106 protein-coding genes, 1 tRNA gene and 1 pseudogene (1 of these 108 only partly in view) are annotated in these 110,592 nt (G+C 69.1%); 52 read left to right on the forward strand and 56 right to left on the reverse strand.

All coding sequences use genetic code 11. From position 1 onward, the window contains the following. The 4 genes from PARJ55_RS21560 to PARJ55_RS0106400 all read left to right on the forward strand — a co-directional run. A partial coding sequence (locus PARJ55_RS21560) for a PDZ domain-containing protein (RefSeq protein ID WP_036713881.1) occupies positions 1–452 on the forward strand: 452 nt, incomplete at its 5' end. A gap of 20 nt (positions 453–472) precedes the next feature. Then, positions 473–2,326: an ATP-dependent zinc metalloprotease FtsH gene (ftsH, locus tag PARJ55_RS0106390; RefSeq protein WP_028712270.1), complete on the forward strand. Its 1,854-nt coding sequence runs from the start codon at positions 473–475 to the stop codon at positions 2,324–2,326. Between the two features lie 199 nt (positions 2,327–2,525). Next, positions 2,526–4,157, forward strand: a complete 1,632-nt coding sequence (locus PARJ55_RS0106395; protein ID WP_028712271.1) for an acyl-CoA dehydrogenase family protein — start codon at positions 2,526–2,528, stop codon at positions 4,155–4,157. A 139-nt stretch (positions 4,158–4,296) separates the two neighbouring features. Beyond that, the gene (locus tag PARJ55_RS0106400) at positions 4,297–6,549 is read left to right on the forward strand and encodes a DNA/RNA non-specific endonuclease (protein ID WP_028712272.1); all 2,253 of its coding nucleotides are present in this window, start codon (positions 4,297–4,299) and stop codon (positions 6,547–6,549) included. A 9-nt stretch (positions 6,550–6,558) separates the two neighbouring features. On the opposite strand, the gene PARJ55_RS0106405 is transcribed toward PARJ55_RS0106400, so the two are convergent. Then, positions 6,559–8,124 carry a CHAD domain-containing protein gene (locus PARJ55_RS0106405; protein ID WP_232215671.1) on the reverse strand — a complete coding sequence of 522 codons (1,566 nt, stop codon included), beginning with the start codon at positions 8,122–8,124 and terminating at the stop codon, positions 6,559–6,561. An 800-nt stretch (positions 8,125–8,924) separates the two neighbouring features. Continuing rightward, entirely contained in the window at positions 8,925–9,947 is a 1,023-nt protein-coding gene (ilvC, locus tag PARJ55_RS0106415) for a ketol-acid reductoisomerase (RefSeq protein ID WP_028712275.1), read from the reverse strand. A gap of 127 nt (positions 9,948–10,074) precedes the next feature. Between ilvC and PARJ55_RS0106420 the strand changes: the two genes are divergently transcribed. Both PARJ55_RS0106420 and PARJ55_RS0106425 read left to right on the forward strand, forming a co-directional pair. Next, on the forward strand, positions 10,075–10,530 hold the full coding sequence (locus PARJ55_RS0106420) for an Lrp/AsnC family transcriptional regulator (RefSeq protein WP_028712276.1): 456 nt from the start codon (positions 10,075–10,077) through the stop codon (positions 10,528–10,530). Beyond that, entirely contained in the window at positions 10,527–10,985 is a 459-nt protein-coding gene (locus tag PARJ55_RS0106425) for an Lrp/AsnC family transcriptional regulator (protein WP_028712277.1), read from the forward strand. Before PARJ55_RS0106420 ends, PARJ55_RS0106425 begins: the two co-directional genes overlap by 4 nt. A gap of 169 nt (positions 10,986–11,154) precedes the next feature. Here PARJ55_RS0106425 and PARJ55_RS0106430 read toward each other — a convergent pair whose 3' ends face one another. Further along, entirely contained in the window at positions 11,155–12,789 is a 1,635-nt protein-coding gene (locus PARJ55_RS0106430) for a D-alanyl-D-alanine carboxypeptidase family protein (RefSeq protein WP_232215672.1), read from the reverse strand. 283 nt (positions 12,790–13,072) lie between these two features. Between PARJ55_RS0106430 and clpS the strand changes: the two genes are divergently transcribed. Genes clpS through PARJ55_RS0106445 form a run of 3 tightly spaced genes read left to right on the forward strand, consistent with a single transcriptional unit; the run spans position 13,073 to position 15,216 of the window. Next, positions 13,073–13,390 (forward strand): ATP-dependent Clp protease adapter ClpS, encoded by a 318-nt coding sequence (clpS, locus tag PARJ55_RS0106435; protein WP_028712279.1) that lies wholly within the window; start codon positions 13,073–13,075, stop codon positions 13,388–13,390. Positions 13,391–13,393: 3 nt separating this feature from the next. Next, on the forward strand, positions 13,394–14,410 hold the full coding sequence (locus PARJ55_RS0106440; RefSeq protein ID WP_028712280.1) for a class I SAM-dependent methyltransferase: 1,017 nt from the start codon (positions 13,394–13,396) through the stop codon (positions 14,408–14,410). Beyond that, positions 14,407–15,216, forward strand: coding sequence for an SDR family NAD(P)-dependent oxidoreductase (locus PARJ55_RS0106445; protein WP_028712281.1), 810 nt, complete (start codon positions 14,407–14,409; stop codon positions 15,214–15,216). The genes PARJ55_RS0106440 and PARJ55_RS0106445 overlap by 4 nt, the downstream gene beginning before the upstream one ends. Here PARJ55_RS0106445 and PARJ55_RS24815 read toward each other — a convergent pair. Beyond that, positions 15,213–15,629: a hypothetical protein gene (locus tag PARJ55_RS24815; RefSeq protein WP_028712282.1), complete on the reverse strand. Its 417-nt coding sequence runs from the start codon at positions 15,627–15,629 to the stop codon at positions 15,213–15,215. The two genes, PARJ55_RS0106445 and PARJ55_RS24815, sit on opposite strands and share 4 nt — an antisense overlap. An 80-nt stretch (positions 15,630–15,709) precedes the next feature. On the opposite strand from PARJ55_RS24815, the gene hemF reads away from it, so the two are divergent. Both hemF and PARJ55_RS0106460 read left to right on the forward strand, forming a co-directional pair. Then, positions 15,710–16,570, forward strand: coding sequence for an oxygen-dependent coproporphyrinogen oxidase (gene hemF / locus PARJ55_RS0106455; protein ID WP_028712283.1), 861 nt, complete (start codon positions 15,710–15,712; stop codon positions 16,568–16,570). Further along, complete coding sequence (locus tag PARJ55_RS0106460) at positions 16,570–17,130, forward strand: histidine phosphatase family protein (protein WP_036698116.1); 561 nt, start codon at positions 16,570–16,572, stop codon at positions 17,128–17,130. Before hemF ends, PARJ55_RS0106460 begins: the two co-directional genes overlap by 1 nt. A 9-nt stretch (positions 17,131–17,139) precedes the next feature. Here PARJ55_RS0106460 and PARJ55_RS0106465 read toward each other — a convergent pair whose 3' ends face one another. The 4 genes from PARJ55_RS0106465 to PARJ55_RS0106480 all read right to left on the reverse strand — a co-directional run bounded on the left by PARJ55_RS0106465 (position 17,140) and on the right by PARJ55_RS0106480 (position 20,786). After that, on the reverse strand, positions 17,140–17,688 hold the full coding sequence (locus tag PARJ55_RS0106465) for a sugar O-acetyltransferase (protein ID WP_028712285.1): 549 nt from the start codon (positions 17,686–17,688) through the stop codon (positions 17,140–17,142). Continuing rightward, positions 17,685–18,044: an SUF system Fe-S cluster assembly protein gene (locus tag PARJ55_RS0106470; protein WP_024845409.1), complete on the reverse strand. Its 360-nt coding sequence runs from the start codon at positions 18,042–18,044 to the stop codon at positions 17,685–17,687. Before PARJ55_RS0106470 ends, PARJ55_RS0106465 begins: the two co-directional genes overlap by 4 nt. Positions 18,045–18,108: 64 nt before the next feature. Beyond that, complete coding sequence (locus PARJ55_RS0106475) at positions 18,109–18,837, reverse strand: MipA/OmpV family protein (protein WP_028712286.1); 729 nt, start codon at positions 18,835–18,837, stop codon at positions 18,109–18,111. Positions 18,838–18,938: 101 nt separating this feature from the next. Further along, a complete protein-coding gene (locus tag PARJ55_RS0106480; protein ID WP_028712287.1) occupies positions 18,939–20,786 on the reverse strand; it encodes an ABC-F family ATP-binding cassette domain-containing protein in 1,848 nt (615 codons plus the stop codon). 165 nt (positions 20,787–20,951) lie between these two features. Between PARJ55_RS0106480 and ndk the strand changes: the two genes are divergently transcribed. Beyond that, positions 20,952–21,374 (forward strand): nucleoside-diphosphate kinase, encoded by a 423-nt coding sequence (gene ndk, locus PARJ55_RS0106485; RefSeq protein WP_028712288.1) that lies wholly within the window; start codon positions 20,952–20,954, stop codon positions 21,372–21,374. A gap of 124 nt (positions 21,375–21,498) precedes the next feature. On the opposite strand, the gene PARJ55_RS0106490 is transcribed toward ndk, so the two are convergent. The 5 genes from PARJ55_RS0106490 to PARJ55_RS0106510 form a co-directional block, all read right to left on the reverse strand. After that, positions 21,499–22,707: a cytochrome b/b6 domain-containing protein gene (locus tag PARJ55_RS0106490; protein WP_028712289.1), complete on the reverse strand. Its 1,209-nt coding sequence runs from the start codon at positions 22,705–22,707 to the stop codon at positions 21,499–21,501. Then, the gene (locus PARJ55_RS0106495) at positions 22,704–23,282 is read right to left on the reverse strand and encodes a thymidine kinase (protein ID WP_028712290.1); all 579 of its coding nucleotides are present in this window, start codon (positions 23,280–23,282) and stop codon (positions 22,704–22,706) included. The genes PARJ55_RS0106490 and PARJ55_RS0106495 overlap by 4 nt, the downstream gene beginning before the upstream one ends. A gap of 83 nt (positions 23,283–23,365) precedes the next feature. Next, on the reverse strand, positions 23,366–24,769 hold the full coding sequence (locus PARJ55_RS0106500) for a DEAD/DEAH box helicase (RefSeq protein ID WP_230377370.1): 1,404 nt from the start codon (positions 24,767–24,769) through the stop codon (positions 23,366–23,368). A 221-nt stretch (positions 24,770–24,990) separates the two neighbouring features. After that, positions 24,991–25,440 (reverse strand): D-aminoacyl-tRNA deacylase, encoded by a 450-nt coding sequence (gene dtd / locus PARJ55_RS0106505; RefSeq protein WP_028712292.1) that lies wholly within the window; start codon positions 25,438–25,440, stop codon positions 24,991–24,993. A gap of 1 nt (position 25,441) precedes the next feature. After that, positions 25,442–25,669: a hypothetical protein gene (locus PARJ55_RS0106510; protein ID WP_028712293.1), complete on the reverse strand. Its 228-nt coding sequence runs from the start codon at positions 25,667–25,669 to the stop codon at positions 25,442–25,444. Positions 25,670–25,762: 93 nt separating this feature from the next. Here PARJ55_RS0106510 and PARJ55_RS0106515 point away from each other — a divergent pair, with 93 nt between their 5' ends. Continuing rightward, positions 25,763–26,014: a DUF2312 domain-containing protein gene (locus PARJ55_RS0106515; RefSeq protein ID WP_028712294.1), complete on the forward strand. Its 252-nt coding sequence runs from the start codon at positions 25,763–25,765 to the stop codon at positions 26,012–26,014. Positions 26,015–26,079: 65 nt separating this feature from the next. Here PARJ55_RS0106515 and PARJ55_RS0106520 read toward each other — a convergent pair whose 3' ends face one another. Further along, positions 26,080–26,955, reverse strand: a complete 876-nt coding sequence (locus PARJ55_RS0106520; protein WP_028712295.1) for a hypothetical protein — start codon at positions 26,953–26,955, stop codon at positions 26,080–26,082. A 317-nt stretch (positions 26,956–27,272) separates the two neighbouring features. On the opposite strand from PARJ55_RS0106520, the gene PARJ55_RS21565 reads away from it, so the two are divergent. Further along, the gene (locus PARJ55_RS21565; protein WP_084637791.1) at positions 27,273–28,154 is read left to right on the forward strand and encodes a LuxR family transcriptional regulator; all 882 of its coding nucleotides are present in this window, start codon (positions 27,273–27,275) and stop codon (positions 28,152–28,154) included. 89 nt (positions 28,155–28,243) lie between these two features. Here PARJ55_RS21565 and tsf read toward each other — a convergent pair whose 3' ends face one another. Both tsf and rpsB read right to left on the reverse strand, forming a co-directional pair. Beyond that, complete coding sequence (tsf, locus tag PARJ55_RS0106530) at positions 28,244–29,155, reverse strand: translation elongation factor Ts (RefSeq protein WP_028712296.1); 912 nt, start codon at positions 29,153–29,155, stop codon at positions 28,244–28,246. 110 nt (positions 29,156–29,265) lie between these two features. After that, positions 29,266–30,051, reverse strand: a complete 786-nt coding sequence (gene rpsB / locus PARJ55_RS0106535) for a 30S ribosomal protein S2 (RefSeq protein WP_084637792.1) — start codon at positions 30,049–30,051, stop codon at positions 29,266–29,268. A gap of 314 nt (positions 30,052–30,365) precedes the next feature. On the opposite strand from rpsB, the gene PARJ55_RS0106540 reads away from it, so the two are divergent. From PARJ55_RS0106540 to trpB, 10 genes are all read left to right on the forward strand, one after another. Continuing rightward, entirely contained in the window at positions 30,366–30,731 is a 366-nt protein-coding gene (locus PARJ55_RS0106540; protein ID WP_028712298.1) for a response regulator, read from the forward strand. A 55-nt stretch (positions 30,732–30,786) separates the two neighbouring features. Beyond that, positions 30,787–30,862 (forward strand) — tRNA-Thr (locus tag PARJ55_RS0106545). Between the two features lie 74 nt (positions 30,863–30,936). Then, positions 30,937–31,608: a d(CMP) kinase gene (locus PARJ55_RS0106550; RefSeq protein WP_156929435.1), complete on the forward strand. Its 672-nt coding sequence runs from the start codon at positions 30,937–30,939 to the stop codon at positions 31,606–31,608. After that, entirely contained in the window at positions 31,605–32,684 is a 1,080-nt protein-coding gene (locus tag PARJ55_RS0106555; RefSeq protein WP_028712300.1) for a nitronate monooxygenase family protein, read from the forward strand. The genes PARJ55_RS0106550 and PARJ55_RS0106555 overlap by 4 nt, the downstream gene beginning before the upstream one ends. Positions 32,685–32,847: 163 nt before the next feature. Beyond that, positions 32,848–34,527: a 30S ribosomal protein S1 gene (gene rpsA / locus PARJ55_RS0106560; RefSeq protein WP_028712301.1), complete on the forward strand. Its 1,680-nt coding sequence runs from the start codon at positions 32,848–32,850 to the stop codon at positions 34,525–34,527. Positions 34,528–34,725: 198 nt separating this feature from the next. Then, complete coding sequence (ihfB, locus tag PARJ55_RS0106565; RefSeq protein WP_028712302.1) at positions 34,726–35,013, forward strand: integration host factor subunit beta; 288 nt, start codon at positions 34,726–34,728, stop codon at positions 35,011–35,013. 36 nt (positions 35,014–35,049) lie between these two features. Then, entirely contained in the window at positions 35,050–35,451 is a 402-nt protein-coding gene (locus tag PARJ55_RS0106570; RefSeq protein ID WP_028712303.1) for a LapA family protein, read from the forward strand. A 4-nt stretch (positions 35,452–35,455) separates the two neighbouring features. Beyond that, a complete protein-coding gene (locus PARJ55_RS0106575) occupies positions 35,456–36,103 on the forward strand; it encodes a phosphoribosylanthranilate isomerase (RefSeq protein WP_028712304.1) in 648 nt (215 codons plus the stop codon). After that, positions 36,100–36,552 (forward strand): GNAT family N-acetyltransferase, encoded by a 453-nt coding sequence (locus tag PARJ55_RS0106580; RefSeq protein ID WP_028712305.1) that lies wholly within the window; start codon positions 36,100–36,102, stop codon positions 36,550–36,552. The genes PARJ55_RS0106575 and PARJ55_RS0106580 overlap by 4 nt, the downstream gene beginning before the upstream one ends. Before the next feature lie 53 nt (positions 36,553–36,605). Beyond that, positions 36,606–37,838, forward strand: a complete 1,233-nt coding sequence (gene trpB / locus PARJ55_RS0106585; protein ID WP_028712306.1) for a tryptophan synthase subunit beta — start codon at positions 36,606–36,608, stop codon at positions 37,836–37,838. A 16-nt stretch (positions 37,839–37,854) separates the two neighbouring features. On the opposite strand, the gene PARJ55_RS0106590 is transcribed toward trpB, so the two are convergent. Continuing rightward, positions 37,855–38,472, reverse strand: a complete 618-nt coding sequence (locus tag PARJ55_RS0106590; protein ID WP_028712307.1) for a DsbA family protein — start codon at positions 38,470–38,472, stop codon at positions 37,855–37,857. A gap of 90 nt (positions 38,473–38,562) precedes the next feature. Between PARJ55_RS0106590 and alkB the strand changes: the two genes are divergently transcribed. Beyond that, positions 38,563–39,195, forward strand: coding sequence for a DNA oxidative demethylase AlkB (gene alkB, locus PARJ55_RS0106595; RefSeq protein WP_028712308.1), 633 nt, complete (start codon positions 38,563–38,565; stop codon positions 39,193–39,195). A 76-nt stretch (positions 39,196–39,271) separates the two neighbouring features. Here alkB and PARJ55_RS0106600 read toward each other — a convergent pair whose 3' ends face one another. Both PARJ55_RS0106600 and puuE read right to left on the reverse strand, forming a co-directional pair. Further along, a complete protein-coding gene (locus tag PARJ55_RS0106600; RefSeq protein WP_028712309.1) occupies positions 39,272–40,099 on the reverse strand; it encodes a bifunctional allantoicase/(S)-ureidoglycine aminohydrolase in 828 nt (275 codons plus the stop codon). Positions 40,100–40,186: 87 nt separating this feature from the next. Continuing rightward, the gene (gene puuE, locus PARJ55_RS0106605; RefSeq protein WP_028712310.1) at positions 40,187–41,599 is read right to left on the reverse strand and encodes an allantoinase PuuE; all 1,413 of its coding nucleotides are present in this window, start codon (positions 41,597–41,599) and stop codon (positions 40,187–40,189) included. A 219-nt stretch (positions 41,600–41,818) separates the two neighbouring features. Between puuE and PARJ55_RS0106610 the strand changes: the two genes are divergently transcribed. Then, positions 41,819–43,183: an NCS2 family permease gene (locus PARJ55_RS0106610; RefSeq protein ID WP_198019322.1), complete on the forward strand. Its 1,365-nt coding sequence runs from the start codon at positions 41,819–41,821 to the stop codon at positions 43,181–43,183. Positions 43,184–43,416: 233 nt separating this feature from the next. Here PARJ55_RS0106610 and PARJ55_RS0106615 read toward each other — a convergent pair whose 3' ends face one another. Both PARJ55_RS0106615 and PARJ55_RS0106620 read right to left on the reverse strand, forming a co-directional pair. Then, positions 43,417–44,241, reverse strand: a complete 825-nt coding sequence (locus PARJ55_RS0106615; RefSeq protein ID WP_028712312.1) for a DUF6635 family protein — start codon at positions 44,239–44,241, stop codon at positions 43,417–43,419. 60 nt (positions 44,242–44,301) lie between these two features. Beyond that, entirely contained in the window at positions 44,302–45,321 is a 1,020-nt protein-coding gene (locus PARJ55_RS0106620; protein ID WP_028712313.1) for a YeiH family protein, read from the reverse strand. Between the two features lie 102 nt (positions 45,322–45,423). Between PARJ55_RS0106620 and PARJ55_RS0106625 the strand changes: the two genes are divergently transcribed. Further along, positions 45,424–46,326, forward strand: a complete 903-nt coding sequence (locus tag PARJ55_RS0106625) for a LysR family transcriptional regulator (protein ID WP_028712314.1) — start codon at positions 45,424–45,426, stop codon at positions 46,324–46,326. Positions 46,327–46,428: 102 nt separating this feature from the next. Here PARJ55_RS0106625 and PARJ55_RS0106630 read toward each other — a convergent pair whose 3' ends face one another. Then, positions 46,429–47,748 carry a C4-dicarboxylate transporter DctA gene (locus PARJ55_RS0106630; RefSeq protein WP_028712315.1) on the reverse strand — a complete coding sequence of 440 codons (1,320 nt, stop codon included), beginning with the start codon at positions 47,746–47,748 and terminating at the stop codon, positions 46,429–46,431. 181 nt (positions 47,749–47,929) lie between these two features. Between PARJ55_RS0106630 and PARJ55_RS0106635 the strand changes: the two genes are divergently transcribed. The 3 genes from PARJ55_RS0106635 to PARJ55_RS0106645 all read left to right on the forward strand — a co-directional run bounded on the left by PARJ55_RS0106635 (position 47,930) and on the right by PARJ55_RS0106645 (position 51,718). After that, positions 47,930–48,826, forward strand: coding sequence for a LysR family transcriptional regulator (locus tag PARJ55_RS0106635; RefSeq protein ID WP_051416174.1), 897 nt, complete (start codon positions 47,930–47,932; stop codon positions 48,824–48,826). 51 nt (positions 48,827–48,877) lie between these two features. After that, entirely contained in the window at positions 48,878–49,438 is a 561-nt protein-coding gene (locus tag PARJ55_RS0106640) for a DinB family protein (protein WP_028712317.1), read from the forward strand. Between the two features lie 147 nt (positions 49,439–49,585). Further along, complete coding sequence (locus tag PARJ55_RS0106645) at positions 49,586–51,718, forward strand: DEAD/DEAH box helicase (RefSeq protein WP_036698106.1); 2,133 nt, start codon at positions 49,586–49,588, stop codon at positions 51,716–51,718. Between the two features lie 7 nt (positions 51,719–51,725). Here the strand turns inward: PARJ55_RS0106645 and PARJ55_RS0106650 are convergent, their stop codons facing one another. The 6 genes from PARJ55_RS0106650 to PARJ55_RS0106675 all read right to left on the reverse strand — a co-directional run bounded on the left by PARJ55_RS0106650 (position 51,726) and on the right by PARJ55_RS0106675 (position 56,752). Then, positions 51,726–52,964, reverse strand: a complete 1,239-nt coding sequence (locus tag PARJ55_RS0106650) for an Hsp70 family protein (protein WP_028712319.1) — start codon at positions 52,962–52,964, stop codon at positions 51,726–51,728. A gap of 66 nt (positions 52,965–53,030) precedes the next feature. Then, positions 53,031–53,768, reverse strand: a complete 738-nt coding sequence (locus PARJ55_RS0106655; protein ID WP_028712320.1) for a sulfite exporter TauE/SafE family protein — start codon at positions 53,766–53,768, stop codon at positions 53,031–53,033. 160 nt (positions 53,769–53,928) lie between these two features. Next, positions 53,929–54,354, reverse strand: a complete 426-nt coding sequence (locus PARJ55_RS0106660) for a heme-binding protein (protein ID WP_028712321.1) — start codon at positions 54,352–54,354, stop codon at positions 53,929–53,931. Between the two features lie 27 nt (positions 54,355–54,381). Beyond that, positions 54,382–55,599, reverse strand: coding sequence for an MFS transporter (locus tag PARJ55_RS0106665; RefSeq protein WP_028712322.1), 1,218 nt, complete (start codon positions 55,597–55,599; stop codon positions 54,382–54,384). A 2-nt stretch (positions 55,600–55,601) separates the two neighbouring features. Continuing rightward, complete coding sequence (locus PARJ55_RS0106670; RefSeq protein WP_028712323.1) at positions 55,602–56,075, reverse strand: nucleoside deaminase; 474 nt, start codon at positions 56,073–56,075, stop codon at positions 55,602–55,604. Between the two features lie 11 nt (positions 56,076–56,086). Beyond that, positions 56,087–56,752 carry an ankyrin repeat domain-containing protein gene (locus PARJ55_RS0106675; protein WP_028712324.1) on the reverse strand — a complete coding sequence of 222 codons (666 nt, stop codon included), beginning with the start codon at positions 56,750–56,752 and terminating at the stop codon, positions 56,087–56,089. Between the two features lie 328 nt (positions 56,753–57,080). Between PARJ55_RS0106675 and PARJ55_RS0106680 the strand changes: the two genes are divergently transcribed. Then, a complete protein-coding gene (locus PARJ55_RS0106680) occupies positions 57,081–58,469 on the forward strand; it encodes an L-cystine transporter (RefSeq protein WP_028712325.1) in 1,389 nt (462 codons plus the stop codon). Positions 58,470–58,555: 86 nt separating this feature from the next. On the opposite strand, the gene PARJ55_RS0106685 is transcribed toward PARJ55_RS0106680, so the two are convergent. After that, complete coding sequence (locus tag PARJ55_RS0106685) at positions 58,556–59,509, reverse strand: LysR family transcriptional regulator (RefSeq protein ID WP_028712326.1); 954 nt, start codon at positions 59,507–59,509, stop codon at positions 58,556–58,558. A gap of 145 nt (positions 59,510–59,654) precedes the next feature. On the opposite strand from PARJ55_RS0106685, the gene araD1 reads away from it, so the two are divergent. The 8 genes from araD1 to yjfF are packed head-to-tail and all read left to right on the forward strand — an operon-like array spanning position 59,655 to position 69,363. Next, entirely contained in the window at positions 59,655–60,644 is a 990-nt protein-coding gene (araD1, locus tag PARJ55_RS0106690) for an AraD1 family protein (protein ID WP_028712327.1), read from the forward strand. Then, complete coding sequence (araD, locus tag PARJ55_RS0106695; protein WP_028712328.1) at positions 60,644–62,392, forward strand: L-arabinonate dehydratase; 1,749 nt, start codon at positions 60,644–60,646, stop codon at positions 62,390–62,392. Before araD1 ends, araD begins: the two co-directional genes overlap by 1 nt. Continuing rightward, positions 62,392–63,303, forward strand: coding sequence for a Gfo/Idh/MocA family protein (locus PARJ55_RS0106700; RefSeq protein WP_028712329.1), 912 nt, complete (start codon positions 62,392–62,394; stop codon positions 63,301–63,303). The genes araD and PARJ55_RS0106700 overlap by 1 nt, the downstream gene beginning before the upstream one ends. A gap of 10 nt (positions 63,304–63,313) precedes the next feature. Then, positions 63,314–64,819 carry an aldehyde dehydrogenase (NADP(+)) gene (locus tag PARJ55_RS0106705; RefSeq protein WP_028712330.1) on the forward strand — a complete coding sequence of 502 codons (1,506 nt, stop codon included), beginning with the start codon at positions 63,314–63,316 and terminating at the stop codon, positions 64,817–64,819. Between the two features lie 41 nt (positions 64,820–64,860). Next, positions 64,861–65,823 carry a galactofuranose ABC transporter, galactofuranose-binding protein YtfQ gene (ytfQ, locus tag PARJ55_RS0106710; protein ID WP_028712331.1) on the forward strand — a complete coding sequence of 321 codons (963 nt, stop codon included), beginning with the start codon at positions 64,861–64,863 and terminating at the stop codon, positions 65,821–65,823. A 56-nt stretch (positions 65,824–65,879) separates the two neighbouring features. Next, positions 65,880–67,376: a sugar ABC transporter ATP-binding protein gene (locus PARJ55_RS0106715; protein WP_028712332.1), complete on the forward strand. Its 1,497-nt coding sequence runs from the start codon at positions 65,880–65,882 to the stop codon at positions 67,374–67,376. Continuing rightward, entirely contained in the window at positions 67,373–68,392 is a 1,020-nt protein-coding gene (locus tag PARJ55_RS0106720; RefSeq protein WP_028712333.1) for an ABC transporter permease, read from the forward strand. Before PARJ55_RS0106715 ends, PARJ55_RS0106720 begins: the two co-directional genes overlap by 4 nt. Next, complete coding sequence (gene yjfF / locus PARJ55_RS0106725) at positions 68,389–69,363, forward strand: galactofuranose ABC transporter, permease protein YjfF (RefSeq protein WP_028712334.1); 975 nt, start codon at positions 68,389–68,391, stop codon at positions 69,361–69,363. Before PARJ55_RS0106720 ends, yjfF begins: the two co-directional genes overlap by 4 nt. A 201-nt stretch (positions 69,364–69,564) precedes the next feature. On the opposite strand, the gene PARJ55_RS23885 is transcribed toward yjfF, so the two are convergent. Then, on the reverse strand, positions 69,565–69,834 hold the full coding sequence (locus PARJ55_RS23885; RefSeq protein ID WP_156929436.1) for a hypothetical protein: 270 nt from the start codon (positions 69,832–69,834) through the stop codon (positions 69,565–69,567). 173 nt (positions 69,835–70,007) lie between these two features. Between PARJ55_RS23885 and PARJ55_RS0106730 the strand changes: the two genes are divergently transcribed. Both PARJ55_RS0106730 and PARJ55_RS0106735 read left to right on the forward strand, forming a co-directional pair. Continuing rightward, positions 70,008–70,175 (forward strand): hypothetical protein, encoded by a 168-nt coding sequence (locus PARJ55_RS0106730; RefSeq protein WP_156929437.1) that lies wholly within the window; start codon positions 70,008–70,010, stop codon positions 70,173–70,175. Positions 70,176–70,405: 230 nt separating this feature from the next. Continuing rightward, the gene (locus PARJ55_RS0106735; protein ID WP_028712336.1) at positions 70,406–71,263 is read left to right on the forward strand and encodes a DUF2189 domain-containing protein; all 858 of its coding nucleotides are present in this window, start codon (positions 70,406–70,408) and stop codon (positions 71,261–71,263) included. Between the two features lie 12 nt (positions 71,264–71,275). On the opposite strand, the pseudogene PARJ55_RS23270 reads toward PARJ55_RS0106735, so the two are convergent. The 4 genes and pseudogenes from PARJ55_RS23270 to PARJ55_RS21570 all read right to left on the reverse strand — a co-directional run. Beyond that, a pseudogene (locus PARJ55_RS23270) lies at positions 71,276–71,610 on the reverse strand (transposase); the annotation flags it as partial. A gap of 308 nt (positions 71,611–71,918) precedes the next feature. Continuing rightward, positions 71,919–73,268, reverse strand: coding sequence for a PepSY domain-containing protein (locus tag PARJ55_RS0106740; protein WP_028712337.1), 1,350 nt, complete (start codon positions 73,266–73,268; stop codon positions 71,919–71,921). A gap of 61 nt (positions 73,269–73,329) precedes the next feature. After that, positions 73,330–73,836: a copper chaperone PCu(A)C gene (locus PARJ55_RS0106745; protein ID WP_051416176.1), complete on the reverse strand. Its 507-nt coding sequence runs from the start codon at positions 73,834–73,836 to the stop codon at positions 73,330–73,332. Between the two features lie 56 nt (positions 73,837–73,892). Next, a complete protein-coding gene (locus PARJ55_RS21570; protein WP_156929438.1) occupies positions 73,893–74,327 on the reverse strand; it encodes a hypothetical protein in 435 nt (144 codons plus the stop codon). Between the two features lie 146 nt (positions 74,328–74,473). Between PARJ55_RS21570 and PARJ55_RS23890 the strand changes: the two genes are divergently transcribed. Further along, positions 74,474–74,638, forward strand: coding sequence for a hypothetical protein (locus tag PARJ55_RS23890; protein WP_232215674.1), 165 nt, complete (start codon positions 74,474–74,476; stop codon positions 74,636–74,638). Between the two features lie 230 nt (positions 74,639–74,868). Here PARJ55_RS23890 and guaD read toward each other — a convergent pair whose 3' ends face one another. The 4 genes from guaD to xdhA are packed head-to-tail and all read right to left on the reverse strand — an operon-like array spanning position 74,869 to position 80,628. Beyond that, complete coding sequence (guaD, locus tag PARJ55_RS0106760) at positions 74,869–76,146, reverse strand: guanine deaminase (RefSeq protein WP_028712339.1); 1,278 nt, start codon at positions 76,144–76,146, stop codon at positions 74,869–74,871. Continuing rightward, positions 76,134–76,877: a xanthine dehydrogenase accessory protein XdhC gene (gene xdhC / locus PARJ55_RS0106765; protein ID WP_028712340.1), complete on the reverse strand. Its 744-nt coding sequence runs from the start codon at positions 76,875–76,877 to the stop codon at positions 76,134–76,136. Before xdhC ends, guaD begins: the two co-directional genes overlap by 13 nt. After that, the gene (gene xdhB, locus PARJ55_RS0106770; RefSeq protein WP_028712341.1) at positions 76,874–79,186 is read right to left on the reverse strand and encodes a xanthine dehydrogenase molybdopterin binding subunit; all 2,313 of its coding nucleotides are present in this window, start codon (positions 79,184–79,186) and stop codon (positions 76,874–76,876) included. The genes xdhC and xdhB overlap by 4 nt, the downstream gene beginning before the upstream one ends. Continuing rightward, positions 79,183–80,628, reverse strand: coding sequence for a xanthine dehydrogenase small subunit (gene xdhA / locus PARJ55_RS0106775; RefSeq protein ID WP_028712342.1), 1,446 nt, complete (start codon positions 80,626–80,628; stop codon positions 79,183–79,185). Before xdhA ends, xdhB begins: the two co-directional genes overlap by 4 nt. A 118-nt stretch (positions 80,629–80,746) precedes the next feature. Here xdhA and PARJ55_RS0106780 point away from each other — a divergent pair, with 118 nt between their 5' ends. Continuing rightward, complete coding sequence (locus tag PARJ55_RS0106780) at positions 80,747–81,643, forward strand: LysR family transcriptional regulator (RefSeq protein WP_028712343.1); 897 nt, start codon at positions 80,747–80,749, stop codon at positions 81,641–81,643. On the opposite strand, the gene PARJ55_RS0106785 is transcribed toward PARJ55_RS0106780, so the two are convergent. The 9 genes from PARJ55_RS0106785 to bhcA form a co-directional block, all read right to left on the reverse strand. Further along, positions 81,609–82,346 carry a class I SAM-dependent methyltransferase gene (locus tag PARJ55_RS0106785; protein WP_028712344.1) on the reverse strand — a complete coding sequence of 246 codons (738 nt, stop codon included), beginning with the start codon at positions 82,344–82,346 and terminating at the stop codon, positions 81,609–81,611. The genes PARJ55_RS0106780 and PARJ55_RS0106785 overlap by 35 nt on opposite strands. A 77-nt stretch (positions 82,347–82,423) precedes the next feature. After that, positions 82,424–83,671 (reverse strand): urate hydroxylase PuuD, encoded by a 1,248-nt coding sequence (locus PARJ55_RS0106790; RefSeq protein ID WP_028712345.1) that lies wholly within the window; start codon positions 83,669–83,671, stop codon positions 82,424–82,426. Between the two features lie 205 nt (positions 83,672–83,876). Continuing rightward, positions 83,877–84,227 (reverse strand): hydroxyisourate hydrolase, encoded by a 351-nt coding sequence (uraH, locus tag PARJ55_RS0106795; protein ID WP_028712346.1) that lies wholly within the window; start codon positions 84,225–84,227, stop codon positions 83,877–83,879. Between the two features lie 16 nt (positions 84,228–84,243). Beyond that, positions 84,244–85,587 (reverse strand): 8-oxoguanine deaminase, encoded by a 1,344-nt coding sequence (locus PARJ55_RS0106800; protein WP_028712347.1) that lies wholly within the window; start codon positions 85,585–85,587, stop codon positions 84,244–84,246. Then, on the reverse strand, positions 85,587–87,068 hold the full coding sequence (locus PARJ55_RS0106805; RefSeq protein WP_028712348.1) for a nucleobase:cation symporter-2 family protein: 1,482 nt from the start codon (positions 87,066–87,068) through the stop codon (positions 85,587–85,589). The genes PARJ55_RS0106800 and PARJ55_RS0106805 overlap by 1 nt, the downstream gene beginning before the upstream one ends. 41 nt (positions 87,069–87,109) lie before the next feature. After that, positions 87,110–88,072, reverse strand: coding sequence for an iminosuccinate reductase BhcD (bhcD, locus tag PARJ55_RS0106810; protein WP_028712349.1), 963 nt, complete (start codon positions 88,070–88,072; stop codon positions 87,110–87,112). Next, positions 88,072–89,235: a 3-hydroxy-D-aspartate aldolase BhcC gene (gene bhcC, locus PARJ55_RS0106815; protein WP_024844790.1), complete on the reverse strand. Its 1,164-nt coding sequence runs from the start codon at positions 89,233–89,235 to the stop codon at positions 88,072–88,074. Before bhcC ends, bhcD begins: the two co-directional genes overlap by 1 nt. A 21-nt stretch (positions 89,236–89,256) precedes the next feature. Then, positions 89,257–90,216 (reverse strand): beta-hydroxyaspartate dehydratase BhcB, encoded by a 960-nt coding sequence (gene bhcB / locus PARJ55_RS0106820; RefSeq protein WP_028712350.1) that lies wholly within the window; start codon positions 90,214–90,216, stop codon positions 89,257–89,259. 2 nt (positions 90,217–90,218) lie between these two features. Next, positions 90,219–91,409: an L-aspartate--glyoxylate aminotransferase BhcA gene (gene bhcA / locus PARJ55_RS0106825; RefSeq protein WP_028712351.1), complete on the reverse strand. Its 1,191-nt coding sequence runs from the start codon at positions 91,407–91,409 to the stop codon at positions 90,219–90,221. Positions 91,410–91,593: 184 nt separating this feature from the next. On the opposite strand from bhcA, the gene bhcR reads away from it, so the two are divergent. The 3 genes from bhcR (at position 91,594) to PARJ55_RS0106840 (ending at position 95,137) form a co-directional block, all read left to right on the forward strand. Further along, positions 91,594–92,424, forward strand: coding sequence for an HTH-type transcriptional regulator BhcR (gene bhcR, locus PARJ55_RS0106830; RefSeq protein ID WP_028712352.1), 831 nt, complete (start codon positions 91,594–91,596; stop codon positions 92,422–92,424). A gap of 200 nt (positions 92,425–92,624) precedes the next feature. Further along, entirely contained in the window at positions 92,625–94,298 is a 1,674-nt protein-coding gene (locus tag PARJ55_RS0106835) for a DUF6345 domain-containing protein (RefSeq protein ID WP_084637795.1), read from the forward strand. An 86-nt stretch (positions 94,299–94,384) separates the two neighbouring features. After that, positions 94,385–95,137, forward strand: a complete 753-nt coding sequence (locus tag PARJ55_RS0106840; RefSeq protein ID WP_028712354.1) for a pentapeptide repeat-containing protein — start codon at positions 94,385–94,387, stop codon at positions 95,135–95,137. 5 nt (positions 95,138–95,142) lie between these two features. Here the strand turns inward: PARJ55_RS0106840 and PARJ55_RS0106845 are convergent, their stop codons facing one another. Beyond that, positions 95,143–96,720: an SARP family transcriptional regulator gene (locus tag PARJ55_RS0106845; protein WP_232215675.1), complete on the reverse strand. Its 1,578-nt coding sequence runs from the start codon at positions 96,718–96,720 to the stop codon at positions 95,143–95,145. A 204-nt stretch (positions 96,721–96,924) separates the two neighbouring features. Between PARJ55_RS0106845 and purM the strand changes: the two genes are divergently transcribed. Then, on the forward strand, positions 96,925–97,971 hold the full coding sequence (purM, locus tag PARJ55_RS0106855; RefSeq protein WP_028712356.1) for a phosphoribosylformylglycinamidine cyclo-ligase: 1,047 nt from the start codon (positions 96,925–96,927) through the stop codon (positions 97,969–97,971). Next, the gene (purN, locus tag PARJ55_RS0106860) at positions 97,968–98,564 is read left to right on the forward strand and encodes a phosphoribosylglycinamide formyltransferase (protein ID WP_028712357.1); all 597 of its coding nucleotides are present in this window, start codon (positions 97,968–97,970) and stop codon (positions 98,562–98,564) included. The genes purM and purN overlap by 4 nt, the downstream gene beginning before the upstream one ends. Positions 98,565–98,645: 81 nt before the next feature. Here the strand turns inward: purN and PARJ55_RS0106865 are convergent, their stop codons facing one another. The 6 genes from PARJ55_RS0106865 to PARJ55_RS0106890 form a co-directional block, all read right to left on the reverse strand. Continuing rightward, positions 98,646–99,986, reverse strand: coding sequence for a branched-chain amino acid ABC transporter permease (locus PARJ55_RS0106865; RefSeq protein WP_028712358.1), 1,341 nt, complete (start codon positions 99,984–99,986; stop codon positions 98,646–98,648). A 15-nt stretch (positions 99,987–100,001) separates the two neighbouring features. Next, entirely contained in the window at positions 100,002–101,003 is a 1,002-nt protein-coding gene (locus PARJ55_RS0106870) for a branched-chain amino acid ABC transporter permease (RefSeq protein ID WP_028712359.1), read from the reverse strand. A 2-nt stretch (positions 101,004–101,005) separates the two neighbouring features. Continuing rightward, entirely contained in the window at positions 101,006–101,716 is a 711-nt protein-coding gene (locus tag PARJ55_RS0106875; protein ID WP_028712360.1) for an ABC transporter ATP-binding protein, read from the reverse strand. Next, on the reverse strand, positions 101,716–102,594 hold the full coding sequence (locus PARJ55_RS0106880) for an ABC transporter ATP-binding protein (protein ID WP_036698098.1): 879 nt from the start codon (positions 102,592–102,594) through the stop codon (positions 101,716–101,718). The genes PARJ55_RS0106875 and PARJ55_RS0106880 overlap by 1 nt, the downstream gene beginning before the upstream one ends. Before the next feature lie 103 nt (positions 102,595–102,697). Continuing rightward, positions 102,698–103,882 carry an ABC transporter substrate-binding protein gene (locus PARJ55_RS0106885; RefSeq protein ID WP_028712362.1) on the reverse strand — a complete coding sequence of 395 codons (1,185 nt, stop codon included), beginning with the start codon at positions 103,880–103,882 and terminating at the stop codon, positions 102,698–102,700. Positions 103,883–104,007: 125 nt separating this feature from the next. Then, on the reverse strand, positions 104,008–105,021 hold the full coding sequence (locus tag PARJ55_RS0106890; protein WP_051416178.1) for a GlxA family transcriptional regulator: 1,014 nt from the start codon (positions 105,019–105,021) through the stop codon (positions 104,008–104,010). A gap of 117 nt (positions 105,022–105,138) precedes the next feature. Between PARJ55_RS0106890 and PARJ55_RS0106895 the strand changes: the two genes are divergently transcribed. Continuing rightward, on the forward strand, positions 105,139–106,545 hold the full coding sequence (locus PARJ55_RS0106895; RefSeq protein WP_036698095.1) for a class II 3-deoxy-7-phosphoheptulonate synthase: 1,407 nt from the start codon (positions 105,139–105,141) through the stop codon (positions 106,543–106,545). 333 nt (positions 106,546–106,878) lie between these two features. Here the strand turns inward: PARJ55_RS0106895 and PARJ55_RS0106900 are convergent, their stop codons facing one another. Further along, positions 106,879–107,655 carry a PAS domain-containing protein gene (locus PARJ55_RS0106900; protein ID WP_028712365.1) on the reverse strand — a complete coding sequence of 259 codons (777 nt, stop codon included), beginning with the start codon at positions 107,653–107,655 and terminating at the stop codon, positions 106,879–106,881. Positions 107,656–107,841: 186 nt separating this feature from the next. Here PARJ55_RS0106900 and gmk point away from each other — a divergent pair, with 186 nt between their 5' ends. From gmk to PARJ55_RS0106915, 3 genes are read left to right on the forward strand one after another with little or no spacing between them, the layout of a single operon-like run. Next, positions 107,842–108,474, forward strand: coding sequence for a guanylate kinase (gene gmk / locus PARJ55_RS0106905; RefSeq protein ID WP_028712366.1), 633 nt, complete (start codon positions 107,842–107,844; stop codon positions 108,472–108,474). Next, on the forward strand, positions 108,471–108,998 hold the full coding sequence (locus tag PARJ55_RS0106910) for a gamma carbonic anhydrase family protein (RefSeq protein WP_028712367.1): 528 nt from the start codon (positions 108,471–108,473) through the stop codon (positions 108,996–108,998). The genes gmk and PARJ55_RS0106910 overlap by 4 nt, the downstream gene beginning before the upstream one ends. Beyond that, positions 108,995–110,047: an ATP-binding protein gene (locus PARJ55_RS0106915; protein ID WP_028712368.1), complete on the forward strand. Its 1,053-nt coding sequence runs from the start codon at positions 108,995–108,997 to the stop codon at positions 110,045–110,047. The genes PARJ55_RS0106910 and PARJ55_RS0106915 overlap by 4 nt, the downstream gene beginning before the upstream one ends. Before the next feature lie 87 nt (positions 110,048–110,134). On the opposite strand, the gene purF is transcribed toward PARJ55_RS0106915, so the two are convergent. Next, on the reverse strand, positions 110,135–110,592 hold the 3' portion of the coding sequence (gene purF / locus PARJ55_RS0106920; RefSeq protein ID WP_156929443.1) for an amidophosphoribosyltransferase. It continues 1,039 nt past the right edge of the window; the window shows 458 of its 1,497 coding nt (coding positions 1,040–1,497); its start codon lies beyond the right edge, outside the window — the gene reads right to left on this strand; its stop codon occupies positions 110,135–110,137.

Here is a 110,592-nt window from a genome sequence, read left to right on the forward strand (position 1 = left end):
TGAAGGCGGGGGACGTGGTGACCGCTGTCGACGGCGCCCCGGTGCAGGGCGCCACGCATCTGCGCAACCGGCTGGGCCTGACGCCCGTCGGCAGCACCATCCGCCTNACGGTCAGGCGCGAGGGGGANGCGCGGGANGTCGCCCTGACCATCACCGCCGATGCGACCTCCTCCGGTGATTTCGCCGGCACGCCGCTGGATGGCGCCCGGCTGCGCAACGCCTCGGCGGAGGAGGCGCGCCGGGCGGGGGGTGCCGGGATCATGGTCGACAGCGTCGAGCCGGACAGCCTTGCGGCCTGGATCGGCCTGCGCCGCGGCGACATGATCGTCGCCGTCAACCGGACGCCGGTTTCCTCGGTCGCGGATTTGCGTGGCATGCTTGCCGGCCGCCGAGCCGTCGCGGCGCTGGAACTGATCCGCGACGGCAACCGTCTTTTCATGGTCGCGAGATGAACAGGAGCGGCGGCATGGACATGAACCCCAGGACGCAATTCAACATCTGGTATTGGGTGGCCGCCTTCCTCGTCCTGGCGGCATTCCAGTATGTCTTCACCGCCGCCAATCAGGTCGCGCAGATCCCCTACAGCCAGTTCGAGGCCTATCTGCGCGAAGGCCGGATCTCCGAGGTCGCGGTTTCCGACCGCTTCATCCAGGGCCGCTTCATCGAGCCGGTGGACGGCCGCCCGATGTTCGTCACCACCCGGGTCGAGTCCGACCTGGCCCGCCAGCTTCAGGAACACGGCGTCACCGTCACCGGCCAGATCGAAAGCACCTTCCTGCGCGACCTGCTGTCCTGGGTGGTGCCGGTCCTGCTGATCCTCGGCATCTGGATCTTCGTGATCCGGCGCATGGGCGCGGGCATGGGCGGCGGGCTGATGCAGATCGGCAAGTCCAAGGCCAGGGTCTATGTCCAGTCCGACACCGGCGTCACCTTCGAGGATGTGGCCGGCGTGGACGAGGCCAAGGACGAGCTGAAGGAGATCGTCGATTTCCTGCGCGACCCGCAGGGTTACGGCCGTCTGGGCGGGCGGATGCCCAAGGGCATCCTGCTGGTCGGCCCGCCCGGCACCGGCAAGACCCTGCTGGCCCGCGCCGTCGCGGGCGAGGCGGGGGTGCCGTTCTTTTCCATCTCGGGTTCGGAATTCGTCGAGATGTTCGTGGGCGTCGGCGCCGCGCGGGTGCGCGACCTGTTCGAGCAGGCCCGCGCCAAGGCCCCGGCCATCATCTTCATCGACGAGCTGGACGCGCTTGGCCGCGCCCGCGGCATCGGCCCGATGTCCGGCGGCCATGACGAGAAGGAACAGACGCTGAACCAGCTTCTGGTCGAGCTGGACGGCTTCGACCCCTCGACCGGCCTCGTGCTGCTGGCGGCCACGAACCGCCCCGAGATCCTTGATCCGGCGCTGCTGCGCGCCGGCCGCTTCGACCGGCAGGTGCTGGTGGACCGGCCCGACAAGCAGGGCCGGGTGCAGATCCTGAACGTGCATCTGAAGAAGGCGAGGCTGGGCCCCGATGTCGAGCCCGAGAAGATCGCCGCCCTGACCCCCGGCTTTACCGGCGCCGATCTGGCCAACCTGGTCAACGAGGCGACGCTGCTGGCCACGCGGCGCAATGCCGATGCCGTCACCATGGAGGATTTCAACAACGCCGTGGAGCGCATCGTCGCCGGTCTGGAAAAGCGCAACCGGCTGCTGAACCCGCGCGAGCGCGAGATCGTCGCCTATCACGAGATGGGCCATGCCCTGGTCGCCATGGCGCTGCCGGGCGTCGATCCGGTTCACAAGGTCTCGATCATCCCGCGCGGCATCGGCGCCCTGGGCTATACCATCCAGCGCCCGACCGAGGACCGCTTCCTGATGACGCGCGAGGAACTGCACGACAAGATGGCGGTGCTTCTGGGCGGCCGCGCGGCCGAGCATGTCGTCTTCGGCCATCTGTCCACCGGGGCCGCCGACGATCTGGTCAAGGTGACCGACATCGCCCGCGCCATCGTCACCCGCTATGGCATGTCGGACCGGCTGGGCCATGTCGCGCTGGAGCGGGACCAGCGGTCCTTCCTTGCGACCGACCAGCCCTGGTATGGCCCGCAGGAGCGCGCCTATTCCGACGAGACCGCCGCCGCCGTGGACGAGGAAGTGCGCCGCATCGTGGACGAGACCTTCCGGCGGACCGTCGCCCTGCTGGAGGAGCGCCGCGATCTGCTGGAACGCACCGCCCGCCGCCTGCTGGAAAAGGAAACCCTGGACGAGCAGGAAATGGCCGCGCTTGTCGGCGGCGGGCAGGGCGCCCCGGGCGCCGAAGGCCGGGACCGGACGGCCCGGGCCTGACGTGCCTTGCTGATCCGGCGCCGGGGCAGGCGGGCGGCTCATGCCTGCTCTCTGGCCAGGCGCAGGACATTGCGCGCGCGCCGCCGACGATGAGGTGGCGAATGTCGTCCGGCATGACGGGCGCCGGACTCTGCTGACTCGCGATGCGCGGCGGTTCCGGGCTAGGATCGGACAGATGCGCAAAAAGGAGGCTCTGGCGATGCATCTCGACCCCGTTGCCGATCTGGGGACGCATGAGGTCCTGAACCAGCCGGCGGATCCCGGCGACCGCGACCTGTGGCGCGACGATCCGCTGCTGCGCGCCATGATCGAGGCCGGCGGCGCGCAGACCGAATGGCCGGCGCATTACGGCGCGCTGCTGGGCCGGGCCGAGATGCGCGAGGCGGGGCGCGACGCCAACCGCCACCCGCCCGAGCTTGCCCTGTTCGACAGCGGCGGCAGGCGGCTCGACGAGTTGCGCTTCCATCCCGCCTGGCACCGCTTCATGCGCGATTCCGTTGCCGCGGGCTACCATTCGGTGGCCTGGGAGGGCGGGACGGCCGGGCACCTGACCCATGCCGCGATGGTCTATCTGGCCAGCCAGGTCGAGCCGGGCCATTGCTGCCCGCTGACCATGACCTATGCCGCCGTGCCGGTGGTTTCGGCGGCGCAGGATTTGCCCGGCGACTGGCGCGCCGCGCTTCTGTCGCGGCGCTACGATCCCGCCGTGCGGCCGCTGGGCGACAAGCAGGGCGCGCTGCTGGGCATGGCGATGACGGAAAAGCAGGGCGGTTCCGACGTGCGCGCCAATACCACCCGGGCCGAGCCGGACGGCGGCGCCTGGCGGCTGACCGGGCATAAATGGTTCTGCTCGGCGCCGATGTCGGACGGATTCCTGACGCTGGCGCAGACCGGGCGCGGGCTGACCTGCTTCCTGGTGCCGCGCTGGCTGGAGGAGGGGCGCAACGCCATCCGCATCCAGCGGCTCAAGGACAAGCTGGGCAACCGCTCGAACGGCTCGGCCGAGATCGAATACCAGCGCGCCCTGGCCTGGCAGATCGGCGAGGAGGGCGACGGCATCCGCACCATCGTCGAGATGGTCCATCACACCCGGCTCGACACCGCCATGGCGCCGGCCGGGCTGATGCGGGCGGCGCTGCGCGAGGCGCATCACTGGACCGCCCATCGCAGCACCTTCCAGCGGCGGCTGATCGACCAGCCGCTGATGCGCTCGGTGCTGGCCGATCTGGTGCTGGACTGGCAGGGCAGCCTGGCCCTGGGCCTGCATGTCGCCGCCAGCTTCGACGGGCGGGGCGACGAGGATCGCGCCTTCGCCCGCATCGGCGTGGCGCTGGCGAAATACCTGTCGAACAAGCTGTGCCCGCAGGTCGTGGCCGAGGCGATGGAGGTGCTGGGCGGCATGGGCTATGTCGAGGACACGCCGCTGCCGCTGCTTTATCGCGAGGCGCCGCTGAACGGCATCTGGGAAGGTTCGGGCAATGTCATCTGCCTGGACGCCTTGCGCACGCTGGCGCGCGAGCCGCTGGCCGCCGAGGCGCTGGCGGCGCGGCTGGACCAGGCCGCCGGGCTGGACCGGGCCTATGACGCGGCGCTGGCGGCGCATCGCGACCGCTGGGCGGGCGGCGTGCCCGAGGCCGAGGCGCGCTGGTTCGTCGAGCGCAGCGCCCTGCTGCTGACCGCCGCCGTGCTGTTGCTGCATGGAGAGCCGGATCTGGCGGGCGCCTTCGTCCGCACCCGCCTGGACGGCGAGCGCGGCCGCACCCCGGGCACCATTCCCGCGCCGATGGCCGGGCGCATCCTGGCCAAGGGCTTCCCCGCCGCCGAGGCCTGAGGGCAGGGCAGGGCAGGGCAGGGCAGGGACGGGACGGGTGCGGCGCCCGGCTTCCTTCGCCGCCTGCGGCCGGTCACATGACAGCCACGGCTTTCGTGCTAGCATCGGCGTGACGGCCGGTTGCCGGAGGAGAAGGAATATGGTCGATCTGCGCATCCATGCCGAGGTCGAGAACATCGTCCGCGACCGGCTGCGCCGGGCGCGGCCCGAGATCGAGGCCTCGCTGGCCCATATCGCCGAAGGCAATCCGCTTGCCGCGGAACCCACCCTGCCGCGCCGCCTCGAAAGGCTGCGGATCAAGACCGGCGGCAGCCGGGAAGAGGCGATGATGCTTTCGGCCGCCATCGACATGGCGGCGGCGGGCGCCGCCGCCGCGCCCGCGCGCGGCAAGCCGCCGGGACCCGAGGCGATCCAGGGCGCGACGCTGGATTTCGTCGGCGTGGCCTTTCTGGAGCGCGGTCGGCGGGCCGCGGACGCGGTGGGGCGCATCGCCTTCCTGAACGGCCGGCCGCAGGGCACCGGCTTTCTGGTGGCGCCGAACCTGCTGCTGACCAACCATCACGTGATCGACTCGCCCGAGGCGGCGGCCCGCCTGCAGGTGCAGTTCGATTACGAGCATGACCCATTCGGGCGGCTGCGGGCGGTCTCGGGCTTTCTCTTCGATCCGGACCTGTGCTTCGTCACCGACGGGATCGAGGGGCTCGACTATACGCTGATCGGCGTCGGCGGGCGACGCGAGGGCGACCGGGATCTGGCGGAATTCGGCCATCTGCCGCTGTCGGACGCCGCCGCCAAGCACATGCTGGGCGAGATTGCCAATGTGATCCAGCATCCCGACGGCCGCTTCAAGGAGCTGGTGCTGCGCGAGAACCATCTGGTCGCCCGCGACGAGACGCTGCAGGTGCTGCATTACGTCGCCGATACCGAGCAGGGCTCCTCGGGCTCGCCGGTGTTCAACAACGAATGGGAGCCGATCGCCCTGCATCACTGGGGCGGGCCGTGGCGCGAGGTGATGGGCACGGCCGGCCAGCCGCTGGCGCGCGAGATCAACGAGGGCATCCGCATCAGCGCCATCGTCGCCGACCTGCGCGGCAGGGCGGACGCGGCCTCGCCCGATGCCGCGGCGATCCGGGCGGCCCTGGACGCCTGGGACGGCGCCGGCCGCGGCCCGGACGCCCTGCCGCCGCAAGCGCCGCGCATGGCGGCCGCGCCGGGGTCGAGCCAGGCAGGGGGCTCGGTGACCTGGACCTTTCCCATCGAGATCACCCTGCACGCGCCGCGGCTTGCCGGTTCCGCCGCGCCTGTGCCGCCGGCCGCCGGCGCCGAGGCGACCACCTGGCGGACCGAGGATTTCGCCGACCGGGGCGGCTATGAGCCGGGCTTCATCCCCGGCCATATTGTGCCGCTGCCCGAGACCGGCGCGCTGCCCTGGCGGCTGGCCCGCAACCAGCTGGCGGCCGAGGGCGACGATCCGCACGAGCTGCGCTATCATCATTTCTCGATCCTGATGAATGCCGAGCGCCGGCTGGCCTGCTGCACCGCCGTCAATATCGACGGCGCCCGGATCCGCGCGGTCAACCGGGCCGACAAGACCGTCATCGCCGACCCGACCCTGGCCCAGCTCGGCATCGAATCGGCCGAGGCCAGCGACGATTTCCGCCCCGACCGCCGCATCCTGCCGGAAGAGCAGATGAACCGGCCTTTCTACGAAAACCAGCAGGTTCCCGGCTTTCCGGTCGCGACCTCGGCCGGGCGCATCGCCCGGATGTTCCAGAAGGGCCATATCATCCTGCGCGGCGATCCGGCCTGGGGCAGCGAGGCCGAGGCCCGCGCCGCCGAGCGCGACACCTTCTTCTACACCAATGCCGCGCCGCAGGTGGGGTTCTTCAACCAGGGCAGCGCGCTGGACCGGCCCGGCGCCAAGGGCAAGCTGCGCTGGCGCGCCGTCGAGACCTATGTGCTGCGCAATGCCGTGACCATGCGCCAGAGGATCAGCGTCTTCGCCGGCCCGATCTTCGACGACGAGGCCGACCCGGTCTATCGCTTCGGCGCGCGGCTGCCGATGCGGTTCTGGAAGATCGCGGTCTGGAACGACGGAACCGCGCTGCGTTCCATCGCGCTGATCGCGGACCAGCGCCCGGTGCTGGAGGTGATGCCCGAGGCGATGGGGGCCGAGGCCTTCCAGGACGAGGAGGAGCTGGCGCGGGTTTCGGAATTCCTGTCCACGGCGCGCGAGGTCGAGGCGCTGACGCATCTGGATTTTTCCGCGGCGGTTCGCGACGGCGATGTGCGGGCGGGGGCGGCGGAACCGGCCCCGGCGCTGACGCTGGAGCCGCCGGCCCTGGCCGGCAGCGCCCCGCCGCCGCGCCGCAAGGGCCGCAAGCGATGCTGAGCCCGGCGCCTAGCGCCAGAACCGCCGGGCATCGACAAAGGCGTCATGCGCTTCGGCAGCGGCCTCGATCAGCGCCTGCTTGTCCCGGTCCGATCCGGCCAATGCCGCCGCCTCGGGGTCATCGGTCAGGCCCAGCCGCTCCATCAGCTCGGGGGCGGTGACCAGATCGTTCAGCGCGCCCATGCGGTCCTGCAACTGCTCCAGCGCGTCCAGGAAGCGCGCGGCCCGGCGCTTGCGGCGTTTTTCCCCGAACAGCGGCGCGAAGAATTCGGCGGCATAGCGCAGTTTCTTGGCGTCCTTGCGCAGCTCGTGCCGGGCCTCGTCCGACAGCTCGGCCAGGTCGCGGCCCTCCTTCTTGACCTTGCGGCGAAAGCGGTCCAGCGCCGAGGCGGCGAATTCCCGCGCGGCTAGATTGCGGATTTCGGCCCCCGAGGGCAGCGCCAGCCAGGGGCCGATGGCCAGATATTCCGCAAGATCGAGCATCAGCCGCCGCGCCCGGCGCGAGGCCAGAGCCGTCTCGGCCCGGCCATAGGCCACCTCGCGCGCCGGTTCCAGCCGGGCGTGCAGCGCCTCGGCATCGCAGCGCGTCCGCAGCACGTCCAGGTCGCGCGCCTCGGCCAGCATGCCGGCGAGCCAGCGGCTTTCCTCGTTCAGCCGGCCGGCGTCGTCGTCCTGCAGCATCGGCTTGAAGATCGACAGGGCCGAGCGCAGCCGCCGCAGCGCCACGCGCGCCTGATGCACGGCCTCGGGATTGCTGCGCCCGATCAGCGGTTCGTTCAGCCGGAACTGCCGCAGGCAGGCGCCGGCGATCTGGCGAAAGCTCTCGGCGGCGGTCATGTCGCCGGTCAGCGCGGCCGGGGCCGCCTTGTGCATGTTCCGGACCGGGCCGAGCAGGCGATAGCCGCGCTCGGCCTCGCCCAGCACGCCCAGGCGCAGCGGCGCGATCTCGTCCAGCCGCCGCGCCAGCGAGAACAGCGCCGGGGGCGCTCCTTGCTGCAACACCAGCCCGATCTCGCAAAGCGGCGCGCTGCGGTCGCCCGCCGTCACCTGGCCCTGTTCCAGCACCAGGCCGATCGTGGCGCCCTCCCAGTCGAGGGTCCAGCATCGCTGCCGGGTCTGCAGGCGAAAGACCGGGCCGAGATCCTGCGCCTTGCGTCCCAGCAGCGCGCGGACCGGCGTGGAATCGTCCAGCTCCGGCACCTCCGCCACCGGCTGCTGCCATTCGGGCAGGGCGAAAAGTCCGGCGGGGGCGCCGGCCGCCTCGACGATCTGAAGGTCGCCTTCCGGTGCGTGCCGGATCGCCAGCGTGAAGCCCGCCGCCGCGAGGTCCTGCGCCGGCGTGTCGAAATAGGTCGCGCGCCGCGCAGCCGCGCCGCCCTCGCCCGGCAGCAGATCGGACCGGGCCAGGGTCTCCGAAGCCTCGGCCGCGAGGTCCAGCCGCAGCTCTTCGGCGGAAACGATGGCCCGGCGCGGCGGCAAGCCGTTCGCCTTCAGGGTGGCCAGATAGCCATGCTCGCTGCCGGGCGAAGCGGCCGCGTCGCGGGTGGTTGGTTTGCCTTCGGGCCTGTCGATCATGCTCGCGTCACCTTCACGTCCATTCCCTATGGGCGTGCTTGGTAAAGGTAATATGTCATGGCGCTGACCGGTAGCCGGGTTTCAACCGCTCGATCACGGGCCGTTGCCGCGAACGAGGCTCCGCGTCCACCGGCCGGCCAGCCATCCCTGCACCGGCAAGATCGGGCGGTGCATCGCGAGGCCGGGGGCACGGCCGTCCGGGTTCGTCATGAGGAGCGCCATGACCAAGCGCGCCGTCCGAGCCGCAATCCCAGCCGCTTGCAAGGGGCCGCGCTGCTCGCTGACGGGCTGTGACGCGGGTTGCATCCCCAGGCAGGACGAGTCGGAGGAAAGCCGTCAGATACGACAAGCGCCGCAATCGCATCGGGATCATGCGCAGCTGGCGCAAGATCGGGCGCTGCGTCCGCAGCTGGCCGATCATCCTCCTCTCCGCCGCTGGCAACGCGCAAGGTATCCGAACCAACGGAATAGATGACGCGGCTGCTTGGCGTCCCGCTGGGTGCAGTCCGCAGGATCAAGGGCAAGCCGGCGCCATTCCGGCTGCATATCCGGAAGGAGGGCGCTGGGATCAGACGGTTTGTCGGGCTGGACCCATGGCTGGAGAAAACCGCGACCCGCGTGATCGGCGCGCAAGGGACGATGGTGAAGAAGGCGCGGCTGTCCAGCGCGCCCGCGACCGTGCTGCGCTGGATCAGCGAGCAGGACGGTGCCCTTGCCGCGGTCCCGAGGGCTGGGGCGTCTTGCCCGCGGCCCCTCCCGAACGAAAAAGCCCCGCTCTCGCGGGGCTTTTCCTTTTGCGCTCAGTTGCGCTCCTTGTCGACCATCTTGCCCTTCGAGATCCAGGGCATCATGGCGCGGAGCTTCTCGCCGACCTTCTCGATCTGGTGCTCGTCGTTGATGCGGCGGGTCGCCTTGAAGAAAGGCTGGCCGACGGCGTTCTCCTGCATGAAGTCGCGTACGAACTTGCCGGTCTGGATGTCGGTCAGCACCGCCTTCATCCGCGCCTTGGTCTCTTCATAGGGCAGCACGCGCGGGCCCGAGACATATTCGCCGTATTCCGCGGTGTTCGAGATCGAGTAGTTCATGTTGGCGATGCCGCCCTCGTAGATCAGGTCCACGATCAGCTTCACCTCGTGCAGGCATTCGAAATAGGCCATTTCCGGCTCGTAGCCGGCCTCGACCAGGGTCTCGAAGCCCATGCGGATCAGCTCGACCAGACCGCCGCACAGCACGGCCTGCTCGCCGAACAGGTCGGTTTCGCATTCCTGGCGGAAATTGGTCTCGATGATGCCAGAACGGCCGCCGCCGATGGCCGAGCAATAGGACAGGCCGATGTCCATGGCCTTGCCGGTGGCGTCCTGATGCACCGCGACCAGGCAGGGCACGCCCCCGCCCTTGGTGTATTCGCCGCGCACGGTGTGGCCGGGGCCCTTCGGCGCCATCATGATCACGTCCACGCCCGGCTTCGGCTCGATCAGGCCGAAATGCACGTTCAGGCCATGGGCAAAGGCGATGGCGGCGCCTTCGCGCAGGTTGTCATGCACGTATTTCCTGTAGGTCTCGGCCTGCAGTTCGTCGGGCATGGTGAACATGATCAGGTCGGCCCAGGCGGCGGCCTCGGCGATGCCCATCACCTTCAGCCCCTCGGCTTCGGCCTTCTTGGCCGAGGCCGAACCCTCGCGCAGCGCCACCACCAGGTTCTTGGCACCCGAATCGCGCAGGTTCAGCGCATGGGCGTGGCCTTGGCTGCCATAGCCCAGCATGGCGATCTTCTTGTCCTTGATCAGGTTCACATCGCAGTCGCGATCATAGTAAACGCGCATCGGAAACTCCCTCCATTTCGCTGAGGGGTTTGTAGCAGGCGATTTCCCGGGGATGTGTGCATTTTTCACGTTTAATGTGGATGTATCGTCATGATAATGTGAAATTCACGACAAAAGTGAAAATATCATGCCCGACGCCACCGACCGCCGCATCCTGCGCCAGCTGCTCGCCGATCCCGACATCGCGAATGCCGCGCTGGCCGAGCGCGCCGGGGTGACGCCGGCCAGCCTGTGGCGGCGGCTGGAGCGGATGCGCGAAACCGGCGTGATCCGCGCCACCCTGACCCGCATCGACTGGCGCAAGCTCGGCTACGAGGTGCAGGTCAGCCTGCGCTTCACGCTGGACAAGACCCATCCGCGCGCCTTCGACGAATTCATCGCCGCCGCCCGCCGCGTGCCCGAGGTGACCGAGATCCAGACCTTCCTGGGTTCGGTGGACCTGCGGCTGTCGGTGATCGCGCGGGACATGGCGCATTGGCAGCAGCTTTACCGCGAAAGCATCCTGACCCTGCCGCATGTGGCGGACAGCGATGCGCTGATGCTGGTCTCGACCATCAAGGACGTGCAGGAGCTGCCGCTGTGAGCGTTCAGCCCGATGCGACGGACCTGGCGATCCTGCGGCTTCTGGCCGAGGATGCCACCCGCGGCGCGGCCGAGATCGGCCGGGCGCTGGGGCTGACCCAGCCCGCAACCTGGCGGCGCATCCGGCGCCTGACCGAGGCGGGGGTGATCGCCGGCCGCCGCGTGGTCGTGGACGAGGCGGCGCTGGGATTCGGTGTCACCGTCTTCCTGGGCATCCGGCTGGCGGTCAAAGGCCGCGTCAGCCTGGAGGATTTCGAGCGCGCGGTGACCGCCATCCCCGAGGTGCAGGTCGTGCAGCACGTGCTGGGCCAGTTCGACTACCGGCTGCGCATCCATGCCCGCGACATCGCCGATTTCGAACGCATCCTGCGCCGCCGCATCATGACCCTGCCCGGGGTCGGCCAGGTCGAGGCGAATGTCATGCTGTCCGAGGAACGCCGGCCGGGGCCGCTGTAGCATGCCGGGGAAGCGGCCGGATCGTCTGCCCGCCAGCCGGGCAGGGGTCTTGGCCACGCTGACCGATAGGCGGTTCGCCTATCCCACCCGGCAGGGCCGTCTGGGCCGGTTTGTCCGTGGGGCCTTGCTCTCAGGCCCGAACGTATCGGGCCCCTGCCGGTCCGCCGGATCAGGGGCCGATCACCTGGCAGTTCTGATGCCGGGCGGCGATCCGGTTGCAGGCGAGCTCGGCGGTTTCCTTGCTCATGCCGACGAAATTCGCCTCGAAGCCGCGCCGGGTATTGGCGACCCGGCTCATCGCGCTGCCGAGCGCGCCGCTTTCCTGCAGCGCGGTCTTGAGCAGCAGTTGCTCGGCCTCGTGCTGCGAGCGGAACAGGCCCAGCGTAACCCCCCAGCCCTTGCCGCCGGCGCCCGATCCGCGCGAGACGATCTCGGTCGCCTGCGGGGCGGCCTGGTCGTCGGGTTCGAGCGAGGCGAGGATGACGGTTTCCGACCGCTGCGCCGGGGCGGGTGCGGCCAGCAGCGCCATGCTTTCCGGCTGCGGCTGGGTGGTCTGGACGAAGAGCGAGGGCGAGCCGGCCGCCGGCGCGGTCGTCAGGCCGGCCGACCGGTCGCCGCGCGGCGCCGGCATCGGGCGGGCGGCATCGACCGGCGCCGCCGCAGTCTCGGGCGCATCGCCTTCCTCCGGGCGGGCTTCGGGACGCGCCGCGCGGGCCAGCAGTTCGGAATCGATCGCGGCATTGGCCAGCTGGCCGGTGCCGGGCTTGCGGGCCGGCCGGACGCTTGCCGTCAACGTGCTGGCGCTGCGGGCGGGGGCGGGCGCCGTCGCCTGGGCGCGCGAGACCGCGGCCGAGATCGCCGCCGGCGTCACCACCGCGACGGTCGAGGCCCGCGCCACCGGCCGGTCGGAGGCGGAAAGCTGCACGTTCGCCGCCGCCGGGCCCGGTTCGGTCCGGGCGACCTGCACGGTGCGGCGCACCTTCTTCTCGGCCACGTATTGCGGCGGCGCAGGCTTGACCTCTCGCACACGGGTGGGGGCCTTTCCGAAGCCGGCGTCCAGCAATTGCGCCATCACCTGGTTGCGATGCGCGGTCGAGGTGCCGCCCATCACCGTGGCGATGATGCGCTTCGAGCCGCGCTTGGCCGAGGCGGTCAGGTTGAAGCCCGCCGCGCGGGTATAGCCGGTCTTGATGCCGTCCGCGCCTTCGTAGCTATCGAGGAACCGCTTGTTGGTGCTGGCGACGGTGGCGATGCCCGCATCCGCCGAACGGCGCGAGAAGATCGAGTAATATTGCGGGAAATCGTAGAACAGCCGCCGGCCCAGCAGGGTCATGTCGCGGGCGGTGGAATAATGCCCCTCGGCCGTCAGGCCGTTGGCGTTGCGGAAATTCGTATTGCGCATCCCCAGCGCCCGGGCCATCTGGGTCATCTGCGCGGCGAATTTCGCCTCGGACCCGGCCAGCCCTTCGCCGATCACCGTGGCCGCGTCATTGGCGGATTTCACCGCCGCCGCGCGGATCAGGTAGCGCAGCTCGATCCGCTGGCCCGGCTTAAGCCCCAGCCGCGAGGGCGGCTGCGCGGCCGCGTGGCTGGAGACCAGGAACTTGCTGTCCAGCCGGACTTGGCCGCGCTCGATGGCGTTGAAAGCCATGTAAAGCGTCATCATCTTGGTCAGCGAGGCCGGATGAAGCCGGGTATCCGCGTTCTGCGCGTAGATTTCCTGCCCGGTTCGCGCATCCATGACGAAGGCTGCGAAAGGGGCGGCGGCCACCGCCATGGGCAGCGCCCAGGCGAATAGGATCATCAGTCCCAAACGGACGTTCTTGGCGAATCTGCTCACTGTCCCGGTCTCTATCTGCCTCTGAGGACCCGTTCATTATGCGGGCCCTTCATTAATAAAATGACAATAGCACGGCTTCCGGCGTTCGGGAACTGCAAGTTTTCACCCCCGGCCACGCAATCTGCCGCAGGTTGCGCGGCCTTTCGGCAGGAAGGCGGGGGCGGGGGTTATCAAGCGCGGGGAAAGCCTCTATATTCGGTCCCAGAACCGTCCATATCCTGTTGCAAGCCTCGTGACCAATCCGCAGATGACGAACCGACCCGGGGACCGCGAAGAGGTCGAGCTGGGGGTCAAGACCCGCCCCCGCACGCAACGGCCTCCGATGTACAAGGTCTTGCTTCTGAACGACGATTTCACCCCGATGGAATTCGTCGTGCATGTGCTTGAGCGGCTGTTCAACATGAGCCATGCCCAGGCGATCGAGATCATGCTGACGGTCCATCGCAAGGGGGTGGCCGTCGTGGGCGTCTTCTCGCACGAGATCGCCGAAACCAAGGTGGCGCAGGTCATGGAACTGGCGCGCCGCCAGCAGCATCCGCTGCAATGCACCATGGAAAAAGAGTAGAAATTGGCTGGATCACGGCTGGAACTTGTCTTTGGCGGCACGCCGCCGGAAGGGCGCTGGCTGCTGATCGGCGCCGGCGCGGCGACCGACCTTTCCCCTTTCGACGCTGCCCGGCCGCAGATCGTGCAGGGCTTCTATCCCGATCACCGGGCGCTGCAGGCGCGCGGCCATGAGGTCGTCACCGAACCCTCGGGCGCCTTCGACGGCGCCGTGGTCTTCCTGCCCCGTGCCCGGGCCGAGGCGCGGGCGCGCATCGCCGAGGCCGCGGAGCGGCTGGCGCCCGGAGCCGCGCTCTGGATCGACGGGCAGAAGACCGACGGCATCGACGCGGTGCTGAAGGAGATGCGCGGCCTTGCCCCGGTGGACGAGGTGCAATCGCGCGGCCACGGCAAGATCTTCCGGGTGACGCTGCCCGGAGGGGGCTGGCTGCCCGAGGACTGGCCGGCCCGCGACCATCAGGCCGCCCCGGGCATGGTGACGCGGCCCGGGGTGTTTTCGGCCGACGGGCCGGACCCGGCTTCGCAGGCGCTGGCGGCGGCGCTGCCGGACAAGCTGCCGACCCGCATCGTCGACCTCGGCGCGGGCTGGGGCTGGCTTTCGGCCCAGATCCTCAGGCATCCGGGCGTCGAGCAGCTGCATCTGGTCGAGGCCGATGCGGCGGCGCTGGACTGCGCGCGGCGCAACGTGACCGACCCGCGCGCGCGGTTCCATTGGGCGGATGCGCTGGATTTCCGCCTGCCCGAGCCGGTGAACGGCGTCGTCATGAACCCGCCCTTCCACGAGGGGCGCGCGGCCGATCCTAAGCTGGGCGCCGGCTTCATCCGCGCGGCGGCGGGCCTGCTGACGGGGGCCGGGCGGCTGTGGATGGTCGCCAACCGGCACCTGCCCTATGAGCAGGCGCTGCGGGAATGCTTTGCCGAAGTCGCGGAACTGGGCGGCGATTCGCGGTTCAAGATCCTGACCGCCTCGGGCGCGCGGCGTCCCGGCGCCCGTCCACAGAGCAAAGGTAGGAAAAGATGAGCCTGTCCATCCAGGGCAAGACCGCCATCGTCACCGGCGCCGCGCGTGGCATCGGCCTGGCCATCGCACGCCATTTCCAGGAGGCGGGAGCCAATGTCATGTTCGCCGACAGCGACGAAGCGGCGCTGATGGCCGAGCTGGGCGAGCAGGCGGCGGGCGAAGGGCCGGTGCGGGCCTTCGCCGGCGATCTTGGCCAGAAGCTGACGCTGGCGAACCTGGTCTCGGCCACCATCGACGCCTTCGACCGGGTGGACATCCTGGTCAACGCGCATCGCATGGTGCAGGGCTGCGATCCGCTGACGGTCAACGACGAACTGCTGGGCGACATGCTGCGCCAGAACATGATGGCGGGGCTGCGCCTGTCGCAGATGGTCGCGCGGCGCATGATGGCGCAGGTGCGCGAGGAGGACGAGGATGCGCTGCAACACGGCGCCATCGTCAACGTGACCTCGCTGGCCGCCGACTGGCCGCAGCCGCAGATGCTGGCCTATTCCATCGCCAGCGCGGCGCAGGCGCAGGCCACGCGCTCGCTGGCCTCGGCGCTGGCGCCCAGGCGCATCCGGGTGAACGGCGTGGCCTTCGCCAGCATCATGTCGAACAACATGCAGCTGAAGCTGCGCGAGGACCCCGGCCTGCGCGACCGCATGGTGGCGGCGACGCCGCTGGGCCGCATCGCCGGCGCGGACGAGCTGGCCTCGACGGTGCAGTTCCTGGCCAGCGAGGCATCGAGCTTCGTCACCGGCCAGATCCTGCGCGTCGACGGCGGCCGCAGCCTGGGCGATCCGCTGGCGCCCGGGGTCTATTAGGACCGCTTCTCTTCGGGATAGGCGGTCTTGCAGGCATCGACGGCGGCGCGGGCGGCGGGCATCAGCGCCTGCTTGCGCGCCTGCAGGTTGTCGCGCTTGCGCGTCTCGGCGGCCGGGTCGATCGGCACCCGGTAACGCTCGGTATCGACGACGTCGCGCAGGCAGGGACGATAGCCCAGCCGGCGATTGCCGTCGCGATCGATCCATATATGGCGGCAATCGTCCCATTCGGTGCGGGTCACGGTGCGCTCTTCCCAGGCATAGCCGCGCGCCAGATTGGCCTCGACCTCGGCCAGCAGGTTCGAGACGGTGCGGTATTCGCGGGTGTTGCGGCTGATGCACTGTTCCTGCGGGGTTCCGCAGGCCGCGACAACCAGGACAGGCATCAGGGCAAGCAGGATGTTGCGGGTCATGGCCGGGATCTCTAGTTGTTTCGACCGAAGCATAAGCCCGTCCCCTTGGCGGGGCAATTCACGAATCCGGAGGCAAGCCCATGGAAATGCAGGACGAGCGACAGGAGGCCGCGGCCTGGTTCCGGGAATTGCGCGACCGCATCGTCGCGGCCTTCGAGGCGCTGGAGGATCGCGGCCCCGGCTCGGCCCCGCCCGGCCGGTTCGAGATCCGCGAGACCAAGCGCGGCGAGGATGGCGGCGGCGGGCTGATGTCGGTGATGCGCGGCGGCCGGGTCTTCGAGAAGGTCGGCGTGAACTGGTCGGCGGTGCATGGCGAATTGTCCGCCGCGGCCCGGCAGGCCATGGCGGCGCGCGGCGTGCCGGGGATCGAGGCCGACCCGCGCTTCTGGGCCTCGGGCATCAGCCTGGTCGCGCATATGCAGAACCCGCATGCGCCGGCCGTCCACATGAACACGCGCATGTTCTGGACCCCCGGCGCCTGGTGGTTCGGCGGCGGCGCCGACCTGAACCCCTGCCTGGAAGTCGCCGAGGATACGGCACATTTTCACGAAACCCTGCGCGCAGCCTGCGCCCCGCATGGCGCGGATTACTACGACCGCTTCAAGGCCTGGGCGGAGGAGTATTTCTTTGTCCCGCATCGCGGACGGGCGCGCGGCGTCGGCGGCATCTTCTACGACGACCTGAACACGGGCGACTGGCGCGCGGATTTCGCCTTTACCCGGGCGGTGGGCGAGGCTTTCCTGCCGGCCTTCCTGCCCCTGGCCGAAAAGCGCATGGCCCAGCCCTGGGGCGAGGCGGAAAAGGACGCGCAGCTGATCCATCGCGGCCTCTATGCCGAATACAACCTGGTCTATGACCGCGGCACCAAGTTCGGCCTGGCGACCGGCCACGATCCCGAGGCGGTGCTGATGAGCCTGCCACCCATGGCGAAATGGGTCTGATGCCGGACTGGCCCGACCTCTACCTGATGCGGCACGGCCAGACCGAATGGAATGCCCAGGGGCGGATGCAGGGGCGGCTGGATTCGCCGCTGACGCCGCTGGGGCAGGCGCAGGCGCGCCGGCTGGCTTGGCTGGTGCGCGACCTGCGCGGCGTCGCGCGCTATGCCAGCACCGCCGGGCGGGCGCAGCAGACGGCGCGCATCGTCTTCGGTGGGCAGGACTTCCGCGCAGACGAACGGCTGCACGAGATCGACATCGGCGATTTCACCGGCAGGCTTTGGGAGGAGTTGCGCGCGACGCATCCCGCGATCTTCGGCTCCGGCGGGCTGGACTGGTATGACCGCGCGCCGGGGGGCGAGCATTTCGCCGGGTTGGAGGCGCGGGTGCGCGCCTTCCTGGACGATCTGACCGGGCCGGCGCTGATCGTCACCCATGGCATCACCCTGCGCATGCTGCGGCTGGTGGCGATGGACCTGCCGCTGCGGCGCCTGCCCGAGATGCCGGTCATGCAGGGCGCGCTGCATCTGGTCAGCCGCGGCCGGCACCGGGTCTTCTTCTAGGCGGCGCGCTCAGCCCTTCGGCGGCAGCGGCCGGGCCGGGTTGCCGACCACTGTGGCGCCCGGCGCCACGTCCCGGGTTACCACCGCGCCGGCGCCGACGATGGCGCCGTCGCCGATCGAGATGCCGGGCAGGACGACGGCGCCGCCGCCGATCCAGACATCGTCGCCGATGCTGATCGGCTTGCCCCATTCCTCGCCCCGGGCGCGGCTTTCACGGTCGCGCGGCCGGTCCTCGGTCAGCAATTGCACGGCGGTGCCGAACTGGCAGCGCGCGCCGATGCGGATTTCGCAGATATCCATGAAGAAACAGCCGTAATTCACGAAGCAATCCGGGCCGAAATGGATATGCTTGCCGTAATCGACATGGAAGGGGGCGCGGATCACCGCGCCGTTCCAGGTGCCCAGCAGCTGGGTCAGGGTGCGGGCGCGGGTCTTGTCGCCGATGATGGTGGCATTGTAGTCGCGCATCAGCCCCTGCGCGGTCTTGCGCATCGCCACCAGCTCGCCATCCCCGGGATGATAGGGCAGGCCGGCCAGCATGTCCTCGCGCGCGGTCAAATGAAGCCGAGCTCCAGGCGGGCCTCTTCGGACATCATGTCCATGCCCCATTGCGGCTGGAAGGTCATCTCGACATCGACCTGCTTGACGCCGGGCAGCGGCTCGACCGCATCGGCGACCCAGCCGGGCATCTCGCCCGCCACCGGACAGCCCGGCGCGGTCAGGGTCATGACGATGCGCACGGCGTTCTCATCGTTGATGTCGATCGTGTAGATCAGGCCCAGGTCGAAGATATTGACCGGGATTTCGGGGTCGTAGACCGTCTTGCAGGCCTCGACCACACTATCATAGAGGGGGTGATCCGTGGTCGAGGGCGCGATCAGCGGATCGCCTTCCTTGAGGTTTTCGGTGCTCATGCGGCGCGTCCTGTGGAATCTTGGCAATGATATAGGACTTGTGCCTTCCGGGGTCCAGTGCCGCCTAGAAGCGGAAGTTCAGCCGCCGTGCCAGGCCGATGCTGACCGAGGGCTGGCTGCGCGTCTCGACCAGGGGCGAATCGCCGGCGTCGCCCAGCAGGCGGCCATAGCTCAGCCGGCCCATCACCGCCGTGTCGGGCATGAATTCATAGCGCGCCTCGATGCTGACGCGGGCGATATAGGCGCCGCCGTCCGGATCATGCTCGGATCGGCCGGGGCGGGTCTCGCCGGGCGCCACGCCGAAATAGGTGCCGGTGAAATCGTCGTCGCCCAGGCCCAGCTCGGCGCCGGTCCAGAGCGTCAGCTTGTCGCTGGCCTCGAATCGGTATTTCGCGCCCAGCTCGCCCACCAGTCCGTGATGGCCGCCGAACCCCTTGCGGATGGCGCCGTAGCTGGTCAGATCGCCCATGCGCCAGGACAGTTTCACGCCGATCTCGCCGGCATAGCCGATATCGTCCATGCCGCGCAGGTCGTCGTGATCGTCGGCGTCGCGCTTGCCGACATAGTTCAGCGAGGGCAGGATCGAGAACCCGTCCGGCTGGTCGCGGTCGGCATCGGCGTTGCGCAGGATGAACCAGGGCGCGGCATCCAGATTGTCCGAGCCCATGAATGCCGGCCCGTATTTCAGCCCCAGGCCGGCATCGACCGAGAATTCGCGCCCCAGCGACTGCCCCAGCGCGGGCGAGGTCAGGGCGGTGGCGGCGAGAAGCGCGAGCGCGGCTATCCTGATCATGGCGAATCCCTGTCGAATTGCGCGTGACCCTGCGTCGAAAACCCGTTGCAGGGCAAGCGGCTTCTGACGGATTTCACGCGGATGACGGCCCGCTGTTGCGTTCAGGCCCGCTCGGCCTCCTCCAGCCGCTCCAGCGCCTCCATCCACAGGCTTTCCGCGCGCTGCATCGCCTCGCTGGCCTCGGCATGCTTGCGGCCCCAGGCTTCGGCCTTCTGCGCATCGTCATAGGTCGCGGGATCGGCCATGATGGCGTCCAGCTTTTCCAGCATGGCGGTCAGCTTCTCGACCCGCTCCTCGGCGCGCCTGGCCTCGGCGCGCAGCTCCAGGATCTTCTCGCGCGCGGGGCGTTTCGGCGCCGGCTTCGCTTCGGTTTTCGGCTCGGGCTTTTCCTCGCCGGCCAGCAGCATGCGGCGATAGTCGTCCAGGTCGCCCTGCCAGGGGCTGACCCCGCCCTGATCGACCAGCCACAGCCGGTCCGCGACCAGGTTCAGCAGGTGCATGTCGTGGCTGACCAGCACCACGGCGCCGGTATAGTCGTTCAATGCCTCGGTCAGCGCCTCGCGGCTCTCGATGTCCAGGTGGTTGGTCGGTTCGTCGAGGATCAGCAGATGCGGCGCGTCGATGGTGGCCAGCAGCAAGGACAGCCGCGCCTTCTGCCCGCCCGAGAGCTGGCCCACCCGGGTCTCGGCCTGCGCCTCCATCAATCCGAATCCGGCCAGCCGGGCGCGCAGCTTCGCCGGCGGCTCGTCCGGGCGCAGGCGGCGGACATGGGCGATGGGCGTCTCGTCCAGTTCCAGCTCATCGACCTGGTGCTGGGCGAAATAGCCGATGCGCAGCTTGCTTGATCGCGCGATCCGCCCCTCCATCGCCTCCAGCCGGCCGGCCAGCAGCTTCGACAGCGTAGACTTGCCCTGGCCGTTCCGGCCCAGCAGCGCGATGCTGTCGTCCTGGTCGATGCGCAGCGCCAGCCGCCGCAGCACCGCCCGCCCGTCATAGCCCACCGTCACCCCGTCCAGCGAGATGATGGGCGGCGACAGCTGGTCGGGCTGCGGAAAGCCGAAGCGGTGGAACTTGGCCTCTTCCGGGGCGGTGATCGGCTCCATCTTCTCCAGCATCTTGATACGGGCCTGGGCCTGGCGGGCCTTGGTGGCCTTGGCGCGGAAACGGTCGACGAAGCTTTGCAGATGCGCGCGGCGGGCGTCCTGCTTCTTCGCCTCGGCGGCCTGCAAGGCGCGTTTCTCGGCCCGGGTCCGCGCGAAGGTGTCGTAGCCGCCGGAATAGAGCACCAGCCTGCGCTCCTCGAGATGCAGGATATGGCCCACGGCGCGGTTCAGCAGGTCGCGGTCGTGGCTGATGACGATCACGGTATGCGGATAGCGCTGCAGATAGCTTTCCAGCCACAGCGCGCCTTCCAGGTCGAGGTAGTTGGTCGGCTCGTCCAGCAGCAGCAGGTCGGGCTGCGAGAACAGCACCCCGGCCAGCGCCACCCGCATCCGCCAGCCGCCGGAATAATCGGCGGTCGGCCGCGCCTGGTCCTCGGTCGAGAAGCCGAGGCCGCGCAGGATGGTCGCGGCCCGCGCCTCGGCCGACCAGGCGTCGATATCGGCCAGCCGGGTCTGGATCTCGGCGATGCGATGCGCGTCGGTGGCATCGGCGGATTCGGCCAGCAGCGCGGCGCGTTCGGTGTCGACCTCCAGCACCGTCTCCAGCACGCTGGTCGCGGTGCCCGGCGCCTCCTGCGCGACGCCGCCGATGCGGGCGCGGGGCGGCAGGGTGATGGCGCCGCCGTCAAGGCCCAGCTCTCCCCGGATCAGCCGGAACAGCGTGGTCTTGCCGGCGCCGTTCGGGCCGACCAGGCCGACCTTGTGCCCGTCCGGGATGGTGGCCGAGGCGTGCTCGAACAGCGGCCGTCCGGCGATGGAATAGGATATGTCGTCGATGCGCAGCATGCGCCCCCGCATGGCGCAAGCCGCGGCGGGCGTCAATGCCGTCATCGAAGGCCCCTGCCAGGGCGCGGGCCGGGGCCGCGCCGGCTTTTCAAGCGCCGCGGCGCGTGTTAACGGGGCGCGGATTTCCGGGCCATTGCGGCCGGAACAAGGAAAAGGACGACCCCCATGGCCATCGAACGCACGCTTTCGATCATCAAACCCGACGCCACCAAGCGCAACCTGACCGGCAAGATCAACGCCAAGTTCGAGGATGCCGGCCTGCGCATCATCGCGCAGAAGCGCATCCAGCTGACGCTGGCGCAAGCCGGCCAGTTCTATGCCGAGCACAAGGAACGCCCCTTCTACGGCGAACTCACCGAATTCATGACCTCCGAGCCGGTGGTGGTGCAGGTCCTGGAAGGCGAGGGCGCCATCCTGAAGAACCGCGAAGTCATGGGCGCGACCAACCCGGCCAATGCCGACGAGGGCACCATCCGCAAGGAATTCGCTCTCTCGGTCGGCGAAAACTCGGTCCACGGCTCGGACAGCCCCGAAGCTGCGGCGCGCGAGATCGCCTTCTTTTTCTCGGGCCTCGAACTGGTCGGCTGAGCCCGGCGTCTTCGCCCAAATACCCATCGCAAAAGGCCGCCCATCGAGGCGGCCTTTTTCTCACATCGCGCTTTCACCGTTTCCCAAATACTCAAAGCAAAGCGGGCCAATCGAGAGGCCTTTCCTATTGCCGCCGCGCGCTCAACTCGAACCCGATCTCGACCCCGAATCCCACGGTGCTTTCATCGGCATAGCCCGCGCCGATGCCGAAATCGCGGCGATCGACGCGCATCTGCCCTTGGGCCTGCGCCACATCATCCTGAAGCGTCAGCTCGAAGGGCAAATCGGCCTCGACCGTCTGGCCGGCGATGGTCAGCCGGCCATGCGCGACATGCGGCTGACCCTCGGCCGCGGGAGGCAGGATCTCGGCCTCGAAACGCGCGGCGGGATGGGCGGCGGCGTTCAGGAAATCCGGTCCCTTGGCCGCGTCGCTGATGGCGCCCAGCGTCAGCGAGGCGATGTCGACATCGACCGCCACCCGCCCGGTCCGGCTCTCAGGGTCATAGGCGATATCGGCCTGCCATTGCCCGAACTGCCCCGTGACCGCATTGCCGGCCTGCATGACCTCGATCTCCAGAGCGCCCTGTTCGACCGCCCAGCCCGATCCGGCCGCGGCCGCAGGGGCGGATGCGGTGGCGGGCGTCTCCTGCGCCTCCGGGGTGTCGGCCGGGATGAAGGCGACCCCCACCCAGACCGCCAGCCCCGCCAGGGCGGCCAGGACATGCGGCAGGAGGCCGGGCTGCGCGGCCGGGGGCTCGGGCGCGCGTTCGGGATTGCCGGCCATGCGGCGCATGGTGCCGTCGCGGTCGATGATCGCGTGCTTCAGCGCCCCCGCGACATGCAGCAGGATCAGCCCGGCCAGCAGCCACCAGCCGAATTCGTGGAAGGCCGCGAAGCGCCCGGACAGCGCCGCGTCCTCGGGAACGAAGGGCAGGCGCTGGCCGAAGGGCCAGAGGATGCGGGCAAAGCCGCCCGGCGCCGCGGAATGCAGAAGCCAGCCCGACAGCGGCATGACGACCATGCCGATCCACATCGCCCAATGCACGACCTCGGCGCCGAAGCTTTCCAGCCACCGCTCGGGGTGCAGCGGGCGCGGCTTCGGCTGGGTCAGCGTCCACAGCAGGCGCAGCGCGGCGAGGGCCAGCGCCGCCATGCCCACGGTCTTGTGCACGGAATAGGCGGTGAAGATCGCCTGCAGCTGCGTTTCCCCGCCCTCGGGCAGGTTGTCCGCGTAAAGCCCGATGGCGATGGCGGCCAGGATCAGCACCGCGACCGTCCAGTGGAACATGCGGGCGACCCAGCCATAGGCGCGGGCGGTATTGCTGGCTTTCATCGGATTTCCCCCATCGCTTCGCGCCAATGGCGCCGGCAGAGCGAGACATAGGTTTCATTGCCGCCGATCTGCACCTGCGCGCCCTCGCGCAACGCACGGCCCTGTTCGTCCTGGCGCACGACCATGGTGGCCTTGCGCCCGCAATGGCAGATGGTGCGCACCTCGCGCAGGTCGTCGGCCAGCGCCAGCAGCGCCGCCGAGCCGGGGAACAGCCGGCCGCGGAAATCGACCCGCAGCCCGTAGCACATCACCGGCTGGCCAAGGTCGTCGGCGACGCGGGCCAGCTGCCAGACCTGCTCCTCGGTCAGGAACTGCGCCTCGTCGACGAAGATGCAGGCGGCGCCGCGGCCCCGGGCTTCGATCAGGGCGAAAAGATCGGCTTCGGGGGTGAAACCCAGCGCGGATTCGGCGATGCCGATGCGGCTGGCGATCTGGCCGGGGCCGGCGCGGTCGTCCAGCGCCGCGGTCAGAAGCAGCGTCGCCATGCCGCGTTCGCGATAATTGTAGGACGCCTGCAGCAAGAGCGTGCTCTTGCCGGCATTCATCGTGGAATAATGAAAATAAAGCTTGGCCATGCCGGGAGATAGCCGGGCCGGGCCGGGGGTCGCAAGCCGCCGCGACATGGCGGCGGCTCACGTTTGCGCGTATCGCGGCGGAATCAGGCCCGCTGCGCCGTTTTCGGTGCGCGCGAGGGGCGCCGGGCCGGGCGCTTGCGCGCCGCGCCTTGCGCCGGGCGGCCCGCCGGGCCGCCGCGTTCGCGGATCTTGGCCGCCTCGAAGGGCTCTTCGCCGCCGACCACGGCGATCTTGGCCTTCATCGCCTTCTCGATGGCGCGCAGCTCGCCGATCTCGGCGGGCGAGCAGAAGGCGATGGCGCGGCCGTCGCGCCCGGCGCGGGCGGTGCGGCCGATGCGGTGGACGTAGTTTTCCGGCACGTTGGGCAGGTCGTAGTTATAGACATGCGCCACCTCGGGAATGTCGAGGCCGCGCGCAGCCACGTCGGTCGCGACCAGAACCTTGGTGTCGCCGGCGCGGAAGCTGGCCAAGGCGCGCTCGCGCTGGCCCTGGCTCTTGTTGCCGTGGATCGCGGCGACCTTGTAGCCCCATTTCTCCAAAAGCTTCGACAGCTTTTCCGAGCCGTGCTTGGTGCGGCCGAAGACGATGGCCAGCTCGTCCACATGCTTGGACAGGTATTCCGCCAGCAGCGTCGCCTTGTCGCCCTGGTTGACGAAATGCACGCCCTGGTCGATCTTGGCCGCCGCCTGGCCGGGCGGGTTCACCGCCACGCGCAGCGGATCGTTCAGGTAGCTGTCGGCCAGCTCCTCCATCAGCTTCGGCATGGTGGCCGAGAACAGCAGCGTCTGGCGCTCGCGCGGCAGCATCTTGGCGATGCGGCGCAGCGCGTGGATGAAGCCGATGTCCAGCATCTGGTCGGCCTCGTCCAGAACCAGGTATTTGGTCTGCGACAGGTCCACGGCGCCGCGCTCGATCAGGTCGATCAGCCGGCCCGGCGTCGCGATCAGCACGTCGACGCCGCGCTCAAGCCGCTGGACCTGCACGTTGATCGAGGCGCCGCCGACGACGCGGAACTGCCGGATCGGCGTGCCGACGGCATAGTTGTCGATGTTCTCGGCGATCTGGGTCGCCAGCTCGCGGGTCGGCGCCAGGATCAGCGCCCGGCAGGTCCGGGGCTCGGGCTTGCGGCCGATGTTCAGCAGCCGGGTCAGCATCGGCAGGCCGAAGGCCGCCGTCTTGCCGGTGCCGGTCTGGGCAAGGCCCAGGAGGTCGCGGCCCTCGACGATGCCGGGGATGGATTTCTCCTGGATGGGCGAGGGCGTCTCGATGCCCAGGCCCGGCAGGTTGATCGCCACGCGCGCATCGATCCCCATGCGGGTGAAGGCGGTGTCGATCTCGGGGATGGCGCGGCGGATGAATTTCTCCTCCGGCTCTGCACGGTGTCGGCGGTGGTTGGTGTTGGGTTTGTCGTTGCGGAAACGCGGCTTGCCGCCTTGCTGGGCGCGGGGATTGCCCGAACGGTTCGGGCGGGTGGTCTCGTTGGTCATAACATCTTTCGGCCAGGTCGCCCGCGTATCGGCGCGCATGGCTGGTGCCGTGCAAGGCGCACGGCTGGTTGCGAGGGGCGGGCGTGGATACGGTGATGCCCGCAGCCTCCCCGCGTGAATGGGAAACTGAAAAATCGGTGCCGACCTTGGCGCAAGGGCGCCGGCTGCTCACGCGGCAGCGGGCGGCAACTTGTCGCAAATGAGGGTTCGGGCTGCGAAAGTCAAGCGCGTTCTGCGGAATCCATCCAGATCGTCACCGGGCCGTCATTGACCAGCGACACCTTCATGTCCGCGCCGAAGGCACCGGTCTCGACCGGCAGGCCCAGCTCGCGCAGCGCCTCGGCAAAGCGCAGATACAGCGCCTCGCCGCGCTCGGGCGCCTCGGCGGTGGAGAATCCGGGGCGGTTTCCGGTGCGGGTGTCGGCGGCCAGCGTGAACTGGCTGACCACCAGCACCGCGCCGCCGGTGTCCACGACCGAGCGGTTCATCTTGCCGGCCTCATCGCGGAAGATGCGCAGCTTGGCCACGCGCGCGGCCAGCTTCGCGGCCGCGTCGTCGGGGTCGCCCTGCATGGCGCAGACCAAGACCAGAAGGCCCGGCCCGATGCGGCCGATGCTGCGGCCCTCGACCGTGACCTCGGCTTCCGAGACCCTCTGGATCAGCGCCCGCATCTCACTTGCCCAGCATGATGCCAAGGACGACCAGCATCAGCCCCAGGACCGAGGCCGCGAGTGCCGCCATGTTCACCGCCACGACCTTGCGCATGGCGGCGCGCATTTCGGCATCGTCGTTGATCCGCGCCTTGGCCCGCGCAGCGGTCAGGATGCACCAGGCCAGCGCCACCAGCCCGACCACCGTCAGCGCGGTTCCGCCCCAGATCAGCCCGTCCCAGATCGTCATGTTTTCGCCTCCGTCTGCCGCTGACGGCCTAGCGGCGATTGCACCCGCCCGCAAGACCGCCTAGACCCGCGCCAAAACCCGAAGGAGCGGAACATGCAGGACGACAACGCCTATGGCATCGCCGCCGGCGAGCTGCGCCAGTTCATCGAGCAATACGAGCAGCTCGAGGCGGAAAAGAAGGACGTGACCGAGCAGCAGAAGGAGCTGATGGCCGAGGCCAAGGCGCGCGGCTACGACACCAAGGTCATGCGCAAGGTCATCGCGCTGCGCAAGCGCGACAAGGACGACATCGCCGAGGAAGAGGCGATCCTGGAAATGTACAAGGCCGCGCTCGGCATGGCCTGACGCCGCGAGGCGCGCGCAAGCGGGGGCCGGGCGACCGGCCCTTTTTCATGCGCGGGTTCATGCGCTCAGGGGGTGATGAACTCGATCCCCGGCAGGGCGGCGATCTCGGCCATGTCGGCGTCATAGGCGGCGGTGATGCGGTCCACCAGGTCCTGCGTCCAGCCGGGCAGGTTCAGCTGCACCTCGATCTGCTCGGGCAGGGCGTATTTCTCCAGCGCGGCGGCAAAGATCCGGCGGCGGCTCCTGACGGTCAGCCGCTCTTCCTGCGCCATCGCGTCGCGGATCATGCGGATGCCGTCCGGATGCAGGATGTCGCCCAGGATCTGCAGCCCGGCCTTGAGCGGCACGTCCGCCGGCATGGTCGAGATGCGGCGCACCACCTCGGGCCAGATCAGCGAGGTGTCCTCGTGGCACCAGACCACCAGCCGCCGGTCGGGCAGGGCGGCCAGGATGCGCCGGATCGCCGGGGCCCAACGCAGCGCCTCGGGATCGACCCCGCCCATCAGCTCGGCATAGGTGCCGCTGCCCTCCTGCGACAGGATGAAGGGGATCAGCGTGGCCGGGTTCTTCAGCGCCATGAAGAACTCGATCTCGGCGCTGGGGAACAGATTGGCCAGCGCCGCCATCTTCTCGCCCGCCGCGACATAGAGCCCCTCGGGCGAGATGGCCCGCGCCGCCTTGCCCAGGAAGGTGGGCGTGCTGCAGATGATGCGGCGCGGATCGTCCAGGTCCAGGATGGCGTCCAGCATGACCTGCTCCATCTCGGCCGTGGCCGGGCCGCCCCTCAGCGCGTTCAGCGCCTCGTTGAACACGTCGCGATGGCGGTTCGGCGTCACCGGCTCGACCCCGTTGCGCAGCAACCAGTCCCGGTTTTGCAACAGTGTCTTGACCATGCGGTAAAGATCGGTGCCGTGAACCCCGCAATGAAAGACGACCTGCATGCGCGCGCAACTCCCGACTCGTTTCCGGCGGCACAGTAATCAGCAATCCGGATCAGGAAAACCACCTGCTTGCAGGCCGGCCGGAATGCGATTCGGTAATTAGGACGACTTGCCCCGTCGTCATTGCGCAATCGCCATATGTCTTTCCAGATCAATCTGTTGAAAGGTTTCCTTTAAATAAGTTAACCTTACGTCACCTTGCAAATTTCTGCCTGATGCATTGATCCCGTCCGGGGTATTGGCAATAATATTTCAAAGGCATCGGCGCTGGTGCAATTTATTCTAAAGGGTTTTTGGGGAAAGAGCGCAGTAAAAACATGGAAGTGCTGAAAGACATGGAGGTCATCCTTGCGGCGCGCTCGGTGCAGGCCGTCTGGCAACATTATGTCGAACGGCTGACCGACCTGGGCTTCCCGAATGTTGCCTATCGCGCGGTGCGGATACTCGAGGCTTCTTGCGACCGGATGCGTGACGACAGCCTCGTGCTGTCCAGCTATTCGCCGCACCTTTGGCATGAGCTGGTCTCGCTGGACCTGGTCGAGAGCCTGCCGATGCATCTGTGGCTGGTCGGCAACCAGGGAAGCGAAAGCTGGGACTGGATGCACCAGCGCCGCCTGGCCGGCCGGCTGACCCGGTGCGAGGAGCGGGCGCTGGACCTGTTCGCGCGCTACGGCCATGTCGCGGGCTATGCCATCGGCCTCGGCGACAGGGTCGAGCGCATCCGCGCCGGTATCATCCTCGGCGGTCCGATCGGGATGCGGCAGGACAAGCTCGACGAGCTCTGGTCGCAGCATGGCCGGATGATCGAGGCGGTGAGCGGGCTGATGCATCTGCGGCTCTCGAGCCTGCCCTATGCCGAGCCCGACTGCGTGCTGACCCTGCGCCAGCGCGAGGTTTTGGAATGCATCTCGGTCGGCCGCACCACCCAGGAAATCGCCGAGCTGCTGGACGTCACCCCGGCCACGGTCGAGAAGCATCTGCGCCTGGCGCGCAAGGCGCTGGGGGCAAGGACCACGGCGCAGGCCATCCTGCTGGCTACCAGCCGCAAGCAGATCTTTGTCGATCACGGCGCGCCCCGCTCGTCGGTGGCCCGGGCCTCCGCCGCATCGCTGCAGGATGGGGCGCGGCTCGAGCCCTGGCACGCGCCGGGCCTGCATCCGCCCGGGCATCTGCAGCGGGCCCTGAACAGCGACGGCTGACCGCCGCCGCGCCGTGGCCAGCCGGGCCGCGCAATGCAAGACGCCGGTCCCGCGGGGCCGGCGTCTTTCGTTCTGCGTCAGGGGCGGGATCAGGCGCCGGCGCGGGTCTTGGCGACCTCGGCAGCGAAATCCTCTTCCTTCTTCTCGATGCCTTCGCCGACCATCACCCGGGCATAGCCGGTGATCTCGACGCCGGCTTCTTTCGCGGCCTGCTCGACGGTGACGTCGGGATTGACCACGAAGGGCTGGCCCAGCAGCGTGTTCTCGGCCACGAACTTCTTCATCCGGCCGGGGATGATGTTGTTCTGGATCACGGCCTCGGGCTTCGGCTTGGCCGAGGCGGCATTCTCTTCCAGGGCCTTGGCGGTCTGCACTTCCAGCTCGCGCGCCAGCAGCGCCGGGTCCAGCGTGGCTTCCGACAGCGAGACCGGGTTGGTCGCGGCGATATGCATGGCGAACTGCTTGCCGATCGCCTGCGCCTTCTCGGCATCGCCCTTCAGCGCCACCAGCACGCCGATCTTGCCCAGGCCCTCGGCCGCGGCGTTATGGACGTAAGAGACGACGGTATCGCCTTCCAGCGCATGCATCCGGCGCAGGGTCATGTTCTCGCCGATGCGGGCGATGGCGTCGGTCAGCACGTCGGCGACCGGCTTGCCGTTCAGATGCGTGGCCCGCAGCACCTCGACATCGGTGGCGGTTTCCAGCGCCACGGCGGTGATTTCGCGCACCAGCTGCTGGAAATCGGCGTTCTTGGCGACGAAGTCGGTTTCCGAGTTGATCTCGACCGCGACGCCACGGCCAGCCTTGACCTGCACCCCGATCAGACCCTCGGCGGCGACGCGGTCGGCCTTCTTGGCGGCTTTCGCCAGGCCCTTGGTGCGCAGCCAGTCGATGGCGGCTTGCATGTCGCCGCCGGTTTCGGTCAGCGCCTTCTTGGCGTCCATCATGCCCGCGCCGGTCGTCTCGCGCAGGTCCTTCACCATCGCAGCGGTGATAGCCATTCGGGTGTCTCCTTGCTTTTCAATGCGTCAGGCGGGGTTTATCCCCGCCTGATGAACGTTCCGTAAACCCCTTGCGGAGTGCCGGGCCCGGGGCTCGGGCCCCTCCGAAATCAGGCTTGGGCGGCTTCTTCGGCGGTCTCGCCGGCCAGCTCTTCCTCGACGCCGGCTTCCAGCGCGCCCAGGTCCACGCCGGCGGCGCCCATCTGGGCGGTCATGCCGTCCAGCGCGGCGCGCGAGGCCAGGTCGCAATACAGCGCGATGGCGCGGGCGGCGTCGTCATTGCCCGGAATGATGTAGTCGACGCCCTTGGGCGAGCAGTTGGTATCGACCACGGCGACGACCGGGATGCCCAGCTTCTTGGCTTCCAGGATGGCCAGGTCTTCCTTGTTCACGTCGATGACGAACAGCAGGTCCGGCAGGCCGCCCATTTCGCGGATGCCGCCCAGCGAGGCCTGCAGCTTGGCCTGCTCGCGCTCCATCTGCAGCCGCTCTTTCTTGGTCAGGCCCTCGGCGCCCGAGGACAGCGTCTCGTCGAGCGCCTTCAGGCGCTGGATCGACTGCGAGACGGTCTTCCAGTTGGTCAGCGTGCCGCCCAGCCAGCGGTGGTTCATGTAATACTGGGCCGATTTCTCGGCGGCCTCGGCCACGGCCTTCTGGGCCTGGCGCTTGGTGCCGACGAACAGAACCCGGCCGCCCTTGGCGACGGTGTCGCGCACGACCTGCAGCGCCGCGTCCAGCATCGGCACGGTCTGGGTCAGGTCGACGATGTGGATGCCGTTGCGTTCACCATAGATGAACTCGGCCATGCGGGGGTTCCAGCGCTGGGTCTGGTGGCCGTAATGAACGCCAGCTTCAAGCAGCTGACGCATGGAGAATTCGGGAAGCGCCATGTCCATGTCCTTTCCGGTTTGCGCCTTGGCGGGGCTTTCAGGGGCTAGCCCCAACCGGTGGACCGTCGAAGGATGTCTCCCTCCGGGGCCCGACCCCGCCTGTGAAGTGCGCGCGAAATAGTCCCTTCCCGCCGCGAATGCAAGCCCCGGCGGCGGGAAATGCGCCGGCCCGCGCAAGAAACCCGCAGGGATGAGGGATCGCCGGGTGGTTCGGGCACGCGCGTCAACCGAAGCTTAATTCTTCTGCGCCATCTTGCAAGCAACGGTTCGGATTCGGAGGACGGCATGGAACGACGACGGTGTGGTGGCAGGGGCCCGAGATGGCGCTGACGGTGCTGGTCCAGCATGCCAACAGCGAACTGCGCGAGCAGGTGGCCGCTATGCTGGAGGCGGCCGGGATGGTGGTGCGGCGGGCCGCCGACGGCGCCGAGGGGCTGGCCGCGCTGGAGGCGGGTCCGGCGGACGCCATCCTGACCGGCCTCAACATGCCGCAGCTGGACGGTTTCGGCTTCATCGAGGCGGTGCGGCGCCACGACCGGCTGCGGGCGATCCCGATCCTGGTCATGGCGGTCTCGGCCGCGCCCGAGCTCAAGACCCGCGCCCGCAATGCCGGGGCTGCGGGCTGGCTGCCGCATCCGCTCGACCCCGCCCGGCTGGTCGAGACGGTGCGCATCGTCACCGCCTGACCGGCCACGCCAAGCTTGCGCCCGCGCCCGTGAGGCGCTACGGAACGGGCAGGATGCCGGTTTAGCTCAGCTGGTAGAGCAGCTGATTTGTAATCAGAAGGTCGCGGGTTCGATTCCTGCAACCGGCACCAAGATCCAGTTGCGGACGGGCCGCCGTCCGGCCGGCATCCTTGACGGTTTCTCGTGCATTCGCGGCTGGGCCGGCATGCGCGACTCCGAACCGAGGTCTGCGCCGGGCCGCCGCCGCCAGAACCCGAGGACCCCCGAGGATATGCCCTTCACCATCGCCATCGACGGACCCGCCGCCTCGGGCAAGGGAACCATCGCGCGGGCGCTTGCCCGGCATTTCGGCTTCGCCCATCTGGACACCGGGCTGCTTTATCGCGCGGTCGGCGCCAAGGGCGGCGATCCGGTCGCCGCCGCCCGCGCGCTGGTCCCCGAGGACCTGGCCCGCGACGACCTGCGCAGCGCCGAGGCCGGGCAGGCCGCCAGCCGCGTCGCCGCCATCCCCGAGGTGCGCGCGGCGCTGGTCGAGTTCCAGCGCCGCTTTGCCCGCTCCGAGCCGGGCGCGGTGCTGGACGGGCGCGACATCGGCACGGTGATTTGCCCCGGGGCCGAGCTGAAGCTCTATGTCACCGCCAGCGACGAGACCCGCGCCCGCCGCCGGGCGCTGGAACTGGGCGCCGACGAGGCGCGCATCCTGGCCGAGCTGCGCGAGCGAGACGCCCGCGACGCCGCCCGCGACGTGGCGCCGATGCGCCCGGCCGAGGATGCGCTGCTGTTCGACACCACCGAGATGAGCATCGACGAGGCCGTGGCCCACGCCATCGCCCGCGCGCAGGAGGCAGGGGCCCGCGCGCAGGAGGCAAGGGCATGAACCGGCGTTTCCAGCTTTCCGATCTGCGGGTGCCGGTGATCCAGGCGCCGATGGCCGGCACGGCGACACCGCTTCTTGCCGCCGAGGTCAGCCGGGCAGGGGGGATGGGCTCGATCGGCGTGGCCGCCGCCACGGCGGCCCAGGCCGCGGCGATGATGGCCGAGACGCAGGGGCGGCTGGGCTCGGACCGCTATGGCGTCAATCTGTTCTGCCACCGCCCCGCCCAGGCCGATCCGGCGCGCGAGGCGGGCTGGCTCGACTACCTGGCGCCCGAGTTCCGCCGCTTCGGCGCCGAGCCCCCGGCCCGGATCGAGGAGATCTATCGCAGCTTCCTTGAAGATGAGGAGATGCTGCGCGCGGTGCTGGCGGCGCGGCCGGTGCTGGTCACCTTCCATTTCGGCCTGCCGCCGGCCGGGCACATCGCCGCGCTGCGCGACAGCGGCGCCACCCTGGGCGCCACCGCGACCTCTCGGGCCGAGGCGCTGGCGATCCGCGAGGCCGGGCTCGACCTGATCATCGCCCAGGGCTACCAGGCCGGGGGGCATCGCGGCATCTTCGATCCCGACGGCCCCGACGACCGGCTTGCGACCGAGGCGCTGCTGCGCGAGTTGCGCGACCTGGGCCTGCCTCTGGTCGCCGCCGGCGGCATCATGGACGGCGCCGATGCCGCGCGCTGCCTCGGGGCGGGCGCGGCCGCGGTGCAGATGGGCACCGCCTTCGTCGCCTGTCCGGAATCGGCGGCGAACGACGCCTATCGCGCCCGGCTTGCCGATGCGAAGCCGGGCGACACGGTGATGACCCGCGCCATTTCCGGCCGTCCGGCGCGCGGCCTCGCCAACCGGCTGACGGCGCTGGGCGAGGCCGAGGACGCGCCGCCGCTGCCGGATTACCCGATCACCTATGACGCGGCCAAGCGGCTGCAGGCGGTGGCTGGCGGCTCGGATTACGCGGCGCAATGGGCCGGAACCGGGGCGCCGCGCGCCCGTCCCATGCCCGCGGCCGCGCTTGTGGCGCTGCTCGAGCGCGAGATCCGGGCGCATTTCCCCGGTCTCGGCGCTTGCCAGAACGGCGAATGAGGGCTATATCGCGCCCGTCAGGGCAAGCGATGGGGCCATAACGGGCCGCTTCAACAGGGTCGGGCGTATGCCGCGACCCTTATGCGCTTATCCCTGCATCTACAAAAAGACCGGCGGAGCCAACCGCATGGCCAGCAATGATCGAAAAGGAAACTGGATCTATATGTGCGCTAAAGCGACCATGGAGGAATTCGAGGCCCTCCTGAACGAAAGCCTCGCCATCGACACGCCCGAAGAGGGCTCGGTCGTCAAGGGCAAGGTCATCGCCATCGAGGCGGGCCAGGCCATCATCGACGTCGGCTACAAGATGGAAGGCCGCGTCGATCTCAAGGAATTCGCAAATCCCGGCGAAGCCCCCGCCATCGCCATCGGCGATGAGGTCGAGGTCTATCTCGACCGCGTCGAGAACGCCCGCGGCGAGGCCAGCATCTCGCGCGAGAAAGCCCGCCGCGAAGAGGCCTGGGACCGCCTGGAGAAAGCCTATGCCGCGGAAGAGCGCGTCGAAGGCGCCATCTTCGGCCGCGTCAAGGGCGGCTTTACCGTCGACCTGGGCGGCGCCGTGGCCTTCCTGCCCGGTAGCCAGGTCGATGTCCGCCCCGTGCGCGACGCCGGCCCGCTGATGGGCCTGAAGCAGCCCTTCCAGATCCTCAAGATGGATCGCCGCCGCGGCAATATCGTCGTGTCGCGCCGCGCCATCCTGGAAGAGTCCCGCGCCGAACAGCGCGCCGAGGTCATCGCCAACCTGACCGAAGGCCAGACGGTCGAGGGCGTGGTCAAGAACATCACCGAATACGGCGCCTTCGTCGATCTGGGCGGTGTTGACGGCCTGCTGCACGTCACCGACATGGCCTGGCGCCGCGTCAACCACCCGTCCGAGATCCTGTCGATCGGCGAGACCGTCAAGGTCCAGGTCGTCAAGATCAACAAGGACACCCACCGCATCAGCCTGGGCATGAAGCAGCTGCAGGCCGATCCGTGGGATACCGTGGCCTCGAAGTTCCCGATCGGCTCGGTCCATACCGGCCGCGTGACCAACATCACCGATTACGGCGCCTTCGTGGAGCTGGAAGCCGGTGTCGAGGGCCTGGTGCACGTCTCGGAAATGAGCTGGACCAAGAAGAACGTCCATCCCGGCAAGATCGTCTCGACCTCGCAGGAAGTCGACGTTATGGTGCTGGAGATCGACGAGGCCAAGCGCCGCGTTTCGCTGGGTCTCAAGCAGACCATGCGCAACCCGTGGGAAGTCTTCGCCGAGACCCATCCGGTCGGCACCGTCATCGAGGGCGAGGTCAAGAACATCACCGAATTCGGTCTGTTCGTCGGCCTGGAAGGCGATATCGACGGCATGGTGCACCTGTCGGACATCAGCTGGGACACCCGCGGCGAGGAAGCCATCCAGGACTTCCGCAAGGGCGACGTGGTGAAGGCCGTGGTCCAGGAAGTCGACATCGAGAAGGAGCGCATCTCGCTCTCGATCAAGGCGCTGGAAAACGACGCCATGGCCGAAGCGGTCGAGGGCGTGAAGCGCGGCTCGGTCATCACCGTCACCGTGACGGCGATCGAGGACGGCGGCATCGAGGTCGAATACAACGGCATGAAGTCCTTCATCCGTCGTTCGGACCTGGCCCGCGACCGTCAGGACCAGCGCCCCGAGCGCTTCCAGGTCGGCGACCATGTCGACGTCCGCGTCACCAACATCGACACCAAGACCCGCCGCCTGGGCCTGTCGATCAAGGCGCGCGAGATCGCCGAAGAGAAGGAAGCCGTCGAACAGTATGGCAGCTCGGATTCGGGTGCCTCGCTGGGCGACATCCTGGGCGCCGCGCTCAAGGGCCGCGGCTGAGCCTCGCATCGGCCGAACCTTGCGCCCCCGGAGCGATCCGGGGGCGCTTTTCATTGCGCATTTCCGCCGACTGAACCATAAAGGCTTGAAAAACACGGCAACCAATCCGGCCGGAATGCGTTCTGACATTGAATGCCGCGATGTCTGCCCTATGATCGGGCGGCAGGAGTTTGTTGGAACACCCAGACAGGAACCGCAATGATCCGATCCGAACTGATCCAGAAAATCTCCGAGGAAAACCCGCACCTGTTCCAGCGCGACGTCGAGCGGATCGTGAACACCGTGTTCGAGGAGATCATCGACGCCATGGCCCGCGGCGACCGGGTCGAGTTGCGCGGTTTCGGCGCCTTCTCGGTCAAGAAGCGCGACGCGCGGCAGGGCCGCAATCCGCGCACCGGCGAAACCGTCAGCGTGGACGAAAAGCATGTGCCCTTCTTCAAGACCGGCAAGCTCCTGCGCGAGCGGTTGAACGGCGGCGCCGAATAGGCCAGATTGCCGGCGACAATCTCTGCGGGGTAAGGCATGCGCGCGATCCGGATCTTCTTCATCGTCATTCTGGCCATCGTGCTGATGCTGCTGGCTGCGGCGAACCGCGATCTCGTCACCATCAGCCTGATGCCGGAAAGCCTGGCCCAGTTCGCCGGCGGGCGCTGGTCGCTGACCATGCCGGCCTTTGTCGCGCTGTTCCTGGCCATGGTCTTCGGCGTGCTGGTCGGGCTGGTCTGGGAATGGCTGCGCGAATCGCATCTGCGCGCCGAATCCAGCCGCCGGGCGCATGACCTCGCGCAGCTGCAGCGCGAAGTCGGGGATCTGCGCCGCACCCATGCCGCGCCGCGCGACGACGTGCTGGCGATCCTGGACGAGGCGGCGCGCAAGCCGGCGGCGCCTGCGGGCTCGGGCTCGTCGCTGCACGCGCCGCGCTGATGCCATGGCCGTTTCCGTCAAGATCTGCGGCCTGACCGAGGCCGCCGGCCTCGCCGCGGCGGTCGGGGCCGGGGCGCGCTATGTCGGCTTCGTCTTCTTCCCGAAATCACCGCGCCATGTCCTGCCCGAGGCGGCGGCGAAGCTTGCCGCGCAGGTGCCGCTGGGCGTGGCCAAGGTGGGCCTGTTCGTGAATCCCGATGACGCGGCGCTGGATGCAGTGCTGGCCCGGGTGCCGCTGGACCTGATCCAGCTGCACGGCGCCGAGACCCCCGCCCGGGTGGCCGAGGTCAAGGCGCGCACCGGCCTGCCGGTGATGAAGGCGGTGGGCGTGGCCGAGGCGCAGGATCTGGATGCGCTCTGGGACTACGGCCTCGTGGCCGACATGCTGCTGATCGACGCCAAGCCGCCGAAGGATGGCGTGCTGCCGGGCGGCAACGGCCTTGCCTTCGACTGGCGGCTGCTGGCCGGGCGGCAGATCCTCAAGCCCTGGCTGCTCGCCGGCGGCCTGACCCCCGAGAACGTGCATGAGGCGATCCGCCTGACCCGCGCGCCGGCGGTCGATGTCTCCTCCGGCGTCGAAAGCGCCCCCGGCGTCAAGGACCCCGAGCGCATCCGCCGCTTCATCGCCCGCGCCACGGCGCCGGTCCTGTGACCGCGGCCGTCGCCTTCCGCGAGGCCCGGCGCAACGAGGTTCCCGCTGTCCTTGCGCTTCTGCGCGACGATATGCTGGGCCAGGCGCGCGAGGGCGACGAGCTCGGCCCCTATCTCGCCGCCTGGGAGGCGATGCAGAAGGAACCGGGCAACCAGTTGATCGTCGGGGTGATCGGGGACGAGGTGGTCGCCTGCTACCAGATCACCGTCATCTCCGGCCTGTCGCTCTCCGCCGCCCGCCGCGCCCAGATCGAGGGGGTGCGCGTCCGTCCCGACCTGCGCGGCCGGCGCGTCGGCGAGGCGCTGATCCGCGATGCCGAGGCGCGCGCCCGCGCCGCCGGCTGCCGGCTTCTGCAATTCACCACCAACCGCAGCCGGGCCGACGCGCATCGCTTCTACGACAGGCTCGGCTTTACCCCTTCCCATATCGGATATAAGAAACCCCTCTGACGGGCTTTCACCGTTTCCCAAATACTCATTCCGACCGCGCCGCGAGGAGAGCCATGGCCGAAGACCTCATCAACAGCTTCATGACCGGCCCGGACGAACAGGGCCGCTTCGGCATCTTCGGCGGCCGCTTCGTCAGCGAGACCTTGATGCCGCTGATCCTCGACCTCGAAGCGGAGTACGACCGCGCCAAGGACGACCCGAGCTTCTGGGCCGAAATGGACGATCTGTGGAAGCATTACGTCGGCCGCCCCAGCCCGCTCTATTTCGCCCCGCGCCTGACCGAGGAACTGGGCGGCGCGAAGATCTACCTCAAGCGCGAAGAGCTGAACCACACCGGCAGCCACAAGATCAACAACGTGCTGGGCCAGATCCTGCTGGCGCGCCGCATGGGCAAGACCCGCATCATCGCCGAGACCGGCGCCGGCCAGCACGGCGTGGCGACGGCGACGGTCTGCGCCCGCTTCGGGCTGAAATGCATCGTCTACATGGGCGCCCATGACGTCGAGCGCCAGGCGCCAAACGTCTTCCGCATGCGGCTTCTGGGCGCCGAGGTGGTGCCGGTCACTTCTGGCCGCGGCACGCTCAAGGACGCGATGAACGACGCGCTGCGCGACTGGGTGACGAACGTGCGCGATACCTTCTATTGCATCGGCACGGTGGCCGGCCCGCATCCCTATCCGGCCATGGTGCGCGACTTCCAATGCATCATCGGCCGCGAGACCCGCCGGCAACTGGCCGAGCAGGAGGGCGAAGGGCGGCTGCCCGACAGCGTGGTCGCGGCGATCGGCGGCGGCTCGAACGCCATGGGCCTGTTCCACCCCTTCCTCGACGATCCCTCGGTGCGCATCATCGGCGTCGAGGCCGGCGGCAAGGGCGTCGACGCGCGCATGCAGCATTGCGCCAGCCTGACCGGCGGCCGCCCCGGCGTGCTGCACGGAAACCGCACCTATCTCCTGCAGGACGACGAGGGGCAGATCCTGGAAGGCCATTCGATCAGCGCCGGGCTCGACTATCCCGGCATCGGCCCGGAACATGCCTGGCTCAAGGAGCAGGGCCGCGCCGAATATGTCAGCGTGACCGATGACGAGGCGCTGGCGGCCTTCCAGACCCTCTGCCGGCTGGAAGGCATCATCCCGGCGCTGGAGCCCAGCCATGCGCTGGCCCATGTCGTCAAGATCGCGCCCGAATTGCCCAAGGATCACATCATGGTGGTGAACCTGTCGGGCCGCGGCGACAAGGACATCTTCACCGTCGCCAAGCATCTCGGCGTCGACATCCGCACCTGAGGGCGAAAGGCGCGCGCTATCGCGCGCCGCGCGCCTCGGCCACCAGTTCGGCCAGGTCCTCCTTGCCCAGATAGCCGAACACCGCCCGGTCCCCGGCGATGAAGCTGGGCGTGCCGACCAGCCCGATCTCGTCGGCCAGTTTCAGCGAGCGCTCGATCCTCTGCGTGATCTCGGGCGCCTGCATGTCGCGCTGCAGCCGCGCCACGTCCAGCCCGACCTCGCGGGCGACGCGCAGCACCGAGGCCTTCTCGGCCTTGCCGCGCATCGCCATCAGGGCCCGGTGAAACTCGGGATACTTGCCCTGCGCCTGCGCGGCCAGCGCCGCCTCGGCGGCAAAGCGCGAGCCCTCGCCGAAGATCGGGATCTCATGCACCACCAGCCGCACGCCCGGATCCGCTTGCAGCAGCGCTGCCACCTCCGGCGCGCTCTTGCGGCAAAAGCCGCAATTGTAATCCGAGAACTCGACCAGCACCGTATCGCCCCGCTCATTGCCCATCACCGGCAGGCCGGGGCCGTTGAACACCGCTTCCTTGATTGCCGCGACCTCGGGCCCGCCGTGATCCTGCGCCTGAACCGGCACCAGGGGCAGGGCGCAAAGCAGCGCCAGGACGATTGCGGCAAGGGGGCGGCGCATGGCAGGAATCCTTTGCTGTGACCCGACTTGAAAGCCATCGTCAGGCCCCAGGTCAAGCCGCAGCACATGACAATCCCGTGGGAGGGCAACATGGAGCCAGACCTGTTCGGAACCCGCCGCGACGAGCCCCTCGGTCCCGGCGCCATGATCCTGCGCGGCTTCGCGCCCGACCCGGCTCTCCTCGATGATGTCGCGCGCATCGCCGGGCTCTCGCCCTTCCGCCAGATGCAGACCCCCGGCGGGCGCAGGATCGGCGTCGAGATGACGAATTGCGGCGCGCTCGGCTGGGTCAGCGACCGCCGCGGCTATCGCTACGAACCGCGCGACCCGCTGACCGGCCGGCCCTGGCCCGAGATGCCGCCGCGCTTCCGGCAATTGGCGGAAGAAGCCGCCGCCCGGGCCGGCTTCCCCGGCTTCCGGCCCGATGCCTGCCTGATCAACCGCTATCGGCCGGGGGTAAGGATGGGCCTGCACCAGGACCGCGACGAGGCCGACATGGCCGCGCCCATCGTCTCGGTCTCGCTGGGCCTGCCGGCGACCTTCCAGTTCGGCGGGCCGCAGCGCGGCGACCCGGTGGCGAAGCACGCGCTGACCCACGGCGACGTGGTGGTCTGGGGCGGCCCGGCGCGGCTGAACTGGCACGGCATCCTGACCCTGAAGCCGGGGGAGCACCCGCTGACCGGCGCCGCCCGCATCAACCTGACCTTCCGCCGCGCCCGCTGACACGCCCGCTGACCGGCCTTCTCGGTTTTCCAAATACCCCGGGGGGAGCCGCGCAGCGGCGGGGGGCAGAGCCCCCTTACTTCCAGATCGGCGCGTGCCGGTTCACGTCCTTGTAAAGCAGATAGCGGAAATTCCCCGGCCCGCCGGCATAGCAGCATTGCGGGCAGAAGGCGCGCAGCCACATGAAGTCGCCGGGGCCGACCTCGACCCAGTCGCGGTTCAGCCGATAGACCGCCTTGCCCTCGATCACGAACAGCCCGTGCTCCATCACATGCGTCTCGGCGAAGGGGATCGAGCCGCCCGGCTCGAAGGTCACGATGGTGATATGCATGTCGTGGCGCAGGTCCGCCGGATCCATGAAGCGGGTGGTGGCCCAGCTGTCATTGGTGTCCGGCATCGGGATCGGGGCGATGTCGCGCTCGTTGGCGATGATCACCTCGGGCTTTTCCAGCCCTTCCACCGGCTGCCAGCGCTTGCGCCACCAGTGGAAGCGCGAGGTCGCATCGCCGTTCCGGACCGACCAGGCCATGCCGGCCGGGATATAGGCGAAGCCGCCGGGCTCCAGCTCATGCGCCTGGCCGTCGATGGTCAGGCTCAGCGCGCCTTCGGTGACGAAGATCGCCGCCTGCACGCCCGCATCGTCCTCGGGCCGGTCCGAGCCGCCCTGCGGCTGCAATTCGACGATATACTGGCTGAAGGTCTCGGCGAAGCCCGAGAGCGGCCGGGCGATCATCCACATCCGCATCCCCGTCCAGCCCGGCAGGAAGCTGGTGACGATGTCGCGCATCGTGCTGGCGGGAATGACGGCATAGGCCTCGGTGAAGATGGCGGTGTCGGTGGACAGGTCGGTCTGCGGCGGCAGGCCGGCGAAGGGCCCGGCATAGGTCGGGGTCTTGGCGGTCATTTCAGGTCTCCGTTGCGCCGGGATCGCACTGGCCCGGTCCGTCTGTGGCGGTTCCCGCCCGCCATGGCGGCAGGCGGGCGGCGGGGCTCAGGCGTCGCCCAGGATCTGCTGCAGGCGCAGCGCGCCGATGCGGCTGACCTGGCGCTCGGCCTCGGCGCGCTCGGTGGCGGTGTCGTTGTCGATGCGCCGGCGCATCGCGGCCATGATCCCCGGCTTGTCGTGGTCGCGCACCGCGATGATGAAGGGGAAGCCGTGCTTTTCCACATAAGCCGTGTTCAGCCGGTCGAACTCGGCGCGCTCGGCATCGGTCAGGCTGTCGAGGCCCGCGCTGGCCTGCTCGGCGGTGCTGTCGGCGGTCAGGCGCTTGGCCGCGGCCAGCTTGCCGGCCAGGTCCGGGTGCGCCCGCAGCACGCCCAGCCGCTCCTCGTCCGAGGCGCTGCGGAACACCTGCGCCATGCGCGCCGCCAGCCCGGCCGGAGTGTCGTGGATGGCGCCCATCTCGCCTTCCCAGACCCGCTCGGCGATCCAGGGCGAATGCTCGTAGACGCCGCCGAATGTCTCGACGAATTCCGCGCGCTCCATCTGCGAGGGGCGCTGCTTCGGCTGGTAGGGATGCGTCCTGGCCCAATGCCGCGCGATGTCGAGCCGGGTGGCGAACCAGACGCCCTCATGCTTGCGGGCGTGTTCGATGAATTTCTGCACCGCGATGGCGCGGCCCGGACGGCCGGCCAGGCGGCAATGCAGCCCGATGGACATCATCTTCGGCGCCCCGGCCTCGCCCTCGGCATAGAGCACGTCGAAACTGTCGCGCAGGTAGTCGAAGAACTCGACCCCGGTGCCGAAGCCCTGGCCGGAGGAGAAGCGCATGTCGTTGGCGTCCATGGTATAGGGCACCATCAGCTGCGGCTTGCCGTTATGGACATGCCAATAGGGCAGGTCGTCGGCGATGGTGTCGGCCAGGTATTCGAAGCCGCCCTCCTCGCAGCCCAGGGCCACGGTGTTCATCGAGGTGCGGCCCTGGTAGAAGCCGCGCGGCCGCTCGCCGGTGACGCGGGTGTGCAGTTCGATGGCGCGGGCGATATGCTCGGCCTCGACCTCGCGCGGGATATCGCGGTAGTCGATCCATTTCAGGCCGTGGGTGGCGATCTCCCAGCCGGCCTCCTGCATGGCGGCGACCTGCTCGGGCGCGCGCTCGAGCGCGGTGGCGACGCCGTAGATGGTCACCGGCACGTCCTTCAGCAGCCGGTGCAGGCGCCAGAAGCCCGCGCGCGCGCCGTAGTCGTAGATCGATTCCATGTTCCAGTGCCGCTGGCCCGGCCAGGGCTGGCAGCCGATGATCTCGGACAGGAAGGCTTCCGAGGCGGCGTCGCCATGCTCGATGCTGTTCTCGCCGCCTTCCTCGTAATTGATGACGATCTGCACCGCGATCCGGGCGTTCCCGGGCCATTTGGGGTCCGGCGTCCGTGCCCCGTAACCGATCATGTCGCGGCTGTATCGCATCGCTTGCTTCCCTTTCCCTTTTCTGGCTCACTAGCACTCATCACCCTGCCGCCCATTCAGGCAACCCGCGAATTGCCATAAACAGAACCAAGATTTTCTTGAAAATCCCTGTTTATAAACATCTCGTTGAAACTCTGTCGCTATACCTTGCATTCTCGTTGAAGATGCCCGGGCATATTCTGGCCAGCACGGCGGGCGAACCGCCAATTGGGAGGAACCATGCCAGACAAGCAATCCGGCCTGACGGCCAGCGGCGCCAGCATCAGTCCAGGGGAAGGAACCGTGCTAGACAAGCAATTCGGCCTGACGGCCCATGGCACCAGCATCAGGACGGAGGTGATCGCGGGGATCACCACCTTCCTGACCATGGCCTATATCATCTTCGTGAACCCCGAGATCCTGTCCTCGACCGGCATGGACCGCAATGCGGTCTTCGTCGCGACCTGCCTTGCCGCGGCGCTGGGATCGGCGATCATGGCGCTTTGGGCCAACTGGCCCATCGGCATGGCGCCGGGCATGGGGCTGAACGCCTTCTTCGCCTTCACCGTGGTCGGCACGCTGGGCTTCACCTGGCAGCAGGCGCTGGGGGCGGTGTTCATCTCGGGCCTGATATTCCTGTTCCTGTCGGTGACCGGCATCCGGCGCTGGCTGATCGCGGGCATTCCCACATCCATGCGCAGCGCCATCGCCGCCGGGATCGGCATGTTCCTGGGGCTGATCGCGCTGAAGAACGCGGGCATCGTGGTGGACAATCCGGCGACGCTGGTTGGCCTGGGCGACCTGACCCAGACCGGCACGCTGCTGGCCATCGTCGGCTTCTTCATCATCGCGGCGCTGGACGCGCTGAAGGTGCGCGGCTCGATCCTGATCGGCATCCTGGTCATCACGGTGGTGTCCATTGCCATCGGCGCCAGCCCCTTCGGCGGGGTGATCTCGATGCCGCCCTCGATCGCGCCGACCTTCCTGCAGCTCGACGTGGCGGGGGCGCTGACCGTGGGCATCTTCCACGTCATCCTGGTCATGGTGCTGGTCGAGGTCTTCGACGCCACCGGCACGCTGATCGGCGTGGCCAAGCGCGCCGGGTTGCTGACCGAGGGGCCGACCCATACCAACAAGAACCTCGGCCGGGCGCTGATGGCGGATTCGACGGCGATCCTGGCCGGCTCGATGCTGGGCACCAGCTCGACCACCGCCTATGTCGAAAGCGCCTCGGGCGTGCAGGCGGGCGGGCGCACCGGGCTGACGGCGCTGGTCGTCGCGGGGCTGTTCCTGCTGGCGGTGTTCTTCGCGCCGCTGGCCGGCTCGGTCCCGGCCTATGCCACCGCGCCGGCGCTGCTTTACGTCGCCTGCCTGATGGTGCGGGAGTTCGAGGAAATCCAGTGGAGCGACGTGACCGAAAGCGCGCCGGCGGTGCTGACGGCGCTGATGATGCCCTTTACCTATTCCATCGCCAACGGGCTTGCCTTCGGCTTCGTCAGCTACGCCGCGATCAAGCTGGCGACCGGGCGCGCGCGCGAGGTGCATGCCGCGACCTGGGTGGTGGCGGCGCTGTTCGTCATCCGCTTCGCCTTCTTCATGGAGTGAGCGCGGCTGCCGGGGGGCTGTCTGCCCCCCGGACCCCCCGAGGATATTTCGGCAAGAAAGAAAGGGCCCGCCGGAAAGGCGGGCCCATTGCTTTGGGGTTGGAGGGTCCCGGCCGGCATCGGAAGGCGCCGCGCAGGGGATGCGCGGAACAGGCTGGGGCGGCAGGGGCCGGGTTCCCGCAGATCGACGGCCTGGCGTGAAGGGTCCGGTCGGCTCGGGGCTGGCGGGTCTCTCTAGCCCCTCAAGCTGCGCCACAGGCTCAGCGCCGCGTCGGAAAGGTCGCCCAGCCGCGCCAGCACATGTTCGCGACCAATCCCGGGTCCGGTCTTAGCACGGTCCAGCCGGCGCAGCAGCCGCATGATGCGGCGGCGGTGGATGCCGGCGGCCGTCTGGATCGGATCGGCGGCCAGCCCGGCAAAGGTGGTCAGGACCGAGGCCAGCATGGCCAGCACCGTGCCGGTCAGCAGCAGGTCCAGGGTGGAAAGCTCGCGCGGGAAGGCGCCGTACCACATCCGCCCGGCCCAGCTTCCCAGCGCGAAATTCTCGATCGCCTGCGCCTGTGCCCGCAGATGCGCGATCGGCCCGGCCAGCGAGATCACCCCGGGGGTCGCGCGGTGGAACAGCAGCAGCCCCGAGAGCAGGACCAGCAGCGAGGTGGTGATCTCGGAGACCGCGTTGCGGGTCTCGGCATAGTCCGAGACGGCGCGGGCCACGGTCTCGGGCGGCGCCCTTGGGGCCAGGCCCTTTGCCGCCAGATCGTCGAGGAAGCCGGCCAGATCCGCCTCGATCCGCTGGGCCACGTCGGATTTCAGGAAGATCTGCCGGCGCGACAGCCATTCGCCCGCCCGGACCAGCCCGATTCGCCGCAACAGCGGCGCGACCAGCCGCACCAGCAGGAACAGCGGCGACAGCATGACGTTGACCGGCGCGCGCAGCAGGTCGAGGCCGAGGGCGTGGCGATGCAGCGCCAGCGTGCCGCGCAGCCCGTAGCGGGCGCGGACGAAGCGGCGCACCTCGGTCTCGCGCCGGGTCAGCGGGCGGGTGTCGGCGGGCTGCATCGCGGCTCCGGTCGGCGGGGTTTCCCCTTATCTAGGTGCGGCCGCGCCCGCGCTCAATGCCTAGATCAGCGCCACCAGTCCCAGGCCGAGGGTCGAGATGAACAGCCAGGCCAGCGCGCCGAGCGCCAGCGGCCGGATGCCCTTGGCCCGCAGCTTGCGGATGTCGGTTTCCAGCCCCATCGCCGCCAGCGCCATGGTCAGCAGGAAGGCGGTCAGGCCGACGACCTCGGCCTGCAGCGCCTCGGGCAGGGGCAGGGCGCTGTTCAGCAGCACCACCGCGACGAAGCCGAGCACGAACCAGGGCGTCGGCGCCGCGCCATGCGCGGCCTTGCCGCCCCGGCGGGCCAGCGCGCCCAGCACCAGGATCAGCGGCGCCAGCATGATCACCCGGCTGAGCTTGGCGACGGTGGCGGCCTGCCCGGCCTCGGCCCCGTGCTGGAAACCGGCGCCGACCACCTGCGCCACCTCGTGCACGGTGGCGCCGACCCAGATGCCGTAATGCGCCGGCCCCAGCGCCATCATCTCGCCCAGCAGCGGCATGGCCAGCATCGAGAGCGAGCCGAAGACCGTCACGCAGGCGATGGCATAGGCCACGTCCTCGTCCGAGCCGCGGGTGACGGTGTTGGTGGCGATCACCGCCGAGGCGCCGCAGACCGAGGTGCCGGCCGCGATCAGTTCGGCCAGCCGCGCCTCGACCCCCAGCGCCCGCCCGGCCCATCTGGTGAACAGGAAGGTCGCGGCCAGCGTCACCGAGATCACCGCCAGCCCCGGCAGGCCCACCGCGCGCAGCTGCTCCAGCGTCAGCTGGAAGCCCAGCAGCACGATGGCAAGGCGCAGCACCCGGCGCAGCGAGAAGGCGATGCCCGGCCGCGCCGCCGCGGGCGTGCCGAAGAGGTTGCGCAGCGCCATGCCCAGCACCATCGCCACCACCAGCGGGCTGAGCGCCGGGATGCCCGAGAGCCGCTGCACCGCCGTCGCGGCGACCGCGATGGCGAGGGTCAGCCCCAGTCCCGGCAGGGTGGCGCCCAGCCAGCCGGCGACGGCAAGAGAATTTTGCTGGCCCTGGTCGGTCGAGGACATGATCGTGCTCCTTTGCCTTTGGGGTGGAACATGGTCCTGAAACGACGTTCAATCCATCGCATTGTATTTGCCATACCGTTCGGTTTTTCTTATGAGTGGTGCATGACCCTGGAACAGCTCCGCATCTTCCTGGCCGTGGCCGAGCGCCAGCATGTCACCCGCGCGGCCGAGGCGCTGAACCTGACGCAATCGGCGGTCAGCGCGGCCGTCTCGGCGCTGGAGGCGCGGCATGGCGTGCGGCTTTTCGACCGGGTGGGGCGGCGCATCGTGCTGACCGAGACGGGCGAGGCCTTCATGGCCGAGGCCCGGGCCGTGCTGGACCGGGCCGAGACCGCCGAGATGGTGCTGGAGGATCTGGCGCGCGAGCCGCGCGGCCGGCTGCGGGTCCATGCCAGCCAGACCGTCGCCAGCTACTGGCTGCCGCCGCGGTTGGTGGCCCTGCGCGAGATGCATCCGGGAATCGAGCTGCGCCTGACGGTCAGCAACACCACCCAGGTCGCCGATGCGGTGCAGGAGGGCGGCGCCGATCTGGGGTTGGTCGAAGGGGCGGTGGCGCATGGCGAGCTGCACCGGCAGGTGGTGGCGCGCGACCGGCTGGTGCTGGTCATGGGCGCCGCGCATCCCTGGGCCGGGCGCGAGGCGCTGCCGCCGGCCGAGCTTGCCACGCAAGGCTGGGTGCTGCGCGAGCCGGGTTCGGGCACGCGGTCGGAATTCGAGACCTGGCTGGGCGGGCAGGGGCTTTCCGTCTCCGCGCTGCCGCTGGCGCTGGAGCTGCCCTCGAACGAGGCGGTGCTGGGCGCGGTCGCCTCCAGCCGGTGTCTTGCGGTGCTGTCGCAGCGCGCGGTGGCGCGGCCGGCCGCCTCGGGCTGGATCCGCACCCTGCCGCTGCCGGGGGCCGAGCGGCCGTTCTCGTTGCTGACCAATCCGCGGCGCCACCGCACACGGGCCGCGCAGGCGCTGATCGGCATCCTGACCGACGAAGGCTTCACGACCGGGCTGCCCTGACATGAAAGGGCCTGCGCCATCGGGAGGGAAGGCGCAGGCCGTCTTCTCGGCGGGGCGACCGGGTCCGTCGCGCTGGTCCCGGCCGATCCGCGAGGGACCTCGTTACCCGTGCTGCGGCTGCGACATGGGCGCATCCTCGTCCAGCACGTCCAGGGTCGGCATGTCCTCGCCGTCGAGGATGCGGCGGGCGCGGTCGCGGTCGATATCGCCCACCCAAGAGGCGACGACCACGGTGGCCACGCAATTGCCCAGATAGTTCCCCAGCGCCCGGGCGATGCCCATGAACCAGTCCACCGACAGCACCAGCACCAGCCCGATGGCGGGAATGGCCGGGATCGCGGCCAGCGTCGCGGCCAGGATCACGATGGCCGAGCCCGGCACCCCGTGCGCGCCCTTCGACGTCACCAGCGCCACGCCCAGGATGGCCAGCAGGTCGGTGGTGGACAGCGGCGTGTTGGTCGCCTGGGCGATGAACACCGCCGCCAGCGTCAGATAGATCGAGAAGGCGTCGAGGTTGAAGGAATAGCCGGTCGGCACCACCAGGCCCACGGTCGAGTCCTTGATGCCCAGATGCTCCAGCTTGCGCATGGTCTGCGGCAGCACCGCGTCGCTGCTGGCGGTGCCGGCGACGATGCCGACCTCGGTGCGCATGTAGCGCAGCAGCTTGATGATGCTGAAGCCCGACAGCCGCAGCACGAAGCCCAGCACCACGAAGACGAAGATGGCGATGGTGACGTAGAACAGCCCGACCAGATAGCCCAGCTGCGCCAGCGAGCCGATGCCGTATTGCCCGACGGTGAAGGCGATGGCGCCGAACACGCCCAGCGGCGCCAGCCGGACGATGAAATACATGACCTTGAAGGTGACGTCACCCGTCAGCTCGATCATGTGCAGCAGCGGCTTGCCGCGTTCGCCCACCAGCGACAGGGCGCAGCCGAACAGGATCGCGACCAGCAGCACCTGCAGGATGTCGCCCTGGGCGAAGCCGCTGATCATCGTGGTCGGGATCAGCTTCATCAGGAAGTCGACGGTGCCGCCGCTGGTGACTTCATGCGCGCGGTCCACATAGGCCGACAGCGCCGAGGCATCGAGCTGGCTCACGTCGATGTTCATGCCGTGGCCGGGGCCGAACAGATAGGCGACCGCGATGCCCAAGGCCAGGGCGATGGTGGTGATGATCTCGAAATAGATGATGGCGCGCACGCCGACCTTGCCGACCTTCTTCAGATCGCCCGCGCCGGCGATGCCATGCACCACGACGCAGAACACGATGACGGGGATCAGCATCTTGATGAGCTTGATGAACCCGTCCCCCAGCGGCTTCATCTTGGCGGCGAATTCCGGCGCGAAGAAGCCGGCGAGGACCCCCAGCACCAGCGCCACGCAAACCTGTCCAAACAAGGACCTGGACCAATTCGGCATGTGTTTCCGTTCCTCCCTGTGACGGAAGGGGCGGGCCGCGGCCCGGCGCGCTTCCGGATGCGTCTCCTCTCGCATCGGCGGCGCGCGGTCGCGGCTGACCCCTCATGCCAAGATTGTTGGCGAATGTTGCATCCGTGTCTAATATCGATTTACCGCTGATCTATACGGTGATGCTATGAGAATGCGCCAGCTCCGCTGCTTCGTCGTCCTGGCCGAAGAGCTGAACTTCACCCGCGCCGCCCGGCGACTGAACATGTCGCAGCCGCCGCTGAGCACGCAAATCCAGACACTTGAGCGCGAGGTGGGCGCGGAACTCATCCACCGCACCAGCCGCAAGGTGGCGCTGACGCGGGCCGGCGCGCTGTTTCTGCCCAGGGCGCGCAACATGCTGGACCAGTATGAGCGCAGCCTGCAGGAGATCCGCGAAATCCAGCAGGGCCAGGACGGTTTGCTGGAAATCGGGGCAACCGGCTCGATCCTGCGCGGGGGCCTCTCCGAGCTTCTGGCGCATTTCTCCCGGCTGCATCCGCGAATCACCCTGCGCGTCCACGAACAGACCCCGGCCACGCAGATCACCGAGGTGCTGAGCCGGCGCACCGATGTCAGCTTCAACCGTTCGGTGCCGCGCGACGAGGAGCTGGCCCATGAATACGGCTGGCGCGAGGAGATGGTGGCGCTGGTGCGCAGCGACCACCGGCTGGCCGGGCGCACCTGCGTCTCGATCGACGACCTGCGCGAGGACCAGCATGTCGTGCTGCGCCCCGACAGTTCCGATTTCGCCGCCTATGTCATGGCCTGCATCGTCGCCTCGGGCTATCGGCCCCGGGTCTCGCAGCAGGTGGTGGACGCGCAGTCGATCCCCAGCCTGATCGTCGCGGGCTTCGGGGTCAGCATCGTGCCCGCGGGCATCGCCAGGCTGACGGCGGGACCGCTGACCTTCCTGCCGATCCGCCCCGATCCGCCGATCTCCGAGGTTTATATCGTCTATCACCATCGCGACCCGGTGCCGGCGCTGCAGCTGTTCCTGGCCGAGATCCGCCGCAGCCTGGGCCACGATCCCGCCGGGCCTCGGCGCTAGAGGCTCGACCCGGCGGGCGCCGCGCGGCATCATCGCGGCAGGAGGTGCCCGATGACCCTGATGCTGCGCATGCTGCGCAAGCTGGCGCAGATGAACCGGCTGGCCAATGCCCGGCTGCATCGCGCCTGCGCCGCCCTGCCGCCCGGCGCCTATGAGGCGCCGCGCCCGTCCTTCTTCGGCTCGATCCGCGCCACGCTGAACCATATCCTGCTGGTTGACCGCTTCTATATCGACGCGCTGGAGGGCCGGCCGCTTGATGAGGCCGCGCTGGCCGAGTCGCGGGATTGCCCCGACCTGGCACGGCTGATCGAATGGCAGGTGCGGATGGACGACCGCCTGCTGGCGCTGGTCGCGGCGCTGACGCCGGACGCCCTGGCGGAAATCGTGGCGGTGGACCGGGGCGCCCGCGTCCAGCACGACCGCCGCGACGACCTGCTGTCGCATCTGTTCCAGCACCAGACCCATCACCGCGGGCAGGTGCATGGCCTGCTGTCGCAGGCCGGCACGGTCCCGCCGCAGCTGGACGAATTCATCGTCGGCGACGATGCGGCGGTGCGGGCCGAGGACATGGCGCGGCTCGGCTGGACCGAGGATCAGCTGATGCGGCCCTAGTTTCGCTTTGACTTGCGGGCCGGGACAGGATAGGCGGGCGGCTTGGCTCCGCGTTCCGGGCCGGCGGGCCGTTGGGAGGGCCCGGCCGCAAAGGGGAATGGTGCCTTTCACCGGATGCGCCCCCGCATCCCCTTTCTGGCGAAGAAGATGAACGAACATGATATTGCCGCGCCTCTGGCCGCGGCGCTGGCGGCCAAGGGCTATGCCAGCCTGACTTCCGTGCAAGAGGCCGCCCTGGCCCCCGAGGCGCGGGGCCGCGACGTGCTGGTCTCGGCGCAGACCGGCTCGGGCAAGACCGTGGCCTTCGGGCTGGCCATGGCCGGCGACATCCTCGACGGCGACAGCCTGCCCGAGGCGGGCCGGCCGCTGGCGCTGGCCATTGCGCCGACGCGCGAGCTGGCCTTGCAGGTGGCGCGCGAGCTGGGCTGGCTTTACGAGCAGGCGGGCGCGCGCATCGCCACCTGCGTCGGCGGCATGGACTATCGCACCGAGCGCCGGGCGCTGGAGCGCGGGGCGCATATCGTCGTCGGCACCCCCGGCCGGTTGCGCGACCATATCGAGCGCGGCTCGCTGGACCTGACCGGCCTGCGCGCCTGCGTGCTGGACGAGGCGGACGAGATGCTGGATCTGGGCTTCCGCGAGGATCTGGAATTCATCCTGGGCTCGGCGCCGGCCGAACGGCGCACGCTGCTCTTTTCTGCCACCGTGCCGCCGGCCATCGAGGCGCTGGCCCGCGATTTCCAGCGCGACGCGCTGCGCATCCAGGCGATGGGCGAGGCGCGCCAGCACGGCGACATCGAATATCGCGCCCTGTCGGTGACCACCCGCGACCGCGAGCACGCGATCTTCAACACCCTGCGCTATTACGAGGCCAGCCGGGCGATCATCTTCTGCAAGACCCGCGCCAATGTGAACCACCTGCTGGCGCGCATGGGCAATCGCGGCTTCAAGGTCGTGGCGCTGTCGGGCGAACTGTCCCAGCAGGAACGCAGCCATGCCCTGCAAGCCCTGCGCGACGGAAGGGCGCGGGTCTGCATCGCCACCGACGTGGCGGCGCGCGGCATCGACCTGCCGGGGCTGGAACTGGTGATCCATGCCGACCTGCCGACCAATCCCGACACGCTGCTGCACCGTTCCGGCCGCACCGGCCGGGCGGGCGCCAAGGGCACCTCGGTGCTGATCGTGCCCTCGGCGGAATACAAGCGGGCGCAGCGGCTCTTGCAGCGCGCCAAGCTGGTCGCGGACTGGGGCAAGGCGCCCTCGGCCGACGAGGTGCAGGCCCGCGACGACGAACGCATGCTGGATCATCCGGCACTGGCCGATGCGCCGGGCGAGGAGGCGGGGCTGGCTGCCGCGCTGCTCGACCGCTTCGGCGCGGAACGGGTCGCATCGGCCTTCGTGCGGCTGTGGCGCGAGGGGCGCCCGGCGCCCGAGGAGCTGTCGGAAAGCGTGGGCCCTGCGCCTTCTGCGCCGCGCGAACGGGGCGAGTTCGGCCCGGCGGTCTGGTTCCTGCTCTCGGTCGGTCATTCCGGCCGGGCCGAGGCGCGCTGGCTGCTGCCCAAGATCTGCGAGGCGGGCAACATCACCCGCGACGCCATCGGCGCGATCCGGGTCAAGACCGAGCAGACCTTCGTGCAGATCGCCGCCGCCGTCGCGCCGAATTTCGGCGAGCGGATCGAGCTGGAGCCCGGCCTGACCATGCGCCGGATCGAGGGCGAGCCGGTTTTCGAGACTGCCGCCGGGCGCGACAAGCGGCCCGGTCGGCACGAGTATTTGCAAAACGGTGAAACGGCAGGGGCGGCGTCCCCCGCGCGCGAGAAGAAACCCCATCGCGGCCAGGCGCCGCGCCCCGCGCGGCCCGAAACGCCGGAGCCGCGCTTCGAGGACAGGCCGAAGGCCGAGCCGAAGCCCAAGCCGGCCCGGCGTCCGGCGCTGCTGGACCCGGAGGCGGTGAAGCCGCGCGCCGCCCGTCCCGCGCCCGTCCGCGAGTCCGCGCCGGAAGCCGAACCGGCGGAAGCGCCGCGCAAGGCCCGCTGGAGCAGCGAGAAGAAGCAGGCGCAGAAGACCGCCGCGCCGAAGCCCGGCCCGCGTGCGGGCCTGAAATCGGCGGGCTTCAAGTCGCATGGCGCGTTGCGCGACGGCCGGCCGGTCGGGGGCGAGGGCGCCGAGGCGCGGCCGAAACGCGCCGCGGGCTTCAAGTCGCACAAGGCCGCGGGCGGCTGGCAGGGCAAGGGCGGCGACAAGCCGTTTCGCACCGGGCCGAAAACCGGCAAGCGTTAACGCGCGGTCAACGCGCCGTCGCCAGCGCCAGCCCGTCCACCACGGCGGTGAAGGCGCCGGCGCGCAGAAGCTGCGCGCCGGGGCAAAGCCGCAGCGCCTCGTCGGCGACCAGGCCCATCAGGCTGGAGCCGCCGACCAGGATGATGCTGCCGACCTGATCCGGCGCGATGCCCGCCAGCCGCAGCGTCTCGGCGGCGGCGCCGTGAAGCTCGGCGCGATGGCCCGCCAGCGCCGCGTCGAGCGAGGCGGGCGAGATCGCCGGCGCCAGCCCCGGCGCGACGAATCCCATGGCGATCTGCGCGCCCTCGCCGGCATTGGCGGTGATCTTGCCGCGCTCGACCGCGAAGGCCAGCTCGTGGCCCAGTTCCTCGTCCAGCACCGTCACAAGGCGGTCCATGGCGGCGCGGTCCACCGCCATGCGGGCCATCCCGGCGGCCATGCGCCGCGTCTCGGGCACATAGAGGAAGGGGATCTTCGCCCAGGTCGCCAGGTCGACATAGATCGCATTCGGCACCGGCAGCAGCCCCGGCCCCATGGCGCGGCGCAGTTCGCCGCCATGACCCAGCGCCGGCATCGCATGGCTGAGCGAGACCTGCTGGTCGAAATCCGTGCCGCCCAGCCGGATGCCGTGATTGGCGAGGATGTCCAGCCCGTCGCCCCGGCTGCGGAAGGCCGAGAAATCCGAGGTGCCGCCGCCGATATCGACGATCAGCCCGATCTCGTCCGGCCGGCCAAGGCCGTGGCTGGCCAGCGCCGCCGCCTCGGGTTCCGGCAGGAAGGTGACCTCGTCGAAACCCGCCGCCAGATAGCAGCCGCGCAGGTCGGCCTGGGCCTGCGCGTCGCGCGCCGGGTCGTTCGAGTGGAAATGCACCGGCCGGCCGGAAAGCGCCCGGCGGAAGCGGCGTCCGGCCGCCGTCTCGGCCCGCTCGCGCAGGGTGGCGAGGAAGGCGGCGACGATCTCGGAGAGGGTGCGGCGCTTGCCGGCGATCAGCCGCGATTCGTGGAACAGGCCGGTCCCGAGCACGCTTTTCAGCGCCCGCATGTAGCGGCCCTCGTCGCCCGCGATCAGCGCCTCGGCCGCCGCCGCGCCGATGCGCATGGCGCCGCCGCGGGCCGAGAAGAACACGGCGGTGGGCAGGGTCTCGGCCCCCGGCTCGATGGCGAGGCGCCGCGGCCGTCCGTCCTGCAGGATCGCCGCGGCCGAGTTCGAGGTTCCGAAGTCGATGGCGAGCATGTCGTTTGGCATTTCCTGCGCCTTCTTTTCGCAAAGCCCGGGCTGGTAGCCTGTCCGGCGGCGCGGCGCAAGCCGGGGTCAGAGCAGGCCGGCCAGCGCCCGCGCCCCGGCAAGCCCGGCCGACAGCGCCATGACCCCCAGCGCCAGCCCGCGATAATGCCGCGGGTCGAGCCGGCTGAACAGCTGCCCGCCGACCCAGGTGCCCGAGACCAGCAGCGGCAGCAGCGCCAGGCTGAGCCCCAGCGTGCGCAGCTCCACCGCACCGGCGACGGCCAGCCCCGGCAGGGTGATCAGCGCCGAGACGAAGAAGAAGATCATCATCGAGGCCCGCGCCCGCGCGGCCGGGGTGCCGCTGGCGACGAAATAGGCCACGGCGGGCGGACCGGGCATGGCGGCGAGGCTGCCGAACAGGCCCGACAGCGCCCCGGCCGCCAGCGCCACGCCGGGGCCCGGGGCCACGCGGCGATGCGGCTGGCGCAGCATCATGCCCAGCCCGGCCAGCGAGGTCGCCGCGATGGCGAGCCGCCCGGCATCGGGATCGAACAGCGCCAGCGCCGCGATGCCGAAGGGCATGCCCAGCAGCGAGCCCAGCGACAGCCGCAGCACCTCGGCCCGGTCATAGCTGCCGTGCAGATGCATGAGGTCGCGAAAGCCGACCATCACCTGCAGCAGGATGGTGCTGGCCACCGCCATGCGCGGCTCGACGATCAGCGACATCAGCGGCACCGCCGCCAGGGCGAAGCCGAAGCCGGTCAGGCCGCGCAGGATGGCTGCGCCGAAGACGGCCGCGGCGATGGGCAGGAACCAGAGCAGCATGATCTCTTGCAGGCAGGTGAGGCGTCCCCGGGCCCGGGCGGCAAGGGAACGCGCCTGCCTTATCCGGCAGGCTGCCTGGCGTCCAGACCCGGCCCGGCCTGCGCCCGCCCGCCGTGGCCTGCGGGGAACGGCCGGGATCCCCGGCCCGTTCCCCCGGCGATCAGGCGCGCTGCGCCCGCCAGTGGTCGATGCCGGCCTGCGCCACCGCCTGGTCCTGCGCCGGCGTGCCGGACGAGACGCCGATGCCGCCGACGGTCTGGCCGTCATGCTCGACCGGCAGCCCGCCGCCCACCACCATCAGCCGGCCGCCGATGGCCGAGGAAATCCCCCAGGCCGGTGCGCCGGGCTGGCTGGCGGCGCCGTATTCATGGGTGGCCTTGCGCGCCGCGGCAGCGGTGAAGGCCTTGTCGATGGCGATGGTCGCCGATGTCACCTTGCCGCCATCCATGCGCGAAAAGGCCAGAAGCTGGCCGCTTTCGTCGGTGACGGCGATGCACATGGGCACGCCGATCTCGCGGGCATGGGCCTCGGCGCCGGCGATCAGCAGGCGTGCGTCCGCCTGGTCCAGTCGGGTGATGGTCAGCATGGTTTTCCTCCTCCTTGTTGAAATCGTTCACTCGGCCGGTGCGGCGTCAGCGCCTCGGGGGGCGGGATGGCGCAGGGCGCCGCGATAGCTTGCCGGCGACAGGCGCAGCGTCAGCCCGCCGACCGCCAGCACCGCGGCCAGATGCAGCGCCCAGCCGGGGGGGAAGCTGCCGGTCAGATCGTGCAGCAGCGCCAGGATCCAGGGCGGGATCGCCGCCAGCAGGAAGCCGCCGCCCTGCATCAGCGCCGCCAGCGCGCCGGCCTGCGCCGGGTCGGGCAGGTGGTCCAGCGCCACGATCATCATCAGCGAGAAACAGCCCCCGAGCCCGGCGCCCAGCAGGAAGGCGATCGCATGCGGGGCCGCTTCGGGGCGCAGGGCCAGCATGGCGAAACCCAGCAGCTGCAGGGCGATGCAGCCGCCCAGCCAGGGCCGGCGGTCGCTGCCGCGGCTGGCCAGGACCGGCGTGGCCAGGGCCGAGACGGCCTGTCCGACCGCCAGCACCGCCAGCAGCCCGCCGCTGGCGCCGGCCGGCCAGCCGAGATCCTGGAAGGCGGGCGCAAGCCAGGCCACCGAGGATGAATAGCCGCCGTTGATCAGCCCGAAACAGGCCATGAGCAGCCAGACTCGCGGCAGGCGCAGCCAGCGGCCCAGCCCCGCCCTGCCGCCGGCCTCTCGGGTGCGGGTCTCGCGCGGCAGGGCCAGCGCCACCAGCAGCGCGGTCAGGGCGGCGGGCAGGGCCAGCCAGCCAAGCGCCAGCCGCCAGCTTCCCGACCATGCGGCGATCAGCGGCGCGGCCTGCGCGCCGAAGGCGCCGCCGCCCATCATCATCGCGGCGTAAAGCCCCATGGCCAGGTTGATGCCGCGCGGGAATTCGCGCTTGATGATGGTCGGGAACACCGCCTGCACCACCGCCGCGCCCAGGCCCAGCAGCACGGCCGAGCCCAGCATCTCCAGCGCCGAATGCGCCGCCAGCCGCAGGCCCGAGCCGAGGCTCAGCACCATCAGCGCCAGCACGGTGGCGCGTTTCGCGCCCAGCCGCGCCTGGATCGCCGGTCCGAAAAAGGCGCCCGCCCCCATCAGCAGGACCGGCAGCAGGGTCAGCAGCGACAGGCCCTGCATGGACAGGCCGGTCTCGGCCGAAATCGGCGCCGCGACGGGGCCGACCCCGGTCAGGAAGGGCCGCAGCGCCAGCCCGACCATGGCCACCACGGCCAGCATCAGCGGCCGCGCCGCCCGGCCCGGCATGGTCACGCCCGGCCCTGCCGCGCCTTCCACTCGGCGTAAAGGTCGCCGGCGCCCTGCGGACGCACCGGCAGATGGCGGATTGTCATCGCCTGCTGGGCCAGCGGCTTCGCCAGCTCCTCGTAAAGCGCGGCGGTGGACAGGCCGAAGGGCGCGCCCTCCTGGTTCGAATAGGCGAAATGCACCTCGGTCACGCCGGCCAGCCGCATGGCGGCCAGGCACATCGGGCAGGGCTGGCCGCTGGCATAGATCGCGCAGCCCGAAAGATCGGGCGAGCCCAGCCGCAGCGCGGCGGCGCGCAGGGCCACCAGCTCGGCATGGGCCGTCGGGTCATGGGTGGCGACAGTCTCGTTGACGCCGGTCGCCAGCACCTCGCCGCCCCGCACCACAACCGCGCCAAAGGGGCGCCCGCCGGCCTGCACGTTGCGATGCGCCAGCATCACCGCCTGTTCCAGATAATGCCTTGCCTGATCGGACATCGCCCTTCCTTTCATCTTGCGCCGGCTTCGGCCAGCCGAGCCGCGATCGCCGCGAATCCCATGCGGCGGGCATGGGCCAGGGGCGAGATCCCCTCGCCATCGGGCAGGTTCACGTCGGCGCCGGCCTCGATCAGCAGGGTGACGATCTGCTGCTGGCGCGGGCCGCCATCGCCAAGGAGGATCGCCTCCAGCAGCGCGGTCCAGCCCAGCCGGTTGACGTGATCGACATCGACCCCGGCCTCGATCAGGCGGCGGACGGTCCCGACATGGCCGCGCTCGGCGGCCGGGATCAGCGCCGTGCCGCCAAAGCGGTTGGTGCTGGAGAGATCGGCGCCTTGGGCCAGCGTCAGATCGAGAATCTCCAGATGCCCGCGCGCCCCGGCATAAAGATAGGGGCTGTCGTGGATGGCGTCCCTGGCGTTCACGTCGGCGCCGGCCTCGATCAGCGCCCGCGCCGCCTCGACCCGGTTGGCATGGGTCGCGACCAGCAGCGGCGTGCGCCCCTCGGCATCGCGGGGATCGACGGGCGCGCCCCGGGCCAGCAACTCGCGGATCAACGCGGCGTCGCCCTCGGCGGCCGCGCGGAACAGGGCCGCTTCATGCAGGGTCCCTGCCGTGCCGGAACCGGCCGAGGCGCCCATGAGGAACGCGAAAAGGATGGCGAGAAGCTTGGGCATGGCCTGCCTTCGGATTGCGGGGCGCGCGCGTGCGGGCTGGCCCGGTCCTTGCGCGGCGACGAGGGATCGCAATGGCCCGCAAGGGCCGGGCCGCCTGCACGATATCGCAGCAGCTGGCCGGGAATAACCCCCGATATCCGAATACAGTCTAAAGAATCCGTTGAATATCGTGCGGCCAGGCCGGAATCGGGGGGCTTGCGAAGCGCGCGCCTGCTTCCTTTATCGAGGAAATGGCCCGCAGGCCGCGCGAAATCCGCGCCGCCATGCCTATACGCCGGACGGGCAATATGGCTTCATGGGTCAACCTGAAATTGCCGGAGATGCGCGAATGGCATCCGTTTTCATCAATCTTCTGATCTTTGCCGCACTGGTCGTGGTGCTGGTCCGCCTGCAGGGCGGGCAGATGTCGCTGTCGGTGCGGGTCTTCATCGCCCTGATCCTGGGCACGCTGTTCGGGATCGGGCTGCAGCTGGCCTATGGCAACGACGCACCCTCGCTGCAGACCACCATCGACTGGATCAACGTGGTCGGCAACGGCTATGTGCAGCTCCTGCAGATGGTGGTGATGCCGCTGGTCTTCGCGGCGATCCTCAGCGCGGTGGCGCGGCTGCACGACGCCTCGGCGCTTGGCCGGATCTCGGTCCTGACGCTGGGCACGCTGCTTGCCACCACCGCCATCGCGGCCTTCGTGGGCGTGGTGATGTCGCTGGCCTTCGGCCTGACCGCCGAGGGGCTGGCCCAGGGCGCGGCCGAGACCGCCCGGCTGACCACGCTGGAGACCAGCTACGCGCCGCGGGTCGCCGACCTGACGGTGCCGCAGCTGCTGCTGTCCTTCATCCCCAGGAACCCCTTCGCCGACCTGACGGGGGCCAACCCGACCTCGATCATCGCGGTGGTGGTCTTCGCCGCCTTCCTGGGCGTCGCCGCCATCCGCCTGCTGCGCCGCGACCCGGAAAAGGGCCGCAGCCTGCTGAACCTGATCGACATCCTGCAAGCCTGGATCAGCCAATTGGTGCGGCTGATCATGGTGCTGACCCCCTATGGCGTCATGGCGCTGATGACCAAGATGGCGGCGACCTCGAACGCGGCCGACATCCTGAACCTGGGCAAGTTCGTCGTCGCCTCCTATCTGGGCCTGGCGATCATGTTCGTCGTGCATGCCGTGCTGCTCAGCCTGACCGGGGTGAATCCGCTGACCTTCTATCGCAAGATCGTCCCGGCGCTGACCTTCGCCTTCTCCAGCCGTTCCAGCGCCGCGACCATCCCGCTCAATGTCGAGATCCAGACCCGCCGCCTCGGCGTGCCGCAGACCATCGCCTCCTTCTCGGCCTCCTTCGGGGCGACCATCGGCCAGAACGGCTGCGCCGGGCTCTATCCGGCGATGCTGGCGGTGATGGTGGCGCCGACGGTCGGCATCAACCCGCTGGACCCGGCCTGGATCATGACGCTGCTGGCCATCGTCACGCTGTCCTCGGCCGGGGTCGCGGGCGTGGGCGGGGGCGCCACCATGGCGGCGCTGATCGTGCTGCCGGCCATGGGGCTGCCGGTGACGCTGGTGGCGCTGCTGATCTCGGTCGAGCCGCTGATCGACATGGGCCGCACGGCGCTGAACGTCTCGGGCTCGATGACGGCGGGCACCGTCACCTCGCAGATCCTCGGCCAGACCGACAAGGCCATCCTGCAAAGCCGCGAAGAGCGCGGCATGCAGAACGCCTGACGACCGCGCGCGGCGCCGCCCGACCGCGCGGCGCCGGCTTTCACCGTTTCCCAAATACTCATGCGGCGGCGCGCGCTGTCGCCGCCTCAGCCGAATGCGTCCCGCACCGGACTTTTCGACAGCGCCACCAGCTTCTCGCGCAGCCGCATCGCCAGGGGCGACAAGGGCCGGCGCTTCAGGTCCAGCAGGTAATAGGGCGAGACGCGGATCTCATGCGGCACCGGCAGCATGGCGAAGCCCGCCCCGACCGGCGGCCGGATCAGCAATTCGGCGACCTCCTCCGACATCGGCGCCACCGCATCGCCCTGCGCCAGATAGGCGATCGTCAGCAGAAGCGAGGGGCTGTTCACGATGTTGCGCGGCTCGGCCAGCCCGACATTGGCAAAGGCCGCCAGGGCGGCCTCGCGGATCGGCGCGCCGCGGCTCTGCATGATCCATTCCTGCCCGGCCAGTTCGGTCAGCGTGACCGAGGCCGAGCGGCTCAGCGGGTGGCTGGCCCGCACCAGGAAAGCCACCTTTTCGTCCCGCATCGGCAGGATGTTGAAATCCCGGCTGTCGAATTCCGGCAGGATGCGGGCCAGCACGAAATCCATCTCTCCCGCCGCCAGATGCTGCAGCAGCTCGCGCGAGGGCATGACATCGACGGTGATGTCGGCATCCGGCGCGCCCTCCTTGATCTCGCGGATGGCCGAGACGAGATAGCTGACCGCCGGTCCGGTCACCGCGCCCACCCGCAGCGTGCCGCCGAACCCCTCGCGCAGCGCCTGCACGTCCGAGGCCATGCTGACCATCTCGCGCAGGATGACGCGGGCGCGGCGCAGCACGGCGCGGCCGATCTCGGTCGGCTCCATGCCCTTGGGCTGGCGCAGGAACAGCTGCGCGCCGACCTGGTTCTCGATCTCGGCCAGCATGCGCGAGGCGGCGGGCTGGGTCATGCCGACACGCTCGGCGGCCAGCTGCAACTGGCCGGTTTCGGCGATCTGCTGAAGCAGCCGCAGCTGCGCGGGTTTCAGCATCAGGCGGGCAGGCGGCATGGTCATGACGATTCCGGTATGCAGATTGCGAAGGATGTAATTTTACCATCATGTCGTTTCATGGCTAGATCAATCGCAAGCCATCAAGGCGGGTGGTGCCCGGGCCGCGCAAGGGCCGGCCGCCCGGACCGATTGCAGCGGGGGACCTGCCATGTTTTTGTCGCAACTTCTTCTGCCGGACGGAAGCCGCGCCGTCGCGCTGCGCGACGGCGAAGCCGCGCATCTGGTGCCCGGGGCGGACAGCACCCGGACCCTGGCGCTGGCCGCCATCGCCGCCGGCCGCAGCCTGGCCGAAGAGGCCGCGCGCCGCGGCCCCGGCGCGGCGGTGGACCTGGAAGCCGCGCTGGCCGAGGGGCGGGTGCTGCCGCCCGTGGATCATCCCGACCCGGCGCATCTGCACCTGACCGGCACCGGGCTCACGCATCTCGGCTCGGCGGCGACGCGCGACGCCATGCATGGCGCCCCCGATGCCGGCGATCTGACCGACAGCATGAAGATGTTCCGCATGGGGCTGGAGGGCGGCAAGCCGCATCCCGGTGCGGTCGGCGTGCAGCCGGAATGGTTCTACAAGGGCAACGGGCATGGGGTGGCGGCGCCGGGTGCGGCGCTGACCTCGCCCGGCTTCGCGCTGGACGCGGGCGAGGAGCCCGAGATCGCCGGGCTCTACCTGATCGGCCCGGACGGCACGCCCTTCCGCCTGGGCTTCGCGCTCGGCAACGAATTCTCGGATCATGTGACCGAGCGCGGCAACTATCTCTGGCTCGCCCATTCCAAGCTGCGCCCCGCCAGCTTCGGCCCCGAGATGCGCTTGGGCGATCTGCCGCAGCATGTCGAGGGCACCAGCCGCATCCTGCGCGACGGAGCGGTGCTCTGGGAAAGGCCGTTCCTTTCGGGCGAGGCGAACATGAGCCACAGCATCGCCAATCTGGAGCACCATCATTTCAAATACCCGCTGTTCCGCCAGCCGGGCGATGTGCACGTGCATTTCTTCGGCACGGCGACGCTGTCCTTTGCCGACGGCGTCCGCTGCCGTTCGGGCGATGTGTTCGAGATCGAGTCCCCGGCGCTGGGCCTGCCGCTGCGCAACCCGCTGGCGCCGGACCGGCCCGGCGACGCCCCGATCCGCGTCGAGGTGCTGTGATGACCAAGCCCTTCACCCCCGCGCCCTGGCCGCGCAAGCTGCGCTCGCAGCATTGGTATGGCGGCAATTCCCGCGACACGATCTATCATCGCGGATGGTTGAAGAATCAGGGCTATCCTCATGATCTGTTTGACGGAAGGCCGGTGATCGGCATCCTGAACACCTGGTCGGACCTGACGCCCTGCAACGGCCATCTGCGCGAGCTGGCCGAAAAGGTTAAGGCCGGCATCTGGGAGGCCGGGGGCTTTCCGCTGGAGGTGCCGGTGTTCTCGGCCAGCGAGAACAGCTATCGCCCAACCGCGATGATGTATCGCAACCTTGCCGCCATGGCGGTCGAGGAGGCGATGCGCGGCCAGCCCATCGACGGGGCGGTGCTGCTGGTCGGATGCGACAAGACCACGCCCAGCCTGCTGATGGGCGCCGCCTCGACCGACATCCCCTCGATCGTCGTCACCGGCGGTCCGATGCTGAACGGCTGGTTCCGGGGCGAGCGCATCGGCTCGGGCACGCATCTGTGGAAATTCTCCGAGGCCGTGAAGGCCGGCGAGATGACGCAGGAGGAGTTCCTGGAGGCCGAGGCCAGCATGTCCCGCTCATCCGGCACCTGCAACACCATGGGCACCGCCTCGACCATGGCCTCGATGGCCGAGGCGCTGGGCATGGCGCTGTCCGGGAATGCCGCGATCCCGGCGGTGGACTCGCGCCGCCGCGTCATGGCGCAGCTGACCGGCCGGCGCATCGTGCAGATGGTCAAGGACGACCTGAAGCCCAGCGACATCCTGACCCGCGCCGCCTTCGAGAATGCGATCCGCACCAACGGCGCCATCGGCGGCTCGACCAATGCGGTCATCCACCTGCTGGCCCTGGCGGGCCGGGTCGGGGTCCAGCTGACGCTGGACGATTGGGACCGGCTGGGCCGCGACGTGCCGACCATCGTGAACCTGATGCCCTCGGGCCAGTACCTGATGGAAGAATTCTTCTATGCCGGTGGCTTGCCGGTGGTTCTTCAAAGACTGGGCGAGGCGGGGCTGCTTCACCGCGAGGCGCTGACCGTTTCGGGCCGCACGATCTGGGATGAGGTGCGCGAGGCCCGCAACTGGAACGAGGACGTCATCCTGCCCGCCGACCGGCCGCTGACCGGACAGGGCGGCATCGCGGTGCTGCGCGGCAATCTGGCGCCGGACGGGGCGGTGCTGAAGCCCTCGGCCGCCAGCCCGCATCTGCTGGTGCATCGCGGCCGCGCCGTCGTCTTCGAGGATATCGACGACTACAAGGCCCGCATCGCCGACGAGGCGCTGGACATCGACGAGACCTGCGTCATGGTGCTGAAGATGTGCGGCCCGCGCGGCTATCCGGGCATGGCCGAGGTCGGCAATATGGGCCTGCCGCCCAAGGTTCTGAGGAAGGGCATCACCGACATGGTGCGGATCTCGGACGCGCGCATGTCGGGCACCGCCTATGGCACGGTGGTGCTGCATGCCTCGCCCGAGGCGGCGCGGGGCGGGCCGCTGGCCGTGGTGCGCGACGGCGACATGATCGAGCTGGACGTGCCGAACCGGCGGCTGCATCTGGACGTGCCCGATGCCGAGATCGCCCGCCGCCTGGCCGAATGGCGCAACCCGGTGCCGCCGCCGGCGGGGGGCTATGCGCGGCTGTTCCACGACCATGTCGAGGGCGCCGAGACCGGGGCGGATTTCGACTTTCTGCGGGGCTGCCGCGGCCGCGCGGTCGGAAAGGACAGCCACTGATGAAGATCGCTCTTGTCGGCATCGGAAAGATCGCGCGGGATCAGCATGTTCCGGCGATTTCCTCATCCCCGGACTGGACGCTTGCGGCCAGCGTCTCGCGCCATGGCGGCAACGAGGGGGTCGAGAGCTTCGCCCGCATCGAGGAGATGCTGGCCGCCCGGCCCGACATCCCTGCGGTCTCGCTCTGCCTGCCGCCGGTGCCGCGCTTTGCCATGGCCGAGGCGGCCTTGCGGGCGGGGCGCCATGTGATGCTGGAAAAGCCGCCCGGCGCCACGCTGGCCGAGGTGCAGGCGCTGCAGGCGCTGGCGCGCGCGCAGGGCGTGACGCTGTTCGCCAGCTGGCATTCGCGCGAGGCGCAGGCGGTGGCGGCGGCAAGACGCTGGCTTTCCGGGCGGCGCATCGAGAGCGGCCGGATCACCTGGCGCGAGGACGTGCGGGTCTGGCATCCCGGCCAGGACTGGATCTTCGCGGCCGGCGGCATGGGGGTCTTCGATCCCGGCATCAACGCGCTGTCGATCCTGACGCATATCCTGCCCGCGCCGGTGCATCTGCGCGCCGCCGAGCTGGACTTCCCCGAGAACCGTCAGGCGCCCATCGCCGCGCGGCTGCGGCTCTCGCAGGGGATCGAGGCGGATTTCGACTTCCGCCAGCAGGGCCCGCAGACCTGGGACATGGAGTTCGTGACCGATGCCGGCCGGCTGGCGCTGCGCATGGGCGGCAATGTGCTGGAGGTCGACGGGGCCGAGGCAGGGGGCGAGGCCAGCATCATGGGCGAATACCCGGCGCTTTACGCGCGCATGGCAGAGCTGGTGCGCAGGGGCGCCTCCGAGGTGGACCTGTCGCCGATGGTGCTGGTCGCGGACGCCTTTACCCTCGGCAGCCGCAATACCGTGGACGCATTCGAATTCTGAAGGAAGACCGATGGACTGGACACCGCAAGGCAAGCATCTGATCGCGGGCGAATGGGTCGGGGGCGAGGCGACATTCCGCTCGGCCCCCGCGCATGGCCCGGCGCATGGTTTCGCCAGCGGCACCGTCGATCTGGTGGACCGCGCCTGCGCCGCGGCCGAGGAGGCGTTCTGGACCTATGGCTGGACCGCGCGCGCCGACCGCGCGGCTTTCCTCGACGCCATCGCCGACGAGATCGAGGCGCGGGCCGAGGCGATCACCGCCATCGGCACGCAGGAAACCGGCCTGCCCGAGGCCCGGCTGCAAGGCGAGCGCGGCCGGACCGTGGGCCAGTTGCGGCTGTTCGCGGATCATATCCGCAAGGGCGATTACCTGGATCGCCGCCACGACAAGGCGCTGCCCGACCGCCAGCCGCCGCGTCCCGACCTGCGGCTGATCCAGCGTCCCATCGGGCCGGTGGCGGTCTTCGGCGCCTCGAACTTCCCGCTGGCGTTCTCGACGGCGGGCGGCGACACCGCCTCGGCCCTGGCGGCGGGCTGCCCGGTGGTGGTCAAGGGCCACCCCGCCCATCCCGGCACCGGCGAGATCGTGGCCGAGGCCATCCTTGCTGCCATCCGCGCCACCGACATGCCCGCCGGCAGTTTCGGCTTCATCCACGGCGACCGGCACGAGGTCGGCGCGGCGCTGGTGCAGCACCCGCTGATCCGCGCCGTGGGCTTCACCGGCAGCCTGGGCGGCGGCCGGGCGCTTTATGACCTCTGCGCCGCGCGGCCCGAGCCGATCCCCTTCTTCGGCGAGCTCGGCAGCATCAACCCCTGCTTCGTGCTTCCCCATGCGCTGGCGGCGCGCGGCGCGCAGATCGCGCGCGACTGGACCGCCAGCCTGACCATGGGCGCCGGGCAGTTCTGCACCAATCCGGGCCTGCTGGTGCTGCGCGCCGAGGATGCTGACGCCTTCACCGCCGCCGCCACCGAGGCGCTGGTGGACGCCCCCGAACAGGTCATGCTGACCGATGGCATCGCCGAGGCCTATCGCGCAGGCGCCGCCCGCGTCAGTGCCCATGCCGCGCCGGTGCTGGCCTGCGACAGCCGGGGCCGCGATGCGCGGCCCGGCATCTACCGGACCAGCGCGCGGGACTTCCTGCACAGCCACGCCCTGGGGGAAGAGGTCTTCGGCCCGCTCGGCCTTGTCGTCACCACCAGTTCGGAGGACGAGATGCTGGGCCTTGCCCGCGCGCTGGACGGCCAGCTGACCGCCACCTTGCAGATGGAGGCCGGCGACACCGCGCTGGCCTGCCGGCTGATGCCGATCTTGGAACGCAAGGCCGGCCGGGTGCTGGCCAATGGCTGGCCCACCGGGGTCGAGGTCGCCGACGCCATGGTGCATGGCGGCCCTTACCCGGCATCGACGAATTTCGGCGCCACCAGCGTCGGCACCCTGGCGATCCGCCGCTTCCTGCGGCCGGTCTGCTTCCAGAACCTGCCCGACGCGCTGCTGCCGGAGGACTTGCGGGGCTGAGAGGACAGCCCCGTAGAAAACGGTCATTGAGGGAGGAAACCATGACCAGATTCCTGATGAGCACCGCCGCCGCTGCCGCGCTGGCGATTTCGGCCACGGCCGCCATGGCCGAGGGCGAAACCGTCGGCTTTTCCCAGATCGGCTCGGAATCCGGCTGGCGCGCGGCCGAGACCACGCTGACCAAGACCCAGGCCGAGGAACGCGGCCTGAAGCTGCAATTCTCGGACGCGCAGCAGAAGCAGGAAAACCAGATCGCCGCGATCCGCTCCTTCATCGCGCAGGGCGTGGACGCGATCCTGCTCGCCCCGGTCGTCGCCACCGGCTGGGACGCCGTGCTGCAAGAGGCCAAGGAGGCCGAGATCCCGGTCGTGCTGCTGGACCGGCAGGTGGACAGTTCGGACGATCTGTACCTGACCGCCGTCGGCTCGAACCTGGTGCATGAGGGCGAGGTCGCCGGCAAATGGCTGGTCGATACCGTCGGCGACAAGGAATGCCGCGTGGTCGAGCTGCAGGGCACCACCGGTTCCAGCCCCGCCATCGACCGCAAGAAGGGCTTCGAGAACGCGCTGGCCGGGCACGACAACCTGAAGATCGTGCGCAGCCAGACCGGCGACTTCACCCGCGCCCAGGGCAAGGAGGTGATGGAGAGCTTCCTGCAGGCCGAGAACGGCGGCAAGGACATCTGCGCGCTCTATGCCCATAACGACGACATGGCGGTCGGCGCGATCCAGGCCATCAAGGAGGCCGGGCTGAAGCCGGGCACCGACATCCTGGTCGTGTCCATCGACGGCGTGCCGGACCTGTTCCAGGCCATGGCCAACGGCGAGGCGAATGCCACCGTCGAGCTGACGCCGAACATGGCCGGCCCGGCCTTCGACGCGCTCGCCGCCTATTGGAAGGACGGCACCCAGCCGGCGAAGTTCCTGCAGACCGAGTCGAAGCTCTACACGCAAGCCGACGACCCGGCCGGCGAATACGAGCGCCGCAAGGGCCTGGGCTACTGACAGCCGGCGGCCGGGCCGTCCATGCGGCGGCCCGCGCCGAGCCGAGGAGGGGCGCGATGCTGCTGACCATCCGGTCTTTGACCAAGACATTCCCGGGAACGAAGGCGCTCGACGCGGTGGATTTCGACCTGGCCGCGGGCGAGGTCCACGCGCTGCTGGGCGAGAACGGCGCCGGCAAGTCCACGCTGATCAAATGCCTGACCGGCGCCTATCGCCGCGACGGCGGCACCATCACCCTGGACGGCGCGACCATCGACCCGCAATCGACCGTCGAAGCGCAGGAGCAGGGCATCGGCACCGTCTATCAAGAGGTGAACCTGCTGCCCAACCTGACCGTGGCGCAGAACCTGATGTTCGGCCGCGAGCCGCGCCGCTGGGGGCTGATCGACAGCCGCGCCCTGCGGGCCGGGGCGCGCGAGACGCTGCGGCCCTATGGCCTGGATATCGACGTGGACCGCGACCTGGGCAGCTTTTCCGTCGCCATCCAGCAGATCGTCGCCATCGCCCGCGCCGTGGCGCTGTCGGGCAAGGTGCTGATCCTGGACGAGCCGACCGCCAGCCTGGACGCGGCCGAGGTGCGCATGGTCTTCGACGTGGTGCGGGGGCTGCGCGAGCGCGGTCTGGGCATCGTCTTCGTGTCGCATTTCCTCGACCAGGTGTTCGACCTGACCGACCGCGTGACCGTGCTGCGGAACGGCCGCAAGATCGTCACCGAGCGCACGGCCGAGCTGGACCGGGTGAAGCTGATCGAGCACATGCTGGGCCGCGCGCTGGAGCATGAGGTGGCCGAGCAGGCCGCCCGCACCGCCGCCGCCCGTCCGCCCCTGCTGGAATTCCGCGGCTTCGGCCGGCGCGGCGTGGTCGAGCCCTTCGACCTGACCGTGGGGCAGGGCGAGGTGGTGGGGCTGGCGGGCCTGCTGGGCTCGGGCCGGACCGAAAGCGCCGAGCTGATGTTCGGCGTGCGTCCCGCGCAATCGGGCGAGGCCAGCGACGCGCAGTCCCGGCTGGACCTGTCCAGCCCGCGCGCCGCCATCGCGCAGGGCTTCGGCTTCGTCCCCGAGGAGCGCAAGACCGACGGCATCGTCGCCGAACTGTCGATCCGCGAGAACATCATCCTGGGCCTGCAGGCCCGGCGCGGCTGGGCGCGGCCGATTCCGCGCGCCGAGCAAAACCGCATCGCCGACGACTATATCAAGCGGCTCGACATCCGCACCTCGGGCCGGGAGAAGCCCATCGGCGAGCTGTCCGGCGGCAACCAGCAGAAGGCCATCCTTGCCCGCTGGCTGGCGATGAACCCGCGTTTCCTGATCCTGGACGAGCCGACGCGCGGCATTGACGTCGGCGCCCATGCCGAGATCCTGCGCCTGATCCGCGAGCTGACCCAGGCCGGCATGTCGATCCTGCTGGTATCGAGCGAGATCGACGAGCTGGTCGCCAGCGCCGACCGGGTGATCGTGCTGCGCGACCGCCGCCATGTCGCGGAGCTTTCGGGGCCGCGCCTGACCGGTGCCGAGATCATGCGCGCCATCGCCGGCGGGGAGGTGGCGGCATGACTCTGCTGAAACGCATCGCCCCGCAACTGGTCGCGCTGGCGCTGCTGGTGGCGCTGGTGACGGTGTTCTATCCGGGTTTCCTGAAGATCGGCATCAGCGGCGACCGGCTGGTCGGGCCGATGATCGACGTCTTGAAGCGCGGCGCGCCGGTGGCGCTGCTGGCGGTCGGCATGACCCTGGTCATCGCCACGCGCGGCATCGACCTGTCGGTCGGCACCACCATGGCGATCTGTGGCGCGGTCGCCGCCTCGGCCGTGGCCGGCGGCTGGGGGCTGGTGCCCGCGCTGCTCTTGGCGCTGGCCGCCGGCGCGCTCGCCGGGCTGTGGAACGGGCTGCTGGTCGCCGTGGTCGGCATCCAGCCCTTCGTCGCCACGCTGATCCTGATGACCATGGGGCGCGGCATCGCCCAGCTGATTACCGAAGGGCGCATCCTGACCTTCACCGACGCGGGCTTCGCCTTCTTCGGCTCGGGCAGCCTCCTGGGCCTACCGGTGCCGGCCTGGCTGTGGCTGGCCTGCGGTCTGGGCATGGCGGCGCTGATGCGGCGCACCGCGCTTGGCCTGCTGGTCGAATCCATCGGCATCAACCGCCGCGCCAGCGCCCTGGCCGGGGTGAACGCCACGGTGCTGCTGATCGCGGTCTATGTCGTCTCGGGGCTTTGCGCGGCGCTGGCCGGGATCGTCGTCACCGCCGACATCCGCGGCGCCGACGCCAACAATGCCGGGCTGTGGCTGGAGCTCGACGCCATCCTCGCCGTGGTGATCGGCGGCAATTCCCTGCTGGGCGGGCGGTTCTCCATCATCGCCTCGCTGATCGGGGCGCTGATCATCCAGACCATCGACACCGGCATCCTGTTGGCCGGGTTCCCGTCCGAATACAACCTGGTCATCAAGGCCGGGCTGGTGCTGGTGATCCTGGTGCTGCAATCGCCGCGCATCGCCGGGGAATGGCGGCTGTGGCGCGACAGCCACCGTGCCAGCCGCGAGGCCGCGCTGCACCGAGGAGCCGCGAAATGAACACCCGCGCCCTGCCGCTTTACGCGACCGTCGTCATCTTCCTGCTGGCCTATCTGCTGTGCTGGCTGCAATTCCCCAACATCCTTTCGACGCGGGTGATCGGCAACCTGCTGACCGACAACGCCTATCTGGGCATCGTCGCCGTCGGCATGACGCTGGTGATCCTGTCGGGCGGCATCGACCTGTCGGTGGGCAGCGTCATCGCCTTTTCCGGCGTCTTCATCGCCGTGATCCTGCGCGAGACATCGCTGCACCCGCTGGTCGTCTTCGCCCTGCTCCTGGCGCTGACCACCGCCTTCGGCGCGGCCATGGGCATCCTGATCGACCGGCTGGCCATGCCCGCCTTCATCGTCACGCTGGCCGGCATGTTCCTGGCCCGCGGCGCGGCCTATATGCTGTCGATCGACTCGGTGCCGATCGCGCATCCCTTCTACAAGACCCTGCAATCGGCCTATTGGCTGATGCCCGGCAAGGGCCGGCTGACGCTGATCGGCGTCGTCATGCTGCTGACGGTGCTGGCGGGCATGGTCGTCGCCCACAAGACCCGCTTCGGCGCATCCGTCTATGCGCTTGGCGGCGGCGAGGCCACGGCGCGGCTGATGGGCGTGCGGCAGGGGCGCACGACGATGCTGGTCTATGCCTTTTCCGGGCTGATGGCCGGGCTCTCGGGCATCGTGTTCTCGATCTATACCGGCTCGGGCTATTCGCTGGCGACGGTGGGAACGGAGCTGACCGCCATCGCGGCGGTGGTGATCGGCGGCACATTGCTGACCGGAGGCGCGGGCTACATGTTCGGCACGCTGGTCGGCGTGCTGACCATGGGGCTGATCCAGACCTACATCGTCTTCGACGGCACGCTGTCGAGCTGGTGGACGAAGATCGTCATCGGCGTGCTGCTGCTGGTGTTCATCCTGCTGCAGAAGGGGCTGCTGAAACTGTCGCAATCGCGGCTGGAAGGCACGGGCGCCTGACCGCCGCAGCTGTCCGGCCGGCTTGTGTAAGGCAAGCAGCGGGTTGGCCTTTTGCCGTCATCGTCGAGGCCGTCGATCATCTCGGTCGGGCGATATGGGGGCGGGGTCCCGACCGACCGGAGCCGAGAACGGTACTGGTGATCACGCATGCGCTGATACCGGCGCGCCGCGCAATGCCGCGGAGGCCATGCGGCACCTGCCTTATGCGAGGTCCGCGCATCTTGCGGTTATTTTCCAGCCCGCATCGTCCTGCCGCAGCAACCATGTCTTGCGCGGGATCGAGGTTCCCGCCGCGGTGCGATAGCTTGCAATTTCCAGCCCAAGACCGTCAGCCGATGGGGCGAGGCGGCCTGGCGCCTCGATCCCGTCGGCAAAGCACAGGACAATGTCGATCTCGCCTGCAGGTGGATCAGCGGGCAATCTTGCGTGACAGCCCGGATAAGCGTGACTGTCCTGGAGGAATATCTGCATCCCGGCTCTCCTCTCTCTCTCTTTCGGCCAGTCCATGCGGCACGGCTGGCAAGGCGGCCTTCAGGATGGAAACCGTATAGTCCTTGCGGCCAAGCTGCCAGGAAAGCGCGTTCCCGCCTGTCCGTTTGCTGCTTGTCCGCGCCATCGGCCATGAAGCCGTCCCGCAGCTGAACATGTCGCTCGCCGCCATCGGCCACCAGCCGATAGACGCCGCGCACCGAAGGCTTCACTCGTGCCGCGACCGTTTGAGGGCAGAACCGGTTCTCCTGCGCGCGATCATCCTCGCCACGGCGGGGTTCGCGCTGGTCGAGCACCCGTTGAAGGACGGCCAGGCGGGCTGACCTCTCCCGGCAGCCGGGGCGCAGCATGCGGATGCCGCCGGTGGGGCGGCCTGCGCGGCCAAGGGCGGGAAGCGCGTAATCGCGTCGATTCCGGGCGTGCAACCTGACGCTGCATCTGCTAGACTGACGGCCGAGGACGGTTCGGCCCGACATGTTCGCGGGCGGCGAGCCGGGTTCTCCGGCTGGCGCCTCGCCCGGTTCCGGGCCCTCCAGGAAGGGAGGATGCAGCCATGCACCGAGAAACGATTGGAAACCCGCTCAGCTGGAGCGCGCAGAGGCTCGCCGGCATCGGCCGCGGCGCCGGCGCGGCGGTGGACGGGATCGGCAGCCACGAGATGGCCCTGCCCGAGGTCAACCAGATCGGCCTGGGCGACATTCGCGCGGCGCTTCGCAAGGGCGTCGAGGATTTCGGCGCGCTCCGCACCGATGTGATCACCGCGGTGGCGCTTTATCCGGTGATCGGCTTCGTCCTTGCAGCCTGGGCGTTCAACGCCGGACAGGTGCATCTGCTCTTTCCGCTGGCCGCGGGCTTTCCCCTGATCGGGCCGGTCGCGGCTCTCGGCCTCTACGAGATGAGCCGGCGGCGCGAGCGGGGCGAGGAGACGGATTGGGGCGCGGTGCTGGCCACGCTGAGCGGCCGGGTGCTGGGGCCGGTGCTGGCGCTGGGCTGCCTTCTTGCGGTGATCTTCGCCTTCTGGCTTATCGCCGCCCATGCGATCTGGGCCGTCACCCTCGGACCCGAGCCCTATGACAGCCTCCTCGTCTTCCTGCGCGACGCCGTCACCAGCAGCGCGGGCTGGACGATGATCCTGGCCGGGTTCGCTGTCGGCTTCGTCTTCGCGGCCGTGGTGCTCTGCGTCAGCCTGGTGTCGTTTCCGATGCTGATCGACCGCCCGGTGGGGGTGCCGGTGGCGCTGGCGACCTCGCTTGCCGTGGCGCGCCGCAATCCGGGGACGACAGCCCTCTGGGGGCTGATCGTGGCTGTTTCGCTGGTGCTGGGGATGATCCCGCTGTTCGCCGGGCTGATCGTCGTCCTGCCCATCCTCGGCCATGCGACATGGCATCTTTACCGCCGGGCGGTGGCCTAGCCTGATCGAGGCGCGCTGCGGCGGTCCGTCGGCGACGCGGACACGCATGGCAGCGAACCGGGCTGAGAGCCTGCCTTTCGTGCCGCGCCGCCAACTCACGGCCTGCCACTTCGCCTTCTCAAGCATCTCCTGCGCCGGACGAGATGGGACATCGGGGACATGGTTCTTGCGCGGTCGCCCGCGACCGGGAAGATCAGGGCAACCTTGGCCGGGTAGACCTTCTGCTTGTGAGGGATGCCCACGGCCCAGGTCAGTCCACGCTCGGTGAGCGCCTGCCGGAACGGGCCAGACAGGCCATGGCCGGCGTCGGCCAGGATGCCGCCAAAGCGCGCAGCTGCGCTGCGCACATGCGCTTAGGACCATGCTCGCGTTCGCCTTCCTGCAAGCCCGACGCCTGAAGGCAGCGGGTCGGAAAAAAGGGCCCCAGCTGCCCCGCCGCAACCGAGCCTGCCAGCTCTCAGGAAGACGATCTTGATCCAGCTCAGCCAGCCGCCGCCCAGCTGTCCCCACTGCCGTAGGAAGTGGCGAAAAATGCTCAACAGACTTCTGCCAAAGTAGTGCTAGGGTGACATGACACATCTTTGTGCGGGGTTTCTCGCGCAGCCCGATCGGAGCCGCGCGAGGGAGAAGTCACTGTGGACACGGCGATAGCGGATCAGGCCGCAACCGCGGGGTTACGCCTCGACAGCCGGACATAGGCCATGTCCAGCGCCAGCATGACCAGCAGCGAGGCGCCGACCAGCGGGAAGATCACGCCGCCGACCGCGAGGATCGCGATCAGGCCGCGAAACACCCGCCGGTCCTGCGGCAGCGGCGGCACGCCGAGCGAACCCGAGGGCCTGCGCTTCCACCACATCACCGCGGCCGAGACCGCCAGCAGCACGATGGCCGCGCAGGCCGCCAGCAGGATGATCTGGTTCAGCACGCCGAAGGTCTGGCCCATATGGGTGTTGATGCCCCATTCCAGCCATTTCCCCAGCGGGCCGTAATCGGCATAGCCCATGTCCAGCAGCGGCTGCCCGCCATACTGGTCCAGATGCACCACGCGCTGCCGGCTCAGGTCGTCGGGATAGACCGAACCGCTGAACACGCCTTCGGGCTTTTGCGGCAGGCCGACGGCATAGCCGCGATGCAGGCCCAGCCGGTCGAAGGTCGCGACCGCATCGTCCAGCGTGATCGGGGTGCCGCCGGGCACCGGGCTTTCAGGGATCTGCGCCTGTTCCAGCGACCAGGAGGTCTTGGCAATCTCATCCAGCTTCTGCTGCGACATCGGCACGTTCATCCGCACTCCGTTCGGATAGCCGAAATTATTGCCGTTGGCCCATTCGTTCACCTTGCCGCCCCAGACCCCCGACCAAGGCATGCCCGTGACGGCCAGGAAGACGATGAAGAAGCCCACGAACAGCCCCGTCACCGCATGCAGGTCGCGCCAGAATACCCGCCGCTGCGGCCGGCCCCGGACCGAGACGATGCCGCCCTGTTGCCCGCGCGGCCACCACAGCCAGATGCCGGTGCCGACCAGCAGGATCGACCAGCCCGCCGCGATCTCGATGAGATAGCGCGTCCAGGTGCCGAAATACTTGAAGCTGTGCAGCGTGCGGACCGTCCACATCAGGGTCGTGCGGTCCGGCATCGCCCCCAGCACCAGGCCGTTATAGGGGTTCACATAGACCGCCATCCTGCCGCGATCCGTGCTGACGGTGACCTCGGTCGAGGCGCCGGGGTCGGCCGGGTCGGTGTATTTGACCGCCGTGCCCGGAACCGCATCCAGGGCCGAGGCGACCTGCGCGGTCGGTGCCAGCCTCTGGCTGTCCTGCACCTGCACGCGCTTGAGGTCGGCGTGATACCAGTTATCGATCTCGTCGCGGAAGACATACATCGCGCCGGTGATCGACAGCGTGATCATGAAGGGCAGCACCAGCAGCCCGGCGTAGAAATGCCAGCGCCAGACGGCGCGATAGAGATCGCCCACACCCTGGCGAGCGGTATCGGGAATTGCAGACATGGAGTCCTCGCACATGCGGCGGCCCGCCGAGGCAGGGCCGATATTGGCTGGGAGCGGGCGCTCAATGGCCCGAATGATCCGAGGCGTGGCCCTGGTGGCCTGCGGGCGCGGCATTCATGGCGCGCACCGCGAACGGCAGGGCGATTTCGCCCGCCTTCTCGAAGACCAGCGTCGCCTCGACGGTCTCGCCCTCGGCAAAGGGTTCCGCGACCTGCATGAACATCAGGTGATAGCCGCCGGGCTTCAGCTCGACCGAGCCGCCCGCCGGGACCGGCAGGCCATCGGGCAGTTCGCGCATCTTCATCACGTCGCCGTTCATGGTCATCTCGTGGATCTGCACCGCGCCCGCCCGCGGCGAACGGGCCGCGACCAGGCGGTCGTCCTGGCTGCCGTTGTTGGCGATGGTGACATAGCCGCCTGCCACCGGCGCATTGGGCGGCATGGCGCGGACATAGCCGTCCGAAAGCAGCAGATCTCCATGCGTTACGGGATCGGCCGAGGCCGAGGCGGCAAGGAAGCCAAGGAAAAGCGCGCCCAGCATCGGGGCGGCCAGAATTCTGGATTTCATGGTTCTATCTCGTGTCTGAAACTGCGTTCACCGCCCCCAGTGGGCGATGGCGAGGATCAGACGGCGGGCGGCCCCCGGGCCGAGGGCGCCAGCACCTGCGCGCGCAGGATGCGCAAGTCATGGGCGGGTGCCGGTTCGGCGGGACGGGGTGCATCCGGCTTGGCCGATTGCACCGTGGGCGCCGTCTCCAGAACCGGCTGGGCGTGGGCCGACCAGTCGCAGGGCGGCTTCGGCGTCTTGGGGATGGGCGCATCCTGCCGGGCGCGGTATTCATCGGCCGTGATGACGCTGCCGTCATCGTCCAGCACCATCTCGACCGGCAGGTGATCGGCGCAAAGCACCACCATGAAGCTTTGCGGCGTCGGCCCGGCCGCGACCATCGTGCCTTGCGCCATCAGCGACAGCAGCACGAAGGGCAACACCATGAGCAGCGCCAGCACCCGGCCGCAAGCCGGACGAACGCGTGCAGATGATGGCGCGATTCTGCTCACCGAAAACCCTTTCCCCTGTCTCTATAGCGCGCGATGCGGCACGCGCGCCAGACGTCTGAGTTTTCCCTGCAATATTGCTGCTGAGGCGTGCCCTTTTCCAGGGCCGCGCTGCCGGTGAGCGTTTTTCCCCTCATCGGAGACAGAGAATGGCCCTCAGAAGCCGTTTCGGCGCTGTTGCGATCTGCGGTCTTGCGGCGGGCATGGCGCCGGCGACCGATTATCCGCTTTCCATCGGGAATTGCGGCCAGACCCTCGTGTTCGACGACGCGCCCGAACGCGTGGTGACCATCGGCCAGTCCACCAGGAGGTGACAGTATCTCTAAGTCATTGATTCATTGGAATATGGGGTCTTTGCCGGTTTCCCTTGATGCGCGCGGAATCGTCCCGGCGGGCCGCAGCGCGCGCATCTACGATCGCAGCGAAGTGGCCGATCTGCTGGTGCAAATCAGCCCGCCGGAGAAAATCCGCTTGACGGCCTTGCGCACACGATTGCTTTCGCTTGCGCATGCTTATCCTTTCTTTGGCACCCTTAGTCCCCACCTCACCCGAGCATCGGTTTTCCGGCAACATAGGTCTGGGCGATGGCGCGGTCGTCGCCGAGGATCTGCAGGATGAAAAGCTCTTCGGCCAGGGTCTCGGCCCGGTCCATGCGCAGCGCCATCGCAGGCGTGGCGCGGCTGTCGAGCACCACCAGGTCGGCATCGCTGCCGGGGTCGAGCGTGCCGATGCGGTCGGCCATGCCGAGCGCCAAGGCATTGCCGCGTGTCACCCAGTGGAAGGCGGCATAGGGATGCAGCTTCTGGCCGCGCAGCTGCAGGATCTTGTAGCCCTCGTTCAGGGTCTGCAGCATCGAGTAGCTGGTGCCGCCGCCGACATCGGTGGCGATGCCGCTGACTACGCCCGCGGCGCGCAGGCCCGCCTCGTCGAAAAGGCCCGAGCCCAGGAACAGGTTCGAGGTCGGGCAGAACACCGCGCGCGAACCGGTCTCGGCCATGCGGGCGATCTCGCGCGGTTCCAGGTGGATGGAATGGCCGAGCAGCAGCTTATCCGAAAGCAACCCATAGGTCTCGTAGATGTCGAGATAGTCGCGCGCCTGCGGATAGAGGCTGAGGGTGAAGGCGATCTCGTCCTTGTTCTCGGACAGATGCGTCTGGATATGGCAATCGGGATGTTCGCGCACCAGCTGCCCGGTCATCTCCATCTGCTCGGGCGTCGAGGTGATGGCGAAGCGCGGGGTGATGGCATAGCGCAGGCGGCCGCGGCCGTGCCATGTTTCGATCAGCCGCTTGCTGTCGTCATAGCCCTGTTGCGGGGTGTCCAGAACCGCCTCGGGGGCATTGCGGTCCATCATCACCTTGCCGGCGACCATCGCCATGCCCCGCGCCTCGGCGGCCTGGAACAGCGCCTCGGCCGATTGCGGATGCACCGAGCAGAAGGCGACGGCGGTGGTGGTGCCGTGCGAAAGCAGCAGGTCGAGGAACTTCTCGGCCATCAGCGGCGCATGGCCCTGCTGGGCGAAGCGCGATTCCTCGGGGAAGGTATAGGTGTTGAGCCAGTCGAGCAGCTGCGCCCCCCAGCTGGCGATCACCTGCACCTGCGGGAAATGGATATGGGTGTCGATGAAGCCGGGCAGGATCAGGTGCGGCAGGTGGTCGATCTCCGGCAGGGCGGGGTCGCGCAGGCTGGCATAGTCGCCGATGGCCGCGATCTTGCCGTTCTCGGTGATGACGGCGCCGTCCTCGTGATAGGTGAAGGCGTTCTCGACCTCGGCGGGGTCGGCGTGGAAGGAGAGCGTGCGCCCCCGGATCAGCTGTCGCATGAGTATTTTTCAAACGGTGAAACGGTTTCGGTCAGGCGGCCGATGATCTCGGCGGCGGTGAAGGCGGCGATGACCTCGGGGCGCTTGTCGCGCGACCAGCCGGCGCCGATGGGGCAGGTCAGCCGGTCGGTGTCGAGCCCCTGGGCGCGGGCGAAGCGGCGGAACTGCGCCAGTTTTGTCCGGCTGCCGATCATGCCGATATAGGGCGCGTCCAGGCGGCGCAGCGCCTCGGCCGCCAGCAGGAAGTCCAGCGCGTGGTCATGGGTGACGATGATGTGGCTGGTGCCGAAGGGCGCGTTGCGGATCTCGGCCTCGGGCAGGGGGGTCAGGCGGGTCTCGCCGGTCGCTTGCGCCAGTTCGCTTGCGCGCTGGTCGATCAGGACCGGGCGCAGCGGCAGGAGCGCCAGGGCCTTGGCAAGCGCCCGGCCGACATGGCCGGCGCCGAAGATCAGCACCTGCGGATGCTCGGGGCCGGCCGGGGCTTCGGCCACGCGGGTCAGGGCAAGCTCGACCCTTCCGCCGCAGCATTGGCCGATCTCGGGGCCCAGGGGCACGTCCATGCGGGCGGCGGTCTCGCCGCGCGCCAGCATCTGCCGGGCGCGGTCGATGGCCATATATTCCAGCTGGCCGCCGCCGATGGTGCCGGTCAGTCCCTCGGGGGTGACGAACATCGCCGCCCCTTTCTCGCGCGGCGAGGAGCCGCGCGTGCGGGTGATCTCGACCCGGATCATGGCCGCAGCCGCTCGATGGCCATCAGCACGCGCTCGGGGGTGGCGGGCGCGTCGATGCGCGGGTTTTCGCGGTAGCCGTTGAAGCTCGCCACCGCCATGTTCAGCGCCTGGAAGACCGAGATGCCCAGCATGAAGGGCGGCTCGCCCACCGCTTTCGACCGCTTGATCGTCGCCTCGCGGTTCACCGACCAGTCGGCCAATGCGACGTTGAAGACCTTGGGCCGGTCCGAGGCCAGCGGGATCTTGTAGGTCGAGGGGGCGTGGGTGCGCAGCCGGCCCTTCTGGTCCCACCAGAGTTCCTCGCTGGTCAGCCAGCCGGTGCCCTGCACGAAGGCGCCCTCGACCTGGCCCTTGTCCAGCGCCGGGTTCAGGCTGCGGCCCACGTCATGCAGCACGTCGGCGCGCTCGATGACATATTCGCCGGTCAGCGTATCGACCGAGACCTCGGAACAGGCGGCGCCATAGGCGAAGTAATAGAAGGGCCGGCCCTGCCCGGTGTCGCGGTTCCAGTGGATCTTGGGGGTCTTGTAGAAGCCCGCGGCCGACAGCTGGATCCGCGCCAGATAGGCGGTGTTGATGAAATCCTCGAAGGGCATTTCCTCGTTGCCGATCTGCACCGTCTCGCCGATGCTGACCAGTTCGGGCGGCACGCCCCTGGCCTCGGCGGCGAAGGCGGTCAGCCGCTCGATCAATTGCCGGCAGGCGTCCAGCGCCGCCATGCCGTTCAGGTCCGAGCCCGACGAGGCCGCGGTGGCCGAGGTGTTCGGCACCTTCTCGGTCGTGGTCTTGGTGATCCTGATGCGGTCGATGCTGACCCCCAGCGCCTCGGCCACCACCTGCGCGACCTTGGTGTTCAGGCCCTGGCCCATCTCGGTGCCGCCGTGGTTCAGGTGGATCGAGCCGTCGGAATAGATGTGGATGAGCGCGCCGGCCTGGTTGTACCAGGTCGCGGTGAAGCTGATGCCGAACTTGACCGGGGTCAGGGCGATCCCCTTGCGGATCGCGCCGCCCTCGCTTTCGGCGCGCGCGTTCCAGTCCAGCACCGCCTGGCGGCGGGCGTGATAGTCGCTGCTGGCCTCCAGCTCCTCGAAGATGCGCGGCAGGATCTGGTCCTCGACCTCCTGGTGATAGGGGGTGAGCTGGCCGTTCTCGTAGAGGTTCAGCTTGCGGATCTCCAGCGGGTCGCGGCCGAGCTGATAGGCGATGTCCTCGACGATGCGCTCGGCCATGACCACGCCCTGCGGGCCGCCGAAGCCGCGGAAGGCGGTGTTCGAGCAGGTGTTGGTCTTCATCGGATGGCTGCGCAGCTCGACCGCCGGGTAGTAATAGGCGTTGTCGGCATGGAACAGCGCCCGGTCGGTCACCGGCCCGGAGAGGTCCGAGGAAAAGCCGCAGCGGGCATAGAAATCGGCATCGACGGCGTGGATCTTGCCGGTCTCGTCATAGCCCACCTCGTAGTCGATGACGAAATCGTGGCGCTTGCCGGTGATCGAGAAATCGTCGTCGCGGTCGGGGCGCAGCTTGACGGCGCGCTTGAGCTTCTTGGCAGCCAGCGCCGAGATGCAGGCGAAGGGGTTCATCTGCGATTCCTTGCCGCCGAAGCCGCCGCCCATGCGGCGCACGTTCACGACCACGGCGTTCGAGGGCACGCCCAGCACATGGGCGACCATGTGCTGCACCTCGCTGGGATGCTGGGTCGAGATGTTGACCACGACCTCGTCGTCTTCGCCGGGGATCGAGAAGGCGATCTGGCTTTCCAGGTAGAAATGTTCCTGCCCGCCGACCGTCAGCCGGCCGGACATGCGCCGGGGCGCGCGGTCCATTTCGGCCATGTCGCCGCGCTTGAGCTTCAGCGGCTTGGTCACATAGCCCAGCCCGGCGTCGCGGGCCGAGATGGCGTCGATGGCGAAGGGCAGTTCCTCGTATTCCACGCGGGCCAGCTGGCAGGCGCGGCGGGCCTGGTCGCGGGTCTCGGCCACCACGGCGAAGATCGGCTGGCCATGGAACTGCACCTCGTCCTCGGCCAGCAGCGGCTCGTCGTGCAGCCCGGTGGGCGAGATGTCGTTATGGCCGGGAATGTCCGCGGCGGTCAGCACCAGATGCACGCCGGGGGCCTTGCGCACCGCGTCGAGATCCATCGAGACGATGCGGCCATGCGCGACGGTGGAAAGGCCCAGAGAGGCGTGCAGCGTGCCGACCGGCTCCAGCAGGTCGTCGGTGTAATCGGCCTGGCCGGTGACATGTTTCACGGCCGAGTCGTGGATGATGGGGGTATGGGCGGCGCCCTTGACGAAAACGTCCTGTTTCATTCGACCCTCCTCAGGCGGTGGTCTGCGCCCTGCTGTTCAAGCCAGAAGCGGCGGAAGAAGTTGGCGGCGAGTTGCTGGCGATATTCCTTGCTGGCCCGCCAGTCGCTGAGCGGCTGGAAGTCGTTTGCGACCGCACGCGCGGCGGCCTCGAAGGTCTCGGCGGTGAAGGGCTGGCCCTTCAGCGCCGCCTCGGCCTGGGTGGCGCGTTTCGGCGTCGCGGCCATGCCGCCGAAGGCGACGCGGGCGTCGATGATCGTGGCGCCGTCGGTTTCCACCCGGAAGGCGGCGGCCGAGGCGGTGATGTCGGCGTGATGGCGCTTGCTGACCTTGTAGGCGGCGATCTTCGCCTCGCCCTTCAGCGGCACGGTGATCGCCTCGACGAATTCGCCGGGGCGGCGGTCCTGCTTGCCGTATTCGATGAAGTAATCCTCGATGGGCAATTCCCGCGTCCCCTCGGCGCTGCGCAGCCGCAGCGTGGCCCCCAGCGCGATCAGCAGGGGCGGCGTCTCGCCGATGGGCGAGCCGTTGGCGACATTGCCGCCGATGGTGCCGGCGTTCCTGACCTGCCAGCCGCCGATGCGCAGCCAGTAATCCACCGCCTCGGGGAAATGTTCGCGCAGGAAGGGCTCGAACTCGGTATAGGTCACGCCGGCGCCGATGGTGATCCGGCCGTCCGCGAGTTCGATCCGCTTGAGGTCCTGCAGATGGCCGATGAACACGGCCGGAGAGATGTCGCGCAGGAATTTCGTCACCCACAGGCCCACGTCCGTGGCGCCCGCGACGATGGTCGCCTTGGGATTCTCGGCCAGCACCTGCGCAAGGTCGGCGGCATCGGCCGGCAGGATGGCGCGGTCCTCGCCGCGCGAGACCTCGACCCGCTCGGCCGGGATGGCTTGCAGGGCGGCGGTGACGCGGTCGCGCTCGACGGTCAGCGCGTCCATGTGCTGCCCGCCGGCTTCCGAGGCGGCGAAGGCGGCCTTCACGATCGGCTCGTAGCCGGTGCAGCGGCACAGGTTGCCCTGCAGCGCCGTCTCGATCGCCAGCATGTCCGGGCGCGGGTTCTGCATCCACAGCCCGTAAAGCGCCATGACGAAGCCCGGCGTGCAGAAGCCGCATTGGCTGCCGTGATGCTCGACCATGGCGGCCTGGACCGGGTGCAGCCCGCCATCGGCGCCGCGCAGATGCTCGACGGTGACGACATGGCAGCCGTGGCACGAGGCCAGGAAGCGGATGCAGGCGTTGATCGGCTCGTAATGCAGCCGGCCTTCATGCAGCCGGCCGACCAGAACGGTGCAGGCGCCGCAATCGCCTTCGGCGCAGCCCTCCTTGGTGCCGGTCAGGCGGCGGTTCAGCCGCAGGAAGTCCAGCAGCGTGTCGCGCGAGCCCGCCTCGGTCAGGCGGATCTCGGTATTGTTCAGAAGAAAGCGCAATTCGTGGCCCATTCGGTCCTCGCTCGGGATGGCTGGGTATGGGAAAAGCCTAGATGCGAATTGCTCTTTGCGAAATCTCGGATTGAGCATAAGACTTTCAGCGATTCCTTGAAAGAGGCGGGTTGAAGCCATGCCATATCTTGAAAGTCTGCGGGTCTTCGTCCGGGTGGTCGAACTGGGCTCGATCACCGCCGGCGGGCGCGACCTGCGCATGTCGCCGGCGGTGGCCTCGAACCGCATCAAGGACCTGGAGACGCGCTACGGGGTGCGGCTTCTGAACCGCACCACGCGCAAGCTGGTGCCGACCGAGGTGGGGCGGGCCTTCTATGACAATGCCCGGCGGGTGATCGAGACGCTGGACGAGGCCGAGGCGGTGGTCTCGGGCTTTTCCGGCATGCCGCATGGCGCCTTGCGGGTGACGGCGCCCCTGGGCCTGGGGCGGCGGCTGATCGCGCCCCTTGTGCCGAAATTCTGCGACGAATATCCCGGCGTCGAGGTGCGGCTGCGGCTGTCGGACCGCAACGTGGACATCATCGCCGACGGGATCGACCTGGCCTTCTTCCTGGGCGAGCCGCAGGATTCGGCGCTGAAATGGCGGCGGATCGCGGAATGCCGGCGGGTGCTGGTGGCGACCCCGGCCTATCTGGAGGCGCATGGCCGCCCCGAGCGCCCCGAGGACCTGACCGCGCATAACTGCCTGCTGCTGCGCTATCCGCGCAGCCCGGAATATTACTGGGTCCTGCAGACCCCCGAGGGGCCGCAGAAGCTGCTGGTGAACGGCAAGTTCGACGCCGACGACGGCGACGTGCTGAGCAACTGGGCGCTGGGGGGCAGGGGGATCGTCAATCGCCCCCGCTACGAGGTGGCCGAGCATCTGGCCGCGGGGCAGCTGGTCGAGGTGCTGCCGGACTACCCGCCGATTCCCTCGCAATTCGGCGTGCTGACGCCGCATCGCCGCCTGCAGGACCCGAAGGTGCGGCTGTTCGCCGATTTCATCGCGCGGGAGGTGCGGGGTCTGTTCGCCTGACCGCCTCGTCCCGCTGCCATTCCATGACGTGCAGATAGGGGGCGCGGCGATAGCGCGCCACCTGCTGCGGCTCGCCGCCCTGCGGGGCGGGCTCGTCGAAATGCACCAGCCGCAGCCCCTGCGCCAGCAGCACCTGCATATAGGCATGGAAAGGCCGGTGCCAGTTGCGGATCAGGATGCCGCGCCAGCTGACCCATTCCGCGCGTTCCTCGAGGTAATTGTCGATCAGGTAGCCCGAGCCGGGATCGCCGTTCCAGCCGCCCGCCGTGCTGAAGGAGTTCAGGTTGGCGATCAGCAGGCTGCCGCCCGGACGCAGGACGCGCACCATCTCGGCGATGGCGGCGCGGATGTCGTCGATGTCGATGAGCGTCAGGTAGCTGACCACCAGGTCGAATCCGGCATCGGGCAGGGGCAGGGCCTCGGCCCGGGCCTGCAGATAGGTGCCGGCGCGGTCGCGGCTGCGCGCGGTCTCGATCAGCTTGGGGGTCGGGTCGATGCCGGTCGCCGCGATGCCCTCGGTGCCGAGCATCCGGCAGAAGCGTCCCTCGCCGCAGCCCACGTCCAGCGCGTTGCGGAAGCCGCGGCCGCGGATGCGGGCCAGCATCGGCGCGTCGAGCACATGGCGGCGCGAGAAATCGCCGGTCTCGCCCATGTCGGCGATCCAGGCCTCGGCGGAAGCCTCCCAGCCGTTGCTGCTGTCCATGCTCTTCTCCCCGGGTTCGGCGGAGAAGCGTATTAGCCGATCGGCGGGGCATGGGCAAACCCCGCGGCGACGGCCGGTCAGTTCAGCGCAAAGGCCCTGGGCAGGCCACGATACCAGTCGATGATCGCCTGGCGTTCCTGCGGCTCCATGAAGCTGACATTGGCGGGCGGCATGGCATCGGTCACGCCGGCCTGGATATAGATCTCGCGCGCGGCGCGGGTGATGTCGTCGGGGGTCTCCAGCAGGACGCCCTTGGGTGCGGTATGGATGCCCTCGTAGCCCGGCTCGCGGGCGTGGCACATGCTGCAGCGGCCCATGACCGCTGCATAGGCCTCGTCCCAGCCGGGCGCATCGACCATGGCCTGCTGCGTGGGCGTCAGGACTCGGGCCTCGGATTCCTCCAGCGTCTGGCGGAACATCGGCGCGGTCGAGAGCCACATGACGACGATGAACAGGATGGTGGTCACCGCCCAGGTCCACCACTTCATGCCGCCGCCGGCATGCATGGTGTTGAAGAAATGCCGGATGGTCACGCCCATCAGGAAGACCAGCCCCGCGATCACCCAGTTGTATTCCGTGGCGAAGGACAGCGGATAGTGGTTCGACAGCATCAGGAAGACGACCGGCAGGGTCAGGTAGTTGTTATGCGTCGAGCGCAGCTTGGCGATCTTGCCGTATTTCGGATCGGCGGGACGCCCGGCCTTGAGGTCGGCGACGACGATGCGCTGGTTCGGCATGATGACGAAGAACACGTTCGCCGTCATGATCGTCGCCGTGAAGGCGCCCAGATGCAGCATGACCGCGCGGCCGGTGAAGACCTGGTTATAGGCCCAGCCCATGACCATGAGCAGCGCGAACAGGATCAGCATCAGCAGGGTCGGGGTCTCGCCCAGCTTCGACTTGCACAGGTTGGTATAGATGAGCCAGCCGATGGACAGCGAGCCGGCCGAGATCAGGATGGCCTGCCAGGGCGCCAGATCCATCTTGGCGGGGTCGATCAGGAACAGCTCGGAGCCGACCCAATAGGTGACCATCAGGAGCGCCGCCCCCGAGATCCAGGTCATGTAGCTTTCCCATTTGAACCAGATCAGATGCTCGGGCATCCGTTCGGGCGCGACCAGGTATTTCTGGATGTGGTAGAAGCCGCCGCCATGGACCTGCCATTCCTCGCCATGCGCGCCGGGCGGCAGGCCGGGCACCTTGCGCAACCCCAGGTCGAGGGCGACGAAATAGAAGGACGAGCCGATCCAGCAGATGGCGGTGACGACATGCGTCCAGCGGATGGCAAAGGCGAGCCAATCCCACATGACGGCGAAATCGGACATGTTCTGTCTCCTGTCTAGCTGGGGAAAGACTAGCCGCTTCGCGGGGTTGCGAGTATTCACGCATTTCCCCTTGCTGTCTTAACGATGCGTTGAAAATCTTTTGCCGGGCCCTGCGGAAACGAAAAAGAGGGGGCTTTGCCCCCTCAGGCCCGTGCCGGGCCTTTCACCCCCAGGGTATTTGGAAAACCGAGAAAGCGCCGGCGGCTCAGCTGCCGCGATAGGTCGAGAAGCCGTAGGGCGAGATCAGCAGCGGCACATGGTAATGGTCCTGTTCCGACATGCCGAAGCGCAAGGGCACCTGGTCGAGGAAGCGGGGCTTGGCCGCCTGATGTCCCTGGGCGTCGAGCCAGGCGCCGACATGGAAGACCAGTTCGTATTCGCCGGTCTGGAATTCCGCCTCGGGCAGGATGTGCCTGTCGGTGCGGCCGTCGTGGTTGGTGACGGTCTCGGCGATCAGCCGGCGCTCGGGGTCGAGGCGGTAGAGTTCGATCCGCATGCCCTGCGCGGGCGTGCCGTTGGCGGTGTCGAGCACATGGGTGGTGAGATAACCGGGCATTTTCGTCCTTTCCTTGTCAATCCGCGAGCCGGGCGATGGCGGCGCGGGCCTGTTCGTTCAGGCGATTCGGGTCTGCGGTCAGCAGGTGGTGATCCTGCACCACGGCGCGGCCCTCGACATAGACCGCGCGCGGGCGGATCGGGGCGCAGAAGACCAGCGCGGCCACCGGGTCCCATTGGCCGGCGGCCGGCAGTTCCGAGACGTCCCAGAGCACCAGATCGGCGCGTTTTCCGGGTTCCAGCGCGCCGATATCGCTGCGGCCCAGCACCCGGGCGCCGCCGAGCGTGGCGATCTCCAGCGCCTCGCGGGCGCCGAGGGCGGCGGGGCCGTCCTTGAGGCGGGCGACCAGCATGGCCTGCCGCGCCTCGAGTCCCAGATGGCTGCAATCGTTGCTGGCCGAGCCGTCGACGCCGAGGCCGACCGGCACGCCCGCGTCGCGCATCCGGCGCACCGGGGCGATGCCCGAGGCGAGGCGCGCGTTCGAACAGGGGCAATGCGCGACCCCGGTGCCGGTGCGGGCGAAGAGGTCGATTTCCTTCTCCGACAGCTTCACGCAATGCGCGTGCCAGACATCGTCGCCGGTCCAGCCCAGGCTTTCGGCATAGTCGCCGGGCAGCATGCCGAAGTTTTCCAGCGAATAGGCGATGTCCTCGTCGTTTTCCGCCAGATGGGTGTGCAGCCGCACGCCTTTCTCGCGGGCGAGGATGGCGGCGTCGCGCATGAGTTCCCGGCTGACCGAGAAGGGCGAGCAGGGGGCGAGGCCCACCTGCACCATGGCGCCGGGATTCGGATCGTGGAAGGCCGCGACCAGGCGCTCGCTGTCCTTCAGGATCGCGGCCTCGTCCTCGACCAGCGCGTCGGGGGGCAGGCCGCCCTTGGACTCGCCGATCGACATGGCGCCGCGGGTGGCGGTGAAGCGGATGCCGATTTCCGAGGCGGCCTCGATGCTGTCGTCGAGCCGGGCGCCGTTCGGGAACAGGTAGAGGTGGTCCGAGGAACAGGTGCAGCCCGAGAGCGCCAGTTCGGCCAGGCCGATCCGGGTGGACAGCCGGATATCCTCGGGGCCCATGCGGCCCCAGATCGGATAGAGGGTGCGCAGCCAGCCGAACAGCGCCGCATCCTGCGCGGCAGGCACGGCGCGGGTCAGGGTCTGGAACAGGTGGTGATGGGTGTTGACGAAGCCGGGGGTGACGACGCAGCCCCCGGCCTCGACGATCTCGGCGCCTTCGGCGGAAAGACCCGGGCCGACGGCGGAGATGACCCCGCCGTCGATCAGGATGTCCCCGCCTGCGATCTCGCGCCGGGCGCCGTCCATGGTGACCACCACTTCGGCGCCCCTGATGAGCAGGCGTTTCGTCATCAATGCGCCTCGGCGGCGTGGGCTGCGGCGGCGATTTCCTCGTCGCTGGCATGCGGGGCGCCGTTGAAGAACCAGTTCAGCAGCACGGCGGCCACGGCGGCCAGCAGGATGCCGGAATGGATCAGCGTGTGCAGCGAATGCGGCAGCCACTGGTTGAAGTCGGGCGCGATCATCGGGACCATGCCGAGGCCCAGCGAGACGGCGACAATGAACAGGTTGTGCTTGTTGCCCTTGAAGTCCACCGTCGAGAGGATGCGGATGCCGGTCGCGGCGACCATGCCGAACATCACCAGCCCCGCGCCGCCCAGCACCGTGGTCGGCAGCGATTCGACCAGCGCGCCCATCTTGGGGATCAGGCCCAGCACGATCATGATCGCGCCGCCCGCCACGCAGACGAAGCGCGAGCGCACGCCGGTCACGCCCACCAGACCGACGTTCTGGCTGAAGGAGGTATAGGGGAAGGTGTTGAACAGCCCGCCGATCGCGGTGCCCAGCCCGTCCACGCGCAGCCCGGCCGACAGCGCCTTGGACGTCATCCTGCGGCCGCAGATGTCGGAAAGCGCCAGGAACATGCCGGTCGATTCGATCATGGTCACGAACATGACCAGCAGCATGGTCAGGATCATCACCGGGTCAAAGATCGGCATGCCGAAATGCAGGGGCTTGATCGGCGCGAACCAGGCGGCCTCGGCGATGCCGTCGAAATGCATCATGCCCATGACCGCCGCCAGCAGCCCGCCGATGACGATGCCGAGCAGCACCGCGATATTGGCGACGAAGCCCCGGGCGTAGCGCGCGATCACCAGGATCGCCGCCAGCACGGTGATGCCGATCAGGATGCGCGACAGCGAGGCGTATTCCGGGTTGGGCACGGTCGGCATCAGCTTGACGCTTTCCGGGACGTCGCCGGTGGCGCGGGCGGCCTCCAGCCAGGCCTGGGCGGCGGGATCGACCAGCTGCGGCGCCGTGGGGCCGGCCGGCAGGCCGAAGATCCAGTTGATGCCCACCGGCATCAGGCTGACGCCGATCACCAGGATCACCGTGCCGGTGACGACGCTGGGAAAGAAGCGCAAGAGCCGGCTGACCAGCGGAGCGAAGAAGATCGAGATGAGGCCCGCCGCCATGATGGCGCCGAACATCATCCGCGCGCCTTCCTGACCGGGGTTGGACGAGGCGATGGCGACCATGGGGCCGACGGCGGCGAAGGTCACGCCCATCATCACCGGCAGCTTGATGCCGAACCATTGCGTGGCGCCGAAGCTTTGGATGATGGTGACGATCCCGCAGACGAACAGGTCGGCGGAAATCAGAAAGGCCACGTCCTGCGGCGAAAGCTGCAGGGCGCGGCCGACGATCAGCGGCACCGCGATGGCGCCGGCATACATGACCAGCACGTGCTGGAAGCCCAGGGCCAGCAGCCGAGGGGCGGCGATGCGCTCCTCGACCGGGTCGAACCCAGGATTGGTTTCAACTGCTTGCATACGTCCTTATCCTCCCTTGTTCAGGACGCGAGCGGCACGGGTCAGATTTCGACCTCTTGCGCCACCCCCTTGTGTTTCGCCAGTTCGACGACCGCCTTGGCCACCGCGAGGTCCTGCAACCCGACGCCGGTGCCGTCGAAGATCGTGACCTCGGCATCCCCGCGGCCCGGGTTGTCGCCCGCCACCACGGCGCCGATCTCGCCGATCTGATCCTCGCGGATCAGGCCCGAGGCGATGGCGTGCTGGCATTCGCCGATGCTGACCGACTGCGCGACCTCGTCGGTGAAGACCCGGGCGCGCGCGACCAGCGCCGGGTCCAGCTCCTGCTTGCCCTTGGTGTCGGTGCCCATGGCCGCGACATGCGTCGGGCCCTTGACGTGCTGATCCATCAAGAGGGGCGAGAAGGACGAGGTGATCGAGATGATCACATCGGCCTCGGTGCCGAGCCGGTCCAGCTCGACCGCCTCGAAGGGCAGGCCCAGCTCGGCCGCGGTATCGGCAAGGCGCGACAGCATCTCGGGATGCGGGTTCCAGCCGATGACCTTCTCGAACCGGTGCACATTGGCCGCCGCCCGCATCTGGAAGGCGGACTGGTGGCCGGCGCCGATCATGCCCAGCACCTTGGCGCCCTTGGGCGCCAGATACTTGATCGACACGGCCGAGGCCGCCGCCGTGCGCAGCGCCGTCAGCAGGTTGCCGCCCACCGCCGCCGAGACCCGGCCGGTATCCGGGTCGAACAGGAACACGGTGGACTGGTGGTTGATCAGGTTGTGCTTCTGGTTGTTCGGCCAGTAGCCGCCGGCCTTCAGCCCCAGCGTCAGGGCCGAGGCGTCGAAGCCGCCCTTGAAGCCGTAGAGCGCGTCCTCATGGCCGATGGCCTCGCGCACCACGGGAAAGTTGTAGGCCTTGCGCCGGGCCATCGAGGCGAAGACCGCCTCGATGGCCTCGAAGGCCGCCTCGGGGGTCATCAGACCCGCGATTTCCTTTTCGGCGACGACGAGCATCAGTAGCCCTTCCCGCGCGCCGAGACCGGCCAGACCGTCTCGACCTTGCCGTTCCGCACGCCGACATACCAGTCATGGACGTTGCAGGTCGGGTCGCAATGGCCCGGCACCAGCCGCAGCTTGTCGTTGACCTTCAGGACGCCGTCCTTGTCCTCGACCACGCCGTGCTCGTCGCTGCACTTGATGTATTTCACGTCGTCGCGGCCATAGACGAAGGGCAGGCCGCTATCGACCGACTGCGCCTTGAGGCCGGCATCGACCACCGCCAGATGCGGCTTGGCGTGGCTCATCACCGAGGTCAGGATGAACAGCGCGTTCTCCCATTCGCCCTGGTCGATGCGCTTGCCCTCGGCATCGTGGATGCGGCCATAATCGGCATCCATGAAGGCGTAGCTGCCGCATTGCAATTCGTTGTAAACGCCCGAATTGCTTTCGAAATAATAGGACCCCGTACCGCCGCCCGAGACGAATTCGGGCTTGAGCCCCTCGGCCTCCAGCGCGTCGACGGCTTCCTTCACCTGGGCGATGGCGGCGTCCAGCTTGGCCTTGCGGTCCTCGAAGCTGTCCATGTGCTGCATGGCGCCCTGATAGGCCTGGATGCCCTTGAAGGTCAGGTTCGGGGCGGCATCGGCGGCCTTGGCGATCTCGACCACGGCTTCCTTGGTGGTCACGCCGCAGCGGCCGGCGCCGCAATCGATCTCGACGAAGATGCCGAGCTCGGTGCCGTGGCGCTGCGCGGCGGCCGAGAGGTCGGCGATATTGGCCAGGTCATCGACGCAGACCGTCACCGTGGCGCCCAGCTTGGGCAGCCGGGCCAGGCGGTCGATCTTGGCCGGCTCGCGCACCTCGTTGGTGACCAGCACGTCCTTGATGCCGCCGCGGGCAAAGACCTCGGCCTCGCTGACCTTCTGGCAGCAGACGCCGACGGCGCCGCCCAGCGACTCCTGCAGCTTCTGCACGTCCACCGACTTGTGCATCTTGCCGTGGCTGCGGTGGCGCATGCCGTGGGCCTTGGCATAGTCGCCCATCTTCCTGACGTTGCGCTCCAGCGCGTCCAGGTCGAGGATCAGGCAGGGCGTCTGGATCTCGCTTTCGTCCATGCCGGGCAGGGCGGGAATGTCGTAGCCGACCTCGTAGCCGGAGAAATCCGTTTTCGCGTTCATGGCACTCTCCTCAATTCGGGTTCAGTTCCACGGCAGCTTGTCGAGATCGACATTGCCGCCGGTGACGATGATGCCGACACGCTTGCCGGCGAAGGCTTCGGGGTTCTTCAGGATGGTGGCCAGCGGCACGGCGCTGGAAGGCTCCATCACGATGCGCAGATGCTTCCAGATCAGCTTCATCGCATCGACGATCTCGGCATCCGAGGCGGTGTAGATTTCGCTGACGTGGTTCTTGACGAAATGCCAGGTCAGATCCTTCAGCGGCACCAGGAGCCCGTCGGCGATGGTCTTGGGCGCGTCGTCGGCGATGATGTGGCCGGCCTTGAAGCTGCGATAGGCGTCGTCGGCCTGCTCGGGCTCGGCCGCGATCACCTTGACCTCGGGCGCCAGCGTCGCAAGCGTCAGGCAGGTGCCCGAGATCATGCCGCCGCCGCCGATGGGGGCCACGACCGCTTCCAGCCCGTCCACCTGTTCCATCAGTTCCTTGGCGCAGGTGCCCTGGCCGGCGATCACGCGCGGATCGTTATAGGGATGGACGAAATCGCCGCCGGTCTCGGCCTGCACCTTGGCGAAGGTCTCCTCGCGCGAGCTGGTCGAGGGCTCGCATTCGGTGATGACACCGCCATAGCGGCGCACCGTGTCTTTCTTGGCCTGCGGCGCGGTGCGCGGCATGACCACGTTGCAGGGGATGCCGCGCAGCATCGCTGCGTAGGACAGGCAAGAGGCATGGTTGCCCGAGCTATGCGTGGCGACGCCCTTGGCCGCCTGCGCCTCGTCCAGGCCGAAGACCGCGTTGGTGGCGCCGCGGACCTTGAAGGCCCCCGGCTCCTGGAAGTTCTCGCATTTGAAGAACAGCTGCGCGCCGGTCAACTCGTTCAGATAGTCCGAGCTGCGGATCGGCGTGCGGCGGATATGCGGCTTGATCCGCTCATGCGCGGCCAGCATGTCCTCATAGGTCGGGATATACATGGCGTCCTTCATCCTCAGGCGGCTTTCTTCTGCGCGGCGGCGGTGGTCTGGCGGTAATGTTCCTGCGCGGCGGCGACGCCCGAGCCCAGCCGGATCGGCAGGCCCAGATCGGCCATCACCATTTCGGCCGTGGCGATGCCGGACAGCGCCATGGCGTCGGTCAGGCTGCCCAGGTGGCCGATGCGGAACACCTTGCCCGCGACCTGGCCCAGGCCGGTGCCGAAGGCCATGTCATAGGTCTCCAGCGCATGGCTGACGATCAGGTTGGCGTCGAAGCCCTCGGGGACGCGGATGGCGCTGACGCTGTCCGAGTAAAGTTCGGGGCGGACGGCGCAGAGCTTCAGCCCCCAGGCCTCGACCGCGGCGCGCACGCCGCCGGCGATGCGGCGATGGCGGGCGAAGACGTTCTCGAGCCCCTCGGCCAGCAGCCGCTCGCAGCTGAGGTTCAGCCCGTTGATCAGCCCGACCGGCGGCGTGTAGGGATAGCCGTTGCGGGCATAGCCGGTCGCCATGTCGCGGATGTCGAAGAAGGTGCGCGGCAGGCGCGCGCTCTCGACCGCCTCCATTGCCTTGGGCGAGAAGCCGACGATGGCCAGGCCCGGCGGCAGCATGAAGCCCTTTTGCGAGCCGGTGACGGCGATGTCGACGCCCCATTCGTCCATGCGGAAGTCCATCGAGCCGATGGAGCTGACGCCGTCGACGAACAGCAGCGCCGGGTGCTTGGCCGCGTCCAGCGCGCGGCGGACGGCGGCGATGTCGGATTTGACGCCGGTCGCGGTCTCGTTATGCGTGGCCAGCACGACGCGGATCTCGTGGCCCTTGTCGGCGGTCAGGATTTCCTCGAAGCGGTCGGCCGGGATGCCCTCGCCCCAGGGCGTCTCGACATAGGTGACGTCGAGCCCGTGGCGCTGGCACATGTCGATCCAGCGATGGCTGAACATGCCGTTGCGCGCCGCCAGCACCTTGTCGCCGGGCGACAGCGTGTTGGTGATCGCGGTTTCCCAGCCGCCGGTGCCGGTCGAGGGGAACAGGAAAACCTGCGCCGTTTCGGTCTTGAGGACCTTTTTCACCCCCTCGAGAGCCGGGTGCAGCATGCGCCCGAACACCGGCGAGCGGTGGTCGATGGTGGGCATGTCGACGGCCTTGCGCATCTCCTCGGGGATGTTGGTCGGGCCGGGAATGAAGATCGGGTTCTGGCTGGTCATGGCAATTCCTCCTGCGCTTGTGGACCAAGCTACGTTTTGCTGTCCATCGATGCAATTTTTCTGAAAAATATTTCGCAATCGCGGAAAAATAGCGTAAAGTGGCGTTGAATCAGATGGTTGCTCTTTTCCACAGCGGAATGAGGACTTTCAAGAAATCCGCGAAGTTGTCGAAAGGAAAAATTGAATGTCGGTTCAGATTCGGAAACGCGGCCGTCCGAGGGGCCGCGCCGGCGGGTTCGGGGCCGAGGATTCGGGCGGCATCCGGGCGCTGGACAGGGCGCTGGACATCCTGGACCTGATCGCGATGTCGAACGGCCTGACCCTGACCGAGATCGCGCAGCGGCTGGAGATGGCGCCCTCGACCGTGCACCGGGTTCTGGTGACGCTGGCGGCGCGCGGCGTGGCGGAAAGCGACAGCCAGACCCAGGCCTGGCATGTCGGGCCGACCGCCTTCCGCCACGGCTCGGCCTTCATGCGCCGCTCGGGCCTGGTCGAGCGGGCGCGGCCGCTCTTGCGCCGGCTGATGGAGGTGACGGGCGAGACGGCGAACCTGGGCATCCTGAACGGCGAGGCGGTGCTGTTCTTGAGCCAGGCCGAAACGCATGAGACGATCCGCGCCTTCTTTCCGCCCGGCACGCGTTCGGCCCTGCATGCCTCGGGGATCGGCAAGGCGCTCCTGGCCCATGCCCGGCCGGCCGACCTGAAGCGGATGATCCGCGAGATGGCGCTGGAACGGTTCACGCCGATGACGCTGAGCGACCCGCAGGCGCTGCTGGACGATCTGGCCCGCATCCGCGCCCGCGGCTATGCGCTGGACAACGAGGAGCGCACCCCCGGCATGCGCTGCATCGCCGCGCCGATCTTCGATTTCGCGGGCGAGGCGGCGGCGGGAATCTCGGTCTCGGGGCCGACATTGCGCATGTCGGATGCGCGGCTTGAGGCGATGGCCGAGGCGGTGATCGCGGCGGCGCGTGAACTGTCCTTTGGCATGGCGCCGCCGGCGGCCGAAGGCTGAAGGACGTGATTCGTCTGCCCGGAAAGGCCGGGATCGTTAGAATCCTTCGGAAAATCCGGGAGTTTCGAGACCGATTTGTTCATTAATCTCAGATTCACGTTCAGTTCACGCCGGCCATCCTAGCTTGAGGCGCGACGCTTACCGCCTCCGTCTTGCCGGTGCCCAGGGCCCCGGCGCGTGTCCTGCAAGGAGCTCACGGCATGGAAGATCTCGTTCCCCGTTTCGGCATGATCCGCGATCCGCGCGCCATGCAGGGCCCGGCTGTCCCGGACCCGCAGGATCCGGCCGAGGAGGCCCCCGGGCAGGGCGGGAACGGCACCGGCGGCCGCCTCTATGGCGCCTGCAGCGTCGAGACCTATCGCGCCGCCGGCGCGCTGCATGCCGCGCATCGCGACGCGGGCGGCTTTCTGGACGCGGTCGATCGTTTTGCCACGCCGGATTTCTGGCGCCGGGACGCGGCGGTGAAATCCTGGATCTATGACCGGCGGGCGACGGAACATGCTCCGGGCCGCGACATGGATTCGGTGCGGGTGTTCTATCACGCCGGCCATGGCCGGATGGACGAGCACGGCAGCTTTCACCTGCCGATGGGCGCGCTTTGGGCCGGGACGGACGCCTGCCTGACCTCGGACCGGATGCGGCTTGGCTCGGGTGCGCTGCGCTATCTGTTCTGGTCCACCAGCCAGTCGCTGCGGGTCGGCCCGGGCCACAGCCCGCTGCGCAGTTGGGGCCCGGCCAATCACGGGTTGCGGATGCTGTTCGGCTTCGATTCGAGTTGCTGGGATTCCGGCCGCTACGGCGCGAATTTCTGGCAGCACTGGCAAATGGGCAAGTCCTTCGCGCAGGCCTGGCTGGACGGCGCCTGGGATGTGGCGCATGACCAGAACCCGGTGGTCTGCGCCTGCGCGCCCAAGCGCGAGGCGGCGCTGGCCATGCTGTTCTCCGAGCGGCGGTTCCAGCCGCAGCGCGGCGCGACGGAATGCTGGGCCTGGCGCTGGCACGCCCCGGCCGCGCTTTACCAGCGCGAGCCGGCGCTGGCCGAGCCGCCGGCCGAATTCTCGGCGGTGCGGCTGGTTCCGGTGGCCGGGGACCACGCCCTGGCCGAAGAGGTTCTGTCGCGGCTCGGCCTTGATCCGGCGCTGGTGCGGGGCGACGCGCAGGGCTGCCTGTCGGTTCGTCAGGGTCCGGTCCGCTTCCAGCGCCGGCCCGACGGGCGCATCCTGCTGGAGCTTGCACCCGGCGGGCCGGGGCAGGGTCCGCGCACCCCCCTGCAGCGCCGCGCCCTGATCGCCCGCGCGCGCAGCGCCCTGCGGCGATACGGTTTCCTGCCGACCGAAAGCGAGCTGGTCTTCGACCGCATCGCGCTGGCCATGTCGGCGACCGCCAGCCTGCGCCGGCCGGACGAGCCGCCGGAAGAGAACCTGGACGAGATCATCGTGCAATTCCGCCAGGCGATCGACGGCATCCCGGTCCTAACCCCCGAAACCGGCAGCCTGCGGCTGGCCATGCGGCCGGACGGCACCGTCCTGCGCATCGAATCGACCCTGCGCCGGGTGGCGGAGCGCATGGCCCCGCGCGCCCATCGCCAGGGCCTGCCCGACGATCCGCCGCCGCCCGCGCGGCCCGAGGGCCTGCCCGAGCCCGAACCGCAGGCCATCCCGCGCATCCTGGCGCAGCATTCGGCGCGGCTGATGCGCGACCTTGCGGCGCGCGGGGCGGCGCCGCTCAGCCTGCGCATCCTGCCGGACACCACGGAAATCGGATACGGAATCCGCAGCAACACCGCACGACTCGTCGCCCGGCAGGGCATCGAGATCGAATGCGTGCGCGGCTTTCGCAAGCGTTACTGGATCCAGTCTGACCTGGGTGACTGACGATCCGGTAGCCCGGGGGCGGAGGCAGCCGCCTCCGGGCACTTCTCCCGCCGCATGGACCGGCGCGAAGCGGTAACGAGGGGACGATGGCGGAATACACCCGCGCCGAGATCGTGCGGCGCATCGCGACGACGGGACGCCTGCGCCTGGCCGGGGCCGATCTGGCCGGGCTGGACCTGTCGGGCATGACGCTGGTGGGGGCGGACCTGTCCTATGCCGACCTGACCCGGACCGACCTGACCGGCGCCCAGCTCTGCGGCGCCAGCCTGTGGTCGGCGCGCGCCGCGGGTGCGCGGCTGCGCGAGGCCAACCTGTCGGGGGCAAGCCTGGGGCTGGCCGACCTGTCGGATGCCGACCTGCGCGGCGCGGTGCTGGAGCGCGCCGACCTGACCGGGGCGCGGCTGGACCGGGCCGACCTGACCGACGCGCAGCTGCGCGACGCCTGGCTCGACAGCATGCAACGCGCCATGGCCACCGGCGCGCCGCCGCTGCGCTATCCGGCGCCGCACCGGCCCCGGACCTGCATCCTGCACGAGGCGCATGCCGCCGAGCCCGTGTCCCTGCGCTGCGGCGACCGGCTGGAGATGCATCTGGACAGCCTTCCCGGGGCCGCCATCCGGCAGCCGGGCCTGGCCCGGATCGAGGGCGCGCCGGTCCTTGCCGGCCCCGAACCGCCCGAAGAGCTGCGTGCAGAACCGCCAGGCGAACAGCCCGCCGCGCCGCCGGCTCCGCGCTGCGTCCTGGCCTTCTGCGCCGTCGCCCCGGGCCGCGCCCGGCTGGTGGTCGAGCCGGGCGAGGGCAGGGCGCCCATCGCCTTCGAGGTGATGGTGGCGCCCTGAGCGCGTCACAGGCCCGAGCGCGTGATCCCCATCAGCCCGGCCATGCGCAGCGCCGCGACCGGGTAATCGGGATCGGCCATCAGCTCCAGCGAGAAATCCGGCTCGATCCGGCGCAGATGCCGCAACGCGTCCGCCGCGCCCGCCTCGTCGCCGCGATGATAGCGTAGCGCCGCCAGAAAGCGCAGCGAGGGCCGGTTGTCGGTGGCGAAGGCAAAGGCGGCGGCGGCCGAGTTTTCGGCATCGCCCAGCCGGCCCAGCCGCAGCTGCACCATGGCGCGGCGCATCAGCCAGCAGGCCGGGCCCAGCTCGGCCAGGGCGCCGCGGGCGCCGCGCTCGGTCGCCTCCAGCGCCTCCAGGTCGCGGCCGACATCGGTCAGCGCCTGCGACAGCGCATGACAGGCCAGCTCGTTGTCGGGATCGTTGCGGCAGGCGGCCTGCGCCAGCTCCAGCGCGCCCACCGCGTCCCGTCGCCACGAGGCCGACAGCGAGGCCACCGCCAGCACCACCGGACTGGCCGGCGCCAGATCGCGGGCCAGCTGCGCGAAGGTCTCGGCCTCTTCCGAGCACCGCGCCGGGTCCCGGGTCAGCCGCTCGCTGATCAGCGTGTGGCGCAGATAGGAGCGCAGCGCCAGGGCCACGCCGCTCTGCCGCTCCTGCGGCAGCGAGGCGAGGATGCGGTCGGCGGATTCCAGACGGTCGCGGGAATAGCTGAACACGTCCCAGACCGGAAAGGTCAGGCCCTTTGCCGGCGGCGCGGTGCGCCGCGCCCGGTCCAGCAGCGCCACCGCGATCTGCGCCACCGCATGGCGCATGGTCGCGGTCTCGTCCGCGGCGCGGATGGTGAAGCGCCGCGTCCAGCCCCGCGCGCCCGAGGCAAGGTCGCGCATCACCACCATCAGCGAACAATCGACCCCCGCGGAATAGCAGATCGCCCCGACCTGCGTGCCCGTCGCCGGAGCCTTGACGGCGATGCGGTCGGCCAGCACCGCGGGGATCATCTCGCAGGCGCGGGCGGCGGCCTCGTTCAGGATCATCTCGCCGATGACATGGGCGCGGCTGTCATTGCTTTCGACCGGCTGCAGCGCCACGACATAATCGCCGGGGGCGGCGTCGCCGTCGCTTCGGGCCGGCACGGCCGGGGCGGGAAGCCGCTGCAGCGCGGTCGGCCCGTCGCTGTCCGGCGTCAGCCGCAGGCGCATGTCGCGCAGCCATGTCTCGAATTCCGGGTCGGGAATGTCCAGATCGGCGGCGAATTCGATCGGCGCGCCGCCGGCGTCATAGACCGGCGTCAGGTCGATGCGCAGCCGCTCGGGGTCCAGCCCCACCCAGCCCACGCCGGCCAGCAGGATATCCTTTTCCGGCCCCAGCGCCCCGCGCAATTCCCGCAGCATCTGCCGCAGGCTGTCCGAGCCGCGCTGCTTGGCCCGCTCGCTCCACAGCAGGTCCTGCAGACGGGCGCGGCTGAGCCGCAGGTCCGGTGCCGTGCCCAGCAGCGCCAGCGCGCCACGCGCCTTCTGGCTGCGGGGGGTCAGGTCCGCCCCGCCGGCGCCCCGCAGACGCACCGTTCCCATCAGACTCAGCATGGCAGGCATTTGATTCGCCGCGGGCCTCGTTAGGGTTGGAAATCGATCTTAATCCCTCGCAGCCCGCCGGAACAGCAAGAAGCCGCGCCGGATCAGGGGGATGCGGCCGCCAGCCTGCAGGCGAATCCCGCCGCGGCCGCAGCCGATCATTGCCTGCGCGCCGCGCCTGCGCTATCGGGGCGTCAAAGCAAAGGGGACCCCAAGATGACCGAGCGCAAAAGCGGCCTGTCCTATGCCGAGGCCGGAGTGGATATCGACGCGGGCAATGCGCTGGTCGAGCGGATCAAGCCCGCCGCCGCCGCCACCCGCCGGCCCGGCGTGATGGAGGGGCTGGGCGGCTTCGGCGCGCTGTTCGATCCGCGCGCCGCCGGCTACCAGGACCCGGTTCTGGTGGCGGCCACCGACGGCGTCGGCACCAAGCTGCGCATCGGCATCGACACGGGCGAACTCGACGGGCTCGGCATCGACCTGGTGGCGATGTGCGTGAACGACCTGGTCTGCCAGGGCGCCGAGCCGCTGTTCTTCCTCGACTATTTCGCCACCGGCAAGCTTTCGGTCGACGAGGCCGCCCGCGTCATCACCGGCATCGCCGAGGGCTGCCGGCGCTCGGGCTGCGCGCTGATCGGCGGCGAGACGGCCGAGATGCCGGGCATGTATGGCAAGGGCGATTTCGACCTCGCCGGCTTCGCCGTCGGCGCCATGGAACGCGGCACGGCGCTGCCCGCCGGGGTGGCGGATGGCGACGTGCTGCTGGGCCTCGCCTCGGACGGGGTGCATTCCAACGGTTTCTCGCTGGTGCGCAAGGTGGCGGATCATGCCGGGCTGGACTGGAACGCGCCCGCCCCCTTCGCGGCGGGCACGCTGGGCCAGGCGCTGCTGGTGCCGACCCGGCTCTATGTCAGGCCGGTGCTTGCGGCGATCCGCGCCGGGGGCGTGCATGCCGCGGCGCATATCACCGGCGGCGGCATCACCGAGAACCTGCCGCGCGTGCTGCCCGAGGGGCTGGGGGCCGAGGTCGATCTCGACAGCTTCAGCCTGCCGCCGGTCTTCGACTGGCTGGCCGAGGCCGGCTCCATCGCCGCGCCCGAAATGCTCAAGACCTTCAACTGCGGCATCGGCATGATCCTGGCCGTCACCGCGGACCGTGCTGTCGAACTCGAGGCGCTGCTGAAGGCGCAGGGCGAAACGGTGATCCGGCTCGGCCATGTCAGCCCCGGCGCGGGCGTGCGCTACAGCGGCCGGCTGCGGTGAAACGCGTCGCCATCCTGATCTCGGGCGGCGGCTCGAACATGGTCAAGCTGGTCGAATCGATGGCCGGCGACCATCCGGCCCGGCCGGTCGTCGTCGGCTCGAACGATCCGCAGGCGGCCGGGCTCGCCCGGGCCGAGGCCATGGGCGTGCCGAGTTTCGCCATCGACCACCGCGCCTTCGGCGGCGACCGTGCCGCATTCGAGGCGGCGCTGCTGGAACCCTTGCTGGCCGCGCAGCCCGACATCCTTTGCCTCGCCGGTTTCATGCGCATCCTCACCCCGGATTTCGTTCGGCGCTTCCAGGGCCGGATGCTGAACATCCACCCTTCGCTCTTGCCGAAATATCCCGGCCTGCATACCCATCGGCGCGCGATCGAGGCCGGCGATGCCGAGGCCGGCGCCACCGTCCACCTGGTCACGCCCGAGCTTGACGCCGGCCCGATCCTCGGCCAGGCCCGGGTGCCGATCCTGCCCGGCGATACGGCCGAGACCCTCGCCGCCCGGGTGCTGGTGCAGGAACACCGGCTCTATCCTGCGGTGCTGCGCCGCTTCGCCCTGGGCGACCAGAGGCCGGTCACCCTGACTGCGGCCTGAGGGAAAGGCCCGGATCCGCGCCTTTCTCTGTTTTCCAAATACCCTGGGGGTGCGGGGGCAAGGCCCCCGCGGCTTCGCCTGCTATTTCTCGGGCACCAGCCCGCGCGGCGCGAAGCGCAGCACCAGCAACAGCACCACCCCCAGCGCGATGAAACGCATATGCGGCGCGCTGCCCAGCAGATGGTCGCGCAGGGCGCCCGCCGGCATCGGGCCGGTGACCAGCCGCATGAATTCGGGCCCCCAGACCTCGGCCTTGATCCACAGGAACCAGATCAGGATCGCCCCCAGCGCCGCACCCCAGTTGTTGCCCGAGCCGCCGACGATCACCATCACCCAGATCAGGAAGGTATAGCGCAGGGGATTGAAGCTGTTCGGCGACAGAAGCCCGTCCAGCGTGACCATCATCGCGCCGGCAAGGCCGATCACCGCGCTGCCGATGACGAAGATCTGCAGATGGCGGCGGGTGACGTCCTTGCCCATGGCCTCGGCGGCGGTCTCGTTGTCGCGGATGGCGCGCATCATCCGGCCCCAGGGCGATTTCAGCGCCAGCTCGGCCAGCAGGATCAGCGCCAGCAGCACGGCGCCGAACAGGCCGGCATAGAGCAGCTTGACCCAGATGCCCGAGGCCACGGCCGGGCTCAGCCCCCATTCCGCGGCCCGGGCCACGAAATCGGGATCGCTCTGCAGGTTCAGCTCATAGGGCACCGGGCGCGGGATGCCCGAGACGTTCTTGACCCCGCGCGACAGCCATTCCTCGTTGCGCATCACCGCCACGATGATCTCGCCGATGCCCAGCGTGGCGATGGCCAGATAGTCCGAGCGCAGCCCCAGCGCCACCTTGCCGATGCCCCAAGCGGCCGCGGCGGCGAACAGCGCCCCGACCGGCCAGGACAGCAGCACCGGCCAGCCCAGCCCGCCGATATTGCCGGCACGGGCGGAATTGTTCGCCTCGATCGCCATCACCGCCGGATCGAACAGCCAGCGATAGAGCACGAATCCCACCACCAGCACCGCGATCAGCGAGGGCACGCGCAAAAGCCCCGGGACGCGCCTCCACACCTGCGCCGCCAGCGCCAGCGTTCCCAGCCCCACCAGCAGCGCCAGGATCAGCCGCGGCCCGCCCGCCGCCCAGGCGCCCTGCACCGGCGCGGTCGAGACCAGCACCGGCGCCAGCCCGCCAAGCGCCAGGAAGCCGACGACGCCGGCGTTGAACAGCCCCGCATAGCCCCATTGCATGTTCACACCCAGCGCCATGACGGCCGAGATCAGCCCCATGTTCAGGATGGCCAGCGCCGTGTTCCAGCTGCCCGAGAACAGCGCGTTGCGAAAGCTGCCCTCGGCCAGGAACAGCGCGGCCAGGATCAGGAACAGCACCGGCGCGCGCCAGGGGCTGACCGCTTCGGCTTGACGTGTATTCGACATGGATAAACGCCCTCCTCAGACGGATTTGCCGCGGAACAGGCCGGTCGGCCGGAACAGCAGGACCACGATCAGGATCACGAAGCTGACCGCGAACTTGTATTCGGTGGACAGCAGTTGCAGCAGCCCCTGGGGCTCGAAGCCCAGATAGGTGGCGATCTTGCGCCAGGGATAGGTGACGGCGACCTCCGAGAAGGCGACGATGAAGCCGCCGGCCACCGCACCCAGGGGATTGCCGAGCCCCCCCACGATGGCGGCGGCAAAGATCGGCAGCAGGATCTGGAAATAGTTGAAGACCTTGAAGGACTTGTCCAGGCCGTAAAGCGTGCCCGCCGTCACCGCCAGCGCGGTGGCGATGATCCAGGTCAGGCGCACCACCCGCTCGGGGTCGATGCCGGAAAGCAGCGCCAGATCCTCGTTGTCGGAATAGGCGCGCATCGCCTTGCCGGCGCGCGAGCGATTCAGGAAGCGGAACAGCGCCCAGCAGGCCAGCGCCGTCACCACCAGCGTCAGCGCCTGGCTGACGCGCAGCGACAGCCCCTCGGACAGGCCGGTCCAGGCGCGGAACTGCTGCACGCTGATCAGGAAACGCGCCCCGTCGTCGAAGCGGATCTCGTCGACGCCGATCACCAGCCGGGTCAGACCGTTCATGATGAACATGACCCCGACCGAGGCCATGACCAGGATGATCGGCGCCGAGCGTTTGCTGCGATAGAAGCGATAGACCGCGCGGTCGGTGCCCAGCACGAAGACCGCCGTCAGCGCGATGCCGACGGGCAGGGCCAGCAGTGCCGTGGGCAGCGGGCCCAGCCCGACGCCGATGGATTGCAGCCCCCAGGTGATCAGGATCACCAGCGCGGCACCGAAGGCCATGGTGTCGCCATGGGCGAAGTTGGAAAAGCGCAGGATGCCGTAGATCAGCGTCACCCCCAGCGCGCCGAGCGCCAGCTGCGCCCCATAGGCGGTGGCGGGGATCACCACGAAGTTCAGGATGGCCACGAGGGCGTTCAGGATATCCATCTTCAGCCCCCCAGGAAGGTGCGGCGGACCTCGGGGTCGGCGAGCAGCGCCTGTCCGGTGTCGGTGTAGCGGTTGGCGCCCTGCACCAGGACATAGCCGATATCGGCGATCTCCAGCGCCTGCCGGGCGTTCTGCTCGACCATCAGGATGGAAATCCCGGTGCGGGCGACCTCGATGATGCGGTCGAACAGCTCGTCCATGACGATGGGGCTGACCCCTGCGGTGGGCTCGTCCAGCATCAGCAGGCTGGGCCTGGTCATCAGCGCCCGGCCGACGGCGACCTGCTGGCGCTGGCCGCCGGAAAGCTCGCCCGCATTCTGCTTGCGCTTGTCGGCCACGGCGGGGAACAGCTCATAGACTTGGGCCATGGTGTCGCGGTAATCGTCCTCGCGGATGAAGGCGCCCATTTCCAGGTTTTCCTCGACCGTCATGGTCGGGAAGATGTTGTGGGTCTGCGGCACGAAGCCCATGCCCTTGCGCACCCGTTCCTGCGGGCTGAGAGGGGTGATGTCCTCGCCGGCCAGCGCGACCTGGCCTTCGCGCAGGTGCAGCATGCCGAAGACGGCTTTCATCGCCGTCGATTTGCCGGCGCCGTTCGGGCCGACGATCACCGCGATCTGCCCCTTGTCCACGGTAAGCGTGCAGCCGTTCAGGATGTCGGCCTTGCCATAGCCGCCGCGCATGGCGGTGGCGGAAAGATAGGGCTCTGCCATCACAGCTCTCCCGCCGGTTTGCCGTCGCCGCCGCGTCCGGCCTCGGCGCCAAGGCCGGGCTGGGCGCCGTGCGATTCGCCGAAGGCGGCCTCCTCGGCCACTTCGGCAGCGACCTTGTTCTTGAGCCCGGTGCCCAGATAGGCCTCGATTACCGCCTCGTTCTTCATGATGCTGTCGGCCGAGCCCTGGGCCAGCACCTTGCCCGCCGCCATGACGATCACCGGATCGCAGAGCCGGCCGATGAAATCCATGTCGTGCTCGATCACGCAGAAGGTATAGCCGCGTTCCTTGTTCAGCCGCACGATGGCGTCGCCGATGGTGCCCAGAAGCGTGCGGTTCACCCCGGCGCCGACCTCGTCCAGAAAGACGATCTTCGCGTCCACCATCATGGTGCGGCCCAGTTCCAGCAGCTTCTTCTGGCCCCCGGACAGGTTGCCGGCCTTTTCATCGGCGACATGGGAAATGGTCAGGAAGTCAAGCACCTCGTCGGCCTTCTTGCGAAGCGCGCGCTCTTCCTCGCGGATGCGGCCGCGGCGGAACCAGGTATTGACCAGCGTCTCGCCGCATTGCCCGCCGGGAACCATCATCAGGTTCTCGCGCACCGTCATCGACGAGAATTCATGCGCCAGCTGGAAAGTGCGCAGCAGCCCCTTGTGGAACAGTTCGTGCGGCGGCAGGCCGGTGATGTCCTCGCCCGCCATGGTGACTTGGCCGGAGGTCGGTTTCAGAACCCCGGCGATCACGTTGAAAAGTGTGGATTTTCCGGCGCCGTTCGGGCCGATCAAACCGGTGATCGAGCCTTTCTCGATCGTCAGGCTGGCGCCATCGACGGCGCGGAAGCCTCCGAAATGCCTGTGCAGGTCCCGGACCTGGATCATGTCGCTCCCCAGCTTCATGCGTTGCATGAAGAATTCCCGTTACGGGATTGCTTTTGATTAGGAAAAAGGGCCCGGCGGACCGGACCCTTCCCGACCGTCCGCCTTAGCGGTAGCCGACCACGTTCAGCTGGCCGCCCTTGAAGTCGACCTCGCGATAGACGCCGGCGCTTTCGCCGGGCTCGATCAGCTCGACCGAGGTGGCGCCGACGTAATCGATGTCCTGGCCCGCGGCGAGCAGTTCAAGCGCCTTGGCCAGCTCGCCCGGATAGATCTTCTCGCCCGGCTCGTTGGCGACTTCCATCACCTTGTCCTTGTAGACCTTGGGGTCCGAGGACTGGGCGGCCTGCATGGCCAGCAGCATCAGCGCGGCGGCGTCATAGGATTCGCCGGCATAGGCCGAGGTGCCGTCGAAACCGGCTTCCTTGGCCAGCGCGTCGAATTTCTCGTGCCCTTCGCCCTCGGCCGAGGGGTTCTGGCCGAACGAGGTTTCCAGCTGGGTGCCGAATTTCTCGACCAAGACGTTGTTCACCATGCCGTCGGGCAGCACGAAGGTTTCGAAGGCGCCGGTGTCCAGCGAACCCTGGATGATGCCCGAGCCGCCCTGGTCGGCATAGCCGGCCACGACCAGCGCATCGCCGCCGGCGGCGGCCAGCGCGGCGACCTCGGCCGAATAGTCGGCCTTGCCGTCGTCATGGGCCGAGACCACGGTGACGCTGCCGCCCTTGGCCTTGTAGGCCTCGGCGAAGCTGTCGGCGAGGCCCTTGCCGTAATCGTTGTTGGTATAGGTGACGGCGACGCTGTTGATGCCGCGCTCCAGCACGATATCGGCCATGACTTCGCCCTGGCGCGCGTCCGAGGGCGAGGTGCGGAAGAAGAAGCCCTTGTCGTCGATCGTCGAAAGCGCCGGCGAGGTGGCCGAGGGCGAGATCATCACCACGCCGTTCGGCACGCCGACCCGTTCCAGCGAGGCGATGGTTTCGCCCGAGCACATGCCGCCCATGATGCCCTTGACGCCCTCGGCCGTCACCAGGCGTTCGACCGCGGCCACCGAGGCGGCGGCGTCGGCGCAGGTGTTGTCGGCCACCACGGGCACGATGGTCGAACCGTCCAGCAGCTTGCCGCTGTCCGAGACCTCCTTCATCGCCAGTTCCGCGCCCTTCTGCATCGCGGGCGAGATCGATTCCAGCGGGCCGGTCAGGCCCAGCGAAATGCCCATCTTGATTTCCTCGGCACCGGCCGCACCGGCAAGCAAGGCTCCGGCGGCGCTGGCCAGAAGAAGCTTTTTCATCAGTCGTCTCCCTGAGTGGAACATTGTCCTGTCTGACAGGTTATAAGCGCGCGGATGAAAAGAAAAGCGTATTGGCGACCGGCGAAAGCGGCAAATCGGCCGCGTGCCGCAGCGAAATGACCCCCTCAGCCCGCCGCCGCCGCGCCGCGCTCGCGATAGGGGGTGCAGCCATAGGTGGCGCGGTAGCATTTCGAGAAATGCGCGGCCGAGGCGAAACCGCTGGCCAGCGCGATTTCCATCACGCTCATCTCGGTCTGCAGCAGCAGGTTGCGGGCGCGTTCCAGCCGGATTTCCATGTAATAGCGCTTGGGCGAGCGGCCCAGGTAGCGCGCGAACAGCCGCTCCAGCTGGCGCGGCGACATCCCGGCTTCCGAGGCCAGCCGCGCCGGGCTGATCGGGTCCTCGATATTGGCCTCCATGCGGGCGACGACCTGCGCCAGCCGGGGATGGCGGGCGCCGATGCGGGTCGGGACCGAAAGGCGCTGGTGGTCCTCCTCCGAGCGGATGGCGGTGTGGATCATCTGGTCGGCCACGCGGCTGGCCAGTTCGGCGCCGTGGTCGCGGGCGATCTGGCGCAGCATCAGGTCGATGGCGGCCGTGCCGCCGGCGGCGGTCAGCCGGTTGCCGTCCTCGACGAAAACCGTGCGGATCAGGGTCACATCGGGGAATTTCTCGGCGAATCCGTCCTGGTTTTCCCAATGGATGGTGCAGCGGCGGCCGTCCAGCAAGCCGGCTTCGGCCAGCACCCAGGTGCCGGTGCAGAGCGCGCCGATGCGGGTGCCGCGCCGGGCCTCGCGCCGCAGCCAGGCCAGCACCGAGCGGGTCGTCGCACGGCCCACGTCGAGCCCGCCGCAGACCAGCACCGTATCGTCGCGCCGGGTTTCGGTCAGCGGGCCGTCCAGCAGGATGCGCGTGCCGTTCGAACAGGTGGCGGTCTGGGCCTGTTCGCCGATCAGCCGCCATTCGTAAAGCTCGCGGCCGGCAAGCCGGTTCGCCAGCCGCAGCGGCTCGATGGCGGCGGCAAAGGAGGCCATGGTGAACCGTTCCAGAAGCAGGAAGACATAGCGCCGCGGCCGGGACGCGGAAGGGGCCGGAATCGGCTCCGGAACGGAGGGGACGGCTGGATCTGGCTCTGGCATGTCGGTCGCGCGGCTGAACTCGGCGCAGATCAGCAGGCAATCGCGGCGCGCGCAAGGCTTTTCCTTTGGTTCTGCACCCTCTATATGGCAGGCACCGCTTGCATGAAGGATAGGATCATGGCACCGACGAATTCCAGTTCCGCGACCCCGGCGAAGGCATGGGACAAGCGCGGCTGGCGCGCCTATCCGCGCGTCCAGATGCCCGACTATCCCGACCAGGCCGCGCTGGAGGCGGTCGAGGCCCAGCTGGCCAAATACCCGCCGCTGGTCTTTGCCGGCGAGGCGCGCCGCCTGAAGGCCTCGCTGGGCGAGGTCGCCGCCGGCCGCGCCTTCCTGCTGCAGGGCGGCGACTGCGCCGAAAGCTTTGCCGAATTTTCGGCCGACAACATCCGCGACACCTTCAAGGTCATGCTGCAGATGGCCGTGGTGCTGACCTGGGGCGCGCAGCTGCCGGTGGTCAAGGTCGGCCGCATGGCGGGCCAGTTCGCCAAGCCGCGCTCGGCCCCGACCGAAAAGATCGGCGAGCAGGAGCTGCCGATCTATCGCGGCGACATCATCAACGGCTTCGATTTCACGCCCAAGGCGCGCATCCCCGACCCGCAGCGCATGCTTTCGGCCTATACCCAGGCCGCGGCCTCGCTGAACCTGCTGCGCGCCTTCTCGACCGGCGGCTATGCCGACATCCACCGGGTGCAGAACTGGATCAGCGACTTCACCGGCGGCGAGGAAGCCGCGCGCTATCGCGACATCGCCGACCGGATCAGCGACGCCATGGCCTTCATGGCCGCCGCCGGCGTGACCTCGGAAACCGCGCATGACCTCGGCAAGGTGGATTTCTACACTAGCCACGAGGCGCTGCTGCTGGAATACGAAGAGGCGCTGGCCCGCATCGATTCGACCACCGGCCTGCCGGTCGCCGGCTCGGGCCACATGATCTGGATCGGCGACCGCACCCGCCAGGTCGACGGCGCGCATGTCGAATTCTGCCGCGGCGTGCAGAACCCGATCGGGCTGAAATGCGGCCCCTCGATCACCGACAGCGATCTCAAGGCGCTGATCGCCAAGCTGAACCCGGAAAACGAGGCCGGCCGGCTGACGCTGATCGCCCGCTTCGGCGCCGGCTCGGTCGGCGACCACCTGCCGCGCCTGATCAAGGCGGTGCAGGAAGAGGGCGCGAATGTCGTCTGGTCCTGCGACCCGATGCACGGCAACACCATCAAGTCGGCCTCGGGCTACAAGACCCGGCCCTTCGATTCGGTGCTGCGCGAGGTGCGCGAGTTCTTTGCCGTCCATCGCGCCGAGGGCACCATCCCCGGCGGCGTGCATTTCGAGATGACCGGCAAGGACGTGACCGAATGCACCGGCGGCGTGCGCGCCGTGACCGACGAGGACCTGTCGGACCGCTATCACACCGCCTGCGATCCGCGTCTGAATGCCAGCCAGTCGCTGGAGCTGGCCTTCCTCGTGGCCGAAGAACTGCGCAATCGCCGCGTCAACGGTTCCAGGCACGCCAAGGCGAGCTGATCCGCCGGCAAAGGCGAAACGGGCGGCGGGCCACGGCCTCGCCGCCTTTTTCATGCGCGGTGTTCAGGCGCGGCGTTGCCCCGTGCGCGGCAGGCATCCCGCTTCGGCACGGGCGGCGAAGCGCCCCGCCGGAAGGGCCGGCGCCATGCCGCAGGGCTGCGGGCGCTTGCCGCCGGAGACGGTTTTCGGTACAGCGGGAAGGGGCAGGCAGGGCCGCAGCGACATGGGCCCGATCAAAGGGGATAGCGGCGGCGGGGTCATGCGGCCGCTCCGCCCCAAGCGGCGGGTCCGGAACCCTATGCGTCCCGCCTCTCCGCTGCCGAGGAACAAGGTTCAGAAGCGGCGTCCGCGCGGCTTCGGCGGCTCGGTGCTGCTGACGATGCGGAAACGGGCGCGGCGCTCTTCGGGCGTGGCCGGATCGGGAGGCGGATCGGAGGGGCTGGATGCGCAAATCCCGCTCCAGGGCGCGGGGGGCTCGGCAAAGCCCGCCCGCGACGGCGAGGGCTCCAGCACCCGGGCGCCGGGAATGACCGGAAATTCCTGATCCGAGAGCAGGTCGAAGCGGCGCGGCGCCTCGCCGAACCGGCCCTGCGCGATCAGGCAGCCAAGCGCCCGCGTCACGTCCCCGAGATCCGAGCGCAGCGGCAGGAGCAGCAGCCGCCCCTCCAGCGCCGGGCGGCCGTAGCCGGCCGGCGATTCCAGCGTCATCTCGGCGATCTGCGGGCCGCGGAACACGCTTTCCAGCACATCCGACAGCCGCCCGCGCGAACTTGTGTTCAGAAAGGCGCAAAGCGGCATGCCGCGCACCTCCATCCCCATCAGGTCGATCAGATGGCGCCCGGCCAGACGAAAGCGCGCCGCGCCCGGGGCGATGCGTTCAAGGATGAAGGCATAGTCCAGCGCCCGGCGGATGCCGCGCGGCTCGATATCGGCGCGGTCGGGAATGGCGCGGCCCTGGCGCAGCCCTTCCCAATAGCCGCGCAGCTCGCCCAGGATGCGTTCGGGCTGGACCGGCTCGTAATCGGCAAGATGCAGAAGCTTGCCGGGCCGAAGCCCGGGCAGGCCGGATTTCCGTGCGCAATCCTCGTCCTGTCCGTGGTCCTTCGCCATCCGTTCCGGCCTTACCTGCTTACCCGTGCAACAAACCCTTGGCGGAAATCTAATCCTTTCGCTTCCCGCTGCCGAGCGATTTCTTTACCGATGGTTAAAAACCCCGGCGCTTCCCCCGGGGCTTGACCCGGCTGGCGGGCAAGGCCATTCAGGCGGCGCTGGAACGGCAGGGGCAAGGGCATGCAGATGGAACGCAACGGACTTCTGGTCATCCTGTCCTCGCCCTCGGGGGCGGGCAAGTCGACGCTGGCGCGGCGGCTGATGGACTGGGACCCCGATCTGCGCTTTTCCGTCTCGGCCACGACCCGCAGCCCGCGCCCGGGCGAGATCGAGGGCGAGCACTATTATTTCCGCACCCCAGCGCAGTTCCGCGCCATGGTCGAGGCGGGCGAGATGCTGGAACATGCCGAGGTCTTCGGCAATTTCTACGGCACGCCGCGCGGCCCGGTGGAAGAGGCGATGCGGGCCGGTCGCGACACGCTTTTCGACGTGGACTGGCAGGGCGGCCAGCAGATCCGCGCCTCGTCCCTTGGCGCGCATGTCATCTCGATCTTCGTGCTGCCGCCCAGCCTGGCCGAGCTGGAGCGCCGGCTGGTCGCGCGCCAGCAGGACGCGCCCGAGGTGATCGCCGGCCGGATGCGCAAGAGCCGCGACGAGATCAGCCATTGGGCGGAATACGACTACGTCATCGTCAACGACGATCTGGACCGAAGCGCCGAGGCGCTGAAGACCATCCTGCGGGCCGAGCGGATGCGCCGCGCCCGGCAGGTCGGCCTTGGTCCCTTCGTCCGCGCGCTCATGGAGGAGGAAAGCGCATGATCTGGGAACTGGACGGCATCGCGCCGCAAATCGCCGGGGACGCCTGGGTGGCGCCGGATGCGCAGCTGATGGGCAAGGTGGTGCTGGAGCCGGGGGCCAGCGTCTGGTTCGGCGCCGTGCTGCGCGGCGACAACGAGGAGATCCGCGTCGGCCGCAACACGAACGTGCAGGACCTGACGGTCTGCCATACTGACCTGGGCTATCCGCTGACCATCGGCGCCGATTGCACCATCGGCCACCGCGCCATCCTGCACGGCTGCACCATCGAGGACGGGGCACTGATCGGCATGGGCGCGATCATCCTGAACGGGGCGCGAATCGGCGCCGGTTCGCTGATCGGCGCCGGGGCGCTGATCGCCGAGAACAAGGTGATCCCGCCCGGCTCTCTGGTCATGGGCGCGCCGGGCAAGATCGTGCGCGAACTGGACGAGGCGGCGCGGGCGCAGCTGCTGAAATCGGCCGAGGGCTACAGCCGCAACGCCGCCCGCTTCCGCCGGGGATTGACCCAGGCCCTCCCGGAATGATCGAGGCGCGGCTGCATGCGCTGCTTCGCGGCGTGCCGGTGCCGATGCTGGTGGTGGACGGCCATGCGCGCATCATCGGCGCCAACGAGGCGGCCGAGGCGCTGCTGGGCACGGTGCCGGGCGGGCGGCCCTTCGTCACCGTGCTGCGCCACCCCGAGGTCAATGCCGCGCTGGACGCGGTGCTGGCCGGGCAGGACCGGGCGCCGCTGACCGCCACGCTGGGCGCCGCCGACCGGCGGGTGTTCTGCGAGGTGACGGTGACGGCGCTGCGGGCGCCCGGGCTCAACGGCGCCACGGTGGCGATCGAGGACCGTTCGCGCGACGAGGAGACCGAGCAGATGCGCCGTGATTTCGTCGCCAATGTCAGCCACGAGCTGCGCACACCGCTGACCGCGCTGATGGGCTTCATCGAGACGCTGCGCGGCCCGGCCCGCAACGATCCCGCGGCGCGCGCCCGCTTTCTCGACATCATGGAGCGCGAGGCGGGGCGGATGAACCGGCTGGTTGCCGACCTCCTGTCGCTGAGCCGGGTCGAACAGGACGAGCGCCGCCGGCCGGCGCAGAGCCTCGATCTGGCGGCGCTGCTTGGCGGCGTGGTTGCGACGCTGACCCCTGCCGCCACCGCGGCCGGGGTGCAGCTGGACCTGCAGGGCGCCGGCGGGAAGGTGCCGGTGCCGGGCGATGCCGACCAGCTGGTGCAGGTGTTCCACAACCTGATCGAGAACGCGGTGAAATATGGCGGCGCGGGCGGCGTCGTCACGGTGACGCTGGAGCGTCTGGCGCATGAGCCGGTGCTGCGCGGCCCGGCCTGGTCGGTCTGCGTCGCCGACCGGGGCGAGGGCATCGACCCCCAGCATCTGCCGCGGCTGACCGAACGGTTCTATCGCGTGGATACCCACCGCTCGCGCGAGCAGGGCGGCACCGGGCTGGGCCTTGCCATCGTCAAGCATATCGTGAACCGGCATCGCGGCCGGCTGCGCATCGAGAGCGAGCGCGGGCAGGGCAGCCGCTTCACCGTCATCCTGCCCGAGCAGATCGGCCGCATCTGAACCGGCCAGGCGGGGGCGGGGGTGAAAAAAAGCCGGGGGCATCTAACCCCCGGCTTTTTTCTGCCCGGCTTCAGCGCCGCGCGCGGATCACTCTGCCGCGTGGCCGGTGACCGGCGCCGGGTTGCCGTCGGATTTCATGCGGAAGCCGCGTTCCAGCTGGTCGAAGGGCGCCACCGGATATTCGCCCGAGAAGCAGGCGTCGCAATATTGCGGACAGGACTTGTTGCGGCCCTCTGCCTCGCCCACGGCGCGATAGAGCCCGTCCAGCGACACGAAGGCCAGGCTGTCGACGCCGATCCATTCGCGCATCTCTTCCTCGGACATCTGCGCGGCCAGCAGCTTGTCGCGGTCGGGCGTGTCCACGCCGTAGAAGCAGGGCCAGGCGGTGGGCGGGCTGGCGATGCGGAAATGCACCTCGGCCGCGCCGGCGTCCAGGATCATGTCCTTGATCTTGCGGCTGGTCGTGCCGCGCACCACGGAATCGTCCACCAGCACCACGCGCTTGCCCTTGACCAGCGCCCGGTTGACGTTGAGCTTCAGCCGCA

Origin of the sequence: Paracoccus sp. J55 (genome assembly GCF_000513975.1) — a bacterium.
Taxonomy (GTDB): Bacteria; Pseudomonadota; Alphaproteobacteria; order Rhodobacterales; family Rhodobacteraceae; genus Paracoccus.

Coding starts and splice junctions, on each gene's coding strand:
- ftsH (WP_028712270.1), top strand. CDS start 473: ATGAACCCCAGGACGCAATTCAACATCTGGTATTGGGTGGCCGCCTTC.
- PARJ55_RS0106395 (WP_028712271.1), top strand. CDS start 2,526: ATGCATCTCGACCCCGTTGCCGATCTGGGGACGCATGAGGTCCTGAAC.
- PARJ55_RS0106400 (WP_028712272.1), top strand. CDS start 4,297: ATGGTCGATCTGCGCATCCATGCCGAGGTCGAGAACATCGTCCGCGAC.
- PARJ55_RS0106405 (WP_232215671.1), bottom strand. CDS start 8,124: ATGATCGACAGGCCCGAAGGCAAACCAACCACCCGCGACGCGGCCGCT.
- ilvC (WP_028712275.1), bottom strand. CDS start 9,947: ATGCGCGTTTACTATGATCGCGACTGCGATGTGAACCTGATCAAGGAC.
- PARJ55_RS0106420 (WP_028712276.1), top strand. CDS start 10,075: ATGCCCGACGCCACCGACCGCCGCATCCTGCGCCAGCTGCTCGCCGAT.
- PARJ55_RS0106430 (WP_232215672.1), bottom strand. CDS start 12,789: ATGATCCTATTCGCCTGGGCGCTGCCCATGGCGGTGGCCGCCGCCCCT.
- clpS (WP_028712279.1), top strand. CDS start 13,073: ATGACGAACCGACCCGGGGACCGCGAAGAGGTCGAGCTGGGGGTCAAG.
- PARJ55_RS0106445 (WP_028712281.1), top strand. CDS start 14,407: ATGAGCCTGTCCATCCAGGGCAAGACCGCCATCGTCACCGGCGCCGCG.
- PARJ55_RS24815 (WP_028712282.1), bottom strand. CDS start 15,629: ATGACCCGCAACATCCTGCTTGCCCTGATGCCTGTCCTGGTTGTCGCG.
- hemF (WP_028712283.1), top strand. CDS start 15,710: ATGGAAATGCAGGACGAGCGACAGGAGGCCGCGGCCTGGTTCCGGGAA.
- PARJ55_RS0106460 (WP_036698116.1), top strand. CDS start 16,570: ATGCCGGACTGGCCCGACCTCTACCTGATGCGGCACGGCCAGACCGAA.
- PARJ55_RS0106470 (WP_024845409.1), bottom strand. CDS start 18,044: ATGAGCACCGAAAACCTCAAGGAAGGCGATCCGCTGATCGCGCCCTCG.
- PARJ55_RS0106475 (WP_028712286.1), bottom strand. CDS start 18,837: ATGATCAGGATAGCCGCGCTCGCGCTTCTCGCCGCCACCGCCCTGACC.
- PARJ55_RS0106480 (WP_028712287.1), bottom strand. CDS start 20,786: ATGCTGCGCATCGACGACATATCCTATTCCATCGCCGGACGGCCGCTG.
- ndk (WP_028712288.1), top strand. CDS start 20,952: ATGGCCATCGAACGCACGCTTTCGATCATCAAACCCGACGCCACCAAG.
- PARJ55_RS0106490 (WP_028712289.1), bottom strand. CDS start 22,707: ATGAAAGCCAGCAATACCGCCCGCGCCTATGGCTGGGTCGCCCGCATG.
- PARJ55_RS0106495 (WP_028712290.1), bottom strand. CDS start 23,282: ATGGCCAAGCTTTATTTTCATTATTCCACGATGAATGCCGGCAAGAGC.
- PARJ55_RS0106500 (WP_230377370.1), bottom strand. CDS start 24,769: ATGACCAACGAGACCACCCGCCCGAACCGTTCGGGCAATCCCCGCGCC.
- dtd (WP_028712292.1), bottom strand. CDS start 25,440: ATGCGGGCGCTGATCCAGAGGGTCTCGGAAGCCGAGGTCACGGTCGAG.
- PARJ55_RS0106510 (WP_028712293.1), bottom strand. CDS start 25,669: ATGACGATCTGGGACGGGCTGATCTGGGGCGGAACCGCGCTGACGGTG.
- PARJ55_RS0106515 (WP_028712294.1), top strand. CDS start 25,763: ATGCAGGACGACAACGCCTATGGCATCGCCGCCGGCGAGCTGCGCCAG.
- PARJ55_RS0106520 (WP_028712295.1), bottom strand. CDS start 26,955: ATGCAGGTCGTCTTTCATTGCGGGGTTCACGGCACCGATCTTTACCGC.
- PARJ55_RS21565 (WP_084637791.1), top strand. CDS start 27,273: ATGGAAGTGCTGAAAGACATGGAGGTCATCCTTGCGGCGCGCTCGGTG.
- tsf (WP_028712296.1), bottom strand. CDS start 29,155: ATGGCTATCACCGCTGCGATGGTGAAGGACCTGCGCGAGACGACCGGC.
- rpsB (WP_084637792.1), bottom strand. CDS start 30,051: ATGGACATGGCGCTTCCCGAATTCTCCATGCGTCAGCTGCTTGAAGCT.
- PARJ55_RS0106540 (WP_028712298.1), top strand. CDS start 30,366: ATGGCGCTGACGGTGCTGGTCCAGCATGCCAACAGCGAACTGCGCGAG.
- PARJ55_RS0106550 (WP_156929435.1), top strand. CDS start 30,937: ATGCGCGACTCCGAACCGAGGTCTGCGCCGGGCCGCCGCCGCCAGAAC.
- PARJ55_RS0106555 (WP_028712300.1), top strand. CDS start 31,605: ATGAACCGGCGTTTCCAGCTTTCCGATCTGCGGGTGCCGGTGATCCAG.
- rpsA (WP_028712301.1), top strand. CDS start 32,848: ATGTGCGCTAAAGCGACCATGGAGGAATTCGAGGCCCTCCTGAACGAA.
- ihfB (WP_028712302.1), top strand. CDS start 34,726: ATGATCCGATCCGAACTGATCCAGAAAATCTCCGAGGAAAACCCGCAC.
- PARJ55_RS0106570 (WP_028712303.1), top strand. CDS start 35,050: ATGCGCGCGATCCGGATCTTCTTCATCGTCATTCTGGCCATCGTGCTG.
- PARJ55_RS0106575 (WP_028712304.1), top strand. CDS start 35,456: ATGGCCGTTTCCGTCAAGATCTGCGGCCTGACCGAGGCCGCCGGCCTC.
- trpB (WP_028712306.1), top strand. CDS start 36,606: ATGGCCGAAGACCTCATCAACAGCTTCATGACCGGCCCGGACGAACAG.
- PARJ55_RS0106590 (WP_028712307.1), bottom strand. CDS start 38,472: ATGCGCCGCCCCCTTGCCGCAATCGTCCTGGCGCTGCTTTGCGCCCTG.
- alkB (WP_028712308.1), top strand. CDS start 38,563: ATGGAGCCAGACCTGTTCGGAACCCGCCGCGACGAGCCCCTCGGTCCC.
- PARJ55_RS0106600 (WP_028712309.1), bottom strand. CDS start 40,099: ATGACCGCCAAGACCCCGACCTATGCCGGGCCCTTCGCCGGCCTGCCG.
- puuE (WP_028712310.1), bottom strand. CDS start 41,599: ATGCGATACAGCCGCGACATGATCGGTTACGGGGCACGGACGCCGGAC.
- PARJ55_RS0106610 (WP_198019322.1), top strand. CDS start 41,819: ATGCCAGACAAGCAATCCGGCCTGACGGCCAGCGGCGCCAGCATCAGT.
- PARJ55_RS0106615 (WP_028712312.1), bottom strand. CDS start 44,241: ATGCAGCCCGCCGACACCCGCCCGCTGACCCGGCGCGAGACCGAGGTG.
- PARJ55_RS0106620 (WP_028712313.1), bottom strand. CDS start 45,321: ATGTCCTCGACCGACCAGGGCCAGCAAAATTCTCTTGCCGTCGCCGGC.
- PARJ55_RS0106625 (WP_028712314.1), top strand. CDS start 45,424: ATGACCCTGGAACAGCTCCGCATCTTCCTGGCCGTGGCCGAGCGCCAG.
- PARJ55_RS0106630 (WP_028712315.1), bottom strand. CDS start 47,748: ATGCCGAATTGGTCCAGGTCCTTGTTTGGACAGGTTTGCGTGGCGCTG.
- PARJ55_RS0106635 (WP_051416174.1), top strand. CDS start 47,930: ATGCGCCAGCTCCGCTGCTTCGTCGTCCTGGCCGAAGAGCTGAACTTC.
- PARJ55_RS0106640 (WP_028712317.1), top strand. CDS start 48,878: ATGACCCTGATGCTGCGCATGCTGCGCAAGCTGGCGCAGATGAACCGG.
- PARJ55_RS0106645 (WP_036698106.1), top strand. CDS start 49,586: ATGAACGAACATGATATTGCCGCGCCTCTGGCCGCGGCGCTGGCGGCC.
- PARJ55_RS0106650 (WP_028712319.1), bottom strand. CDS start 52,964: ATGCCAAACGACATGCTCGCCATCGACTTCGGAACCTCGAACTCGGCC.
- PARJ55_RS0106655 (WP_028712320.1), bottom strand. CDS start 53,768: ATGCTGCTCTGGTTCCTGCCCATCGCCGCGGCCGTCTTCGGCGCAGCC.
- PARJ55_RS0106660 (WP_028712321.1), bottom strand. CDS start 54,354: ATGCTGACCATCACCCGACTGGACCAGGCGGACGCACGCCTGCTGATC.
- PARJ55_RS0106665 (WP_028712322.1), bottom strand. CDS start 55,599: ATGCCGGGCCGGGCGGCGCGGCCGCTGATGCTGGCCGTGGTGGCCATG.
- PARJ55_RS0106670 (WP_028712323.1), bottom strand. CDS start 56,075: ATGTCCGATCAGGCAAGGCATTATCTGGAACAGGCGGTGATGCTGGCG.
- PARJ55_RS0106675 (WP_028712324.1), bottom strand. CDS start 56,752: ATGCCCAAGCTTCTCGCCATCCTTTTCGCGTTCCTCATGGGCGCCTCG.
- PARJ55_RS0106680 (WP_028712325.1), top strand. CDS start 57,081: ATGGCATCCGTTTTCATCAATCTTCTGATCTTTGCCGCACTGGTCGTG.
- PARJ55_RS0106685 (WP_028712326.1), bottom strand. CDS start 59,509: ATGACCATGCCGCCTGCCCGCCTGATGCTGAAACCCGCGCAGCTGCGG.
- araD1 (WP_028712327.1), top strand. CDS start 59,655: ATGTTTTTGTCGCAACTTCTTCTGCCGGACGGAAGCCGCGCCGTCGCG.
- araD (WP_028712328.1), top strand. CDS start 60,644: ATGACCAAGCCCTTCACCCCCGCGCCCTGGCCGCGCAAGCTGCGCTCG.
- PARJ55_RS0106700 (WP_028712329.1), top strand. CDS start 62,392: ATGAAGATCGCTCTTGTCGGCATCGGAAAGATCGCGCGGGATCAGCAT.
- PARJ55_RS0106705 (WP_028712330.1), top strand. CDS start 63,314: ATGGACTGGACACCGCAAGGCAAGCATCTGATCGCGGGCGAATGGGTC.
- ytfQ (WP_028712331.1), top strand. CDS start 64,861: ATGACCAGATTCCTGATGAGCACCGCCGCCGCTGCCGCGCTGGCGATT.
- PARJ55_RS0106715 (WP_028712332.1), top strand. CDS start 65,880: ATGCTGCTGACCATCCGGTCTTTGACCAAGACATTCCCGGGAACGAAG.
- PARJ55_RS0106720 (WP_028712333.1), top strand. CDS start 67,373: ATGACTCTGCTGAAACGCATCGCCCCGCAACTGGTCGCGCTGGCGCTG.
- yjfF (WP_028712334.1), top strand. CDS start 68,389: ATGAACACCCGCGCCCTGCCGCTTTACGCGACCGTCGTCATCTTCCTG.
- PARJ55_RS23885 (WP_156929436.1), bottom strand. CDS start 69,834: ATGCAGATATTCCTCCAGGACAGTCACGCTTATCCGGGCTGTCACGCA.
- PARJ55_RS0106730 (WP_156929437.1), top strand. CDS start 70,008: ATGTCGCTCGCCGCCATCGGCCACCAGCCGATAGACGCCGCGCACCGA.
- PARJ55_RS0106735 (WP_028712336.1), top strand. CDS start 70,406: ATGCACCGAGAAACGATTGGAAACCCGCTCAGCTGGAGCGCGCAGAGG.
- PARJ55_RS0106740 (WP_028712337.1), bottom strand. CDS start 73,268: ATGTCTGCAATTCCCGATACCGCTCGCCAGGGTGTGGGCGATCTCTAT.
- PARJ55_RS0106745 (WP_051416176.1), bottom strand. CDS start 73,836: ATGAAATCCAGAATTCTGGCCGCCCCGATGCTGGGCGCGCTTTTCCTT.
- PARJ55_RS23890 (WP_232215674.1), top strand. CDS start 74,474: ATGGCCCTCAGAAGCCGTTTCGGCGCTGTTGCGATCTGCGGTCTTGCG.
- guaD (WP_028712339.1), bottom strand. CDS start 76,146: ATGCGACAGCTGATCCGGGGGCGCACGCTCTCCTTCCACGCCGACCCC.
- xdhC (WP_028712340.1), bottom strand. CDS start 76,877: ATGATCCGGGTCGAGATCACCCGCACGCGCGGCTCCTCGCCGCGCGAG.
- xdhB (WP_028712341.1), bottom strand. CDS start 79,186: ATGAAACAGGACGTTTTCGTCAAGGGCGCCGCCCATACCCCCATCATC.
- xdhA (WP_028712342.1), bottom strand. CDS start 80,628: ATGGGCCACGAATTGCGCTTTCTTCTGAACAATACCGAGATCCGCCTG.
- PARJ55_RS0106780 (WP_028712343.1), top strand. CDS start 80,747: ATGCCATATCTTGAAAGTCTGCGGGTCTTCGTCCGGGTGGTCGAACTG.
- PARJ55_RS0106785 (WP_028712344.1), bottom strand. CDS start 82,346: ATGGACAGCAGCAACGGCTGGGAGGCTTCCGCCGAGGCCTGGATCGCC.
- PARJ55_RS0106790 (WP_028712345.1), bottom strand. CDS start 83,671: ATGTCCGATTTCGCCGTCATGTGGGATTGGCTCGCCTTTGCCATCCGC.
- uraH (WP_028712346.1), bottom strand. CDS start 84,227: ATGCCCGGTTATCTCACCACCCATGTGCTCGACACCGCCAACGGCACG.
- PARJ55_RS0106800 (WP_028712347.1), bottom strand. CDS start 85,587: ATGACGAAACGCCTGCTCATCAGGGGCGCCGAAGTGGTGGTCACCATG.
- PARJ55_RS0106805 (WP_028712348.1), bottom strand. CDS start 87,068: ATGCAAGCAGTTGAAACCAATCCTGGGTTCGACCCGGTCGAGGAGCGC.
- bhcD (WP_028712349.1), bottom strand. CDS start 88,072: ATGCTCGTCGTCGCCGAAAAGGAAATCGCGGGTCTGATGACCCCCGAG.
- bhcC (WP_024844790.1), bottom strand. CDS start 89,235: ATGAACGCGAAAACGGATTTCTCCGGCTACGAGGTCGGCTACGACATT.
- bhcB (WP_028712350.1), bottom strand. CDS start 90,216: ATGAAGGACGCCATGTATATCCCGACCTATGAGGACATGCTGGCCGCG.
- bhcA (WP_028712351.1), bottom strand. CDS start 91,409: ATGACCAGCCAGAACCCGATCTTCATTCCCGGCCCGACCAACATCCCC.
- bhcR (WP_028712352.1), top strand. CDS start 91,594: ATGTCGGTTCAGATTCGGAAACGCGGCCGTCCGAGGGGCCGCGCCGGC.
- PARJ55_RS0106835 (WP_084637795.1), top strand. CDS start 92,625: ATGGAAGATCTCGTTCCCCGTTTCGGCATGATCCGCGATCCGCGCGCC.
- PARJ55_RS0106840 (WP_028712354.1), top strand. CDS start 94,385: ATGGCGGAATACACCCGCGCCGAGATCGTGCGGCGCATCGCGACGACG.
- PARJ55_RS0106845 (WP_232215675.1), bottom strand. CDS start 96,720: ATGCTGAGTCTGATGGGAACGGTGCGTCTGCGGGGCGCCGGCGGGGCG.
- purM (WP_028712356.1), top strand. CDS start 96,925: ATGACCGAGCGCAAAAGCGGCCTGTCCTATGCCGAGGCCGGAGTGGAT.
- PARJ55_RS0106865 (WP_028712358.1), bottom strand. CDS start 99,986: ATGTCGAATACACGTCAAGCCGAAGCGGTCAGCCCCTGGCGCGCGCCG.
- PARJ55_RS0106870 (WP_028712359.1), bottom strand. CDS start 101,003: ATGGATATCCTGAACGCCCTCGTGGCCATCCTGAACTTCGTGGTGATC.
- PARJ55_RS0106875 (WP_028712360.1), bottom strand. CDS start 101,716: ATGGCAGAGCCCTATCTTTCCGCCACCGCCATGCGCGGCGGCTATGGC.
- PARJ55_RS0106880 (WP_036698098.1), bottom strand. CDS start 102,594: ATGATCCAGGTCCGGGACCTGCACAGGCATTTCGGAGGCTTCCGCGCC.
- PARJ55_RS0106885 (WP_028712362.1), bottom strand. CDS start 103,882: ATGAAAAAGCTTCTTCTGGCCAGCGCCGCCGGAGCCTTGCTTGCCGGT.
- PARJ55_RS0106890 (WP_051416178.1), bottom strand. CDS start 105,021: ATGCCAGAGCCAGATCCAGCCGTCCCCTCCGTTCCGGAGCCGATTCCG.
- PARJ55_RS0106895 (WP_036698095.1), top strand. CDS start 105,139: ATGGCACCGACGAATTCCAGTTCCGCGACCCCGGCGAAGGCATGGGAC.
- PARJ55_RS0106900 (WP_028712365.1), bottom strand. CDS start 107,655: ATGGCGAAGGACCACGGACAGGACGAGGATTGCGCACGGAAATCCGGC.
- gmk (WP_028712366.1), top strand. CDS start 107,842: ATGGAACGCAACGGACTTCTGGTCATCCTGTCCTCGCCCTCGGGGGCG.
- PARJ55_RS0106910 (WP_028712367.1), top strand. CDS start 108,471: ATGATCTGGGAACTGGACGGCATCGCGCCGCAAATCGCCGGGGACGCC.
- PARJ55_RS0106915 (WP_028712368.1), top strand. CDS start 108,995: ATGATCGAGGCGCGGCTGCATGCGCTGCTTCGCGGCGTGCCGGTGCCG.